The sequence below is a fragment of the Gemmatimonas sp. UBA7669 genome (assembly GCF_002483225.1).
Taxonomy (GTDB): Bacteria; Gemmatimonadota; Gemmatimonadetes; order Gemmatimonadales; family Gemmatimonadaceae; genus Gemmatimonas.
This window is the reverse complement of sequence record NZ_DLHL01000053.1, coordinates 1-115,343: the sequence shown is the minus strand read 5'-3', so window position 1 is coordinate 115,343 and position 115,343 is coordinate 1. Positions and strand designations below refer to the sequence as shown.

Annotated in this window: 103 protein-coding genes (1 of these 103 running past the window's edge); 45 read left to right on the top strand and 58 right to left on the bottom strand. The window is 64.8% G+C overall.

All coding sequences use genetic code 11. The features are described 5' to 3' along the window. The 24 genes from B2747_RS16090 to B2747_RS15980 form a co-directional block, all read right to left on the bottom strand. Positions 1–409, bottom strand: the start of a protein-coding gene (locus B2747_RS16090) for a hypothetical protein (RefSeq protein ID WP_291163208.1). It extends 533 nt beyond the left edge of the window; only the first 409 of its 942 coding nucleotides appear in the window; it begins with the start codon at positions 407–409; its stop codon lies off the left edge, out of view. Between the two features lie 171 nt (positions 410–580). Beyond that, on the bottom strand, positions 581–934 hold the full coding sequence (locus B2747_RS16085) for a S41 family peptidase (RefSeq protein WP_291163205.1): 354 nt from the start codon (positions 932–934) through the stop codon (positions 581–583). A gap of 51 nt (positions 935–985) precedes the next feature. Next, on the bottom strand, positions 986–1,648 hold the full coding sequence (locus tag B2747_RS16080; protein ID WP_291163202.1) for a hypothetical protein: 663 nt from the start codon (positions 1,646–1,648) through the stop codon (positions 986–988). Between the two features lie 49 nt (positions 1,649–1,697). Continuing rightward, positions 1,698–2,597: a TlpA family protein disulfide reductase gene (locus B2747_RS16075; protein ID WP_291163198.1), complete on the bottom strand. Its 900-nt coding sequence runs from the start codon at positions 2,595–2,597 to the stop codon at positions 1,698–1,700. A gap of 22 nt (positions 2,598–2,619) precedes the next feature. Then, complete coding sequence (locus tag B2747_RS16070) at positions 2,620–2,907, bottom strand: hypothetical protein (RefSeq protein ID WP_291163196.1); 288 nt, start codon at positions 2,905–2,907, stop codon at positions 2,620–2,622. Positions 2,908–3,174: 267 nt separating this feature from the next. Continuing rightward, complete coding sequence (locus B2747_RS20165; RefSeq protein ID WP_343125914.1) at positions 3,175–3,507, bottom strand: DUF5615 family PIN-like protein; 333 nt, start codon at positions 3,505–3,507, stop codon at positions 3,175–3,177. A 48-nt stretch (positions 3,508–3,555) separates the two neighbouring features. Then, on the bottom strand, positions 3,556–3,786 hold the full coding sequence (locus B2747_RS16065; protein ID WP_291163193.1) for a DUF433 domain-containing protein: 231 nt from the start codon (positions 3,784–3,786) through the stop codon (positions 3,556–3,558). Between the two features lie 89 nt (positions 3,787–3,875). Then, positions 3,876–4,814 carry an alpha/beta hydrolase family protein gene (locus tag B2747_RS16060; protein WP_291163191.1) on the bottom strand — a complete coding sequence of 313 codons (939 nt, stop codon included), beginning with the start codon at positions 4,812–4,814 and terminating at the stop codon, positions 3,876–3,878. A gap of 64 nt (positions 4,815–4,878) precedes the next feature. Then, positions 4,879–5,460: a hypothetical protein gene (locus tag B2747_RS16055; protein WP_291163188.1), complete on the bottom strand. Its 582-nt coding sequence runs from the start codon at positions 5,458–5,460 to the stop codon at positions 4,879–4,881. A 124-nt stretch (positions 5,461–5,584) separates the two neighbouring features. Next, complete coding sequence (locus B2747_RS16050) at positions 5,585–5,992, bottom strand: hypothetical protein (protein WP_291163185.1); 408 nt, start codon at positions 5,990–5,992, stop codon at positions 5,585–5,587. Between the two features lie 174 nt (positions 5,993–6,166). After that, positions 6,167–6,925: a hypothetical protein gene (locus B2747_RS16045; protein WP_291163182.1), complete on the bottom strand. Its 759-nt coding sequence runs from the start codon at positions 6,923–6,925 to the stop codon at positions 6,167–6,169. A gap of 56 nt (positions 6,926–6,981) precedes the next feature. After that, a complete protein-coding gene (locus tag B2747_RS16040) occupies positions 6,982–8,346 on the bottom strand; it encodes a toll/interleukin-1 receptor domain-containing protein (RefSeq protein WP_291163179.1) in 1,365 nt (454 codons plus the stop codon). 157 nt (positions 8,347–8,503) lie between these two features. Continuing rightward, the gene (locus tag B2747_RS16035) at positions 8,504–9,211 is read right to left on the bottom strand and encodes a hypothetical protein (protein WP_291163176.1); all 708 of its coding nucleotides are present in this window, start codon (positions 9,209–9,211) and stop codon (positions 8,504–8,506) included. Between the two features lie 157 nt (positions 9,212–9,368). Further along, positions 9,369–10,112: a hypothetical protein gene (locus B2747_RS16030; protein ID WP_291163173.1), complete on the bottom strand. Its 744-nt coding sequence runs from the start codon at positions 10,110–10,112 to the stop codon at positions 9,369–9,371. A 186-nt stretch (positions 10,113–10,298) separates the two neighbouring features. Continuing rightward, the gene (locus tag B2747_RS16025; protein ID WP_291163170.1) at positions 10,299–11,399 is read right to left on the bottom strand and encodes a hypothetical protein; all 1,101 of its coding nucleotides are present in this window, start codon (positions 11,397–11,399) and stop codon (positions 10,299–10,301) included. Between the two features lie 171 nt (positions 11,400–11,570). Continuing rightward, positions 11,571–12,548, bottom strand: a complete 978-nt coding sequence (locus B2747_RS16020; RefSeq protein ID WP_291163168.1) for a ParA family protein — start codon at positions 12,546–12,548, stop codon at positions 11,571–11,573. Between the two features lie 157 nt (positions 12,549–12,705). Continuing rightward, positions 12,706–13,353, bottom strand: a complete 648-nt coding sequence (locus B2747_RS16015) for a hypothetical protein (RefSeq protein WP_291163166.1) — start codon at positions 13,351–13,353, stop codon at positions 12,706–12,708. A 332-nt stretch (positions 13,354–13,685) separates the two neighbouring features. Beyond that, on the bottom strand, positions 13,686–15,089 hold the full coding sequence (locus tag B2747_RS16010) for an MATE family efflux transporter (protein WP_291163164.1): 1,404 nt from the start codon (positions 15,087–15,089) through the stop codon (positions 13,686–13,688). Between the two features lie 9 nt (positions 15,090–15,098). Beyond that, complete coding sequence (gene paaZ / locus B2747_RS16005; RefSeq protein WP_291163161.1) at positions 15,099–17,171, bottom strand: phenylacetic acid degradation bifunctional protein PaaZ; 2,073 nt, start codon at positions 17,169–17,171, stop codon at positions 15,099–15,101. Then, positions 17,171–17,773, bottom strand: coding sequence for a transferase hexapeptide repeat family protein (locus B2747_RS16000; RefSeq protein ID WP_291163158.1), 603 nt, complete (start codon positions 17,771–17,773; stop codon positions 17,171–17,173). The genes paaZ and B2747_RS16000 overlap by 1 nt, the downstream gene beginning before the upstream one ends. An 11-nt stretch (positions 17,774–17,784) precedes the next feature. Next, the gene (gene pcaF / locus B2747_RS15995; RefSeq protein WP_414652204.1) at positions 17,785–19,029 is read right to left on the bottom strand and encodes a 3-oxoadipyl-CoA thiolase; all 1,245 of its coding nucleotides are present in this window, start codon (positions 19,027–19,029) and stop codon (positions 17,785–17,787) included. A gap of 74 nt (positions 19,030–19,103) precedes the next feature. Then, positions 19,104–19,535, bottom strand: coding sequence for a hydroxyphenylacetyl-CoA thioesterase PaaI (gene paaI / locus B2747_RS15990; RefSeq protein WP_291163152.1), 432 nt, complete (start codon positions 19,533–19,535; stop codon positions 19,104–19,106). Continuing rightward, positions 19,532–20,725, bottom strand: coding sequence for a 3-hydroxyacyl-CoA dehydrogenase NAD-binding domain-containing protein (locus B2747_RS15985; RefSeq protein ID WP_291163149.1), 1,194 nt, complete (start codon positions 20,723–20,725; stop codon positions 19,532–19,534). Before B2747_RS15985 ends, paaI begins: the two co-directional genes overlap by 4 nt. A 7-nt stretch (positions 20,726–20,732) precedes the next feature. Beyond that, the gene (locus B2747_RS15980; RefSeq protein ID WP_291163146.1) at positions 20,733–21,527 is read right to left on the bottom strand and encodes an enoyl-CoA hydratase-related protein; all 795 of its coding nucleotides are present in this window, start codon (positions 21,525–21,527) and stop codon (positions 20,733–20,735) included. Between the two features lie 146 nt (positions 21,528–21,673). Between B2747_RS15980 and B2747_RS15975 the strand changes: the two genes are divergently transcribed. The 3 genes from B2747_RS15975 to B2747_RS15965 all read left to right on the top strand — a co-directional run bounded on the left by B2747_RS15975 (position 21,674) and on the right by B2747_RS15965 (position 25,998). Then, a complete protein-coding gene (locus tag B2747_RS15975) occupies positions 21,674–21,961 on the top strand; it encodes a hypothetical protein (RefSeq protein ID WP_291163143.1) in 288 nt (95 codons plus the stop codon). Between the two features lie 27 nt (positions 21,962–21,988). Further along, positions 21,989–24,136 carry a transketolase C-terminal domain-containing protein gene (locus tag B2747_RS15970; RefSeq protein WP_291163140.1) on the top strand — a complete coding sequence of 716 codons (2,148 nt, stop codon included), beginning with the start codon at positions 21,989–21,991 and terminating at the stop codon, positions 24,134–24,136. 269 nt (positions 24,137–24,405) lie between these two features. Continuing rightward, on the top strand, positions 24,406–25,998 hold the full coding sequence (locus tag B2747_RS15965; RefSeq protein ID WP_291163137.1) for an Ig-like domain-containing protein: 1,593 nt from the start codon (positions 24,406–24,408) through the stop codon (positions 25,996–25,998). A gap of 745 nt (positions 25,999–26,743) precedes the next feature. Here B2747_RS15965 and paaD read toward each other — a convergent pair. The 4 genes from paaD to paaA form a co-directional block, all read right to left on the bottom strand. Continuing rightward, on the bottom strand, positions 26,744–27,211 hold the full coding sequence (gene paaD, locus B2747_RS15960) for a 1,2-phenylacetyl-CoA epoxidase subunit PaaD (protein WP_414652206.1): 468 nt from the start codon (positions 27,209–27,211) through the stop codon (positions 26,744–26,746). Positions 27,212–27,276: 65 nt separating this feature from the next. Continuing rightward, complete coding sequence (gene paaC / locus B2747_RS15955; protein WP_291163131.1) at positions 27,277–28,089, bottom strand: 1,2-phenylacetyl-CoA epoxidase subunit PaaC; 813 nt, start codon at positions 28,087–28,089, stop codon at positions 27,277–27,279. Beyond that, entirely contained in the window at positions 28,089–28,403 is a 315-nt protein-coding gene (gene paaB / locus B2747_RS15950; protein ID WP_343125911.1) for a 1,2-phenylacetyl-CoA epoxidase subunit PaaB, read from the bottom strand. Before paaB ends, paaC begins: the two co-directional genes overlap by 1 nt. Further along, positions 28,403–29,374 (bottom strand): 1,2-phenylacetyl-CoA epoxidase subunit PaaA, encoded by a 972-nt coding sequence (gene paaA / locus B2747_RS15945; RefSeq protein WP_291163128.1) that lies wholly within the window; start codon positions 29,372–29,374, stop codon positions 28,403–28,405. Before paaA ends, paaB begins: the two co-directional genes overlap by 1 nt. A 63-nt stretch (positions 29,375–29,437) precedes the next feature. Here paaA and B2747_RS15940 point away from each other — a divergent pair, with 63 nt between their 5' ends. The 5 genes from B2747_RS15940 to B2747_RS15920 are packed head-to-tail and all read left to right on the top strand — an operon-like array spanning position 29,438 to position 35,161. Further along, positions 29,438–30,223, top strand: coding sequence for an enoyl-CoA hydratase/isomerase family protein (locus tag B2747_RS15940; RefSeq protein ID WP_291163125.1), 786 nt, complete (start codon positions 29,438–29,440; stop codon positions 30,221–30,223). Next, a complete protein-coding gene (locus tag B2747_RS15935; RefSeq protein WP_291163122.1) occupies positions 30,223–30,987 on the top strand; it encodes an alpha/beta fold hydrolase in 765 nt (254 codons plus the stop codon). The genes B2747_RS15940 and B2747_RS15935 overlap by 1 nt, the downstream gene beginning before the upstream one ends. A 3-nt stretch (positions 30,988–30,990) precedes the next feature. After that, a complete protein-coding gene (locus B2747_RS15930) occupies positions 30,991–32,079 on the top strand; it encodes a zinc ribbon domain-containing protein (RefSeq protein WP_291163119.1) in 1,089 nt (362 codons plus the stop codon). A 17-nt stretch (positions 32,080–32,096) separates the two neighbouring features. Then, positions 32,097–32,273, top strand: coding sequence for a hypothetical protein (locus B2747_RS15925; protein WP_291163116.1), 177 nt, complete (start codon positions 32,097–32,099; stop codon positions 32,271–32,273). Continuing rightward, complete coding sequence (locus tag B2747_RS15920; RefSeq protein ID WP_291163113.1) at positions 32,270–35,161, top strand: WD40/YVTN/BNR-like repeat-containing protein; 2,892 nt, start codon at positions 32,270–32,272, stop codon at positions 35,159–35,161. Before B2747_RS15925 ends, B2747_RS15920 begins: the two co-directional genes overlap by 4 nt. Before the next feature lie 84 nt (positions 35,162–35,245). On the opposite strand, the gene B2747_RS15915 is transcribed toward B2747_RS15920, so the two are convergent. Genes B2747_RS15915 through B2747_RS15905 form a run of 3 tightly spaced genes read right to left on the bottom strand, consistent with a single transcriptional unit; the run spans position 35,246 to position 39,527 of the window. Then, positions 35,246–35,659, bottom strand: a complete 414-nt coding sequence (locus B2747_RS15915; protein ID WP_291163111.1) for a hypothetical protein — start codon at positions 35,657–35,659, stop codon at positions 35,246–35,248. A gap of 27 nt (positions 35,660–35,686) precedes the next feature. Further along, positions 35,687–37,615, bottom strand: coding sequence for a glycoside hydrolase family 3 protein (locus tag B2747_RS15910; RefSeq protein ID WP_291163110.1), 1,929 nt, complete (start codon positions 37,613–37,615; stop codon positions 35,687–35,689). Positions 37,616–37,640: 25 nt separating this feature from the next. Beyond that, the gene (locus tag B2747_RS15905; RefSeq protein ID WP_291163108.1) at positions 37,641–39,527 is read right to left on the bottom strand and encodes a Xaa-Pro dipeptidyl-peptidase; all 1,887 of its coding nucleotides are present in this window, start codon (positions 39,525–39,527) and stop codon (positions 37,641–37,643) included. 121 nt (positions 39,528–39,648) lie between these two features. Between B2747_RS15905 and B2747_RS15900 the strand changes: the two genes are divergently transcribed. The 4 genes from B2747_RS15900 (at position 39,649) to B2747_RS15885 (ending at position 44,758) form a co-directional block, all read left to right on the top strand. Then, positions 39,649–40,005, top strand: a complete 357-nt coding sequence (locus B2747_RS15900) for a helix-turn-helix domain-containing protein (protein ID WP_291163106.1) — start codon at positions 39,649–39,651, stop codon at positions 40,003–40,005. A gap of 6 nt (positions 40,006–40,011) precedes the next feature. Next, the gene (locus tag B2747_RS15895) at positions 40,012–41,277 is read left to right on the top strand and encodes a type II toxin-antitoxin system HipA family toxin (RefSeq protein ID WP_291163105.1); all 1,266 of its coding nucleotides are present in this window, start codon (positions 40,012–40,014) and stop codon (positions 41,275–41,277) included. A 128-nt stretch (positions 41,278–41,405) separates the two neighbouring features. Continuing rightward, entirely contained in the window at positions 41,406–43,442 is a 2,037-nt protein-coding gene (locus B2747_RS15890; protein ID WP_291163103.1) for a sodium-translocating pyrophosphatase, read from the top strand. A gap of 2 nt (positions 43,443–43,444) precedes the next feature. Continuing rightward, complete coding sequence (locus B2747_RS15885) at positions 43,445–44,758, top strand: APC family permease (RefSeq protein ID WP_291163102.1); 1,314 nt, start codon at positions 43,445–43,447, stop codon at positions 44,756–44,758. Between the two features lie 54 nt (positions 44,759–44,812). On the opposite strand, the gene B2747_RS15880 is transcribed toward B2747_RS15885, so the two are convergent. Continuing rightward, positions 44,813–45,922 (bottom strand): hypothetical protein, encoded by a 1,110-nt coding sequence (locus B2747_RS15880; RefSeq protein WP_291163100.1) that lies wholly within the window; start codon positions 45,920–45,922, stop codon positions 44,813–44,815. Positions 45,923–46,241: 319 nt separating this feature from the next. Here B2747_RS15880 and B2747_RS15875 point away from each other — a divergent pair, with 319 nt between their 5' ends. From B2747_RS15875 to B2747_RS15855, 5 genes are all read left to right on the top strand, one after another. Next, entirely contained in the window at positions 46,242–47,057 is an 816-nt protein-coding gene (locus B2747_RS15875) for a TonB-dependent receptor (RefSeq protein ID WP_291163098.1), read from the top strand. An 86-nt stretch (positions 47,058–47,143) separates the two neighbouring features. Then, a complete protein-coding gene (locus B2747_RS15870; RefSeq protein ID WP_291163097.1) occupies positions 47,144–47,728 on the top strand; it encodes an RNA polymerase sigma-70 factor in 585 nt (194 codons plus the stop codon). 62 nt (positions 47,729–47,790) lie between these two features. Further along, positions 47,791–48,846 (top strand): FecR family protein, encoded by a 1,056-nt coding sequence (locus tag B2747_RS15865; RefSeq protein ID WP_291163096.1) that lies wholly within the window; start codon positions 47,791–47,793, stop codon positions 48,844–48,846. A gap of 3 nt (positions 48,847–48,849) precedes the next feature. Then, positions 48,850–51,621 (top strand): TonB-dependent receptor, encoded by a 2,772-nt coding sequence (locus tag B2747_RS15860; protein ID WP_291163095.1) that lies wholly within the window; start codon positions 48,850–48,852, stop codon positions 51,619–51,621. 11 nt (positions 51,622–51,632) lie between these two features. Next, complete coding sequence (locus B2747_RS15855; protein WP_291163094.1) at positions 51,633–52,532, top strand: DUF4249 domain-containing protein; 900 nt, start codon at positions 51,633–51,635, stop codon at positions 52,530–52,532. 61 nt (positions 52,533–52,593) lie between these two features. On the opposite strand, the gene B2747_RS15850 is transcribed toward B2747_RS15855, so the two are convergent. Beyond that, positions 52,594–53,511 (bottom strand): sulfurtransferase, encoded by a 918-nt coding sequence (locus B2747_RS15850; protein WP_291163093.1) that lies wholly within the window; start codon positions 53,509–53,511, stop codon positions 52,594–52,596. 95 nt (positions 53,512–53,606) lie between these two features. Here B2747_RS15850 and B2747_RS15845 point away from each other — a divergent pair, with 95 nt between their 5' ends. The 3 genes from B2747_RS15845 to B2747_RS15835 all read left to right on the top strand — a co-directional run bounded on the left by B2747_RS15845 (position 53,607) and on the right by B2747_RS15835 (position 58,039). After that, on the top strand, positions 53,607–54,611 hold the full coding sequence (locus B2747_RS15845; RefSeq protein WP_414652203.1) for a GlxA family transcriptional regulator: 1,005 nt from the start codon (positions 53,607–53,609) through the stop codon (positions 54,609–54,611). Further along, entirely contained in the window at positions 54,589–55,830 is a 1,242-nt protein-coding gene (locus tag B2747_RS15840; protein WP_291163091.1) for an amidase, read from the top strand. The genes B2747_RS15845 and B2747_RS15840 overlap by 23 nt, the downstream gene beginning before the upstream one ends. Positions 55,831–55,996: 166 nt before the next feature. After that, the gene (locus B2747_RS15835) at positions 55,997–58,039 is read left to right on the top strand and encodes an Ig-like domain-containing protein (RefSeq protein ID WP_291163090.1); all 2,043 of its coding nucleotides are present in this window, start codon (positions 55,997–55,999) and stop codon (positions 58,037–58,039) included. Positions 58,040–58,186: 147 nt separating this feature from the next. On the opposite strand, the gene B2747_RS15830 is transcribed toward B2747_RS15835, so the two are convergent. The 6 genes from B2747_RS15830 to B2747_RS15805 all read right to left on the bottom strand — a co-directional run bounded on the left by B2747_RS15830 (position 58,187) and on the right by B2747_RS15805 (position 67,632). After that, positions 58,187–61,663 carry an amidohydrolase family protein gene (locus B2747_RS15830; RefSeq protein ID WP_291163088.1) on the bottom strand — a complete coding sequence of 1,159 codons (3,477 nt, stop codon included), beginning with the start codon at positions 61,661–61,663 and terminating at the stop codon, positions 58,187–58,189. A 160-nt stretch (positions 61,664–61,823) separates the two neighbouring features. Next, positions 61,824–62,585: a hypothetical protein gene (locus B2747_RS15825; protein ID WP_291163085.1), complete on the bottom strand. Its 762-nt coding sequence runs from the start codon at positions 62,583–62,585 to the stop codon at positions 61,824–61,826. A gap of 48 nt (positions 62,586–62,633) precedes the next feature. Then, complete coding sequence (locus B2747_RS15820; RefSeq protein ID WP_291163082.1) at positions 62,634–63,167, bottom strand: glutathione peroxidase; 534 nt, start codon at positions 63,165–63,167, stop codon at positions 62,634–62,636. A gap of 21 nt (positions 63,168–63,188) precedes the next feature. Then, a complete protein-coding gene (locus tag B2747_RS15815) occupies positions 63,189–65,522 on the bottom strand; it encodes a TonB-dependent receptor (RefSeq protein ID WP_291163079.1) in 2,334 nt (777 codons plus the stop codon). 26 nt (positions 65,523–65,548) lie between these two features. Next, complete coding sequence (locus tag B2747_RS15810) at positions 65,549–66,475, bottom strand: cytochrome P450 (RefSeq protein ID WP_291163077.1); 927 nt, start codon at positions 66,473–66,475, stop codon at positions 65,549–65,551. An 8-nt stretch (positions 66,476–66,483) separates the two neighbouring features. Further along, the gene (locus B2747_RS15805; protein WP_291163074.1) at positions 66,484–67,632 is read right to left on the bottom strand and encodes a DNA alkylation repair protein; all 1,149 of its coding nucleotides are present in this window, start codon (positions 67,630–67,632) and stop codon (positions 66,484–66,486) included. A gap of 126 nt (positions 67,633–67,758) precedes the next feature. Between B2747_RS15805 and B2747_RS15800 the strand changes: the two genes are divergently transcribed. Further along, positions 67,759–68,292, top strand: coding sequence for a hypothetical protein (locus B2747_RS15800; protein ID WP_291163073.1), 534 nt, complete (start codon positions 67,759–67,761; stop codon positions 68,290–68,292). Here B2747_RS15800 and B2747_RS15795 read toward each other — a convergent pair. Next, positions 68,222–68,716, bottom strand: coding sequence for a paraquat-inducible protein A (locus B2747_RS15795; RefSeq protein ID WP_291163070.1), 495 nt, complete (start codon positions 68,714–68,716; stop codon positions 68,222–68,224). The genes B2747_RS15800 and B2747_RS15795 overlap by 71 nt on opposite strands. Before the next feature lie 84 nt (positions 68,717–68,800). On the opposite strand from B2747_RS15795, the gene B2747_RS15790 reads away from it, so the two are divergent. Then, on the top strand, positions 68,801–69,235 hold the full coding sequence (locus tag B2747_RS15790; protein WP_291163067.1) for a CBS domain-containing protein: 435 nt from the start codon (positions 68,801–68,803) through the stop codon (positions 69,233–69,235). 41 nt (positions 69,236–69,276) lie between these two features. Here the strand turns inward: B2747_RS15790 and B2747_RS15785 are convergent, their stop codons facing one another. Then, on the bottom strand, positions 69,277–71,565 hold the full coding sequence (locus B2747_RS15785; protein ID WP_291163064.1) for an ATP-binding protein: 2,289 nt from the start codon (positions 71,563–71,565) through the stop codon (positions 69,277–69,279). A 113-nt stretch (positions 71,566–71,678) separates the two neighbouring features. Then, positions 71,679–73,100, bottom strand: a complete 1,422-nt coding sequence (locus B2747_RS15780; protein WP_291163061.1) for an NAD(P)/FAD-dependent oxidoreductase — start codon at positions 73,098–73,100, stop codon at positions 71,679–71,681. 116 nt (positions 73,101–73,216) lie between these two features. Here B2747_RS15780 and B2747_RS15775 point away from each other — a divergent pair, with 116 nt between their 5' ends. After that, positions 73,217–74,188, top strand: a complete 972-nt coding sequence (locus tag B2747_RS15775; protein WP_291163058.1) for a PAS domain S-box protein — start codon at positions 73,217–73,219, stop codon at positions 74,186–74,188. A 104-nt stretch (positions 74,189–74,292) separates the two neighbouring features. Here the strand turns inward: B2747_RS15775 and B2747_RS15770 are convergent, their stop codons facing one another. After that, entirely contained in the window at positions 74,293–74,592 is a 300-nt protein-coding gene (locus B2747_RS15770; RefSeq protein WP_291163055.1) for a hypothetical protein, read from the bottom strand. Between the two features lie 92 nt (positions 74,593–74,684). On the opposite strand from B2747_RS15770, the gene B2747_RS15765 reads away from it, so the two are divergent. After that, positions 74,685–75,959: an ankyrin repeat domain-containing protein gene (locus tag B2747_RS15765; protein ID WP_291163053.1), complete on the top strand. Its 1,275-nt coding sequence runs from the start codon at positions 74,685–74,687 to the stop codon at positions 75,957–75,959. 10 nt (positions 75,960–75,969) lie between these two features. Here B2747_RS15765 and B2747_RS15760 read toward each other — a convergent pair whose 3' ends face one another. After that, positions 75,970–77,091 carry a proline iminopeptidase-family hydrolase gene (locus B2747_RS15760; protein ID WP_291163050.1) on the bottom strand — a complete coding sequence of 374 codons (1,122 nt, stop codon included), beginning with the start codon at positions 77,089–77,091 and terminating at the stop codon, positions 75,970–75,972. After that, positions 77,084–77,782 (bottom strand): alpha/beta hydrolase, encoded by a 699-nt coding sequence (locus tag B2747_RS15755; protein ID WP_291163047.1) that lies wholly within the window; start codon positions 77,780–77,782, stop codon positions 77,084–77,086. Before B2747_RS15755 ends, B2747_RS15760 begins: the two co-directional genes overlap by 8 nt. A gap of 60 nt (positions 77,783–77,842) precedes the next feature. Here B2747_RS15755 and B2747_RS15750 point away from each other — a divergent pair, with 60 nt between their 5' ends. Continuing rightward, entirely contained in the window at positions 77,843–78,271 is a 429-nt protein-coding gene (locus B2747_RS15750) for a hypothetical protein (RefSeq protein WP_291163044.1), read from the top strand. A gap of 34 nt (positions 78,272–78,305) precedes the next feature. Next, positions 78,306–78,830 carry a DinB family protein gene (locus tag B2747_RS15745; RefSeq protein WP_291163041.1) on the top strand — a complete coding sequence of 175 codons (525 nt, stop codon included), beginning with the start codon at positions 78,306–78,308 and terminating at the stop codon, positions 78,828–78,830. Between the two features lie 104 nt (positions 78,831–78,934). On the opposite strand, the gene B2747_RS15740 is transcribed toward B2747_RS15745, so the two are convergent. Together B2747_RS15740 and B2747_RS15735 are read right to left on the bottom strand one after the other, a co-directional pair. After that, on the bottom strand, positions 78,935–80,248 hold the full coding sequence (locus tag B2747_RS15740) for a serpin family protein (RefSeq protein ID WP_291163038.1): 1,314 nt from the start codon (positions 80,246–80,248) through the stop codon (positions 78,935–78,937). Between the two features lie 251 nt (positions 80,249–80,499). Then, positions 80,500–82,452 carry an LVIVD repeat-containing protein gene (locus B2747_RS15735; protein WP_291163035.1) on the bottom strand — a complete coding sequence of 651 codons (1,953 nt, stop codon included), beginning with the start codon at positions 82,450–82,452 and terminating at the stop codon, positions 80,500–80,502. A 481-nt stretch (positions 82,453–82,933) separates the two neighbouring features. Here B2747_RS15735 and B2747_RS15730 point away from each other — a divergent pair, with 481 nt between their 5' ends. Further along, positions 82,934–83,599 carry a hypothetical protein gene (locus B2747_RS15730; RefSeq protein WP_291163032.1) on the top strand — a complete coding sequence of 222 codons (666 nt, stop codon included), beginning with the start codon at positions 82,934–82,936 and terminating at the stop codon, positions 83,597–83,599. Positions 83,600–83,637: 38 nt separating this feature from the next. Here the strand turns inward: B2747_RS15730 and B2747_RS15725 are convergent, their stop codons facing one another. Beyond that, positions 83,638–84,093, bottom strand: coding sequence for a DMT family transporter (locus B2747_RS15725; protein ID WP_291163029.1), 456 nt, complete (start codon positions 84,091–84,093; stop codon positions 83,638–83,640). A gap of 64 nt (positions 84,094–84,157) precedes the next feature. On the opposite strand from B2747_RS15725, the gene B2747_RS15720 reads away from it, so the two are divergent. The 8 genes from B2747_RS15720 (at position 84,158) to B2747_RS15685 (ending at position 95,591) form a co-directional block, all read left to right on the top strand. Next, complete coding sequence (locus tag B2747_RS15720; RefSeq protein WP_291163026.1) at positions 84,158–85,270, top strand: MBL fold metallo-hydrolase; 1,113 nt, start codon at positions 84,158–84,160, stop codon at positions 85,268–85,270. An 8-nt stretch (positions 85,271–85,278) separates the two neighbouring features. Then, positions 85,279–86,286 (top strand): AAA family ATPase, encoded by a 1,008-nt coding sequence (locus B2747_RS15715; protein ID WP_291163023.1) that lies wholly within the window; start codon positions 85,279–85,281, stop codon positions 86,284–86,286. Positions 86,287–86,300: 14 nt separating this feature from the next. Next, positions 86,301–87,272 carry a DUF58 domain-containing protein gene (locus B2747_RS15710; protein WP_291163020.1) on the top strand — a complete coding sequence of 324 codons (972 nt, stop codon included), beginning with the start codon at positions 86,301–86,303 and terminating at the stop codon, positions 87,270–87,272. 3 nt (positions 87,273–87,275) lie between these two features. After that, entirely contained in the window at positions 87,276–88,397 is a 1,122-nt protein-coding gene (locus tag B2747_RS15705) for a BatA domain-containing protein (protein ID WP_291163017.1), read from the top strand. 30 nt (positions 88,398–88,427) lie between these two features. After that, a complete protein-coding gene (locus tag B2747_RS15700; RefSeq protein ID WP_291163015.1) occupies positions 88,428–90,575 on the top strand; it encodes a hypothetical protein in 2,148 nt (715 codons plus the stop codon). A 2-nt stretch (positions 90,576–90,577) separates the two neighbouring features. Then, a complete protein-coding gene (locus B2747_RS15695) occupies positions 90,578–92,425 on the top strand; it encodes a hypothetical protein (RefSeq protein ID WP_291163013.1) in 1,848 nt (615 codons plus the stop codon). A 68-nt stretch (positions 92,426–92,493) separates the two neighbouring features. Then, entirely contained in the window at positions 92,494–93,900 is a 1,407-nt protein-coding gene (locus B2747_RS15690) for a metallopeptidase TldD-related protein (protein ID WP_291163011.1), read from the top strand. A gap of 26 nt (positions 93,901–93,926) precedes the next feature. Then, complete coding sequence (locus tag B2747_RS15685; protein WP_291163009.1) at positions 93,927–95,591, top strand: TldD/PmbA family protein; 1,665 nt, start codon at positions 93,927–93,929, stop codon at positions 95,589–95,591. 192 nt (positions 95,592–95,783) lie between these two features. On the opposite strand, the gene B2747_RS15680 is transcribed toward B2747_RS15685, so the two are convergent. Further along, a complete protein-coding gene (locus B2747_RS15680) occupies positions 95,784–96,533 on the bottom strand; it encodes a DUF4159 domain-containing protein (RefSeq protein ID WP_414652202.1) in 750 nt (249 codons plus the stop codon). 9 nt (positions 96,534–96,542) lie between these two features. After that, positions 96,543–96,803, bottom strand: coding sequence for a CsbD family protein (locus B2747_RS15675; protein WP_291163005.1), 261 nt, complete (start codon positions 96,801–96,803; stop codon positions 96,543–96,545). Between the two features lie 189 nt (positions 96,804–96,992). Between B2747_RS15675 and B2747_RS15670 the strand changes: the two genes are divergently transcribed. Then, on the top strand, positions 96,993–97,421 hold the full coding sequence (locus B2747_RS15670) for a hypothetical protein (RefSeq protein ID WP_291163003.1): 429 nt from the start codon (positions 96,993–96,995) through the stop codon (positions 97,419–97,421). A gap of 15 nt (positions 97,422–97,436) precedes the next feature. Then, positions 97,437–100,436 carry a PAS domain S-box protein gene (locus B2747_RS15665; protein ID WP_291163001.1) on the top strand — a complete coding sequence of 1,000 codons (3,000 nt, stop codon included), beginning with the start codon at positions 97,437–97,439 and terminating at the stop codon, positions 100,434–100,436. On the opposite strand, the gene B2747_RS15660 is transcribed toward B2747_RS15665, so the two are convergent. Next, the gene (locus B2747_RS15660; RefSeq protein ID WP_291162999.1) at positions 100,414–101,088 is read right to left on the bottom strand and encodes a hypothetical protein; all 675 of its coding nucleotides are present in this window, start codon (positions 101,086–101,088) and stop codon (positions 100,414–100,416) included. The two genes, B2747_RS15665 and B2747_RS15660, sit on opposite strands and share 23 nt — an antisense overlap. Before the next feature lie 21 nt (positions 101,089–101,109). On the opposite strand from B2747_RS15660, the gene B2747_RS15655 reads away from it, so the two are divergent. The 3 genes from B2747_RS15655 to B2747_RS15645 all read left to right on the top strand — a co-directional run bounded on the left by B2747_RS15655 (position 101,110) and on the right by B2747_RS15645 (position 103,202). Next, on the top strand, positions 101,110–101,742 hold the full coding sequence (locus tag B2747_RS15655) for a response regulator transcription factor (RefSeq protein WP_291162997.1): 633 nt from the start codon (positions 101,110–101,112) through the stop codon (positions 101,740–101,742). Positions 101,743–101,940: 198 nt separating this feature from the next. Then, entirely contained in the window at positions 101,941–102,690 is a 750-nt protein-coding gene (locus tag B2747_RS15650) for a DUF4397 domain-containing protein (protein WP_291162995.1), read from the top strand. Positions 102,691–102,809: 119 nt separating this feature from the next. Then, the gene (locus tag B2747_RS15645; RefSeq protein WP_291162993.1) at positions 102,810–103,202 is read left to right on the top strand and encodes a response regulator; all 393 of its coding nucleotides are present in this window, start codon (positions 102,810–102,812) and stop codon (positions 103,200–103,202) included. On the opposite strand, the gene B2747_RS15640 is transcribed toward B2747_RS15645, so the two are convergent. Next, positions 103,195–103,347: a lmo0937 family membrane protein gene (locus B2747_RS15640; protein ID WP_291162991.1), complete on the bottom strand. Its 153-nt coding sequence runs from the start codon at positions 103,345–103,347 to the stop codon at positions 103,195–103,197. The two genes, B2747_RS15645 and B2747_RS15640, sit on opposite strands and share 8 nt — an antisense overlap. Positions 103,348–103,572: 225 nt before the next feature. On the opposite strand from B2747_RS15640, the gene B2747_RS15635 reads away from it, so the two are divergent. Beyond that, positions 103,573–104,304, top strand: coding sequence for a hypothetical protein (locus B2747_RS15635; RefSeq protein ID WP_291162989.1), 732 nt, complete (start codon positions 103,573–103,575; stop codon positions 104,302–104,304). A 218-nt stretch (positions 104,305–104,522) separates the two neighbouring features. Then, positions 104,523–105,497, top strand: a complete 975-nt coding sequence (locus B2747_RS15630; RefSeq protein ID WP_291162987.1) for a hypothetical protein — start codon at positions 104,523–104,525, stop codon at positions 105,495–105,497. 183 nt (positions 105,498–105,680) lie between these two features. Here the strand turns inward: B2747_RS15630 and B2747_RS15625 are convergent, their stop codons facing one another. Beyond that, positions 105,681–107,288 carry an SDR family oxidoreductase gene (locus tag B2747_RS15625; RefSeq protein WP_291162984.1) on the bottom strand — a complete coding sequence of 536 codons (1,608 nt, stop codon included), beginning with the start codon at positions 107,286–107,288 and terminating at the stop codon, positions 105,681–105,683. 24 nt (positions 107,289–107,312) lie between these two features. Next, positions 107,313–109,526: a hybrid sensor histidine kinase/response regulator gene (locus tag B2747_RS15620; protein ID WP_291162982.1), complete on the bottom strand. Its 2,214-nt coding sequence runs from the start codon at positions 109,524–109,526 to the stop codon at positions 107,313–107,315. Positions 109,527–109,859: 333 nt separating this feature from the next. Here B2747_RS15620 and B2747_RS15615 point away from each other — a divergent pair, with 333 nt between their 5' ends. Next, positions 109,860–110,747, top strand: a complete 888-nt coding sequence (locus tag B2747_RS15615) for a dienelactone hydrolase family protein (RefSeq protein ID WP_291162980.1) — start codon at positions 109,860–109,862, stop codon at positions 110,745–110,747. Between the two features lie 130 nt (positions 110,748–110,877). On the opposite strand, the gene B2747_RS15610 is transcribed toward B2747_RS15615, so the two are convergent. The 3 genes from B2747_RS15610 to B2747_RS15600 all read right to left on the bottom strand — a co-directional run bounded on the left by B2747_RS15610 (position 110,878) and on the right by B2747_RS15600 (position 112,855). After that, positions 110,878–111,381 carry a hypothetical protein gene (locus tag B2747_RS15610; RefSeq protein WP_291162978.1) on the bottom strand — a complete coding sequence of 168 codons (504 nt, stop codon included), beginning with the start codon at positions 111,379–111,381 and terminating at the stop codon, positions 110,878–110,880. 99 nt (positions 111,382–111,480) lie between these two features. Then, complete coding sequence (locus B2747_RS15605; protein ID WP_291162976.1) at positions 111,481–112,401, bottom strand: NAD(P)/FAD-dependent oxidoreductase; 921 nt, start codon at positions 112,399–112,401, stop codon at positions 111,481–111,483. Beyond that, positions 112,394–112,855: an Rrf2 family transcriptional regulator gene (locus B2747_RS15600; RefSeq protein ID WP_291162974.1), complete on the bottom strand. Its 462-nt coding sequence runs from the start codon at positions 112,853–112,855 to the stop codon at positions 112,394–112,396. Before B2747_RS15600 ends, B2747_RS15605 begins: the two co-directional genes overlap by 8 nt. Before the next feature lie 84 nt (positions 112,856–112,939). Here B2747_RS15600 and B2747_RS15595 point away from each other — a divergent pair, with 84 nt between their 5' ends. Beyond that, positions 112,940–114,169: an amidohydrolase family protein gene (locus tag B2747_RS15595; RefSeq protein WP_291162972.1), complete on the top strand. Its 1,230-nt coding sequence runs from the start codon at positions 112,940–112,942 to the stop codon at positions 114,167–114,169. Here the strand turns inward: B2747_RS15595 and B2747_RS15590 are convergent. Continuing rightward, positions 114,144–114,752 (bottom strand): hypothetical protein, encoded by a 609-nt coding sequence (locus B2747_RS15590; protein ID WP_291162970.1) that lies wholly within the window; start codon positions 114,750–114,752, stop codon positions 114,144–114,146. The two genes, B2747_RS15595 and B2747_RS15590, sit on opposite strands and share 26 nt — an antisense overlap. A 138-nt stretch (positions 114,753–114,890) precedes the next feature. Here B2747_RS15590 and B2747_RS15585 point away from each other — a divergent pair, with 138 nt between their 5' ends. Further along, a complete protein-coding gene (locus tag B2747_RS15585; RefSeq protein WP_291162968.1) occupies positions 114,891–115,106 on the top strand; it encodes a hypothetical protein in 216 nt (71 codons plus the stop codon). Positions 115,107–115,343 lie beyond the last annotated feature (237 nt).

Sequence of the window (115,343 nt, the reverse complement as noted above, 5' to 3'; positions counted from 1 at the left end):
GCTGCTGCACTGCCGTTCCCCAGCGGGGATGCACGGGCGTCGAATCCAGCGGCAGATCCCGATACTGCACGAGCCCGGAGTCCTGCGGCTCGCGCACAACGAGTACCATGCGCGTGCCTGTGTTGTATCCCGAAAGGGTGATGGCGGAGGCGTCAGCGAAGCCCAGCTTGTAGCGCATGACCACGGCACAGTTGTGCTTCGTGATCGAATCACCGGGAGAGTAGCGATCGAGCGAATCCTGGATCATCTGCACCGTCCAGCGGCGCAGGCCAATCACCTCGACGACGTTGCCGCTTGCGCTCGTGATCACCACCGACGGCTTTATCGGCTGCGAATAGGCGGCGCCGACAAAGGTCAACGATGCAAGACTGGCGACCCATACGGTACGGAACACTGCAGACGAAGGCATGTGGGATGGCTCAAGAACACAAGGAAATGGGAGGCTTTCGCACCAAAAGCATACGCTCATTTGCCGGAGCCTGCAACAAGGCCCTACCGGTCAGCAGCGCAGGCACGGAGCAATCCGTGAAAGCCTGTCGAAAGCAACGTAAGGCCATTGAGCCAGGACCTCACGCGCGGCCTAGCGGCGTTGTGCGAGGCGTGCCGCCGCCAGGCGACGTGCCGTGTCCAACGCGTCTCCCTCTGATACCCGCACATCCGGCTGCACGCCAACCCCCTCCCAGTCGGTACCGGAGACAGGATTGATCATTCGGGCATAGGGCACGTTGATGGCGAAGTGATCGTCGAGCCGACGGGGACGAGAAGGGCGCGCTCCTCCGCCAGTGACCTCACCGACAATGGTTGCCCGTTTCAGCATCTGCAGCTGATACGCGAACGCTTCGCCCGCCGAGAAGGTGCGGCGAGACGTCAGGACGAACACCGGCACCGAATCTGCGATGCGCCCCTGCACGCTTTCGTCAGACCAGATGTCCACGGCCCTACCTGACTCCCCGCGCAATCATTGTTGTCAGTCGCATCCTTGTCTTCACGGCGGCGCAGCAAAGTCCACTGGGAGCTTCGGGACGCTGGAGTCCACCCCCAGATGCCGGTCGCTGCTGATTTCGCGGAGCTCCGTGGTCAGCAGTTCGGCCAAGTAGCGACCGGCTGCGCTGCTCCGGTACGCTCCGCGCTCCGCGCGCGACTGAATCGTATCCGCGACCATGGAGCCGACTTCCGCCAAGACATGATGCTCGCGCAGCGCGCGCGATGCGCCATCGAGCACCCGCTGCTTTTGCTCGGGTGACACCAGCAACTCGTCGAGTGGCCGACCCGACGGGATGGTCACCAGCACAAAACTCGCGATGCGAGACGCATCACCCTTCGGGGTGGTGAGCACCACCAATCGCTGGCTCGCCGGCTCGCCACCACGGAGCACGGCTTCAACATGGCGTTCGTCACTCGCGAGGACGCGCTCAAGGACAAGTCCACTGCCTGCCGTGCCAGTTGCTGGCTTCGGCAGCAGCACACCTGGCGCCCTCAGCCTGAGCCGTTCAAAGGTCGCGCTATCCCCAGCGTTGACCGCGTCGACCCAGTCGGACAGGAACTGCCCAGTGGCCGAGCGCGGCAGCGTTGCTTGAGCGAGCGCCGGACGGGCTGGCACGCTGCAGCACAGCAGGACGGCAAGAGCAACGCGGGCGAGAGGGGACATTGGCGAGAAGAAACTGGAGTGACGATGCATGGCGATATGCCGCAGTGAGCTACCGGCGGGCCACGCGAAGTTCATTCAACTTTGCGACGATCGCCGGCAAGGCGTCAGCGCCCGATGTGACATACGCGATCGTTCCCTGCGAGTCCAGCAAGACAAAAAGCGGGGTTATCGGCTTTGGATTGAATCGTTTCCACGTCGCCGTGTCGGCCAACACCACTTGAGCCAGCCGAGGCTTGCTTCGCAGGAACTCTCCCACTGTCGCCCCACTCGTTTCTCGCGACATGGCGATCCACGCAAACTCTTCGCTCCGGCTTGAATAGAGCGCGTTGAGCGACTCCCGAATCGCCTCCGAATAGGGGCATTCGGTAGACCAGAACTCCAGCAGGATGGGCTTCTGCTGGCTATTCGAAAGTGTGACCGTACGGCCAGTCAGATCGAGCGCTACAAACTGCGGCGGCTTGAATCCTGCTGCGACGGCCGTGGTGCTTGTCGTTGGTCGAAGAACCAGCATGCTGCCCAGCGGGTCGATGGACTCGATGTCGTAGTACACGCCGGACAAAGCGAAAGGAGTCTCGGGTTCAGCTTCTTCCGAGGCAACGGGTCGTCCATTGACCAGCCGGGATGTAGCCGTCGAGAAAACCCCGTCGGAGTCGAGGTCGATCAGAAACCGTGTTCCAATGGTGTTGGCATAAAACGGATGACCTCGGCTTCGCGGCTGAACCCGAACCGCGTATTTGCGATTGCCAATCTCGGCGTAACCAGTCCGCATTTCCGTAATGCGTGCGTATGTGTACTTGCCAGCGTACATCACCTGGATGGGCACCGTGACTTCCTGTCCACTTGCAGCGCGAACGCGTACTGACGCCCTGGCGACCATCACCTCACCGATACGTTCGAACGTGAGAGGTAGGCCATTCGTGAAATCCAGTGTGCCTGCCGTGTCGAGCACGTATCGACGTGTGGTATCACCTTCAATGGTGTAGCGGAGAACACGGAACTTTCTGCACTCCAGCTTGATCAATGACGTCCGCGATCTCCGGTCGCATCCATTCCTTGGCCATGAGCACCGAATCGACAGCCGCTTCGGACACTGGCGAGAAGAAGATGTTGGTTTGTCCGCTGAGGGCCCCGGTCGGTTGATCATCGACAGCACGCTCGAGGGGAATGACGATGCGACGAGCGGTGTCCGCGCGGCCTTGGGCGCCGGCTTGGAACGGCACGCACGAGACAAGTCCGAGAATCAAGGCGAGGCACTTCATGAACACATCCTCTCGTTCTGGTTGACAGATACCAGCAGTCGAACGGAAAGCTCTTTCGCGAAATCTGAAGGCAATGCGACAGCGGTAGCCGGCCCGGCGGCAGCGATCACCCACTGAGCGGCCGGTGGCCGCGGCTCGTCCGACGATTGGAGGAGGCGGCCCTCGGGAGCGTGCCTGGCGATCGCGAGTGAGAGGGTGGACGTCGTGACTCCCCTGAGCACTCGACGGACTTGCATCGGACCTCCGAGGTTGGCCGCCTAGCGCGCGTTAGACACGACGACCTATCTCAACCAACGGCTCGCCGCTCGCTAGCAATTCCGCGACGCGTGGCCACGCACCGAGTACCAGGTCGCGAAGTTCTGCGTTTCGGATGTTCCCACAGGTGACCCAGACAATCTGAGGCGGAGGGCCGAATCGCTCCACCAAGAGCACAAAGTCCTCGTCCTTCGTCACAACCACGCTCGCTTCCACGGCGCGCGCCGCCGCGAAGATCTCTGAATCCTCTGCCGAGAGCTGCTCCACATCCTCGACGTGCCTCGCTGCGACACCATGCGTGTCGCTCAACCAGCGGGCCAGCGCAGGAGGCAACTGCGCATCCACCCAAACCTGGACCTTTGCGGAGCTCGCACCGGGTTCTACCGGCACGCCCTATGCCGCGACGTTGGGGTGATTCAGACGACGTGCAGCGTACAACAGACACGCTGCGATATCGTCCGCCTCCAGGTACGGGTAGTCCTCCAGGATCTGCGCCTGCGACTCGCCAGCCGCCAAAAGTTCCAGTACGTCGATCACGCGCATGCGCATCCCGCGAATGCAGGGGCGGCCCCCACACTGCTCGGGACGAATGGTGATGCGCGCCAGGAGTTCGTTGTGTGACATAGAGGGAGACCTGTTTCCCTGAAATCTACGCCAGACGCGCAACTCCCGATAGGATCCACCGCCCGTCGCCACTCGGATTGGCTAGCAACCTATGGCGCCCCGGCCTTGGCGAATGCGGCGATCGCGTCCACAAGTCTTGGCGCCAACCGTGGGTCTGGCGCTCTGTACGTCGGGAGCTGCCCTGACGGATCACCGGCCGTCGTCTCCTTGAGTACGTGATTCATGTCCGCTATCCGCAAAACCGCGCAGCGCGGGTTCGCTTCCAGCAACAGGTCTGCCTCGGTCGGCGCAACCTGGAGGTCGCGATCACCCTGAACAATCAGGCACGGCTTGGTGAGACGCGCGATCTCCTCTCGGCCCGAGTATTTGAACCACGAGATCATGTACGGCTGCACGCTCGGCCGGAATACGGACGCGAGCCCCGGCGGTACTGAATCGGTGCGCTGACCGCGTTTCAGGCGCTCCAGAATGCGGTCTGATTGGGTAAGCAGTGGCGCCGGCAAAGCCGCAGCCAACTGGTCATGCAGTCCCTCGTAGGCCGGACGCGCGAAACCGGCGAGCGAGACGTAGGCGGCGCCGGGCGACTGTCGCATGGCGAGAAGTCCAAGTAGGGCCCCCTCGCTGTGCCCCGCCACGATGACGCGCGTGAAGCGACGGTCGGCAGCAAGACTGTGGACCCACGCCGCCACGTCCTCGGCCAACAGCTCGAAGGTCAACTGCACCTCCGGCACGCTCGCTGACAGACTCCCACCAAGATACCGTTTGTCGAAGCGCAGCGTCGCGACGTTGCGCACGGCAAGTGATTCGGCAAGTTGGCGGAGTGTCCCGGGCGCGTAGCCCGGCCCGTTCCCGTCGCGGTCCGTCGCACCGGAGCCGGCGATGAGCAATACGACAGGCACCGGCGTACTCGTGCGAGGTACGAGCAGGGTGCCCTCGAGGTGCCCCGGTGCGCGCGGCACGGTGACCGCTTCGGCAACCGGCGCGAACGTGCTTTGCGCGAGTAGCGACTGCGCGGTCGAAGCCAGCACTACGACACCGAGGACATTTTTTATACTGCGAACGATATTCATGTTGACTGGTTGACGTATGAGTTTAGTCCAACGCCAAGCTCTGGCCCGGAGCCCGGCCATATTGCGACAGGCGAACGGAGTGAGCCAGCCGAAATCTTATGGTTGTCCGGTCGGCAGCAGCGATACGTTGTGCAGAGATTCGTTTTTCATGGAACGGTGCGGTCGGCCACTCCCCGACACGCGGCATTTCCGGACCTGCTGCCAACGCTTGGGCGTTGACGTTGTCCGGATACCGGCGCCGGAGATTGGCGATGCCCAACCCAAGGCCAAGCGGCGGCAACACAAGAATCAGCACCGGCACTCCGATGATCACCGCGGCACAGCCGCCAGCGACTGCGGCGGCGAGCGGCTCAACGAGCGTACGCCAGAGCGGTACCGGGCGGAGCTCCGACCACGTGAACACCGGGCTCACGACCGCCGCGATGGCACCAAAGACGGCGGCATTCCACAGATAGTTCGCAATAGTCGTTGGCGGGGCGCCCGTCGCGATCTTGCCGAGCCGGGTTAGGACAAGGCCGAAGACCGCGCCAGTGACTGCGCCGGCGACAACCAAGCCAATCTGCAGGAAGCGCCGGGTGCTCAAGGGGTGATCAAGGATTCGCATGATTCTCTCGAGTAGTGGGCCTCGGAACACAATACTCTGCCGCGGGGCCCCATAACAATGCGACAGCCGAACGAAATGAGCCAGTCGCCACCACGATCCCAGCCCCGTCGGCCACAACGACCCGTTAAGCGGCCGGTAGCCGTCCCTCGTCCGGCGAATGAAGGACGCGGCCCTCAGGAGCGCGCCTGGCGATCGCCAGTGAGAGCGTGGACGTAGTGACTCCCAAGAGCAAGATCAGCGGGCCCGTGATCACCCCGACGCCGGCGAGCTTGCCGACGACGGTGGTAGCGACGGCGGCCAGTCCCCCGATAATACCAACAGTGACGTACGAGAAGTCGTGTACCGAGCGCGGTCGACGGCCAAGCAGGAGTAGGGCGCCCGCGTAGCCAGCCCCGAGCAGTGCGCCCTGGCGGAACGCGATCGGGAAGTACTCCGTAGACCAACGCCAGACCTGTCCGAGGGCGCTCTCGTTTGCCGGTACGTGGGTGAACATCCAGAGCAGCGCCGGAGCGGCGAGCACGGTGAAAGCCACTCCCCACGTAAGGGCAGTCCCGACAACTCCCCTGAGCACTCGACTGACTTGCATCGGACCTCCAAGGTTTGCCGATTTACGCGAAGTTCTGACGCAGGGCCTGAAAATTATGCGGCAAGCGAGCGGAGTGAGCCAGCCGCGTACCGAACACGCCCTGTCGGCAGCAGTGATTCGTCAGACAGCGGTGTCAGAGTCTGGTTCTCGCCTTGGTTGTTCTAATGAATCTCGGAAGTCGGTGTCTTCTAAGTGACCCGCCCGTTCCAAGTAGCGCAGCATTGCCCCCGTGAGCGCAATCATGCCGCCATCGCCGATTTGACCGATTGCACGCACGGCTAGCCTTACTGCGGCGTGATAGCATGACACCGCATCAACGGTCAGCGAGCCATAATCCTGAGACCACAAGTGGAGATACTTCTTCCGAAGCAGTCGTATCTGGGTGAAGTCGTCCACAGCCTCATGTGGGATCAATCCGTAGGCCTTAAGGACCGAGACGCGCCGCTCTTGACCAAGCTTCTCAAACGCATATCCGAAAAGCGCAAGCTCTAAATCGGTTGTGATTGATTCTCCATTCACTGTGACTTCCGCCATTTCCCATATGAGTACGGCGACCATCTCGGCAACCGCTCCGCTGAGCGCTACTGTTGCCATCGGTGTTCCAAGCATGTACGCGGCCTTCGCCGCACGAAGCGGTGAAATCAACTTCTGATCTACGCGACGATCGAGTGGCGCGAAGCTAAGTTGCATCGGCTCCGGGCTAATTTCACGATACCGTGCGATCGTGCTATCGAGGTCGCTTACCACGTCGATTCCGGTTGCAAAGCGGAGTACTGCTTCCGCGCTCACCGGCTGGTTGACGATGCTCGCGAAAGGCTCGTCTACCTCAGGGAAGGCTAGAGGATTGACTCGTGCCTGAAAGGCTCTCGGTGCTGTCATATGTTAGGTCTCCTGATGGACGTCGGGCGCGAAGTCAGCCAGCGTAACGCAGCCAGCTATTCGACAAGGCGTGCTCTTCCAGAGGCCATTCGTTCAGCCGAAAAGCGAAGAGAAATGGCCGCTACTCCAGCATCTATGAAGCGATTGGTAAGTTCGTCTGGCGTCGAGTCCAAACCAAGGCGCTCGATCGCGCGCTGGCTTCGTCCGCGAACATCGGATCTCGTCTTCTCGGTCCACGAGAAATTGGTACGTGCGCTTTCCTCGGCCGCGTACAACTGCTCCGCGAAAGCACCTTGGTGCTCCCACGCTTCGCCGTCACCGGAACCCCACCCGTGCCACAGCCACACATGCTTAATCTGGCTCATGCCGAGAAGTAGAACTTGGTGGATATTTTCAGGGAGCCATTTGCTCGACTGTGAGAGAAGCCAGAAGAGGTAGTCTGCACCTTCGTGCAAACGTACCTCCGGCCCGAAGATGCCTCCGCTGAAATAAGCGTAAGCGACTCTGCTCGGAGAGAGCCCGAGAAACGTGGGCGACCGGAGGCACCACAACTCGGCAGAATCAGCATCGTGCGGTGACATGCGAGCCGCCTCATCGAAGAGCGATTCGAGCGGGCCTCCAAAGTTTCGAATCGTGGCCTGCGGCGCGTACTCGGCGACTAGCTCAGGGAACTTCTTGCACACTTCCAGAAGCCCGGCATTCCGATTCAAGAAGCTCCAAATTTCCTCGGGTCGGGTGCACAGTTCTATTGGCGTGTGATCCGCGTCTGTGGTCCAGGCAAGTTGCATTGCTGTCCACGCTAGTCGAAAACCACGCTGCTCAGGTGTGCCATCTACGCCCGGCAGGGGGAAACTCCATCGACCCCATGTCGACTCGTCTGGCACAGCGGCTCCGGTTGCGGGAACTCGATTTGCGGCCTCGACAACGTCGAGCCAGAACTCATTCGCTATGGTGGGGGGAGTTACACCTCTGCGAACCAACTCCTCTCGAGCGACGACCAGTGGACTTGCTCGCGGCCTCACAACCTTCAAGATCTCATCGACAACCGCAGAAACACCATTCGACGTATCTGCCCCAACCCGTCCGGCTAAGGAAGGAGAGTATGCTGCGACAATGTCAGCGGTGACGTTGTGCCAGACCGGAAGCAGGACGCTCGTTGGAGCAATCATTTCCCTGTTCACAATCCCGTCTAGCTCGTACTGAGTCCACCGCTTTGCGAAGAATGCCGGACTAAGGATGACCACACCGAATCGAGACTCTGATAGCCCACGATCGATTGCTTGACGAATCGAATCTCCGATGAGAAGCGAATACTCGTCATACCACACAGCAAGATCCTGAGCAACGAGCGACTCAGCGAGCGCTCGGGCGATGGTGGACTTGTCCTCTGATGCATGACAAATGAACAGGTCGTAGCGCAACGATTCGCCTCGCTGTTGGGGGAAAGTTCAGCTAGCTGACTTGCGTGAGGACAGGAGTCCGGGACGTTGGCGAACGCCAAAACTAAGCCGCGAAGGCGCAAGTTTGAAGTACACTAAAGGCATTATCGCTGGGCGCCTTTGTCAGCTTCATCGATCTTTAGACGTCCCGCTCGCTGAATGTCATTGGCTGCCCCCCACCTTCAGGAAGCTTACCGCGAAGACGGAGTGAAGCTACCAGCTGGTCACGGAAGGGCTCCATTCGTCGATAGGCCATCCGCGCAAGCTCAATCTCGTACTGAAGACCTTTGCGAAGTTCGGCGTGAATGTGGACGGCATTCCGCGCTTCGTAGATCTGGGCGATCTCCGCTGCAAGCCCTACGTCAAGAAGGCCAAGCCTTACAGCGCAATCGACCTTAGCATCGAAGCGAACCTTAGTCTCGTCATTCCGACCGATTCCTTGATACGTTGGAATTATCTCCTGTCCGTTGTGGCTCAGCGCAGTTCTTAGCATCTCCAACTTAGCGGTTGGAATCGAGATACGTTTGAGGACTTTGAACTCCACAAGCTCGCGTACACTTGATTCGTCACTGAAGCGATCGAAGAGAAGATGATGGATCACCGCCTCATATATGGATGCGTACTGCAGTACCTGCATTCGCACTTGGGCGCGCTGTAACCAATCAGTGGGGTCGAGGCCGCGCAGCAACTTATATACTGACCGCGCCGCCCTAAACTCCTCAGACAGGCGATCAGCCAACTCGGCGTCTGCCACAAAATCGAAGTACCGAGAGTACCAAGCGGCGGAAGGCAGATGCGCGTCGACGTACTGATTGACCGCGAGGCGTACTTCGGGGATAAAGGACATAGACGTTGAAGGCCAATTGTTTAACGCTCACGTTCTCTTGCAGGGCCCTTCAACAGAACGCGACCAGTGAGCGCAGCGAACAGGGAGCAATCCTCAATGGCCCTATCAGGGGCAACGCAAGGTCAGGCGTCACGGTTCACTGCGGACACCGAGTGCGCTACTCTGCTCTACGGTGTTTGGCTTCCATCTCCAATCGGATTTCGTCGTACATCGCATCCCACCAGCCTTCAATTTCCTGGCAAGCCGCTTCAACTGCCTGCATGCGACGTTTGAGGCTGGCCGGTGCAGCCTCGCACGCAGGAGCAAACAAGTCCACAACTTTGCAGTGTGCTTTGACGGGGTGATCCCCGTGCTCGCCGAGATACGTGTAGAGAATCGACGACGCGTTCAGTAACGCCTCGCCGCTAAGCTTGAACTCTTGTGAGGCGTGTAGCTTGATCGCACCGACGACTCTCTCGGTACCACGCTCAAGGAGCAGGAGGTCGGGAGCTACAACGATCTGGACATTGCCGCGCTGAATTCGCGCACCCTCACGCTGTCCCGCCGAAGCGATGACCTTGTCCGACCGAACTGAATCCGCGATCGGTGCGAAAGCTTCAATCGCGCGGGCGGAACCCAGCAGGGAGTCCTGCTTGGACTTCTTCGCTTCGGAAGCCGCCGAATCTCGGAGTCGATTCGCGCCTGCGGTTAGATCGCGGCGAGTACTCAGTGGCAGCCGCAAATACTTCCGGATCTCCGTCTTCGCCTCGACATACCACCAGCGGCGCTTTTCAGAGTCATCCAATACCTGCTTTATCTGTGCTCGAACCAATGACCGCCGCCGAGTGGAGCTCGCAGAAACCGAGTACTCCGCGACTTTGCACATCGGGAAGACAGGAGCTTTGCGCTGCACCATGTTCATCGGGATCTCCCAAAGAGGACTTCTAATTCTAGCCGAAAGAAAGCCGAAAATCTAGGGTCACGCATGGGCAGCCTTTGGGGAACGCTAGCGACGCCTAACGCCGGCTTCTGCAGCGGGCGCTCCAACTCGATGCGCGCGCGGCGAGCTTCCGAAAAGGCGTCCGACTGCAGCAGGCATCGTTAGGTGTCACTTCGCGGTCCGGAGCTTCTTCAGTACGCCGAGGTATGTCTCGTTCTTCTCTCGATTTTCCCAAGTGGCCTCCACGTGCGCCTTGAGCGCAGGTACGTCTGACTCGATCGTCGTACGCCAGAGGTTGGGGCTGTACGCCAGCACTCGCAGCACATTGTCCACATCGAACACTCGGTCCGTGCCCTCAGCGTGGATCAATGCGACAGGCAACTCATGCGCAAGACGCATCCCTAGTTCGAAAAGTACGTTAGGGTTGTGCTCCGTGAGATCGCAGATCGCCAAGTCCGCTCCAAGAACCTCGTTGACAATCGTGGCGTGAATAATTTCGGTTCCTTGGCGATTTGCCGTGCGCACCTCGAATCCCGCCTCCGTTGCGGCCGGAATGATGAGGCTGTTAAGCACCTCCAGAAAGAAGCCCGCTGGGTATCGTCCGCTTCGCTCACTAAATGGCATGATCACGAAGCACACTTTACCGGTGCGCTTCTTGGGTTGCCCGATGACCACGGTAGCTGTGTGCGAGGCTTGATCGCCGTTCCCTGACCCGCCGCTATCGGATTGTCCGTCGTATGTGGACAGTCCGAGGTGCTCTGCATTCTCGCGAAACACCCGTGAGAACTCATCGTGCAGAGGTTCTGGCAGGTCGAACTGCTTGGTGAGAGTATTTCCGAGGTACTTGAGTTCGGGTAGCTGGCTACCGCGATAGTGCTCTAGAACTCTTCGAAAAAGATCGACGTTCAGGAACGCCTGCTTCTTGAGAGCTTCTTCCTCTGTGGGCGAGCCTGCATAGGCGAGTTGCCGACCGAAATCAGTAAGCGCTATTGCCTGTGATCGAATCGTCCCCGTCGTCAAGCCGAACTGACTTGCGGCAGAGAGCAGGTAAACGAAGTCGTTGTTTGTCGCAGAGAGATTGCAGTACTCTGCCACCAAAGCTGGCTCGAGTGGATTGCCACCGTTCTTATCCTTGATCGCGGCGACCACCTCAAGGGCCTTCTTTAGCGGCACTCGCGGGTAGGGCCGCTTGATCTTCGTTGCGGCACCTTGGGCGCCCCGTGGAGAGGTTCTTGAGACCTTCTTCCGTCCAGATTTGCGCGCGGTCATCGCTGTAGCCTTTACGGTTGATTGCTTTCGGTATTGTGACACCTAACGCCGAGCTTCTCCTACGAGCGGATCAAATAGAAGCGCGGGCGCGCCCAGCGCAACCAAAGCCCGCTCGTAAGTAGCAAGCAACGTTGGCCAGCCGCGGCCGCGTAACGCGCCATCCGTGGCGATTCAGAGGCCGGCCAAGGTGGCGGCGAGTGGTTCGAATTGCGTGCGACTGTCGCGGGCCTTTTCGATGTGCGCCCCTTTCAGGCCGTCAGCCGAGGTACAGAGGAAAACTGGCTTGCGTGCCTCCAGCGAATACGGAATTAGGCTGTGCAGGTTGGGGATCTTGCAGAGTTCGAAACCGGGACTGGTGTGGGAGACGACTTGGTGGAGCGGCGTAAGCGGATCGACGATGTTTTCCTGAACTGCTCCCTCGATTCGTGATCCGAACAGCTGCCACCCCTGCGTCATACCCGAGGAGGTATTCCTAAGGTTGTGCTGCTGAGTGACGAAGCCGGCGAACTTGGCCTTGCCATCCGGTAGATCGAGGCCCGACCCCGTCCAAGCGGCGTTCGCTTGATCCCACTCCCTTCGCCACTTCACCAGCTTGCTCCCGAGATTCTCCGTGCCCCGGATAGAAAAGAGGTCAGGGGCGACCGGAACCACGAAGTAGTCGCTTCCGCTCAACATAGCTCGGTTGAGCGCACCGAGGTTGGGACCAAGGTCGATCAGGACTATCGTCGCCTTGGCCTTCTCGGCCGTTGCGATGACCGCGCGATGAAGTGCGGATTGGGCTCGGAGCGCCGCCTCGCTTCCGCCCTTCGCGCTGTTCCACGTTTCGCCGAGAAGATCCTCGAACTCCGAGAGCAGCAGGTCGCCTGGAAGGATGCTGAGGTTGGTGCGGACGGCCGTCGGCGCCCGGTTGCGAATATCTCCAATGGTGCGGGCGACCGGTTCGATCGCCCGCCAGATGCTATTGCCTGTGTCTTCCCAAGCCTTTTCGATCTGCTTCTCAGACAACGTGTAAGCCGTGAGGTTGCACTGGCTGTCTGCGTCGACCATTAGCACGGAGTGCCCGTCCTCGGCGAGGACGTGGGCGACATGGTAGAGGAGGGTCGTCTTGCCGACGCCTCCCTTATTGTTGAAGAACGCGATCGCTTTCATAGAGGATCAGAACGGGGTACGAGAGCGGGCTGCCCAACGCAAAGCTCTGCCGCAGGGCCCAGTAACAATGCGGCCGGCGAACGCAGTGAGCCAGCCACGCTCATTGTACGCCCTGTCGGCAGCAGCAACGTTATGCGGCACCCAGAGATCGCGCCGTTCACTTCAAATCGGCCGGCAACTTGAGCGACGTTGTGATTGCGCGAGGAATGGCTGGATCAAAGCCCTTCCGGCGCAGCGAAATGCTCAGCGTGAACAGGAGGCCTGGCGCAGGCACCAGCACTACTGTGCGCTGATTGTCGAGCCCAGCACGCGCAACAACAGTTGTCTGCTGGATGACAACCACTTTGCGATTCTCAAGCGTAACGAGTTCGTGTCGAACACACTCAGCTGTGCCACCCATGTCCCGCGCCTGCCGGCTAAGCGTTTGGCACAGTTCGCCAATTAATTGGCCGAGCTCCTTAGAGTTCATCTCTGCGAATGTCGACGAAGTCATCTGGGGGGAGACGGTGACGTTCATGTTCGCAGAATTGGCTGGCACCGTGGGATCCTTCGCACGAAACAGCGGTGTGTTCTCGTTGCTTGCTGCCATTTCCCTCAGATCTCGCGTTGAGCCGCGTCGCATTCGCGCCAGAGCGGCCTCACGGTTTGAAGTCAGATCTGCGTCGGATGCCAACTGCCAAGTGGCGGGGAGAGAGATTCGAGTTCCGAAGCCCGTAGCACGTTCTGAGAATTCGCCTTGAGCACCAACCAACAATGGAGTCCACAGGCTGAGAACGGACAGCGCGACGTAGGCGGTTCTTGTCATCAAAGGTCTCCTTTGCCGCGTAACGCTAAATGGACTGCGCCAAACTGCTGCGCCACGGCGCTTCGACCGCTCGATTCTGCAGCATAACAACCTCTAGTTTCACGAGCAGGCTAAGCGCAATCCCGTTGACTTCCGCCAACTTACGGCCCGAAACACCGCATCCGCCAGCCCGCGTTAGACTGCGGTTATCGCAGTCTAACGGGAGCTGTCCGAGAGAGAGCAGCGCCCACCCCACCCACAACAAGCACCGGCTCTCGCGTCCAGCGACTCCAAATCATCTTACCGAACTCAGCCATTCGCGCCACCAGGCCGGGGCGCGAACCGAACCGCCCCTACGCCCCCCGCAACCCCAACTGAATCCCCCGCCACTTCCCCTGCTCGAACCGCCACACGCTCAACGCACACCGCGTCGCGTGCCCCATCACAATCGCCAGCCAGATGTCCGTCGGCTGCAGCGGCCGCATGCTCTGCACAAATGTCAGATACCCGATGGGCAGCGCGAACTGCGACGCCAGGGTGATGAACAGCGGACTCCGCGTATCACCCGTGCCCTGCAAACCACCCGTAAACGTCAGGGCCACGGTGATGAACAAACCCGACACGCTCAAATACGCCAGCAGCGTGCGGCCAATGCGCACCACGTTCGGGTCGTCCATACCGAACAGTCCGAGCAACTGCGCCGGCACCGCCACGAACAGCACACCCACCGTGATGGCAATTCCCAACCCAATGCGCGCGGCATGCCGCACCGCCAAGCGGCTGCGCTCAGGATAGCCCGCGCCCAGGTTCTGCCCCGCCACCGTGGCCGCCGCACCCATGAGGCCCACACTGGTCCAGGTCACCAGCGAAAACAACTCGGTGTAACCCACGGCATACGCGGCCTGGGCCTCGGCGCTCTGCGCCGTACTGCCAATGAAACGCAGCAGCATCACACCCGCCACGTTCATGGCAATGCCCTGCAAACCCGTGGGCAATCCAAAGCGGAACAGCGCACGAATGATTTCCCAGTCGGGCTTCCACGACATGCCGCGGAAATCAATCACCCACTTGCCGCTGAACAGCATGCGAATGGCATACAGCGCCACCAGGCCGCTCGATATCATCATGCCCGCCGCCGCACCGGCCGTACCCATCTCGGGGAACGGGCCGTAACCACGAATGAGCAGCACGTTGAACGTGATGTTGCCAATGGTGAGGCCAATGCCCAGACGCATGGGGGTCTTGGCATCACCCGCCGAACGCAGCGCCCCGCCCAGCATGAAGAACATCATCATGCCAAAGCCGAACACGAACATGATGCGCAGAAACGGCAGCGCCTCGGCTTCCACGTTGGGCGCCGCGTTCACGAGGCTCAACAGCCAGGGCGCGGCAAAGTAGCCCACCGGCGCCAGCACCCCCACCGACAGCACCAGCGCCAGCAGAAAGGCCTGCGAGGCCGCGCGGTTCATGCCCGCCTCGTCGCCCGCACCGGCAAAGCGTGACACCAGCACGCCCATGCCGCTGAACAGCGAGGAGATGAACACCATGACCACCAGGAAGATCTGGAAGCCCACACCGATGGCGGCATTCGCGGCATAGCCCACGAAATGCCCCACCAGCGCGTGGTCGATCATGCCCTGCAAGCCCCCGATGACGTTCTGCAGCACTGTGGGCCAGGCCACCTTCCACACCGCAGGACCGATGGGCCCCTCAACGATGGAACGATCGATCTTGCGGGTGGCAGTGGTGGTGGTCATGGAGAAAGATCAGGCGGCCTGCGCGGCCGCACGTTGCCGAGCCACAAGGGTGAGGATGCTGTACACCGCCACCGGCTCGTTGTGCTGGTTGAACACTTCCACGTCCCACTCCACGACCCCCTGCGGAATGGTGCCCTCGGGCGTGTCCTTGGCCGTCTTCTGCTTCACGGTGAGACGCACATGGATGCTGTCCCCCGGATATACGGGCTTGGTGAACCGCAGTTTCTCGAGACCGTAGTTGGCCAGCACCGGGCCCAGCGCCGGGTCCACGAACAACCCCGCCGCCGCCGACACAATGAAATAGCCGTGCGCCACGCGTCCCTCGAACACGCCGTTCGACCGCGCCTCCTCGTCGTTCATGTGGGCGTAGAACTTGTCACCACTCAAGGCGGCAAAGGCCTCCACATCTTTCAGCGTGATCTCGCGCGACTTGGTGATGATGGTGTCACCCACCTGCAGCTCGTCGAAGGTCTTGCGGAAGGGATGCACCTCGTCCTTGTGCTCCTCGGCGCCCTTGGTCCACTCACGCGTAATGGCCGTGAGCATGCTGGGGCTGCCCTGCAGGGCCACACGCTGCAGATAGTGCGTGACACCACGCGCGCCGCCCATTTCCTCGCCACCACCGGCGCGACCCGGTCCACCATGCACCAGGTTGGGCAGCGGCGAGCCGTGGCCCGTGCTTTCCTTGGCGCTCGTGCGATCGAGCACCAGCATGCGGCCGTGCCAGCAGGCCGTACCGAGAATGACTTCCTGCGCCACCTTGGGGTCGTGCGTGACCAGTGAGCCCACCAGCGAGCCCTTGCCCATGCGCGCCAACTGCACGGCCTCACCCAGGTCGCGATACGGCATGATGGTGTTGACCGGACCAAAGGCTTCAATGTCGTGCGGCTCGAGACGCGACAACGGGTCGGCGCAGTACAAAAGCTCCGGCGCATAAAACGCGCCCTTCTCGCGGTCGGCACCCACCACGGCAAAGTCACCGCCACCATACACCCGCTCGGCGGCCGCACGAATGGCCGCCGCACTCTCACTCACCGACGTCACCTGTCCACGCGAAGCCAGGGGCCCCATGCGCACGCCTTCGGTGGTGGGGTTGCCAATGGTGGTGGTGCCAAGGCGCTTGGAGATGGCCTGAATGACCGCCTCCTCGAGACCGGCCGGCACGATGGTGCGGCGAATGGCCGTGCACTTCTGGCCGGCCTTGGTGGTCATCTCGCGCACGACTTCCTTGACGAACAAGTCGAACTCCTCGGTGCCCGGCACGGCGTCGGGGCCCAGCATGCAGCAGTTGAGCGAGTCGGCTTCCATGTTGAAGCGCACGGAGTGCCGCATGACCGACGCGTGGCTCTTGAGCTTCTGACCCGTGGCCGCCGAGCCGGTGAAGGCCACCACGTCCTGCTCGGTGACATGGTCCAGCAGGGTGCGCGCTTCACCGCAGATGAGCTGCAGCGCGCCGGCCGGCAGTTCGTTGGTGTCGAGAATGGCCTTGAACACCGCATGCGTGAGGTGACTGCCCGTGGTGCTGGGCTTCACCACGCAAGGCACACCGGCCAGCAGCGCGGGAGCCAGCTTTTCGAGCATGCCCCACACCGGGAAGTTGAAGGCATTGATGTGCACCGCCACTCCTTCCATGGGCACCAGAATGTGCCGGCCCACGAAGGTGCCGTTCTTGGACAGCGGCTCGGTGGGGCCCTCCACGTGGAAGCGCTCGTTGGTGAACTCGCGGCGGCCACGGCTGGCGTAGGCAAAGAAGGTGCCGATGCCGCCCTCGATGTCCACCCACGAATCGGTGCGCGTGGCGCCCGTGTGGTACGACAGCGGATAGAACTCTTCCTTGCGTGCCATGAGCGCGATGGCAATACGCTTGAGCATCAGCGCGCGCTCATGGAAGGTGTAGCGGCGCAGCGCCGGTCCACCCACGCGGCGCGCGTAGTCCAGCATGGCCTGGAAGTCGAGTCCACCCGAAGACGTTTCGCCAATGACTTCGCCGGTCACGGCATCGACGAGCGACGTCATGGCACCGGTGCCGGTCACCCACTCGCCGGCGGCGAAGTTCTGCAACTTGTACATCTGCGTCGACATCAGCCTTTCTCCTTGCGGGTCTCGTTCCAGGTCTTCAGGATGCTGCTTTGCATGGGCCGGTTGGCTGGCAGTTCACGCAATGGTTCCACGGGACGCCAGCCCGCGCGCATGGCGGCCGGCAATTGCTGATAGAGCGCGGTGCCGTCGGTCTTCCAGGCCAGCATCTCGTCGCTCACGTCCTTCACGATCTTGGCGGGGTTGCCCACCACCACCTTGCGGTCCGGGATGATCATGTCGGCCGGCACAAAACACAGCGCGCCGACAATGCAGCCCGAGCCCACCACCGCGTTGTCCATGATGACGGCATTCATGCCCACCAGCGTGTTGGCGCCAATGCGCGCGCCGTGCACAATGGCCCCGTGACCAATGTGCGCGCCGGCTTCGAGCGTCATGGTCACGCCGGGGAACATGTGCAACGTGCAGTTCTCCTGCACATTGCAGCCGTCCTCGATGACAATGCCGCCCCAGTCGCCACGAATGGCCGCACCCGGACCCACGTACACATCGCGGCCGATGATCACGTTGCCCGTGACCGCGGCCTGCGGATGCACGAAGGCCGACTCGTGCACCACCGGAATGAACCCGTCGAACTCGTAAATCATGCGCGTACCACTCAGACTCCGGCGCGCTCGAGAATCATCGCGTAGCCCTGCCCCACACCAATGCACATGGTGCAGAGCGCGTAGCGGCCGCCACGGGCCTCGAGTTCACGCGCAGCGGTCAGCGCCAGACGCGCGCCACTCATACCCAGCGGGTGGCCCAGCGCAATGGCGCCGCCGTTGGGGTTCACGCGGGCGTCGTCGTCGGCCAGCCCCAGTTCACGCAGGCAGGCCAGCGACTGTGCGGCAAAGGCCTCGTTGAGCTCGATCACGTCCATCTGCTCCAGCGTGAGGCCCGCGCGCTCCAGCACCAGGCGTGTGGACGGCACCGGGCCCATGCCCATGATGCGCGGCTCCACGCCGGCGGCCGCGCTGGCCACCACACGCGCCAGGGGCTTGAGACCGAAGCGCGACAGCGCCGCATCCGACGCCAGCAGCAAGGCCGCCGCGCCGTCGTTGAGGCCGCTCGAGTTGCCGGCGGTCACGCTGCCCTGCCCGTCGGTGCGAAACGCCGGCTTGAGCTTGGCCAGCGTGTCCACCGTGGTATCGGGCCGCAAAAATTCGTCCTGCGCCACCACCAGCGGATCGCCCTTGCGCTGCGGCACACTTACCGGCACGATCTCGCGCGCAAAGCGTCCGCTGCTGCGCGCGGCGGCGGCCTTCTGCTGCGAGCGCACGGCAAAGGCGTCCTGATCGGCGCGGCTCACCCCATACTGCGCCGCCACGTTCTCCGCCGTCTCGCCCATGCTGTCGGTGCCGTGCATGGCCTTCATGCGCGGGTTCACGAAGCGCCAACCCAGACTGGTATCAAAGAGCTGCACATCGCGCGCAAAGGGTGTGCTGCCCTTGGACATGACAAACGGCGCACGTGTCATGCTCTCCACGCCGCCAGCCACGTACAACTCACCCTCGCTCGCCTTGATGCCACGCGCTGCCGAAGCCACCGCGTTGAGGCCTGAAGCACAGAGTCGGTTGATGGTTTCGCCCGGCACCGACACCGGCAGTCCGGCCAACAGGCCCGCCATGCGCGCCACGTTGCGATTGTCTTCGCCGGCCTGATTGGCGCAGCCCATGACCACGTCGGCAATGGCCGACACATCAAAGCCCGGCGCGGCCTCCTGCACACGCGCCACCAGCGCGGCAATGACATGTGCCCCCAGGTCGTCGGCGCGCACACCGCTCAGCGCCCCACCAAGATTGCCGATCGGGGTACGCACCCCGTCCACGATCCATGCCTCCGTCCGTCCCATCGCCGTCATCTTGCCGTCATCCCGTGTGGGGGTGGTTTGCCAGTCGATTGCTGTGTGAAACAGGCCGGCGCATTAGCACGCGCTCAGGCCAGTTCGTGCTGCCTGGTGGTGCGATACACCGTGCCGCGGAAATGTCCCACGATCTGCTCGCGCTGGTTGCGCACGGTCACGTCGACAAAGGCCAGGCGGTTGCTCTGACTCTGCTCCACGGCCACGGCCACCAGCACATCGCCCGGATACGAGGCCACGGGAATGCCGAGGTGCATGTCGATGGCCACACTCAGCGTGCCGCCGCCGTTGGTGGCAAAGGCAAAGGCCGAATCGGCCAACGAAAACAACGCGCCGCCGTGCAGCGTGCCAAAGCCGTTCACCATGTCCTCGCGCACCGCCATGCGCAGCACGGCGCGGCCTTCGCTTGCCTCCAGCACTTCCATGCCCAGCAACTGCGAAAACGCATCGCGGCGCATGAGATGCGCCACGACTTCAGCCGGCGTGTGTGTCGGCGACCCGCTCACAGCCGACGCGTATCCGTCAGCGACACACCCGCCTGCACGGCCCGGCGCAACCGCACACTGGGCCGGTAGCGATCATCACCCGTCTCGAACTGCAGCGACTGCAAACGTGCGAGCACCGTGGCCGCGCCAATTTCGTCGCCCCAGGCCAAGAGACCCTTGGGATAGTTGACGCCCGTGGTCATGGCCAGCTCCACATCGGCCACGCTGCACACACCCACATGCACCGCGTCCACCGCCTCGTTGATGAGCATGGCCAGCACCCGATCCACGATGCCCTGCCCCAGCGCGGGATCTTCAACCGGCGATGGCTGCACCGCACCCTCGGCGTAGTCGTAGAAGCCGCGGCCCGTCTTGCGGCCCAACCAGCCCGCTTCCACGAGACGCTGCTGCTGCAGACTGGGGCGATAGCGCGGGTCGCCATACATGGCGTCGAACACCGAACGTGTCACGGCAAAGTTCACGTCGTGACCAATGAAGTCGGTGAGCTCGAACGGCCCCATGCGGAAGCCGCCGATGGTCTTGAGCGCCCAGTCAATCGTGGCGCAGTCGGCCACGCCTTCTTCACGCATGCGCATGGCCTCGCCGTAGTACGGCCGTGCCACACGGTTCACGATGAATCCCGGCGTGTCGGAGGCGATGACCGTGACCTTGCGCCAGCCGTCGGCCAGCGCGCGCACCGCGGTCGCCACCTCGGCGCTGGTGGTGATGGCGGGGATGACTTCCACCAGCGGCATGATGGGCGCCGGATTGAAGAAGTGCAGACCCACCACGCGGCTCTTGTGTCGACACGCACCCGCCAACGCCGCAATGGACAGCGACGAGGTATTGGAGGCCAGCACCGCATCGGGGCGCACCACCGACTCGAGCGTGCGCAGCAACTCCTGCTTGGGCCCGAGCTGCTCCACGATGGCCTCGATGACCAGATCACACTCGGCCAGCGGCGCCAGATCACCAAGCGAGGTGCCTTCCACGTAGCTGAAGCGGGCCAAAACGGCGTCGGCTTCTTCCTGCGTAAGGCGCTGCTTCTCCACCTCGCGCGCCATGGCCTTCTCGTGGGCGGCACGCGCGCGCACCAAGGCCATGGGATGCGCGTCGCAGAGCACCACCTCGTGGCGGAACTGCGCGGCCACCTGCGCGATGCCCGCGCCCATGGCTCCTGCGCCCACCACACCAATCTTGCGAATGTGCATACCCATCTCAGGCGCCGCGGTACACGGGCGCGCGCTTCTCGAGGAACGCGCGCACACCCTCGGCGTAGTCCGCCGTCTTCCCCGCCTCGGTCATGCAAGCGGCTTCCACATCGAGCTGCGCGTCGAGCCCGTTGGCCGCACTGGCCAGCAGCGCGCGCTTGGTGAGACCAAAACCACGCGTAGCCTGCGAGGCCAATTGACGCGCCACCTTCATGACCGTGTCCAGCAGCTCGGCCTTGGGCACGACATCCCAGATGAGTCCCCAATCGCGCGCCTTGGTGGCCGGCAGCTTTTCAGCCAGGAAGAACATGCCAGTAGCGCGCTGATGTCCCACGAGACGCGGTACAAAGAAGGTGCCACTCGTGTCGGGAATGAGCCCCAGCTTGGCAAAGCTTTCCACGAAACTCACATCGTCTGCAGCCCAGGTGAGGTCACAGGCAAAGGCCAGATTGGCGCCCGCGCCGGCGGCAATGCCGTTGACCGCGCAGAGCACCGGTTTCTCCAGAGAGCGAATGGCGCGGATGATGGGGTTGTAGCACTTGACCACGATCTCGCCGATGTCGGGCATGGGCCCGTCGCCCTTGGGCAGGGCCTCGGCCAGATCCTGACCGGCGCAGAAGCCGCGACCGGCGCCGGTGAGCACCACCGCCCGCACACTTTCGTCGCGCGCCGCATAGGCCAGCGCCGCTTGCAGCGCCTCGGCCATCTCCAGGGTGAAGCTGTTGAGAACGTCGGGCCGATTGAGCGTGATCAGCAGCACGCCGTCGGCCTGCTCGAGGAGGAGGGAGGAGGAAGCAGACATTCCTGAAAGATAGTCAAGTGGCGCAGGCCACGGGCCCTGCAGCCCGGCCTGAGCAAGGCTTCACGCACAGCCGGCACGTCTGGTCTCGCTTTTCCTCGATTCACGCCGTACTCTAGCCCTGTCGTCCCACCTCGCGGAGCGTGTCCATGGATACGGTGCTCATGCAGTGGCTGGCTGCAGTCGGCTGGTCGGCCTTCTCCTGGGCCCTGGCCGGCCTGTTTGTGGTCAACGGTGCGGCGGCCGTGCTGTTTGTCATGCGCGGCAGTCGTGACCTGGTGCAACGCTGGACCACCTGGTGGCTGGCCGCCAACCTGCTGCTGGTGGCCGTCGGTGTGGGGGTGCCCACAATCACCACCGTCACCCGTCTCGCCATCACCGCCGCCCGCGCGGTGGCGCCCAACGCACTCTGGGCCCAGCGACAAACTCCCGATTGAGGGGTCATCGGGGCAAATTACGGGTCTATGCCTTCCAAGACCGCAGTTCGCCCCGCCAAGACCGACGTCGCGTCGTCCAGGTCCGCCAGCGCCGATCGCGCGCCGCGCGCCGGCTTCGACTGGCGTCGCATCGCCTACCACACGCTGGTCTCGCGTGCGCTCGACGACGTGGAAGAAAGCACCAACCGCAATCGCGCCACGACGCCGCGCGAGCATCAGGTGCTCTACCAGTTCTCGGCCCGCGGCCATGACATGGCGCAGACCATTCTGGGCTCGCTGCTGAATGGCACGCACGACGGCGCCGGCGCCTACTATCGTTCGCGCCCCATGCTGCTCTCGGTGGGTCTCAGCATCGAAGACGCGCTGGGCAGCCCGCTCGGTCGGGCCGGCGGATTCAGCGATGGCCGTGACATTGGCGTGGTGTGCAACCTGCCCAACCGTGAAGGCTGCACGGTGTTGCCCATGGCCGGTGACGTGGGTGGACAGTACACGCCAGCGGCGGGGTGGGCGCAGAGCATTGTGTACCACCGCGACGTGCTGAAGGACGCGAGCTACGCCAACAGCATGGCCGTGGCACTGGGCGGCGACGCCTCCGTGGCCACCAACGGCTTCTGGGCCGCACTCACCATGGCCACCACGCTCAAACTGCCCCTGCTGTTTTACATCGAGGACAACGACCTCGGCATCAGTGTGCGTGGCGACATGCAAACGCCTGGTGGCGACATTGCCAAGAATCTCGCGTCGTTCACCAACCTGTTCATTCGCAACGGCAACGGCAGTGATCCGCACGATGCCTCAGGCAAGCTGGCCGAGGCGGTGGCGCATGTGCGTGCGGGCAACGGGCCGGCGCTGGTGCGTCTCACGGTGCCGCGTCTCTCCAGTCATTCGGGGCCGGACAATCAGAAGGGCTATCGCAGCGACGAGGAGATTGCGGCCGACCTGGCGCGTGACCCGCTTCCGGCGCTGCGCAACTACCTCGTGCCCTCGCTGCTGAGCGAAAGCGCGTGGCAGGAACTCGAAGCCGAAGTGGCGCGCGATGTCGAGATTGCGCTCACGGCCGCGCGCGCACGCGCCATGCCCGACGCCAGCACCGTCGCGCGTCATGTGTACTGTGAAGCCGACGCGCCCGATGCCATGGGTGGTTTGTCGCGCGCCGAGCGCGAGGCCCTGGGTGGCAGCGATGTGCCGCAGGACGGCGGCGACCTGCTGCGTTTTGCCGAGGCCGTGCGTCGCACGCTGCGTCATGAACTCAGCGTGAACCCCAAGGTGGTGGTGTTCGGTGAAGACGTGGGCCGAAAGGGCGGTGTGCATCTCGTCACCGAAGGCCTGCAGAAGCAGTTCGGCGCCGAGCGGGTGTTCGACACCAGTCTCAGCGAAGAGGGCATCATTGGACGCGCGGTGTCCATGGCCATCAGCGGACTCGTGCCCGTGGCCGAGATCCAGTTCCGCAAGTACGCCGACCCGGCGACGGAGCAGCTCAACAACTGTGGCACGATGCGCTGGCGTACGGCCAATCGTTTTGCGGCGCCCATCGTGGTGCGCATGCCCGGCGGCTTCGGCAAGGATGTGGGCGACCCCTGGCACTCGCTCAGCGACGAAGTGCGATTTGCGCATGCGTATGGCTGGCAGGTGGCCATGCCGTCCAACGCCGCCGATGCCGTGGGCTTGCTGCGTGCGGCCATGCGCAGCCCCAACCCCACCATCTTCTTCGAGCATCGCTCGCTGCTCATGACCGGCGATGGCTCGGCGCGCTATCCGGGTGACGACTACGTGCTGCCCTTTGGCCGTGCCGCGGTGCGGCGCGAAGGGACGGACGTCACGCTGGTGAGCTGGGGCGCCATGGTGCACCGCTGCACCGAAGCCGCCGAGGCCTTTGGTGACGCGGTGGAAGTGCTGGACCTCCGCACCATTGCCCCTTGGGACCGCGAGGCCGTGCTGGCCTCGGTGCGCAAGACGGGCCGCTGTCTCATTGTGCATGAGGACAACTGGACGGCCGGCTTTGGCGCCGAGATCGCGGGCACACTGGCCCAGGAGGCCTTCTGGCATCTTGATGCGCCGGTGGCCCGTTTGGCGCCGCGCGACATTCCCGTGCCCTACCACCCGGTGCTGCTGGATGCGGTGGTGCCCACGGTGGACGCCATTCAGGCTGAGCTGACGCGACTGCTCGCCGTGTAATTTGCATCACAATTGCAGTCCGAACTGCTGAGCCGTCACAATCTCGTGACGGCTCAGCGCATTTGGTGACCTTGGTCACGGTTGAGCGGTCCTTGGAGTTCAGGCCGCCCTGCGACGCAGCCACGTGGGACCGAGGGACTGTGTCGCGTGATGTATCGCACGGCGCCGGAATGCTTTACTATTGCTGTGCCGGCATTTGGATCGTTGAGCCCGATGCCGGCGCGGGCGTTGTCCGGCCCGCTTTCCTGGCTTCCTCCCGGAGGTATCACATGAAGAAAAACCTGGTCGGAATGTCGTTGCTCGCTGCCGTAATGGCGGCGCCAACGCTGCAGGCCCAGAATCTGGGCGAGCGCATCGAGGTGGGTGTGTTCGGTCAGTACACCAAGATGGACAAGGAAATTCGCATCGACGACGCGTTCGGCGTGGGTGGCCGGCTCGGCATGTCGGTGTACAAGTGGCTCGGCATCGAAGGCGACATCCAGTACGCCAAGACCAAGGCCGCGCGCAATCCGTTCGAAGACATCACCTACCGTCCGTTCCGTGGGCTCGGCACGCTGACCATCCCGGTCACGCCCGGCAAGAAGGCCTCGCTCATCCTCGGCGCCGGTTACGCGCAGCAGGTGTTTGCGGGCCGCGTCACGGCCAATGAGTACGAGGATGCGTTCACAAGCCTCGTGGGCCTCAAGATCTGCGGCAGCGGCAAGTGGGGTCTCCGCCTTGACGGTCTGATGGACTACGATCCGTCACCGCAGGAGCAGGCGCTCGACGGCACGTCGCAGCAGCTGGGCCTTCGTGCCGGTGTGAGCTACGCGCTGCGTGGCAGCTGCGCCTCCACCGAGCCGTTTGACTGGGCGCTCAAGATGGACCCGGCCAGCGCCACGGTGAACCGCGGCAGCGAGCGGCAGTTCGCGCTCAGCGCGGCCGACCTCAAGACGCGTCCCATCGAGCTGCGCAAGGTGCAGAACCTCACCTGCTCCTCGAGTGATCCGTCGGTGGCCACGGTGGACAACACCGGCAAGGTCACGGCCGTCAAGCACGGCACGGCCACGATCACCTGCAAGGGCATCGTGAAGAAGATCGAGCGCATGGCCTCGTCCACCGTGACGGTGCCGCCGCCGGCCTGGACGCTCACGCTCGACCCGCGCAGCGGTTCGACCGATGTGGGCAAGACGCTGTCCTTCACGTCGAAGGCCACCGATGCCGACAACGTGGACCTCGGCGCCATCACCTGGAGCTCTTCCAACGCTTCGGTTGCCTCGGTCAACAACGGCACGGTGACCTGCAACGCGGCCGGTACGGCCACGATCACCGCCAGCAAGACCGCCTACGGCAGCAGCAAGACGGAGACGGCGTCGGTGGAGTGCAAGGCCATTCCTGCGGCCCGCGTGGCCTTTGACACGACGCTCTTCCAGTTCGACAAGGCCGTGGTGCTCAAGGCCGGCAACGACACCCTCAAGGTGATCGTGGCGGCCATGAAGGCCAACCCGAACATGCGCATCTCCATCGAGGGTCACACCGACTGGTATGGCTCGGAGGCGTACAACAACACGCTGGCCAAGTCGCGTTCGGAGGCGGTGTACAAGCAGCTGCTCCGCGTGGCGGGTGCGGATGCGAACGCCATCAAGGACCGTGTGCTCTGGTCGAGCTTTGGCGAGCAGTGCATCCTGGTGCGCAACGGCGACACCGAGCAGGAGCCGCCGCCAGCGCGTCGTCCGCGAGTCTCGGCGGCCAACCGTGCGGCGCAGGCGGCCAACCGCCGCGTCGAGATCTGGCAGGTGCTCGAGGGTCAGGGCGCGCCCACGGGCTGCCGCTCGGAGAGCGAGCGGGCCGGTCGTCGCAGCTTCGGCGATCTGGTCAAGTAAGCCAGGCTGAGAGGTAGCAAACGGGCCCCGGTGCATTGCGCCGGGGCCCGTCTTGTTTCGTGTGTTGTGCCGCGGGCTGGTCTTGACTGATTACCACGGATTTCGCGGACAACCAGGGAAACAGCAGGATGGAACGGAATGAATCCGTGCACTTTCGGTGGAGAGCAGCTGGTTCCCCACGCAGATCCTTCGGATTTGAATTGAGTTCAGCGCAACCGCCTCGTTCGCGCTCAGGCAGTTGAGTTCGGGCTGCAGTTCTCTGCCAACTCTGCGTCCTCACTTCCTCTGCGTGAGCTGTTGATGGTCCGGCCGAAGCGCCGCCACTCGTTGTATCGGAGAGCTCGTTAACAGCTCACGCAGAGAAGCGGAGGAAAGGAGGGCGCAGAGAGGAGCCGTTCGGGTTGAACTACCTTGTCGCGGATGACGCGGATTGGGCGGAAACCACACGGATCAGAAATGAGGATCGTTCAAGAACAATTCGTCACTCTGCGTACTCTGCTGTTCTCCCGCAGTTCTCTGCGTGAGCCGTTGACGGTCCGGCCGGAGCACCGGTACTGGTTGCATCCGAGAGTTTGTTAACAGCTCACGCAGAGAATTGGAGGAATGGAGGGCGCATAGAGAGGCCACTACGAACCCCTAAAGGACCGGCTTTCGTGCATAGCCCACGAGTCCTGTGGTTTCCGTCCAATCCGTGTCTTCCGTGGTAATCAGTTGCTGCTATTCACCGGCCAGTCAGAGCGTCCAGTTACAGCGGCTTGAACTCGTCGAAGGGCGAGCCGCAGGCGCGGCACTGGTGAATGGCCTTGCAGGCCGTGCTGCCAAACTCCGACTGCAGCACCGTGTCGGTGCTGCCGCAGAACGGACAGGCCACCGCGCTGCGTGCACGCGTGAGGGTCACCAGCCCCTGGGACTCGGCCTTGCCCGGCGGCGCGATGCCGTAGCGCCGCAGCTTTTCGCGCGCCTCCGGCCCAATCCAGTCGGTGGTCCAGGCCGGCGAGAGCACCGTGCGCACTTCCACCGCCGGCGCACCACGCGCCAGCAGCACGGCCTTCACATCGGCCTCCATTTCGCGCATGGCCGGGCAGCCCGAGTAGGTGGGCGTCATGGTCACCAGCACCCGCTCGGGCGTGATGTCCACGTCGCGCACCACACCCAGCTCCACCACGCTGATCACCGGCACTTCGGGATCGGGCACGGTGTTGAGCAACGCCATCACGTCGTCGCGCGTGAGCGCAAACGTCGAACTGCCTGACCCGGTTGACCCGCTGCTCACAATGCCTACCAGCTCGCGCCGGGATGCGCGCGCGCCACGCTCTGCATGGTGGCCAGCAGATGGCCCAGATGCTCGGTGTGAAAGCCCGTGCGTCCCCCGCGGCGTACCGCCGTGCTCGTGGGCATGGTGAGCGTCGCGCGCTGCAGCACGTCTCGCACCATGGTGGTCCACAATGCACGCAGCGCCTCATGGTCCACCACGATGCCCTGCGCCTCCACGGCGGCGTCCACCTCGTCGCGGTCGAACAGCTCACCCGTGAAGCGCCACAGTTCGTCGAGCGCATGCTGCGCGCGCTGGTGGCTCTCCTCGGTGCCGTCGCCCAACCGCACCACCCACTCGCTGCTGTGGCGCAGGTGGTACTTGTCTTCCTTGAGCGACTTGGTGGCGATGGCCGCCAGACCCTCGTGCCCGCAACGCGACAGCTGATCCCACAGCAGCACACTGTAGGTATCAAAGAGGAACTGCCGCATCATGGTCATGGCAAAGTCGCCATTGGGCTGTTCCACCAGCAGCGCGTTGCGGAAGTGCACCGCATCGCGGAAGTAGGCCAGCGTGTCGTCGCTGCGGCCTTCGCCCTCCACCTCACCCGCCAGAGCCAGCAACGACGAGGCATGCCCGATGAGATCCAGCGCGATGTTGGCCATCGCGATGTCCTCCTCGAGAATGGGCCCGTGGCCGCACCACTCCGACACACGATGCCCGAGAATAAGCCGGTCGTCGCCGAGTCGCTGCAGATAGTCGGCCAGCGGGTTGGCCACCGGCACCTTGCGCGGCGCCGCGATGGGCACGTCGGGCGCCTTGTTGATGACTTCAGCCATCAGAAGATGCGCACGCCACGCGGCGCGATATAGAACTGCGGATGCCGGTAGGCCTTGTCGTTGCCGGGATCGAAGAACGGCCCGGCATCCGACGGCGCCGACGCCACGATGGCTGTCGTGGGCACCACCCACAGGTTCACGGCTTCGCCGCGGCGTGTGTACACGTCACGCGCGTTCTGCAGCGCGTGCTCGGCGTCGGCCGCGTGAATGCTGCCCGCGTGCTCAAAGGGCTCGCCGTGGGCGCCCTGGGTGAACACCTCCCAGAGCGGCCACTGGCTGTCCGCAATTGCGCCGTTGCCAATGGAAGCGCTCATCAGGCCGCCGCCGTGGCCTGGCGCGCCTTCTGCTTCTCGGCGTGGGCCGTGGCTGCTGCGCGCACCCACTCGCCTTCCTTGTGCGCCGCCTGACGGGCCGCCATGCGCTCGTGATTGCAGGGGCCTTCGCCCTTGAGCACGGCGTGGAACTCGCTCCAGTCGATCTCGCCGAACTCCCAGTCACCCGTGGCCTCGTTGAGCTTGAGATCGGGGTCCGGAATGGTGATGCCCAGCGCGATGGCCTGCGGCACGGTGAGGTTCACGAAGCGCTGACGCAGCTCGTCGTTGGTCTTGCGCTTCACGCGCCACTTGAGCAGCTCGGCGCTGTTGGGCGAGTTGGTGTCGCTGGGGCCGAACATCATGAGCGAGGGCCACCAGAAGCGGTTCACTGCGTCCTGCAGCATGGCCTTCTGCGCCGGCGTGCCCTTGGACAGCACCATGCAGACTTCGTAGCCCTGGCGCTTGTGGAAGTTTTCTTCCTTGCAGATGCGCACCATGGCGCGCGCGTAGGGCCCGTACGAGGCCTTGGCCAGCACCGTCTGGTTCACGATGGCGGCGCCGTCCACCAGCCAGCCAATCACCCCCACATCCGCCCAGGTGAGCGTGGGGTAGTTGAAGATGCTGGAGTACTTGGCGCGGCCGTCGAGCAGCTGCTCGGTGAGCTCCTGCCGATCCACACCCAGCGTTTCCGTGCCGCAGTAGATGTACAGGCCGTGACCGGCCTCGTCCTGCACCTTGGCCAGCAGCGACAGCTTGCGCCGCAGGCTGGGGGCGCGGGTAATCCAGTTGCCCTCGGGCAGCATGCCCACGATTTCGGAATGGGCGTGCTGGGACATCATGCGCGTGAGCTGCTTGCGGTAGCGCTCCGGCATCCAGTCCTTGGGCTCGATGCTCTCGCCGGCGGCGATGCGGGCTTCAAAAGCGGCCAGGAGGGCCGCCTCCTCGGTGGGAACGGGCATGGTCTGGTCCATCAGGGAAAGATAGGCAGGCGGATCGGGATTCGACAATCGGAACGGGAGGCTATCTTCTCCCGCATGACTCCCGATCACCCCACTCCGGAAACGGGTCCGAACGGATACGTCCGAACCCACGTGGCCGCTGGAATCGGCCGCATCGAGTTTTACCACCCGAAGAGCAATTCGCTCCCGGGCACCCTGCTGCGCGAACTGGCGTCCACCATCACCAACGTTTCCCGCCAGCCGGAAGTTCGCGTCATCGTGCTGCAGAGCGGCGGCACGGGCCCCTTCTGCGCCGGCGCCTCCTTCGACGAGCTGACCAGCATTACCGACATCGCGCAGGGTCAGCAGTTCTTCTCGGGCTTTGCCGGCGTCATTCTGGCCATGATGCGGGCCCCGCAATTCGTCGTCACCCGGGTGCATGGCAAGGCGGCCGGCGGCGCGGTGGGTCTCATTGCCGCGTCCGATTACGCCATTGCCGTGGACAAGGCCTCGGCCAAGCTCAGCGAACTGGCCGTGGGGATCGGTCCCTTTGTTGTGGGACCGGTCATCGAGCGCAAAATCGGCCTCGCCTCGTTCAGCCAGATGGCGGTGGACGCCGACTGGCGCGACGCGGCCTGGTGTGAGCGCCGTGGCCTGTATGCCAAGGTCGTGCATGAAGAGCTGGCGCTCGACGGGGCCGTGGATCAGCTGGCCAGCACGCTGGCGGCCAGCAATCCCGAAGCCATGGCGCAGATGAAGCAGGTGTTCTGGGCCGGCACCGAACACTGGGACGCCATGCTGGCCGAACGCGCCACCATGAGCGGCACGCTGGTGCTGTCGGATTTCACGCGCCAGGCCATCAGCGCCTTCAAGGCCAAGTAATGGCGACATCCGCTCGTCCGGCGCTGCTCATTGTCCATGGGGCACTGGGCAGCGCCGAGCAGATGGCACCGGTAGCGGACGCGGCGCGCGCGCACGAGGTGTTTGCTGCCGTGCACACGCTGGAGTTGCCGGGGCATGGACGTACACCAGCGTTGAGCGATGCGGAAAGCGATGCGGAAAGCGATGCGGAAAGCGACGCGGCGTTCAGCATGCCGGCATTTGCCGACGTGATTGCCGCGCGTGTACGTGAACTGGCGCCGCAACGCGTGCTGGTATTCGGCTACTCCATGGGTGGCTACGCCGCGCTGCTGGCCGAGCAAATGCAGCCGGGGCTCGTGGCGGGCATCGTGACCCTGGGCACCATGCTGGCATGGACACCCGAGGTGGCGGAGGCGGGTGCGCGACGTCTCAACCCCGAGGGCATGCGTGCCAAGGTACCGGCCTTTGCCGATGCCCTGGCCGCGCGTCACGCCGAAGCCGGCGGATGGGAACTCACGCTCACACGCACGGCCGCCGTGCTGCGCGCGCTGGGCGAGGCGCCGCCGCTTACCACGACGTCTGTGGCACAGATTGCTGCGCCCGTGCGATTGCTGGTGGGTTCGCGCGATGACTCCGTCACGCTCGAGGAGTCGCAGCGCTTTGCCGAAGCCATGCCGCGTGCCGAAGCCGTGTTGCTCGAGGGGGTGCCCCATCCCATCGAGAAAGTACCGCTCGACCTGTTGATTGCGCAGCTCTCACCGTTCGCCTCACGCCTGCCGGAGTAACACATGTTCCGCGCCTTTCGCGTGCCCGAACGCATCTTTGCGTTCGCGATGTGGGTGGTGTCTCTGGTCTTTGCCAGCTTCCTCATTGGGCTTGGTGGCAAGATCGTTGGTGAACTGCCGGGCGCTCCGGACCGCCTGCAGTTGCAGGAGTTCGTCGACCCGACGCTGGCCGCGCCGCTGCGCAGTGCACGCGATTCGCTGCAGGGTCTGCAGCGTCGCACGCAGGACGAACGCGATCGCGCCATGCAGGGGCACATTGCGGCGCGCAACGCCTACACGGCGCAGAAGGAAACCTTCGACGCCTGGATTGCCACCCGCACCGCCACCACCGATCCGCAGCAGGATCCCGAAGTCCTCTCGCGCACGCGACAGCTCGATTCACTCAAGGTCATCGAGCGCGACGCCGAATCCGAACTGGAGCGCATCGACACACGCCTGCTCGATATTTCGCAGGCCCAGGAGGCCAACCGCGAAGCGCAGATCGAGCTCGAACTTGCCGCGCGCGGGCCCTTCGAGAAGGCACGGTTTCAGCAGGAGCTGACCACCTTCGGCTTGCGGCTCGCGCTCACGCTGCCCCTGCTGGTGGTGGCCGGCTGGATGGTGATGCGCAAGCGCAAGAGTGAGTACTGGCCGTTGCTGCGTGGCTTTGTGCTCTTTGCCGTGTTCGCGTTCTTTGTGGAGCTGGTGCCCTACCTGCCCAGCTACGGCGGCTATGTGCGCTACGGCGTGGGCATTGTGGTGTCTCTGGTGGCCGGCGTGTACACCATCCGCGCCATGCGCAAGTATCTCGCGCAGCGCCAGCAGGTGGAGCAGCAGAGCGAGGAAGAACGTCGCCGCAGTCTCAAGTACGAGGAGGCACTCAAGCGGCTCGATGCCGGCGTCTGCCCGGGCTGCGAGCGTGCCGTGGCCAAGGGTCCCGAGGGCCCCAGCAACTTCTGTGTGCACTGCGGCCTCCGACTCTTCGACAAGTGCGGCGAATGCAGCACGCGCAAGAATGCGTTCTATCCCTATTGCCCCACCTGCGGCACACCGGCACAGGGCCGGCATGCCGATGCAACACCGGCCTCGGCTTCTGCGGCTGTTCCCACCTGACCTCTGCCCTTCCCTCGATGTCCCGTCGTCTGACCCGCTCAGCGGTGCTCGCACTGCTGGCGCCACTGCTCTTCCCCGCAACGGTCGCTGCGCAACGCAGTGATCGTCGCGCAGCCGCCGCGCCCGCAGCCACTCCGCTGCCTGCCGAGCTGCTCAAGAGCACAGCATCCGTCCGCTCGGCCCCGGCGTCGTGACGGGCCGCATTGCCGACATCAAGATCGATCCGGTCAATCCCAGCACCTGGTACATCGTCAGCGCGTTTGGTGGGGTGTGGAAGACCAACAACCGCGGCGCCTCGTTCACGCCCATCTTCGAGAACTATGGCGCGAACAATCTCTGTTGCATGGAGATCGACCCCAAGAACTCCGACGTGCTCTGGCTGGGCACGGGTGAGAATCACAGTCAGCGCAGCGCGCACTTTGGCGATGGGCTCTACAAGAGCACCGACGCCGGCAAGACCTGGAACCGCGTGGGGCTCGCAGCATCGGAGCACATCGGGCGCATCGTCATCGACCCGCGCAACAGCGAGGTGGTGTACGTGGCCGCGCAGGGTCCGCTGTTTTCGGCGGGTGGTGAGCGTGGTCTCTACAAGACCACTGACGGTGGCAAGACCTGGACGCGCAGCCTGTTCGTGAGCGACAACACCGGCATCACCGATGTGGTGATGGACCCGAAGAACCCCGACGTACTGTATGCGGCGGCCTATCCGCGTCGCCGGCATGTGGGTCAGGCCATCGGGGGCAGCCCCGAGGGCGGGCTGCACAAGACCACCGATGGTGGCAAGACCTGGACCAAATTGAGCAACGGCCTGCCCACGGGTGATGTGGGCCGTGCGGGACTGGCGATTGATGCGCGCAGCACGCCCACGCAGGTGTATGCGTTCATCGAGGCGTCCAACTTCCAGTCGGGCCTTTATCGCAGCGTGGATGACGGCGCCAGTTGGACGCGCTACGGCAAGAACGCCGTCGTGCCGCGTGGCCCGGGTGGCGGTGCTGGTGCTGGTGGTGGTGGAGGTGCGGGTGGTGCGGCGCGCGCCGGCGCGGCCCCGCAGGACAGCGCGCGCGCGGCCATGGCGCAGTGGTTCACGAACGGCCTGGGCCAGTACTACAGCGAGCTGTTCCTCGATCCGCACCGCCCCGGTCACATCTACTCGGTGGCCACCAATCTCTCGCGCAGCACCGACGGCGGCGCCACCTGGTCGAACACCAACTGGGAAGGACGCGGTGTGCATGTCGATCATCACGCGCTGGCCTTCGACCCGGTGGACAAGAATCACATTCTTTTGGGCAACGACGGCGGCCTGTACGAAACCTACGATGCCGGTGAGACCTGGAAGTTCCACGCCACGCTGCCCATCACGCAGTACTACCGTGTGGGTGTGAACAACGCCAAGCCGTTCTACTACGTGTGCGGCGGCACGCAGGACAACTTCTCGCAGTGCGGCCCTTCTCGCACCACCAACACCTGGGGCATCCGCAACAGCGACTGGTTCAACATCGTGGGCGGCGACGGCTTCCAGGCCCGCGGCCACATGGAAGATCAGCACATCTTCTTTGGCGAGTCGCAGAACGGCGGCCTCAGTCGCTTCGATATGCGTACGGGACGTGGACAGGGCATCCGCCCCACCACCGCCTCGGCCGGTGGCGATGAAAGTGGCGCGGCCGCCACGCCCGACTCCTCGGCACGCCGCGATTCGGCCGTAACGCGTGTGCGCGATCGCACCAACTGGGATGCGCCGTTCATTTTGAGCCCGCACAATCCCGATCGCATCTACTTCGCGAGCCAGTTCGTCTATCGCTCCGACGATCGTGGCGACTCGTGGACACGCGTGAGCCCCGACCTGTCGCGCAATCTCAATCGCGACAGCCTGCCCATCATGGGCAAGGTGTGGCCGCGTGGTTCGGTGGCACTCAATGTGTCCACCACCGACTTGTCCAATGTGGTGAGTCTCGACGAATCGCCGGTGCTCGAGGGCCTGCTCTGGGCCGGTACCGACGATGGCCTGCTGCAGGTGTCGGAAGATGGCGGCAGCACCTGGCGCCGCATCGAGAGCTTCCCGGGCGTGCCCAAGTACACCTACGTGAGCGACGTGCTGGCTTCGCCGCGTGATGCCAACACGGTGTTCGTGGCACTCAACAACTGGCAGCGCGGCGACTATGCGCCGTACCTCGTCAAGTCCACCGATCGTGGGCGCACCTGGACCAACATCACGGCCAATCTGCCGGCGCGGCACAATGTGTGGGCCGTGGCACAGGATCACATCAACGGCGATCTGCTGTTTGTGGGCACCGAGTTCGGCCTCTTTGTCTCGGTGGACGGCGGCGCGTCGTATGCGGCGCTGCGCGGTGGCATGCCCGTCACGCAGGTGCGCGATCTCACCATTCAGAAGCGCGAAAACGACTTGGTCATGGCCACCTTTGGCCGCGGCTTCTACGTGCTGGACGACTACTCGGCGCTGCGCGAGCTCAACTCCACGGCCCTGGCCGAGGACGCCCGTCTGCTGCCGCTGCGTCATGCGTACAACTTCACGCCAGGTGGGTTGGCGCCGGCCGGTGCGGCGGGCACCCTCGCCATCAGCGGCAACTACAGCACGCCAAACCCGCAGGTGGGCGCGTGGATTACGTACCACGTGAAGACTGCCGCGGCCACCGGCAGCAAGTACGTGCTCACCATTGCCGACAGTGACGGCAAGGTGTGGCGCCGCTGCGAGCTCGATCGCACGCCGGGCCTCAAGCGCTTTGTGTGGAACCTGAACGGCGATCCGGTGCCGCCGGACAGCGCGCAGCTGGCGCGCATGCGCCGTCAGTTTGGTGGCCAGATGCCGGCCGCCATGCAGGCGCAGATGGACAGCCTGGCGCGTGGCCGTCCCGCCCCACAGGCCATGCAGACCTGCACCGGCTTGGGTGGCGGCGGCGGTGGTGGTGGTGGTGGTGGCTTCGGCGCGGCCGCGCTGCTGCGTGGTCAGGCACCACGCGTCCCGAACGGCCGCTACACCGCCACGCTCAACCTGCAGACGGGTGACACGCTCACCAAGGTGGGGCCGTCGCAGACCTTCATGGTGCTGCCGCTGCTGCAGCCGTGATGGCCCGAGTGGCCTGCTGAACGCACAAACGCCCCCGACGGTTGATGCCGTCGGGGGCGTTTGTGTAGGGCCGTGTGTCGTGTGTTACTTGGCGGCCTGACGTTCACCGCTGAACGTGGCGCCACCGGCGCCGCCAAAGTCCACGTCACCCTTCACCACGTTGGCGCTCACCAGCACGCCCTTGAAGCTCAGCGCGGCGCCACCCTGCGTGTTGATGACGAAGGCAAAGCTGCTGTCCTTTACGCTGCCCTTGAAGGGCAGCACACCCATGCGGCCCGACTCGTAGGTGCCGCTCAGGGAGTCGCCCGTCTGCTTAATGATGACGGTGGGCGTCCCGGTGCCGTTCTCCGTCACCACGGCGTACTTCCAGGTGCCGGTGAGATCGATGGCCGGAACGGGCGATACCGCACGGCCGCCGAATGCCGAGGCAACGGCGATGGTGGCAACGGCAACGGACGACAGCAGCACGCGCTTGGTAGCTGGAGTAGTAAACGGCATGGTGGGTATCACGAAGGAGTGGCGCGCTTAGCGCGTGAGGCCGTGGCCGAAGTTGGCAACGCCGGGAATGGTGATGGGCAGCTTGCCGGTGATGGGCGCGCGACCCAGCAGCGCCCGCGCCGCCGCACGCTGCGACATGGTCCACGGACTCCAGGCCAGCATGTGCGCCTCGGTGAGCGGCAGGCCAAGCTGCAGATACGGATTGTTGAAGCTGGTGAGCAGCACCTTGGTGTTGGCTGCACGCAGACCGTTCAGCAACTCGGGCAAACCAGCGGTGGGCTTCATATTGGCCGTGTTGGTGGCCGCGCCGATGTAGCTCGACACGATCACCAGATCGGCGCCCTGCGCAATGCGCAGCGCGTTCTCCACCGACGCCGGCAGAATGGTGGGGTCGGGTGTGACCCGATAGCCACCCGCCTGCCCTGCCGCCGCACCGGCCGTGGCTTCGGCCACCACTTCCGGCGTGAGGGTGAGCGACTGGAGACGCGGATACTGCGAGCGCAGTTCAGCGTCAAATGCGCGACCCGCACTCAGGTCCGCACGCCCGGAAATGGTAATGCTCACCACGCGCGCCTCACGCGGCAGCTTCATGGGCACGAGCCCCAACGAATCGCGCACCAGCGTGATGGACTTCTCGGCGGCCAGACGTGCCGGGCCGGTGTTGGCCACCGTGCCCACATGCGCGCGCACCTCCTCCACGTTCACCAGCCGATTGACGTTGAGGCCGAACTCGTGCTTGGCCATGAGCAGCTTGCGCACCGATTCATCAATGCGCGCCTCGGTCAGGCGACCCGCGCGCACCGCCTCGGCCACGGCACGAATGGACACCTTCGCATCGGTGGGCATGAGCAGCACATCGTTGCCGGCTTCCACCGCCCGAATGGTGGCCTCGCCCATGGTGATGCCACCCAGCACGCCGTTCATGTCCAGCGCATCGGTAACCAGCAGGCCGTCGAACTTCATGGTGTTGCGCAGCAGGTCGGTCATCACCGCCTTGCTGAGCGTGGCGGCCGTCTTGGTGGTATCGAGCGCCGGCAGGTCACCGTGGAAGGTCATCATGCCACGCAGACCCGCGTCGATGGCCGCCTGGAAGGGCACCAGTTCCACGCTGTCGAGTCGCGCGCGCGACACGTTCACCCGCGAGAGTTCGAGGTGCGAGTTCTGCTCGGTGTCGCCATGCCCCGGGAAGTGCTTGCCCGTGGCCAGCATGCCGTTCTGCTGAATGCCGCGCACGAGACTGCGGCCCATCTGCGCCACCAGCGTGGGGTCTTCGCCGAACGAGCGCGCGCTGATGACGGGGTTCTTGGGGTTGTTGTTCACATCCAGCACGGGCGCGAAAGCCATGTGGATGCCCATCGCGCGACCTTCCACTGCCGTCACGCGGCCCATTTCGTAGGCCAGCATGGTGTCGCGTGTCGCGCCAATGCCCATCTGATACGGGAAGCTCGTGGCGCCACCCAGCTCGATGGCGTTGGGCAGGAACCAGCCTCCACGCGCACGGAACGCCGCCCCCGTCTCGAGGTCGGCGCCCACCAGCAACGGCAGCTTGGCCACACGCTGCAGCGCGTTGATCTTGGTGGCGATGTCGGCCGGGCCACCCACCGAGACAATCACGCCACCCAGTTCGAGCTCGCGGATCTGGTTCTCGATGGCGGTATACGACCCGGCGTCCACCGGCGCAAAATCGCCGAGGGTCCATACCCAGACCATCTGCGCAACCTTCTGCTCCAGCGACAGCGTAGCCAGCACGGAGTCGGCCCAGCGGCGCTGGGCAGCGGGCGAGCTGGCATTCGGAACGGTCGCGGTGCCCACGGCCGGGCGTCGCGTGGCGGCTGCCGAGGCACTGCTGCCGATGGCGCTGCCCGCTGATGCGTTGGCCGAGGCGCAGCCCGCGGCAACCGCCGCGATGGTGGCAACCAGCGGCGCGAAGCGATAGCGCTTGTACGGGGCGTTCACAGCGTAGGTCTGTTTCACTTCGGTTTTACTTGAGAGCGGAGGCACCGCCCACAACGGGCAGTGTGATGGACGTCTGATCGAGATCGATGGAGAGCACGGTCCCCGGCGCCGGGTGCAGCGTGAAATCCTTGTCGCTCGAGAAAATCATGAGGCCGATGCGCTTGCCCGCGGCGATGATCTGGTCATCGGGCTGCAGATCGAACTCCAGCGTGACCGGCTGCCCGGGCACGAGTGGCGTGCTGCGACGGACATCCCGCGCGTTCTGCGGATCGGCCCAGCCCCGCGTGATGATACCCGCGTTGTTGTTGCCGGTTGCCGGCCAGGGCAATTCCACCAGCCACACCGACAGATTGGCGGCGGGCTTGTTGCTGGACAGCGTGATGCGCACACGCCCGATGCCCGAGAGGTGCACGGGTTGCGTAAGCGGAGCGGTCGCGAACAGAAGACGCGTCGGCGAATTCTCGGCGCGCGCGAGATCCACACCGCCCAGCGACACATTGTCCGTCACGGTCTCGATACCCTGCGCGGGGGTGCGCGTGGTGCCGAGGGCGCCGACGGCGTTGCCACCCTTGGTGGGATAGAGCGTGACCGGTGAGGCCGCCGGATTGGGGTAGTCGGCGTATGGCGTGGGCTCGAGACGCGGCGCGCCTTCACGCACCACAAAGGCCTTGGGGTCCTTCTCCACCCCGTTCTGCACGCCAAGCAGGTACCGCGTGAACCAGCGGTTCATCATGGCAAGCGGCGGCTCACCACCGTGTCCGCCCTGATGATAGTACTGCTGCACGGGTACGCCGTTGGCCTTGAGCGCCTGCACCATGAGCACACTATGCTCGGGCATCACGTTCCAGTCATTGAAGGCGTGGGCCATGAGGGTTGCCGCCTTGATGCCACCCGCCTGCATGATGTAGTCGCGCGAGGCCCAGAAGTCGTTGAAGTCGCCCGTGCGACGATCGATGCCCTTGCCGATGACCGCGTCGCGCACGCGCTCGTTGCACAGCGCGCGTGTGGCCGGGTTGCCACTCTGCACGAAGTCGTAGAGCACGTCCACGTCTTCACCCAGATAACCACCGGGGCTGCGCACGAGGCCGTTGCTGCGATAGTAGCGGTAGTACGAGTTGTTGGGCGCCACGGGGATGATGGCCTCGAGGCCCTTCACACCGGTGGTAGCGGCGGCAATGGGCAGCGTGCCGTTGAACGAGGTGCCGGTCATGCCCACCTTGCCGGTGGCCCAGGTGGCCTTCACTTCCTCGCTGCCATCGATGGTGGTGAAGCCACGCGCGCGGCCGTTGAGCCAATCGATCACCGCCTTGGGCGCCAGCGATTCGTTGCTGCCACCAATGGTGATGCAGCCCTGACTGAGTCCGGTCCCGGGCGACTCCGAGTGCACCACGGCAAAGCCGCGCGGCACCCAATTGCGCACCTGCGAGTTGCTGATGCGCGCGCGATTGGGATTGAAGGTCACGCCTTTGCCCAGCGTGCGCGCCGGCGGCTCGGCGCCCAGCTCCTGCTTGACGGGCCAGAACACGTCGTCGTTGCCCAGCGTGCCGGCGTAGTAGGGGCTGGTCTCGTACACCACCGGCACCTTGAGACCGTTGGCCGTGGGACCCGGGCGGGTCACGTCCACGTGGACCCGGTCCTTCTTGCCGTCGAAGTCGGAGTCAAACTCCGTCTCCACCCAGAGTCGCTCGCGGATCCACTGGGTGGTGTCGGCGAAAGCGGGCACCACCTGCGACTCCCCGTTCTGAATGACGTAGGGCGCGGGAAGGGTGGCGTTGGTGGCCGGCGGGGTGGCCGAGCTCGTGGCGGCGGTGCTGCTGCCCGAGGAGGCCCGGCAGGCGGCGAGGGCACACAGGGCCAGCGACTGGACGGCAGTCCGTGCGGCGCGGTGGGCAAGGCGGGGGTGACGTGTCATGGGCTAAACTTTGGCCGGTGCCGTGGTGGGCGCCAGTGCGCGCAATGGATGAAAGGATTCTTGCTTTTTATATGGTTTGAAGCAATTATTCTTACTATTATCGCCTAATCAGGAGGCAGCAATGCCGAAACCCACCATCCGCAGCCCTGAGCGCGCCCCCGCCCGTGTGGTGGAGGTGGCTGCCACGCTTGGGCACAACATTGCGCTGGCGCGAAAGCGTCGGCGGCTCCGCCTTGCCGATGTGGCCGAGAAAGCTGGCCTCACCATCCCCACACTGCGCGCGGTGGAAGCCGGGAATGTGGGGACCAGCCTTGCGGCCTATCTGGGGGCACTGTGGGCTCTCGGCCTCGAGGACGGCATACTTCCCGTGGCGGCCTTGGAGTTCGACCCTGAGGGGCAGATACGCGAGCGCAGCGCGCTGCGTCGTGGACTGGCGCAGCCGCGCATCAGCCGCAGCAAACTCGACGACGACTTTTGATCGACGATGAACCGCGCCGAGTCCTGTTACGTGTACATCCAACTTCCGCAGTCACACGAAGTGTTGACCTGCGGAAGGTTCGTGCGTGAGCGCAATGCATTTGGTGATGTCATCGGTCGGTTCGTATATGGTCGTCGATACCGGGAACATCCTTCGGCGGTGCCAATCGATCCGTTGCATCTGCCGTTGTCAGACAACACATACGAAACCACCCGGCTTGACGGAGTGTTCGGTGCAATCCGCGACGCAAGTCCAGATGCCTGGGGACGACGTGTCATCGAACACGCGTTGGGCAAGGTCGATGTCGGCGAAGTCGAGTACCTGCTGAATTCGCCGGAGGATCGCGCGGGCGCACTGTCCTTTGGTCTCGGAAAGGTGCCTCCACCACCGCTCCGCCCGTTCAACAGCACGTTGCAGCTCGAGGCCCTGCTGGATGCCGCTCGACAGCTTGAGTCCCTGCACGTCGGTGAGCCCGTGCCCGAAAGCCTTCAGCGACTCCAGTTGCTGGTCGAGACGGGGACTTCCATGGGTGGAGCCCGCCCCAAGAATGTGGTCACGGACGAAAGCGGCTTGTGGCTCGCCAAGTTTCCGTCGCGAGGCGACCGGTGGAACAACGCGGCGGTGGAAGGAGCACTGTTGAAGTTGGCGCGGCAGTGCGATGTGCGTGTCCCACCATATCGTATCGAACGCGTCGGGACTGCACCCGTCTTACTTGTTCGTCGCTTTGATCGGGAGCGGCTGAGCGCTCGTTCCGAGTACAGCAAGGCACGCATGGTGAGTGCCCTTACGGTACTGGACGCTGACGAAATACGTGATCGTCAGCGCTGGTCCTACCTGCTCCTGAGCGACGAATTGCAACGATGGTCGGCGCGCCCGCAGCTTGACCGCGCAGAGCTCTTTCGTCGCATGGTGTTCAACGCATTGGTGACCAACAATGACGACCACCCGCGCAACCATGCGCTCATCGCGCATACCACGGAGTGGCGTCTGTCCCCCGCCTACGACCTCACCCCGTCACCGGTGCAGGCGTTTGAACGGGACCTGGCCATGGTATGCGGGACTGCAATGGGACGTCGAGCAACCCGAACGAATCTGATCTCCGGCTGTGCGCGCTTCGGACTGACGGCCGATGACGCGGCCGCGATCATTGATTACATGCGCACCGTCGTGGCGGCGAACTGGGAAGGCGCCATACTATTTCATGGAGGCAGCCGGGCGGACTGTGACGCTGTAAGGCCGGCCTTTGAGATTCCCGGTTTCGACGCGGCGTAGGGGATCTACAACCGCCCCCCAGCCGCTTTCTGCCCCCCGGGACTGGTCACCGGGCTGTTCCGGGGCGATTTTGCGGGGATGTAGCGGAACGCCCTCAGTGGTCCCTCCATTCCCAAACCCCAGATCCCGTGCTCGAGCAGTACGCACTCCCACTGGCTCTCGTATGCGCCGCCATTGCCATCGTCTATGGCATCGTGACGGCGCGCTGGATCATTGCCCAGCCCTCGGGCAATGCGCGCATGCAGGAAATCGCCGGCGCCATCCAGGAAGGCGCTGACGCCTACCTCAAGCGCCAGTACACCACGATCGCCCTCGTGGGCGTGATTCTCTTTCTTGCCGTCGGCTTTGGCCTCGGCAGCTGGATGACCGCCGTCGGCTTCGCCATCGGCGCCATTCTCTCCGGCGTGGCTGGCTTCATCGGCATGTTCGTCTCGGTGCGCGCCAACTCCCGCACCGCGCAGGCCGCCTCCACCGGCCTCAATGCCGCCCTCAACATCTCGTTCAAGGGCGGCGCCATCACCGGCATGCTGGTGGCGGGCCTCGGTCTGCTGGGCGTGGCCGGCTTCTACATGCTGGTCATCGGCAACAACACCGGCGAAGAAGCGGTGAAGCACGCGCTCGAACCCATGGTCGGCCTGGCCTTCGGTTCGTCGCTCATCTCCATCTTTGCGCGACTGGGCGGCGGTATCTTCACCAAGGGCGCGGACGTTGGCGCCGATCTGGTGGGCAAGGTCGAGGCGGGCATCCCCGAAGACGATCCGCGCAACCCGGCCGTGATTGCCGACAACGTCGGTGACAACGTCGGCGACTGCGCCGGCATGGCGGCCGACCTGTTCGAGACGTACGCCGTGACGGTCATCGCGGCCATGCTGGTGGCCGGCCTCGGCTACGCCACCTATGGCAACACCGGCGTGCTGTATCCGCTGGTGCTCGGCGCCGTGTCCATCCCCGCGTCCATCGTCGGCACGTTCTTCGTGAGCGTGAAGCCGGGTGGCAAGATCATGGCCGCGCTCTACCGCGGCCTCATCGTGTCGGGTGTGCTGGCGGCCATTGCGTTCTTCTTCGTGACGCAGGCCATGTTCCCCACCAACAGCACGGCGCTCTTCACCTGCGCCATGATTGGTCTCGCCCTTACGGCGGCCCTGGTGGTCATTACCGAGTACTACACGGCCACCGAATACGGCCCGGTGCGCGAAATCGCCAAGGCCTCCGAAACCGGTCACGGCACCAACGTGATCTCGGGCCTCGCGGTGTCCATGCGTTCCACGGCCGCGCCGGTGCTGGTGGTGGCCGCGGCCATCTACGCCTGCTTCGAAATGGCGGGGCTCTACGGCGTGGCCATTGCGGCCACGGCCATGTTGTCCATGGCCGGCATGATCGTGGCGCTCGACGCCTACGGCCCCATCACCGACAATGCCGGTGGCATTGCCGAGATGAGCCACCTCGGCCCTGAGATTCGCAAGACGACGGACGCGCTCGACGCGGTGGGCAACACCACCAAGGCCGTCACCAAGGGTTACGCCATCGGCTCGGCCGGTCTCGCGGCACTGGTGCTCTTTGCCGACTACTCGAGCAAGCTGGGTGAACACCTCGGCGCGCCGGTCAACTTCTCCATCGACGATCCGAAGGTCGTGATCGGCCTGCTCATCGGCGGCATGATTCCGTACCTGTTCGGCGCCGCGGCCATGCAGGCCGTGGGTCGCGCGGCGGGCGCGGTGGTGCAGGAAGTGCGCCGTCAGTTCAAGGAACTGCCGGGCATCATGAAGGGCACGCAGAAGCCGCAGTACGACAAGGCGGTGGACCTGCTCACCAAGGCGGCCATCCGCGAGATGATTTTGCCGTCCATGCTGCCACTGGTCATTCCGGTGCTCGTGGGTCTGTTCCTTGGCGGCGCCGCGCTGGGTGGTCTGCTCATGGGCACCATCGTGACGGGTCTCTTCGTGGCCATCTCCATGTGCACCGGTGGTGGCGCGTGGGACAATGCCAAGAAGTACATCGAAGAGGGCCACCATGGCGGCAAGGGCAGCGATGCCCACAAGGCGGCGGTCACGGGTGACACGGTGGGTGATCCGTACAAGGATACGGCGGGTCCGGCCATCAACCCGCTCATCAAGATCATCAACATCGTGGCCCTGCTGCTCATTCCGCTGCTCTCCAAGGCCTGATCGTGACATCTCCTGCTACAAGCGCGCCGCGCGGACCATCTCTGGTCCGCGCGGTTGGCGTATGGGCCCTGGCGGCCAGCATTTTCAACGTCACGGTGGGTGGCGGCATCTTCCGTCTGCCCGCGTCGGCGGCTGCGGCCGCGGGTGCCGCGGCGCCGCTGGTGTATCTCATCTGCGCCGCGGTCATGGGCTTCGTGGTGCTGTGTTTTGCCGAAGCCGGCAGCCGCATCACACTCACCGGCGGCCCCTACGCCTACGTGGAAGCGGTGTTCGGTCGCTACGTGGGCTTTCTGGCGGGTGTGCTGCTGTGGATGCTGGGCACGACGGCGGTGGCCGGCGTGTCGTCGGCCTTTGCGGAGGGCGTGGGCGCACTGGTAGGCATCGAGGGCATTCGGGTGCCTGTGATCGTCACCATGTTCGTGCTGCTGGCCATCATCAACCTGCGTGGTGTCGAGCAAGGCACGAAGCTCATTGTCGTGGCCAGCATTGCCAAGCTGCTGCCGCTGCTGGCCTTTGTGGCCATTGGCGTGTTCTTCATTCAGCCCGACAACATCGCCATTCGCGAAGTGCCGAGTCCCGCGTCACTGGCGCGCGCGGCCATCGTGCTGGTGTTCGCCTTCAGCGGTGTGGAGACGGCGCTGGTGCCCAGCGGCGAGATTCGCGACCCCGCGCGCACCGTACCGCGTGCCCTGGCCATCGCCATGATTGGCGTGACGCTGCTCTACCTGGCGGTGCATGTCGTGGCGGCGGGTTTGCTGGGTGACAAGCTGGCCACCAGCACGGCGGCGCCGCTGGCCTTTGCCGCCGAGTCCTTCCTTGGCACGCCGGGGCGGTTGCTGCTGCTGGTGGGCGCAAGCATCTCCATGTTCGGGTACGTGAGTGGCATGACGCTGGCTGTGCCGCGTGCGCTGTTCCGCTTTGCCGAGGACGGTTTGCTGCCGCGTGTGGTCGGATCGGTGCACGCGACGTATCGCACGCCGCACGTCGCCATCATCATCCAGACGACGCTGGTGTGCGCGCTGGCCGTGTTCAATTCGTTCGAGCAACTCGCGGTAATTTCCAATCTCGCGGCGCTGCTGCTGTATGCGGGTTGCGCGGCGGCCACGTTCATGCTGCGTCAGCGCGGCATTCGTCAGGAAGGCGCGGTGCCCTTTGCCGTGCCGGGTGGTCCGCTGGTGCCCATCATCACCATTGGTCTCATTGCCTGGCTGCTGACAAGCATCACGCAGGCCGAGTGGACGGTGCTGCTGATCACGTTGGGTGTGGCGACGGGGTTCTATGTGGTGGCGGCGCGGACTGGGAAGCCGACAACCTGACCATCTGGAACAGGAGGCAAGGACGGTTTTGCAGGCATGCCGTCCTTGTCCCTCTCATTGCTGTACACGCAGCGTGTATACGACAATCGATTCCACATCGTCTTGGTCTCGGCGGACGCCAACCGCGCGCATGCCGTCGACCGAAAGCAAATGGAAGCGGGCTGGGAACACGACATCCGCTTTCCACCGTCCATCCGGCGCGTAGACTGACCAGGTACTCTCGTCGCGGGGAAACGGTCGCTTCATCGGGATAGGGCCAACCGGAATGTATGGGCCCACCCAAAGATCCCCATTTGATGCAGCAATGAACTCACCAAAGTGCGACATGACCTCGGCGAATGGCACAGTACGGCGCAAGCGGGCGATGTACGCGGCACCGTTCGGGCCCGGGTTGGCCGCCGCTTCACTCGCGAAGAAGTCTTCCTTGTGCGCCGGGCGGACCGGTGCCGCACGCAAACCGCGACGTTCAGTACGTGAGATGTGCCGACCATCGGGTGCGTAGCAATCAATGCGATATCTTGCAGGATAGCCAACACAGACTCTGTTGCCGACGACCGCAGCGACGCTGGTTGCGCCGAACACCGGGGTCCGGGGTCGGCCTGTCGCACCACGAATGACTTCGCGCTCGTCAGAGCGCGCAATGACCCGCCTGGAGCGAGCTGTCACTACGAGCAACTGCATTTCGAGCATGCGCGAGTCGCCCGCATTCATCGCAGGGATGGTATCCTGAAGCTTTGCCACGAACAGCGTGTCATTGATCGGACCAACCCGCTCCACTCGTCTCCCGGCAACAGGTACCTCACGTGGCAGCACACGCACAAAGTCGCCGCGCGCATTGAACAGAGATGCCGTGCCTGCGGCATCCTCGGCCACGAAACCCGTTGGTGACCGCCATACGGTCCACAGATCACTGATCTCACCGGGGCCACGTCCCGCGCCACCAATCGTTCGCAGGTGCCGCATGTCTGGAAAGCTGAACTGTCGCAACTGGCTTGTTTTTCCGTCGGCCACCAGGAGCCGATCACCTGCGACCAGGAACGCTGCAACGATGTCGTTGAAATCTGTCGGCCCTCCCTCTCCGTCTCCCCCTACTGCGATACCTGGCCCTGCAAGAGCCCAGCGCTGAGGCGGCCGGTCCGATGCTTGATACGTGTTGGAGTGCAAAGGGCCAGGCTGGAGGAGTATCGACAGACAGGTAGCTGCGGAGATGGGGAAAAGTCGCATAGGACAAACCTGCAATGCCAGAGTGAACTGATTACGGATGCCGTGAACAGCGCTGAAGTACCGAAGTACTGCAGCCGACCTGAGTCGCGCGCCCCGTCAACAGAGCTCTGAGTGATGATGTCGAAAACTCCAAGCAACTGAGAGGAGGCGTGCACCAATTGCCGCGCCAATCTTCCAGAGGCTCGCCATTTCAGCGAAAGTGTGTAGACTCGACTTTAGCCGCAAGCCCCTGACAACAATGCAGCAGATGATCTAGACGATGATCGATCGACTTCGCAGTTGTCATCTCAGAATCCTGCTGCCAGCCATTCCGCTTCTGTCGTTCGTCTTCACTGTAATCGCAGAAGCACAGCCAGTCGTACCCAGAGCTCAAGGGCGTACGCTGTCAGTTCTGGTCTTGGATGAGTCCGACCGCCCCGTTGGAACAGCGGGTATCGAGCTCATCAGTAGAGCGCAGCGACTGAGTGCAGTGACGGACTCTGCCGGCATTGCTCGTGTTGTCAGCCTTGTGGGGGATTCAGTAACCATACTGGTTCGGAGCATTGGCTTCTTCTCAACGCGCATCGAGGCACGTGTGGAAGAACTTGGAGAGAATGTCACGATTTATCTGGACCGGCAGCCCTATGGACTTCGCGCGGTAGATGTTCGCGACAACTCGCCATCGTCAACGAGACTTGCGGACTTTGAAGCTCGACTGCGATCGCGGACGGCAAGCGCGTCGGTCACTCGCGATCAAATTGAACATCGCAATCCGGTGCGACTGTCACAGATGCTTCGAGGAATCTCTGGCCTTCGGATTGCGGACTCACTTGGCTCAATGGTGGCGATCTCGACGCGCGGCATGAAGTCTGTGCCGGCCGGCGGCGGAATTGCGTTGGTCCCCTGTGTGTTGCGTGTCATGCTCGATGGAATCGTCCTTCCGGCGCTTTCCGACATCGACAAAGTCGTCCCGCAAGACGTTCATGGGGTGGAGGTGTTTTTCGGGGCTGCCTCCATTCCTCCTTCGCTGGGTGGCATGCGATCCGACAACTGGTGTGGCCTCATTGCCATCTGGACGCGAAGCGGCGGGGGGTAGGAACTTCAGGTCAACCGGGTGTAACGGGACCCCACAGTTCGTCCCAGGCCTGAAACTCCTGGTCGTGCGCAGCCGTGCTAAAGGCCATGTCCTTGCACGACGCAGTCCAGCACGAAGCCGCCCAACTCGACGCCTGCGCTCCCCGCATTCGTGCGGGTGATGCGCAGGCGTTCGAGCAGCTGTTCCGGGCGCTGCATGCGGCGTTGGTGGGCTTCGCGCTCCGTTACACGGGCGATACGGCGCGGGCGGAGGAAGTGGTGCAGGATGTGTTTCTTGCCATCTGGCAGGCCCGCACGGAATGGGCGCCTCTTGGGTCGGTGCGGGGCTATCTGTTTGGTGCGGTGCGGAATCGGGCGCTCAATGTGCGCCGCCGCGATGTGCTGGAGCAGGACTGGACGACCCACGCCGCACAGGCCGACACGCCGCCCCTGCACAGCGTGGCGGCCGACGCCGACGCCGATGCCGAGGCGGAACAGGCGGAGCTGGTCTCGCTGGCGCAGGCCGCACTGGATGCCCTGCCCGAGCGCTGCCGACTCGTCATGCATCTGCGCTGGCGTGAGGGCCTGAGCTACGCGGAGATCGCCGAGGCCATGGGCATTGGCGTCAAAGGGGTGGAAAACCAGCTCTCGCGCGGCCTCAAGGCCGTGCGCGCCCGGGTGTTGGGGACCTGAACTGACCCGTTGTGGGGTTTTTCCGGCGCCGTGTGTCGTGCTGGTAACCTCAACACGCTGGCATGCACACTCCGCAGTCTGAACCTGAGTTTTTGCCGCACGATGCTGACACGGCGCTGCTGGACCGGATTCTTGCCGGATCCGCCACGCCGGACGATCAGGCGCGTCTCGATACGTGGCTGGCGGCGGACCGGCGTCACGCCGCGTTGCTCAAGGCGCTGCGTGAGGCGCATGCCACCGCTGGCGCCACGACACCTGGCGCCACGACGGCTTTCGCCACGACGGCCTCTGCGACGGACGCTGCGTGGCAGGCCCTTCAAGCGCGCATGGGCAGCGCAGCGGACAGCAACACGAGTGTCCGCCCACTTCACACCGCACCCAGTGTGCGCCGTGCCACTCACACACGTGGCCTGCCCACTTGGCTGCGCGTGGCGGCGGTGTTGCTGGTGGGCGTGACGGGCGGCGTACTGTGGCAGAATGCCACCGCCAGCCAGGAGTATGCGGCGCCACTCGGCCAGCGTCTCAGCATGACACTCCCCGACGGCAGTCGCATGACCTTGGCCGGTGGCAGCACCGCCCGCGTTCCGCGGTCGTTCGGGGCAGGCGCTCGCGAGATCACGCTGCAGGGTGAAGGACACTTCGATGTCGTGCACGACACGACGCAGCCGTTCCGCGTGCGCGCCGGCAACGCCATGGCCGAAGATGTGGGAACACGCTTTGTCGTGCGTGCCTGGCCGGAAGTGGGCGGTGTGGAAGTGGCGGTGGAAGAGGGCATCGTCGCCCTCGGACAGGGGCAGACGGCGCCCACCCTGCTGCACGCCGGCGACCGCGGGCGCGTGACGTCTTCGGGTCGTGTTGAGGTAAGCCAGGACGGCGCGGAGCGCGCCGCCTGGATTCGCGGCGAGTTTGTGTTCGACGGTACGGCGCTGTCTGAAGCCCTCCCGGCGCTCGCCAGATGGTATGGCGTCACCTTGACCGCCACACCCGACATGCTGGAGCGCCGTGTCACCGGGCAGTTTGCTGCCCTTCCCTTGGATCCGATGCTCGAGTCGCTCGCTCTGGCACTCGATGCGCAGCTCGTGCGCAACGGATCCACCATCACGTTCTCATCACGCTGATTCATGCGAATGCTGTCTTTGGCCATGGCGCTACTGGCGTCAGGGCCGCTCGTTCACGCCCAGCCGGCTCCGACCAACGCATCGGCACCGGCGCCGATGCGAATGCCGGTACCAACACAATCTTCGGGCTTCACGCCGCTTGAGCACAGCAGCACCGCGCGCGGTCCACTGGCGGCGCTGGTCAGCATCGAGGCCAAAGGCCAGAGTCGTCGCAGCGTCCTGGCGGACATCGCCAGACAGGCGGCCCTGCCCTATGTGGCCGACCGGGCGCTGCCGGCGCTGACGTCACCGGTCACGCTCTCGCTGCATCGCGTGCCCGCGCGATCGGCCGTGCTGCGCCTGCTCGAGGGCAGCAGCCTGCGCGCCGTCGTCAGCGCGAACGGTCAGGTCGTCATCATCAACGACAATGTCAACGACAGCACAAAGCGCCCGCAGGAAGACACGCTGACGGCTGTGCGGAGCGAGCGCGTGTCCGGTTTCGTACGCAGCCTCGCCACCGGCGAAGTGCTGCGGCGCGTGACAATTCTGGTGGACAACGACGCCCAGGTGCGGCAGACCAACGAAGAAGGCTACTACGCCCTGGTGCTTTCCGTCGGCCCGCATCGGCTGCGCGTGCGTGCCATTGGGTATGCGCCCTTCGACACCACGATTCAGGTCACGACGCGCATGCAACTGGACCTTGCCCTGCGCACGCAGGAGTCGGTGCTGTCCGCGGTGCAGATCACCGGCGACCGCGACGAGCGACCCGACCTTGATCCGCGCAGCCCGCAGATGAGCGTCATCAAGTTGGACATGCGCATCGCGCGCTCGGTGCCGCCGGTACTCGGCGAGGTGGACCCCATTCGCACCCTGACGCTGCTGCCGGGTGTGACCACCACCAGCGACGCATCCACGGCCTTCTCGGTGCGTGGTGGTGGCGTGGACGAGAATCTCATCCTGCTCGATGAGTCCACCATCTACAACCCGTCGCACATTCTGGGCTTCCTCTCCACGTTCAACGCCGACGCCATCGACAACATCATGTTGTACAAGGGCGCCATTCCCTCGCGCTTCGGCGGTCGGCTGTCGTCGGTGGTGGATGTTCGGCAGCGCGATGGCAACCGCGAGGAGTTCAACGGCGCCGCATCCATTGGCTTGCTGTCAAGCCGCGGCATCATCGAGGGACCGTTGCCCGGTTCGCGTGGATCCTGGATGCTGGCCGCGCGACGCTCGTACGCTGATGCCTTTCTGGCGGCCGCTTCGGACAGCTCCGTGCGCAACGCCGTGGCCTACTTCTACGATCTCAACGCCAAGGCCCACGTGCGCCTTGGCGAAACCGGTTCGTTCATTGCCTCCGGGTATCTGGGCCGCGACAACTTCGGTCAGCCCAGCCAGGGGTTCGGCGTGGGCTGGGGCAACCGCGCCGCCACCCTGCGCTGGAATCAGGCCTGGCGCGGCCGCTTGTTCTCCAAGCTGACCGGCTCGTGGAGCGACTACGACTACCGCCTGCGTTTTCGCATCTTCGATTTCGAAACGGTGCGCTGGATTGCCAACATCCAGAGTGCGGACTTCAAGCTCGACGAAACCTGGCAGATGACGGCGTCGCAGAAGCTGGAGTTTGGTGCCGAATGGACACGCAACATCTTTCGTCCGGGTGAGGTGTTCAACACCGGTGACTCGTCGAGCTTTCTGCCGCTCAAGGTGGAGACGCGCTACGGCGTCACCCGTGCTGCCTATGTGGCCCATGATATCGAGCTCGGCTCGCGGTTCGGCATGCAGTACGGATTCCGCGTGGCGGATTTCGCCCGTCTGGGCAGCGCCACGCGTTACGAATACGGCCCCAGCGGCCCGGTGGTGTACAACCCCAGGCTCGGGCGCTACGAACCCGCTCCGTTGCTCGACAGCAGCCGCGTGGCCTCAGGGGATCGTATGTCCTACTACAGCGGCGTGGAGCCCCGTGCGTCGTCGCGCCTGTCGGTTGCGGACAATCACAGCATCAAGTTGAGCTACGCGCGCACGCAGCAGTTTCTCCAACTCATCTCCAACACCAATTCGGTGTCGCCTCTCGATGTCTGGGAGCCGGTCGGACCGTTCATCAAGCCGCGTGTCGCTGACCAGTACGCACTGGGATGGTCGGCGCAGTGGCGCGGCCTCGAGCTGAGTGCCGAGTCGTACTATCGCAGCGCCAAGAATGTCGTGGACTATGTCGACGGCGCCGATGTGTTGCTCAACCCCCGTCTCGAAACCATCCTGCTGCAGGGCATTGGTCGCTCGTACGGTCTCGAGCTGTTCGCGCGCCGCAATGTCGGTCGCCTGTCAGGCTGGGCCAGCTACACCCTGAGTCGCGCGGAGCAGCGCATTCGCGCGCCTGGTGAAACCGGCGGGGGCATCAACAACGGCGACTGGTACCCTACGCCGTTCGACAAGACACACAACCTCGCGCTCGTTGGCCTGTGGCAGTGGACGCCCAAGTGGAACGTCGGTGCGACCTTCACCATGGCCTCCGGCTTGCCGGTCACCTTGCCGGGTGCGCGCTACTTCATCGATGGTCTGCTGGTGCCGGAGTACGGCGCACGCAATGCCGCGCGTCTGCCCCTGTATCACCGCCTCGACCTGAGTGCCACGCGAAAGCTGGGCAAGGGTGAGCTGCAGTTCGGCGTGCTCAACGCCTACAACCGCTTCAACGCACAGGCCCTGCGGGTGCGTCAGCGTTTCGACAATCCGCTGCAGTCCGAGGCGGTGCAGACCTCGATCTTCGGCCTGGTGCCGAGCATCAACTACGTCTTCAGGTTTTGAGAGTGCCACACATGAAGCAGCTCATGCATCGATCCATCCACGCCGCCACGGTGGCGGCCACTGCGGCTGTTTGTGCCATGCTGCTGACGGCGTGCGAGCGCGTGGTTGACATCACAGTACCCGACGGCCCGACCCGACTGGTGGTGGAGGGACGCGTAGAGGCCGTGGTTGGCCGTCCAAGTGGCCGGCAGCAGGTGATTCTCACCACCACCGCACCCTACTTCCAGCAGACCGCGGCGCCGCCGGCCCGCGGCGCGCAGGTGTCCATTGCCGATGAAACCGGGCGCGTGGTGCCACTGGCTGAATCGGCCACTGCGCCCGGTCACTACGTCACCGAGAACCTTGTTGCGCGGGTCGGCGGCCGCTACACCCTGCGCATCAGGTGGCAAGGTGACGAGTACGAGGCCGAGGACACCCTGCTGCCCGTCGCGCCCATTGATTCGTTGTACTTCACCAAGCGCAGCTTCCTGGGCTTCGGACGGCCCGAAGACGAGGATACGCTGCCGCGTGTCACCATCGACATGCGCGATCCTGTCGGGGCCAGCAACTACTACCTCTGGGATCTCTACGTTGATGGCCAGCGTGTTCTCGTGTCCGACAGTGTGCTGCGGCACCGGGCCGTCGATACCGATCAGTACTTCGATGGCTTGCGCATCCGCTCGTATCAGACACATCCGGACACACCCATCAGACCGGGGCAGATGGTGCTGCTGCGCCAGCAGTCGCTGTCGGAACAACAGTATCGTTTCTACCGCACGCTGAACGACCAGATGATCGGCAACGGGTCGCCGTTCTCGATTCCGCCCACGTCGGTCCGTGGCAACATCTCCAACCGCACGAGACCAGCAGTGCGTGCTCTGGGGATCTTCATGGCCACCAACGTGGTGGAAGGGTTGATACGCGCGCCGTAGGCGGGTGTACCGCTTCGGGCGTACCGTGTCGGGCGTACCGTGTCGGGCGTACCGTGTCGGGCTAGCGCCCGTCGCTGCCTTTGAGCACGGGCAGCCCGCGACGCTGCCAGTCCTGATAACTGCCGTCGTAGAGGCGCACCGGGAGTCCCAACGTGCGTGCCGCGACATAGGTCATCGACGCGCGGTAGCCCACCCAGCAGTAGGTCACGAGCGTATCACCACCGCGCATGCGCTCCGTGTACAACCGGCGGAGCGTGGCGCTGTCCTGCAGCTGATGCAGGTCCACGTTGGCAAAGACCTGTTCCCACTGCAGCTGCCGCGCCCCCGCGGGGTGACCGTCACTTGGCATGCCACTGCGATTTCCGGTGCCGTCAAACTCCCCGTCCGTTCGCGTATCGATCAGGGCAATCCCCCTGCCCTGTCGTTGCGCAATCCACTCGGCGTTCACCACCACCTCGGCGGCCGGCCGCACCGGGTAGCTGCTGCGTGTGAAGCGGGCGGGCGCGGTGGCCAACGGACGGCCATCGCGCTTCCATTGCGCCACGCCCCCTGCGAGAAACGCGAGACGTGGATGGCCCATGACATCAAGCGTCATCAGGGCACGGGCAGCCATGGGTGGCTCGTGCGTGGTGGTGGCCACCACCAGCGCACCGGGGGCAATGCCCAACCCTGAGAACAGGGAGGCCAGACTGTCGGGGGATGGCAGCTCGCTGCTGAGTCCATCGCGTGTCATGACCAGCGCCCGGTAGGGCAGCATGCGCGCACCGGGGATGCGTGCCGTCTTGGCGCTGGTGTCCATCTCCACCTGCAGCACCACCAGATCGGCGTCGTCAAGATGGGCCGCGAGCCATGCGCCGTCGACCACCTGAATGGGCGCCGGTGCCCGCTGGGCAGTGGCAGTGGTCGCGAGTGCGGCGGTGACGGCCAGCAGCATCGACAGCGAACGTGTGTGGGACGGCAACCGGTAAAGCCATGACATGCGGGCCTCGAGGCGATGAGTGGTAGTTGAAACGTGCCACCGCCAGGCGCCATGCCGTGAGTGGCTGAAACGCCACTATGCGATAGGTTTCGGCCATGCCACCTCGCGCTGACCCTCCGCATTCAACGTCTCGCGCCGCGCCACCCATCCCGGTGGCCATTTTCGTACAGCCCTCCGTCGTGCTGTTCGACTTGGCCGTGCCGCTGCAGGTCTTTGGCTATCCGCGTCCCGACGAGGGCGCACAGCGCTATCGGGTCACGCTCTGCGCTGAGCATCCCGGGCTGCTGCCGTCCGCATCAGGCATGGGCGTCGAAGTGCAAAAGGGCCTGGCCGCGTTGCGCCACGCGCACACCATTGTGGTGCCTGGCATTGACGACTTGACCGTGCGTCCTGGACCGGCAGCACTGCGCGCGCTCCGCGCCGCGGCGGCGCGAGGGGCACGCTTCGTGTCCATTTGCACCGGGGCCTTTGCGTTGGCCGAGGCCGGTATGCTGAATGGCAAGCGGGCCACGACGCACTGGCTCGACGCCGAGGAGTTGCGTACCTGCTATCCGACAATCGACGTGGACCCCGACGTGCTGTACGTGGACAACGGGCAAGTCCTCACGTCGGCGGGCATTGCGTGTGGCATTGACCTGTGCCTGCATGTGGTACGACAGGACTACGGGGCCGGAGTGGCTGCTGCAGTGGCCAGGCGGCTGGTGGTGGCGCCGCATCGCGAGGGCTCGCAGGCGCAGTATGTGGCGCGACCGGTTGAGCCGGATGACGGGCATTCGCTCGAAGACACCTGCCGCTGGGCTCGCAGCCGGCTCTCGCAGGCGCTGACGGTTGCGCAACTGGCTCAACACGCCGGCCTTCCCGAGCGTACGTTTTCCCGACGCTTTCGCACCGAGATTGGCACCTCGCCGCTGCAGTGGCTGCTGGCCGAGCGCCTGCTGGCGGCCCGCGAGTTGCTCGAGCGCACGCGCTGGCCTCTGGCACGCATTGCGTCACGCTGTGGCCTGGGCAGCGAGGTGTCGTTGCGTCAGCACTTCCGTCGTCGCTTCCAGATCAGTCCGTCCACCTATCGTCGCACGCATGGACTCCATCCTCGATCGTGATACGCTGCAGGCATTCTGCCGCCACACCCATGTGGAGCGTGCACCCACGCGCGGCGGTGCGCTGAGTGGTCTGAGCTTCGGGCTCAAGGACCTGTTTGATGTGGCCGGTGAGCGCACGGGGTTCGGCAGTCCGGATTGGCTGCGCACACACGACGTGGCCAGCGAAGACAGCTGGGTGCTGCGTGTATTGCTGGACGCGGGCGCGCACATGCTGGGCCGCACGCACACCGAGGAGATGGCCTTCAGTCTGACCGGCGAGAACGCGCACTATGGCACGCCGCGCAATCCGCGTGCGCCCGAGCGGGTGCCGGGAGGATCGTCGAGTGGCTCAGCGGCGGCCGTGGCCGGCGGGCTGGTGGACTTTGCCATTGGCAGCGACACCGGCGGCAGCGTGCGCGCGCCGTCCTCGTTCTGCGGGATCTTTGGCATGCGGCCAACACATGGCGTGCTGCCGCTCACGGGTGCCTGCCCGCTGGCGCCCATGTTCGACACGGTGGGCTGGTTTGCGCGTGATGCACAGATGCTTGCGCGCGTGGGGACGGTGCTGTTCGATGCGGCCGGTGTTGCGCCGCAGCACAGTCCCGTGCCTCCCACGCGTGTGCTGGTGGCGCAGGATGCCTTGGAGCTGACGGTACAGGAATCGCGGCCGATGCTGGAGGAAGCCGTGCAGCGTGTGGCGTCGCAGCTGGCGTCGCAGCTGGCGTCGCAGCTGGCGTCGCAGCTGGCATCGCAGGCAAGCGTGGAAATGCTCACCCTCGCCCCCGAAGGTCTGCGCGCGTGGTACGACGTGTTCCGTGTGCTGCAGTGGGCGGACATCTGGCGCACCCATGGCGCGTGGGTGGAGCGCGTGCGGCCGACATTCGGCCCGCAGATCGCCCCCCGTTTCGAAGCCGCGTCCCGCGTGACGGCCGACGAAGTGCGCGACGCCGATCAGGCGCGGCTGCACATCGTTGCGCGGCTCGAGTCACTGCTTGCTGGCGACACCGTACTGGTGCTGCCTACCGTGCCTGATGTCGCGCCCAAGTTGGCCCTGCCGCCGGCTGAGACGGTGGCGGTTCGCGAGCAAGCATTGCAGCTGCTGTGTTCGGCCGGTCTGGGTGGCTTGCCGCAGATCTCGATGCCGATGGCCGAGCGTGACGGCCTGCCAATGGGAGTGTCGCTGCTGGCAGGCCGTGGCCGTGACAGGTGGTTGCTTGAGTTGGCGGCGTCACTGCGTTGAACGGAGTGCGTCGAGGGCAGACGCACAAGTCGCCCTGCGTGAATTGGCTTGACGGCGGCGCTGGTGCGTCCGAGTGTAGGGGACGTTTGGGACGGCGCGCTTTGCCCATGTGAAGTGCGCTTCATGTAGCGAGTGCAACACGACACGGCGGAGGCCGGGAGTACTCATGCGATTGCGCGCAGCGATGAGGCTAGCGACAGGGTTGGTGATGGGCGTAGTGCTCGGTGCCTGTGAAGACGAGTACGGGCCGAACGTGAGCGGCGTGCCCGGCTTCGACATCCGGTGGGTGGAAGTCACGCCTGGTGTGGACACTGTATTTGTGTCCGACACCATCCGCGCCAGCGATCGCCTGGTCCTGCAGGCCGCGGCCTACGGTGTCGGTTCGCAGCGCTTGCCCGTCGGACGCTTTGTGTGGGGCACATCAGACAGCAATGTGGCCGTGGTGGACAGCTTTGGTGTCGTCACGCCGCGCCGCTTCGGTACAGTGGAAATCTCTGCGAGTGCCACGCGCATTGGCAAAGCCACGGTGGTCGTGGCGCCGGCCACGCGGCGGGTGGAGGTCGCTTCGGTCACCGATACGATTCTGATTGACGAGCCGGTGGTCGCGGCGAACGCACGCTTGCAATTGAGCGCGCGCGCCGTCAACGAGACAGGCCAGACCGTTACAGGCTCTCGCGTCGCATGGAGTGTTTCGCCAAGCAGTGTCGCCAGCATCGACTCAACGGGTTTGCTGCGTGCGCTCACACCGGGCGCCGCCGTCGTGACGGCAGTCGTGACGTCGGCTGGCGTGCAGGGGCAGCGTACCATACAGGTCCTGCCCTCCATTCGTGACCTGCGCATTGGGCCAGCGCCAGCACAGGTGCTGGCTGGCGACACCGTGGTGCTCACAACCGTTGCGACTAACTATGCTGGGCAGCCAATCACGCGAGCCGTGCGGTGGCAAACCTCGAATCCTTCGATCGCGAGCGTAGACAGTACCGGGCGTGTCATCTTCGTTTCCGTTGGATCGGCGACGATCACGGCGAGCAGCACGTACCGAACCGCTACAGTGAGTATCACCGCACTTGGCCGGGAGCTGACTGCGGTTGCCTCTGGTTTCGATTTTACCTGCGGAACAGCGCGACTTGGTCGAATCTATTGCTGGGGGCGGGGAACGCAGGGGCAACTGGCCAGCCAGGCTGACTCGCTTTGCTTCACTGATTTGATTCCACGCCAAGAACTCGATCCTCGAGCTTGCGCAATCGCGCCGAAGCAATCCTCTGCTCCAACTCTGAAAGCGGCTACGATCGCTGCTACTGACTCCTCAGCCTGCGTCATCTCCTCTGCTTCGCAGCTCTACTGCTGGGGTCACGATCGCTTTGGTGAAGTTGGGAATGGAGGAGCTGCCGGAGGTGCGTTGCCGAGTCTGGCGACCGTTTCGAATGAGAGGTTCTCCGTCCTTACTGGCGGCGGAAACCACGCCTGTGCAATAAGCCTGTCTGGCCTAGCCTTTTGCTGGGGGAAGGACGAGACTGGCCAGCTCGGCGACCGGCGTCGCGTCAACAGTACCACACCCATCCCCGTTGTTGGGCCTGACGGGCTTCTCGCCACCGCTCTGCGCTTCTCGGAAATCGAGGCGGGAGACTACCACACTTGCGGTATCGAGCGCACGAGTGGCAGGGCGTATTGCTGGGGCGATGGCGGATTCGGCGCGGTGGGGCATGGCCGGGCGGATACGGTGGATGTGCCCACGCCGGTTTCGGGTGAGCTGGCCTTCCAGCATATCTCAGCAGGTCGTCATCACACCTGTGGCGTGACGCGCATTGGCGACATGTACTGCTGGGGCGCCAACTCAAGCGGCCAGCTTGGCGTGTCGGGCCTTGGCCAAAGTCTCACACCCGTCTTTGTTGGCAGCGGATACACCAACGTTAGTGTTGCCATTGGTTACTCCTGTGGCCTGCGTTCGGGCGGTAGTGTGCACTGCTGGGGGAGCAACGCCTATGGCCAGTTGGGTCGAGGAGGGGGGAACCCCACCGGCAACTCCTCGTCGCCGGCTGCGGTGGCACTCAACCGCAGCATCCTCAGTATCAGCGCCGGGTCACGCCACATCTGTGCTGTCGACAGCGAGTTCCAGACTTGGTGTTGGGGCGGGAACTTAATGGGCGCTCTCGGCAACGGCCTCCAGGCCGCTATGCGCGCCGTCCCCGAACGCATCGCACCGCTCCGGTAACGCACACAGCGGCGGGACCGCTCACCGCAGTCCCGCCGCCGCTGTTCCAACCCGACTTCCGGATAGCGTGGTGCCGCCTACACACCACCCACACCCAGAACCCACAGCCCAGAACTCGCAGCTGTGGATCGCCAGCCGCAGTTCACACTATCTCCCTACCCCCGCTTTCGTCTCAGGACGAACCGCCCGATTCCCCACCTCCGGCCCCTCCCGCCGCGTCGGATGCAACTCCGCCAGCGTGTTGCCATCATACAACCGCCCGTTCTTCATCACGTAGCGAATGCTGTTCGTGTTCCGCAAATCCGCCAGCGGATCACGATCCAGAATGACCAGATCCGCCAGCTTGCCCGGCTCGATTGATCCCAAGTCCCCCGACAACCCGATATCATCGGCGCCCATGATCGTGGCCACACGCAGCGCCTCGTGTGCCGTCATGCCACCGCTCGCCATGGCCCACAGCTCCCAGTGGTAGCCGAGGCCCTGTAGCTGGCCGTGACTGCCGATGCCCAGCCGTCCGCCGCTGCGCAGAATCTTGGTGGCATCGGACGCGAGCTGCGGAAACACATACTCCTCGTCGCGGAACCAGCCACCGGCCGTACTGCCACCCGGCATCGTGGCCATGCGCCGCCGCGTCTTGAGCGCGAGCTCCTCGTAGGCGGTGAAGCGCTGCAGCTTGGGGTCGCCGTACGGATTCTCCTTCGTGTAGAACCAGTTCTCGCCCCACGGCCCGCCATAGTTGACCAGCAGCGTGGGCGTGTAGGCGCGCTTGCTCCAGGCCATGAAGCCCGTCACGTCGGCGCCGAGCGGCGTGATGCCCATGCTGTGCTCGAGGCCCGGGTAACCGTCCAGCGTTTCCGTGAGATTGAGCTTGACGTCGAGTGAGCCTTCGGTGGTGGGCATGAGCTGCTGCTCGCGCGCTGCCGTAATGATCCACTGCCGCACCTGCCGCACACCCGCCACGTACATCTTGATGGTCTTGGTGTCGTAGTAGCTGCTGTAGCGCTTGAGCATGTTGCGCGCCTGCTCCTGATCGCGGATCACGTCCGTGTTGAACACGCCCGGTCCGGTGGAGTAGATGCGCGGCCCGATGATCTGTCCGGCCTCCACCATGTCCTGATAGGTCAGCACGTCAGTGGTGGCCGTCTGCGGATCACGCGTGGTGGTCACGCCGTACGCGAGGTTGGCCAAATAGGCCCAGGGCTGCGTCTCGTGAATGGTGCCACGTTCAGCGCGCAGGTGCGCATGCGTATCCACAAAACCAGGCACCACCGTGGCGCCAGCCAGGTCCATCTCGCGGGCGCCAGTCGGCACCGTCACCGTGCCCGATGCCCCAACCGCTGCAATCCGATTGTTGCGCACCACCACATCGCCGCGAGCGATGATCTCGTCGCCCTTCATGGTGACGAGCTTGGCGTTGCGCAGCACGACGGTGCCGTTTGGCAGGTCGCGCACCACCGGAACCAGCACACGCGTTTCGGCGGGCTGATACGCCGGCGCCCTCGACGCGGTCTGCCCCGACGTTGCCGGAGCAGCCGCAGGCGCCCCCGCCGAGTCACGCCGAGCCGTCGCGGTCGCCTCGCGCACGGCCGCGCTGTCGAGGTTGTACATCACGTGCGCGTTGCCAATCGACCAGTGCACCGTACGTCCATCACGCGACCAGGCGGGGAACTGACCGCCAATGTCGGTGAGCCTCCGCACGGGGAAGGCGGCCGTGTTGGGATCACTCACGTTCACGGTAGCCTGCGTGCCACGAGGCGGTACCACGACGGTGTAGAAGTCGCTGTTGATCTGCGCGAGTGCCATGTCACCGCTTGGCGACATGAGGGTGAGTTGCGCGGGGGCGCCCGGCGAGTCGGGCTCTTCCGGCGTACGCGCCAGCTCCAGCTCCGACAGCGTCAGGTCGCCATGGTCGCCGTGCCCGTGATCGTCATCAATGGCGCCGGCACCGCCGCCACCCACCACGCGCAAGTGACGCTGTTCGTCGGTGCCATCCCAGCGGATGGACACGAGTCCGGCATTGGACGACAGGTAGATGCGGGTCGTGTCGCGCGCAAAGTGCGGCTTGCTGCGACCGGCGCTGCGCGCAATGACCGTGGCGTCAACCGGCGACGAGGCTGCAGCGTCGAACCACACCAACTGGGTCGTACCCGTCACACCGGTCTGATCACGCCGCCCCTGCGCCGGGGTACGCAGCGCCACGATGCGCGCACCGTTCAGCGAGAACGCCGGCTGACGCAAGGTGGCATTGCCGCGACTGATGGTGACCACACGTGCAGCGCGTCCGTTCGTCATGCTGGCCTTCTGCAGCGCACCGCCCGAAGGCGTCCACGTGACCCACGCGAGGGTACGACCGTCCGGTGACCACGCCGGTTCGGCTTCAATGGCGTCGAGCGTGGACACCCGCCGCGGCGTGCCACCCGGCCAGTCCATCACGTACAGGCGGTCCATGGCGACAAACGCCAGGAGCTTGCCATCGGGGCTGGGTACACCATCGCGGATCTGGCGCGCGTTGAATTGCGCGCTGTCCGTGATGGGATAGCGGAAAGCTACTTCGGGGCCCACTTCCACCTGGGCCTGCACACGGAACGGAATCTCCACCTGCCCACTGCCGTCAATCGCCACACGCCAGAGCTTGTTGCCGTAGTTGGCCACGAGCTGTTTGCTGTCGGGTGTGAAGCTCATGCCCGGCAGCGCATCCATGGGCGCGCGCGATTCCATCTCGTCGCGCTGCGTGGGATAGGCCAGCCAGCGCTCCTCGCCGGTGGCGAGCTCGCGCACACGCAATCCCGTCTTGTCTTCGTAGCGTGAGCCGTACACCAGCCACTTGCCATCGGGGCTTACGGTGGGCCGCACCGCGGAGCCGTAGCGCGAGGAGAGTGGCTCCCGTTCGCCGGTTTCGCGGTCATATGACCAAATCTGGTATTGCGGAAACTGCGCGTTGTAGTGCCAGGCACTGGCGCGCTGCGTGTAGTACAGAAAGCGTCCGTCGGCGCTGAATGCCGCTCCGGCCTGCTGCACGGCGGTACCCGGTGCCGGATTGGGCGGCGGTGTGTACAGCGACACGCCGTTGCCGCCCTTCACGTGATACATCCACAGCGTGGGCAGACTGCCGCGGAATCCACCGCGACTGGCCACGATGTACTGACCGTCGGGCGAATACTCCGGCGAGAGATACACATTCGTGCGGCCGCGCGTGACCTCCTTGACCTCCTTCGTGGCCACGTCGAGCACGTGCACGTTGTCCGCGCCCTGCCGGTCGGAGATGAACACGATGGACTTGCCATCGGGACTGAAGCGCGGCTGTGTGTCAAAGGCCAATCCGCTCGTGAGCTGTGTCGCATCGCCGCCGGCGAAGGGCATCAGATACAGATCGCCCAGCATGTCGAAGACAATGGACTGCCCGTCGGGGCTCACATCCACCGACAGCCAGGTGCCTTCACGCGTGTCGAGTGGAAAGCGGCGTGTTGCCTCGAGCGGCAGCGGCCTGGCGGCGGGTGTGGCGGCGCGCGGAGCGGCTTGCGGAGCGGCCTGCGCCTCAAGTGGCGTGCCGACGGCCACGAGGTGGGCCGGCACCAGCGCGATGGTCATCGCGAGAGACAGCGCGGCCGTAGGCCCGGACAGCAAGGCACGGACCCGGGGGTGGTTCGGGAGTGACACACGAACTCCGGTGAGGGGGAGGCGCCGCCGGACACGGCGGGCATCCCTGATTCTCACTCCAGCAGGCCTTGCTGGCAACCAATGGGCGCCTTCACGTCCGCCAACCGGTTGGTCCTTGTCCGCGCAGCTAAGGCCTGAGTGTGACCCACCACTGGGTCAGTACCGGAACCGGCCGCTTGCCCTTGAGGGCCGGCGAAAACATCGCGGCCGCCAGAGACGTCACCAGCGCCGGCCGCAACGGTGCGTGGCGACTGCGATTGCCGAGATCCATGACGGTGGCGGTATCGACGCGTCCGTCTTCGTTGATCACGAACTGCGCGCGCAGGGCTCCAGGCGCGCGTGGTGTGGAATCGTTGTCGCGCAATGGCTCCATGGCCATCACTGCCCGCGATGCGGAAAGCAATCGCGGTGGCGTCGTGACATCATGCAGAAAGTGCACCGGCATCATGGAGCGTCGCGACGACAGCGGAGGTGATGTAGGCCACTCCGCGCGGCACGGCACGCGGACAAAACGTACGGCGAGCGGCTCCATGACCACCGTAGACACCGCGTCGGTGAGATAGCGCGCCGAGCCAACACGCAGAGCTCCCGAGCCACGCAGGGTGACATCCCAACCCTGAAGACCGGTGAAGATCCGCACGTGCAGCGTGTCACCGGCGATTCGCCACGCAGAGTTTGCGTTCCACAGTGACGCCGTGGCCGTCAGGGGCAACGACACCTGCCCACTGTCCTGCAGACGAAATACGCGAAACGAACTGTCGCGCGGGTCGCGGCGCGGGTCGATGCCGAGGTAGCTGGGGCCGAGCACGCGCGAACTTTCCCAGCAGCCGACCGCGTCCTGGCTACGGCTGCCCTGCGCCCCGCTCAACCCGGGCGTGAAGAGCAGCACGGCGATTGCCGCACGGGCAGCACTGCCAATCGCTCGCCGCCTGACCACTCAGGGCGTGTCCGCCAACGCCCGCTCGATGTCAGCCGCCAGCGACTCCGGCGTCGCGGTGGACGCGTAGCGATTGAGCACCTGCCCGCGGCGATCCACCAGGAACTTGGTGAAGTTCCACTTGATGGCCTCGGTCTTGAGTACGCCCGGCGCCGACACACGCAGCCAGCGCCACAACGGATGCGCCTGATCGCCGTTCACATCCAGTTTGGCACTCAGCGGGAAGGTCACGTCGTAGTTCAGTTGGCAGAACGCGGCAATGTCGGCTTCACTGCCCGGCTCCTGATTGCCGAACTGATCGCAGGGTGAACCGATGATCACAAGGCCACGATCCCTGTAGCGTCGCCACAGGGCCTCCAGTCCCGCATACTGCGGCGTGAAGCCGCACTGACTGGCGACATTGACCAGCAGGACCACCTTGCCGGCATAGTCGCGCATGGCCAACTGCCCACCGTCTATGGACGGCAGCGTGAATTCGTCGAAGCGGGCGTTCACAGCCGCCTGGGAGCGAGGAGTAAAAAGACGATCGAGCATGATGGCAGCGTCGCGGCAGGCTCAGAATTCGAAGTTCAAACCGATGGAGGGCAGCAATCCGGCGCCCTCGTTGAACTCCGCCACCCGAAGGCGCGGATTCCACTGCGGGGCTCCGACGTTGTTCCGGTTGCTCACGTTCTGCAGATCGAGAAACGCAATCAACTGACGATTGCCGATGATGAAGCGGCGATCGATGCGCAAATCGGCGGCGAAGAACGTCGGCAATCGGTCGGACAGGTACTGCGTGAAGTCCAACGTTCCCGCCAACGTACCACTTTCGCGGAACGGTGTGTAGCGCAGCCCGGACGCTGCACGCACACGCGTCGCCACCTCCCACTTTGCATTCGGTCGCCAACCCAGCACCACGTTGGCCAGCACGGGCGTGTCAAACGCACCGGGCCGGTCCACACCGTCGAGACCGGCGAACCTCGCACGATTCCAGCTCAGGCTGGCCTGCCCATACCACGGCGTCGCACCAAACTTCTTCTGGGCAAACGCCTCGGCACCGATCACCTGCCCTGTACCCTGAGAGGTCAACGGCTCAAGACCAAACGGAATGTCCGTGGTGGCGTCATCAAATCCGCTCGGCGCGAGCACGGCCTGCGGGCGGAACTGCCGCGACGGGAAGTCGGCATAGCGCTTGCCGTACACTTCGAACTGCAGTTTGAGATCGCTGCCCACCACACGTGTGACACCAGCCACCAACTGATCGGCACGGAAGGGCTTCAATCGCTCGGCGTTTCCCGCATCGCCCACCAGCCAGATGTAACTCGGCGCCTGCCAGTACCGTCCACCGGCCAGCGACAGCGTGGTGGCTTCGTTCACACGGAATGCGACATTCCCGCGCGGCGAGAGCCGCCAGGCATCGTTCAGGAAACCGTACCAGTCGCTCCGCAGGCCACCCGACACCCGCAGCCTGGGCAGGGCCTGCCAACTGGCCTGTGCATAGCTGGCCTGTCGCCACGCCGTGAAGCTCGTGTCCACCCGCAGCGGCTGTGCGACACCCGTCTCGTCGCGGCGCGTGAAGCCGGCCAGAGTGGCGTCGTAGCGCAGCGTGCTCGCGTAGCGCCACTGGACACCGGCCTCAATCTCGAGTCCACGGCGTGCCACCCAGGTGAGGTCGCTGCGCAGACTGTTCTCCCCTTCGGTGCTGCGATTCTCGAAGATGGGCTGCAGCAGACTGTCGCGCTGTGCCGTCACGAAACGTGTCCACGTTCGACCGAGTGTCGTGGTCACCACGCCGCGCGGCAGGAGCCGCTTCCAGGTGAGGCCGCTGAAGTACTGATCCTGCACCGGCGCCAGCACCTGCGAGTTGTTCACGCGCGCGGAGTCAGTGCTGTTGTCGAAGCTGATCGTGCCACGTGCGGCAATCGTGAGCACACTGAAGGCGTCACGCGTGGTAGGGCGCCACACGGCCTTGGCAGTGGCGTCGGTGTAGGCCGGAATGAACGACAGCCCGATGGCCTTGAACAGCAGGTCGAGATAGCTCTGCCGCACGTTGGCAAAGAACGAGCCCTTGCTGCCAATGGGCCCCTCCAGCACGGCACCGAACTGTGTTGCGGCCACGTTCACCTCGCCCGCGATGCGCTCGGTGTTGCCCTCGCGCAGCGTAATGGTGGTGGCCGACGAAGTACGATCACCGTAGCGCGCACCAAAGCCACCAGCGGAGAGCGCCGCCGACTCCACGAAGCGAATGTTGATGAGCGAGATGGGACCGCCCGTCGAGCCCTGCGAGCCGAAGTGATTGATGTTCGGCACTTCGATATTGTCCACCACGAACAGATTCTCGAACGGCGCACCGCCGCGCACCACGAGATCATTGCGCGCGGCGCTGGTCACCCCCACACCGGGCGCGATGCTCACGGCGCGCAGCACGTCCTCCTGCGCTCCCGGCTGTCGGCGCACTTCCTCGGCGTCGTAGCTCTGCGTGGACACCGGCGTAGACGAGGGACGCAGCGCCGGGAACGCCTCCGGGCGCACCGTCACCTGCTCGAGCTGTTGATCGATGGGCTGCAGTGTGATCGTCACTTCCGCCGGTTTGGCCGGTGACACCGCGATGTCACCGCGGCGAACCGGCGCGTAGCCCAGTCGGCGGATGTCGAGCGTGACAATGCCCTGCCGCACGCCACGCAGCGTGAAGCGGCCGGCCGCGTCACTTTGCACCACCACGTCCTGATCGAGCACGCGCACCGTGGCGCCGACAATGGGCGCCTCGGTCAGCGCTTCCACGATGCGTCCCACGATGACGCCCGTGGTGACCTGCGCCTCCACGGTCTGCGCACGCAGTTCAGCGGGAAACGTCGCAGGCATGAGCAGCACCGCGCATTGCAAGACCACCAGGGGCAACCGACGCATGCGCCGAGCAACCCGCCACGCACACATCACGCGACCTCCACGCGCATTACGGCGCGCTTCCATGTGCGCATGGCCACGAAATCAGTTTCTGCGTGTGTGCTCATGAGTGCAAGACGATGTGTCTGCCCGAATGCGGACCAGGCCTCGAGAAAGGCGGCGAGGGCCACGTGCACGGTCGTGGCTCCACGGCAAGCGTGCGGCGCCACCCCGAACGCCACATGCGCGGCGCGGCGCGACCCTGGCCGCACCAAACCGGGCTCCGGAAAGACCGAAGGGTCGAAGTTGGCAGATTCCAGGTCCACCGTGACGGACGTTCCAGGCTCTATCGCATCGCCATTCATGACGAGCCGCTGGGCTGCCTGCCGGTACACGTAGCGCACCGGCGCGCAGCAGCGGAGCCACTCATCGAGCACAGCGCGGCCGGAGCCGGGCCGCAACGACTCATCGTCGGCCGCTGGCCACTCCGCGTTGGCCAGAAGGGAATGCACCATCACGTTGGACACGAGAGCGGGAAGACTGTGGGTGAGGGCCACGAACGCCTGCACGTGCGTGGGCGCTTGGCTCTTGAACGCGGCGGCCAGTGCGGCGGTTGCCTCGCGCGCCGCCGACGAGGATGCCGAAGACGTCGCCATGGCGGACTCGCGCCAGACCACCTCGGCCAGAGGCAGCAGGGATCTCACCTCCGCGTCGGACATGCCAAGCACCATGCCCGCCGCCGTGACCCCAAAGGAACGGCCCACGGTGGACACCAGTTCCACGTCGCCGGGGGCGACGGACTGCCATGCCGCCAGGGTAACGCGCTGCAAGTCCGCAGCGGCATCGAGTGACGGATAGCGCAGCCGATCCGGAGTGCCTTCGGGACCCGAAACCAGACGCGCGTCACGCAACGATGCCATCACATCATGATAGCCGCGCACCATCCACGACCCATCGTTCTTCCTGAGCCACGGCATGCGAGGCGTCAACGCGGCAGTGTGAGCGTGAACGCGTCTCGCGCCACGTCCTTGCCGTTGATCTGCAGCGCGATCTCATGACGGCCAGCGTAGTAGCGCCGCGTGGTGATGGGTTTGACGTTGTGCTTGCGTGTCAGCACGCGCGTCTCACCCGGCGCGAGGGTGAGGCGCCAGCCCTTGAACACCTTGGGCGATGTCTCGCCGTTGGCTTTGACATGATGCACCACGTAGTCCACCACCAGCTCCTGCGGCGTGCGCGCTGTGGCCGTCAACTGCGCTTCCAACATGACCGCCTGACCGAGCGCAATGCGCCGCGGCGAGAGCGAGAGCTCCGCCTGGCCACGAAACGGCGTGCCGTGGCCCCACGCATCCAGTGCTGCCGCATACCCCTGCTTGATGAGTGTGCGACTGGCGTGACGCAGCAGGGCGCGCCGCTCTTCCGGCGCATTGGGCAAGTGTCGCGTGACAAAGGCCACCACACGATCGGGATGATCCTTGGCGATGTCGTTGAGGTGATTGGCCACGCTGCGACGCACATAGTCGCTGGAGTCGTTGACGAGGTGCTCGAGCAACGGCACGCAAGGCGAGGGATCGGCGATGAATCGCTTGAGCTGCAGCCCCCACGGTAGACGCGGTCGCGTACCCTCACTCACGAGCCGCCGCACATGCGCACTGGGGTCGTGCATCCAACGTTTCAGGTGCTCCAGCACCAGCGCCTCGTGCGCCACGATCAACGGCCGGATGGCAAACTCCGCCGTGAAGCGCTGCGTCATGGCGTGCAGGAAGGTCAGGGCACGCTCCGGCTCCTCAACGCCGCGGCGCGCCACGTACTCGCCCACCGGCCACAGAATCCACCCCGACAGCCCCTCGCGCGAAGCGGCCTGTGCGGCGTCACCCATGACCGCGTCGGCATTGGCCGGAGCGGAGGCCAGCGCACGCGTCAGCAGATCGGTGGCATCGCCAAAGTCCGCTGGCAGATGCTCGGCCAGCGCGTCGGCAATGCAGAGCGCTCGCGCCTTGAGTTCAAGCGCGGAGAGCTGTGGTACCACGGCGCGCTCGAATCGCGACGCACTGAAGCGCGCGTCGAGCGACTGCAAATGACGCGCCGCGTGACGCACGAGTGGTGCGTTGAGGAACTCCTTGAAGGGCTCGGCCATATCAACGACTGACAGTTTTCCGAGACGGAGCGACGTTGCGGAGTGTCGCAAACCGCAACCCGATGACAGTTTTCACGGAGCGCCGAGTCGAACACTCGGCACCCCACTTGCCTGTGGAGTATAGCCATGTCCGCTCTGGAAACCCGCCGATCCGTTGTCATGACCAGCCGCGTGTTGCTGGCCGTCGCCTTGCTGGCCGCGCCAGGCCTGGCTGGGGCCCAGAGCACGAGAGCCGGTGGCGCGAAGCCGGGGGCCGGGAAAGCCACCAGCGCCAAACCCGGTGCCGCTGGCACGGCGGCGCTTCAGGGTTCCTGGAACGGCACCGCCACCGTGCAGTTGGGTGACAGCGCCATCACGGTGCCGGTGCTGTATGCCTTCACCACCACCAATGGCGCCACTACCGGCACCGCCACCGTGCCGGGTCAGGGCTCGGGGCCCATCTCCAACGTGGTCCGCGAGGGCACGCGCATTCGGTTCCGCGTGACGGCACCCGAGGGGCGTTTGCTCGAGCACGATGGCCAGATGGGCGCCGAGCAGGTGATTGAGGGCATGGTGTTCATGGACCAGAAGCCGCTGGCCAAGTTCCGCATCACGCCCGCGAAGACGCCGCCGGCTGGAGCAGCTGGAACGCCGCGTTCGACACGAGGCAGTACGCGGTAAAGAAGTAGAAGCCGGGGCCGGCAATGGCCGAGAGGTTGGCCGTGCCCCGCGCCACCAGCAGTGCGATGAGCATCCCCACGGCAAACACATCAGCCATGGACCACTTGCTGATGGCCTGGACAAAGCGCGTCAGACGCTCACGGCCCGCTGCTCTGCCAAAAAGAATCGGCAGCGCCAGCAGGGCCTTGGTGAGCGGCACGAGTACGCTGAAGAGCAGGATGAGCCCGGCCACAAAATCGTTGCCCGAGTCGTGCAGGCTGCGAATGGCGCCCACCACGCTGCGTGTTTCGTTGGTGAGCTCTCGCTCCACGCCAAACATCTCGATGGTGGCGCGAATGGTCAGCACCGGCTCAGTGAGCCCGGGCCAGAGCAGCGCGAGCGACAGCAGGGAGAGGCCGAGGGCCAGTTGATTGCGTCGGGTCATGCAGGAAAACTGGCGTCATGACGTCACGGGCGGTAAGGTCTCTCATGCCTCAGGTGGTACGACCCGCTTCGTTCGGAGGACCGGATGTCCACGATTCGTGATCTGCTGGCCCGCAAAGGCCCTGGTGTAGTGTCCCTGTCGCCGGCCACCAGCGTACGCGACGCCGCACGGGTGATGAACGATCATGGCATCGGTGGTGTGCTCGTGCTCGACCAGGGGCAACTGGTGGGCATTTTCACCGAACGCGACGTCATGCGGCGCGTGGTCGCAACGGGCCTCGACCCGGCCCTGACACCGGTGTCGGAAGTCATGACGGGTAGCGTGGTCACCGTGTCTGCCGATCAGGCCATCGCCGAGTGCCGCGCGCTCATGTCGTCACGCCGCATTCGCCATGTGCCGGTGCAGGACGGGCCCACTCTCGTGGGAGTGATCACGAGCGGTGACATCTTGGCGTACGAGGTGGCATTGCAGGAAACGCAAATCAACGAGTTGCAGCGATACGTGTTCGACTTGCGCTGAGCGGCGTTTGGCGCGGCGTACGTCGCGCCCGCCTGCATGGCTTACTCCATGGCCTCCGCAACCGCCGCCAGCAAGTCGGCTGGCGTAAAGGGCTTGGCGAGAATGCGCGCATGCTGCGGGAGAGTGGTCTGCTCACCAAAGGAGTCGGCCTGGTAGCCCGATATGTAGAGCACATGGGCCACGCGCTCCTCCACAATCGCGTGCGAGCCGAGTCCGACACCGCCGACGGCTGGCATCACCAGGTCGGTGATGAGCAGCTGATAGGGGGCACTGGCGCGTTCAATGGCGCTCAAGGCTTCACGACCGTTCCGTGCCGTGTGCACCGTGTATCCCGCGTCGCTGAGCACATGCTCCATGAGATAGCGCACATCACGGTCATCCTCAGCCACGAGTACCATACCCGACCGCTTGTTGACGGGTGTCCGTGAAACGCGGATACGCAGCGGCTCCGGATCGCCCGCGGTTCGAGGCAGGTACACGGAGAGGCTCGTGCCTTCACCGACTTTGCTGTGTATGGTCACGAAGCCGCCAAGGGAGTCGACAATCTGTCGGACCGTGGCAAGTCCAAGACCAGTTCCCTTCTCTTCCGCCTTGGTCGTGAAGAATGGTTCGAACATGCGCGACAGCACGGCCGGTGGTATGCCACCGCCCGTATCGCGTACCGTCAAACAGACGCCTTCTCCCACGTCAGAGCATCCATCGTCGGACCGTGCCAGGTCAGACTGCCAGGCACGCCGCGCAGCCGCGGTCATCATCTCATGGCGATCGGCTGTGTGAACCGTGACGGTCAGGTCGCCGCCTCGCTCCATGGCGTCGCGTGCATTGATGGCGAGATTCAGCAGCACCTGCTCGATCTGACCGGGATCAGCGCGCACGGCCCAGCCCTGCGAATCGGCGCGCACCTCGAACTGTACATGCGAACCCAAAATGCGGCGCAACATGGGCTCGATATCCCGGACCACATCACTCAGATCGAGCGGGCGTTGCTGCGCGATGCGCCGCCGGCTGAACGCCAGCAGTTGTTTGGCCATGACTGCAGCCCGGTCGGCGGCCCGACGGACCTGCTGGAGATCGTTGTCGACCTGAGAAAGCGCGTCGGGCGAACGCACGCCGGCAATGGCCATGTCGGCAAAGCCCATGATGGCCGTGACGACATTGTTGATATCGTGCGCCACGCCACTGGCCAGGCGCCCAAGCGACTCCATGCGTTGCGCATGCCGCAATTGCGTTTCGAGCCAGCGCTGTTCACTGACATCCAGCAGCACCAGCCCAATTGCGGCGTCTGAATCCGCGTCGATGCGGTGAGCGCTGGCGAGCAGAATCCGGTCGGCCATCTTCGGCGCAAGAGTGGGCGACTCCTCACGGTCCAGCATGTTCACGGCACGCGTGTCGGACACCACGACCTCGGCAACGGCAGGCTCACCGGTTCGCCTTACGCGCTCCACTACGGCAGCAAGTTCATCGGCGAGTGGCAATCCCGCCGCCGTCGCATGGGCTCGTCCCATCGGCTCCAGTGCCCGCCACGCATCGTTTGCCACGCGCAGACTGTCGTCAGGCTCCAGCACCGCCACGGCAAGCGGCGAGCGTTCGAGTGCAAAATTCAGCAGAGCCTGGGCGCGATCACGTTCGCCCTCGACCCGTCTCCGGTTGCCGGCTTCACGCAGGACGTTGCTGGTCATGCGGTGCAGCGCAAAGGCCACCAGAGTCAGCGCCGCCAGCACAACGAGCACCAGAGTGACGCGCCAGCGCTGTTGCCGCGCCACGCGCAAACTGTACAGGTTCGACTCTTCCTGCTGGAATTCCTGCAGCACCTGTTGCAGGGCCGCCGTCGGAGTATCGATGGCCACCGCCGTCGCCCCGCTGAGCAGCGCAGCCCGCTGCGCGGCCCATTGGTTCACGGCCTCTGCCAACATGCGCGCGCGTTCCTGCTGAGACGGATTGTCCGCCGTCAATGTCAGCAAACGGGCCAGCTGCGCCTCAATGTGGGCGCTCGACCAAGGGGCCTGCGTTTGCGAGCGATAGCCCGCGGTATCCCGTATGGTCGTGCCGGTTGCGAGCCGCTCAGTTTCCGACGCGCGCGGCGCGACCTGACGGTCCGCCGGCTGGCGTGCAACGGCTGATTGCAGCGCACGAGACTCCAACTGCAACAGGCTGGTCTGCAGTTCTCGCACGGCCCGCAGCACCTCACGCGTGTGCTGAACCCAGCGCGCGGAGTACTCGAGCGCCGCCACACCCACTGCCACGATGGCTGCAATCAGCAGCAACGCCAGCAGGCCAGCACGATACAGGCGCTTGAGCTGACGGACTTCCAACACTGTATCAGGCTGCAAGAACTGCGTCGATGACATTGATTGTCCCCTTCGGAACTGAACGCCTGACAGGACTCAAGGTCCCTGCTTGCCACCAACTATGTGGCGGGGCGAAGCAACGCGACAGGGGTGGCCTAGGCCACCCGTCGCTTTTCGTACGCCTGGCGACTGGCCTTGAGCAGTCGGTGCACGGTGTCGCCCGTGATGAGCCGCACGCCGCGCTGGAAGGTGACGTACTGGAAGGCCCATTGCACGAGCACCGTGAGCCGGTTGCGCAGGCCCACCAGATAGAGAATGTGCACGAACAGCCAGGTCAACCACGCGAAGGTACCGCTGAGCTGACGGCCCGCCAGCACGGCCACCGCACGGTGACGCCCGATGGTCGCGAGGTCACCCTTGTTGGTATAGCGGAAGCCAGAGCGTGCCGCGCCCGCCACATCGGCGGCAATCATGCGTCCGGCGTGTGCGCCCATCTGATTGGCGGCAGGTGCCACACCAGGCACGAACTGTCCGTCGCTGATCTCTGCTGCCGCCGCGTCGCCCACCACGAACACATTGGGCTGGCCCGGCACACTCAGGTCGGCGTTCACCCGCACGCGTCCGGCGCGGTCGAGTGTGGCACCCAGTTGCCGCGTGAGCGGCGAGGCCTGATTGCCCGCACCCCAGAACACCGTATGCGCCGCAATGCGCTCGCCGTTGGCCACCACGCCGTCGGCATCAACGTCGGTCACGATGCAGTTGGTGCGCACGGTGACCCCAAGCGATTCGAGGTCCTGCTGCGCGCGCTGCGACAGCGCCTCGGGGAAGGTGGGCAGAATGCGCGGCCCCCCTTCCAGCAGCAGCACACGCGCGCGCGATGGATCGATGCGACGGAACTCGCCCTTGAGCGCATGACGCGTGACTTCCGGAATCATGCCGGCCAATTCCACGCCCGTCGGACCACCACCGACGATGACAAACGTCAGCAGCGCATCACGCTCATCAGCCGCACTGGCCCGCTCCGCCGCTTCGAACGACAACAGGAAGCGACGACGCATCTCCAGCGCGTCTTCGAGACTCTTGAGCCCCGGCGCATGCGTTTCCCACTGCGGGTTGCCGAAATACGCGTGGCGTGCCCCACTGGCCAGGACGAGATAGTCGTAGGTGAGCTGCACCGTGCCATTGTCGAGTGACACCGTGCGCGCGTCGGGCTGCAGCGCATCCACCTCGGCCATGATGACGGTGACATTGTCCTGCTTGCGCAGGAGCCAGCGAATGGGCACGCTGATGTCGGCGGGATTGAGCACCGCCGTCGCCACCTGATACAGCAGCGGCTGAAAGAGGTGATGATTGGTGCGATCAATGAGCGTGATGCGCACCGGCGCCTTGGCGAGGGCCCGCGCTGCGGAGAGTCCACCAAATCCGCCACCCACGATGACCACATGGGGCCGCGGGTCGGCGGAGTAGCTGCCGGTCACGGTCAGCTTGGGCACGGACAGCCCGTCGAGATCCGTCGGGAAGCGCTGATCGACCGAGGGCGTCTGATTGGAAGAATCGGGCGAACGGAACACGGCCATGACCTCTCCGGGCAATTGGGGCGATACCTGTCTTACGCCATGAGCTTGTGAAAAGTTTCACAAAGTACCGAATCTGACAAGTGCGTCATATTGTTGCGGTCGCTATTTCTTCACCCATGCCACACGCCGCCAGTCTGCTGTTGGTTCATCCGCCGGGCCACCGGGCCGACACCCTCGTTCGTCTGCTGGAGGGGGCCGGGCACCATGTGCTGGGCGCAAGTGGCGCCGCGGAGGACGCCCTGGCGCGCTGCGCGCAGGTGCAGCCCGACCTGGTCCTGATCTCTCCGGCCGTCGCTGGCCCGCCGTCGGCGCTGGAGCTGGCTGCCCAATTACTCCGCCGCGGTCCGGTGCCCAGCCTGATGCTCCTGACCGGCTCGGCCGACAGCCGCAGCCTGCTGCGTGAGGTGAAGTTGCCGGGTGCGCCGCTGGCACTGGTTTCCGCGCAGGCCAGCGACGATGAGCTCTTGGCGGCCGTCGACTTGGCGTTGCTGCAACTCCCGCACTGGCGGCGGGCCAATGAGCCCGATGAGCGCTTTTTTGCGGTCACGCTCGACCTGCTCTGTTTTCTCGATTTCTCGGGCTACTTCCGACGGCTCAGCCCTTCGTGGGAGCGCGCCCTGGGTTGGACGATCGATGAACTCAAGGCCAGGCCGTTTTTCGAGTTTGTGCATCCCGACGACCGCGATCGCACGCTGGCGCAGAACAAGGCAGTGCGCGGCGGCGGACAGGCTCGCGGTTTCGAGAATCGCTATCTCTGCAAGGACGGCAGCTATCGCTGGCTGCGCTGGAGCGCGGCGCCCGATACGGATCAGGGCGTGATTTACGCGGTGGCGCGGGACATCACCGACGCCAAGCAGGTGGAGGCGGAGCGCGAGCAGTTGATCGTGGATCTGCAGTCGGCGTTGGCCGAGGTGCGCTCACTGCGCGAGATCATTCCGATTTGTTCGTATTGTCGGAAGGTGCGCGATGATGACGACTTCTGGCAGCACGTGGAGTCGTACGTGGCCGCGCACACCGGCGCGCAGTTCAGCCATGGTGTGTGTCCGTCGTGTTATGAGCGCGTGACCGCCGCCGACAGCCCCGACTGATTTCGACCCCGACCCCGACCCAAACCCCGACCCCGACCCCGACCCCGACCGCGGGAACCTCGCACGCAGTACCTTCCCGTAGTGCGACCTTACGCCGTCCCACCTTACGCAGTTCTCAACCTGCGGTAGAAGTACCACTCCCTCCGAGGGTCTCCACCCTCCACCGGCTGCTCCACCGCCTCTGTCGCCTCACGAAACCATTCGTCGAGCTCGGCCAGCAGCTCCCGCGTTTCCGCCGTCACTGGTCGACTGCGCACCCGCTGCGCGATTTCGTGCCGAATCTGGAGATCGGCTGCATATTCGTCCGCTGGCAGATCGCCGCGCGACACCAGGTCCACCACCCGCGCCCACGACGACAGCAGCACGGGCAGTGTGAGACGTTCGAGCGGAATGGACGACGACATGACGCTGACGTGGAAAGAAGTGAACAGCCCGCAGTGACCGACGGGCAATGACCGGTGCCGGAATATGGTCGCCACTCCCTCACCCGTCACGCATGCTGCCCGATCCCGCCCCGTTGCGCTTGCCCGTTCGACCCAATCTCGATCAGCTTCTGCAGGAAGCGCGCGAGCTGCACGTGGCAATCCGCGCACAGGACCCCAGCGCACTCAAGCTGCTCGCGCGTCAACCCGAGCGCCCCAAGCATCCTGACGACGTCGAACTCGCCGACGCGCAGCGTATTGTGGCGCGGCGCTATCAGGCCAGTTCATGGCCACGCCTGGTGCAGGCCTGCAAACTGTCCGCTGCCATCTGGGACGACGATCTGCACACCGTGCAGCAGCTCATCGAGGCATCACGCAGTCTGCTCTTCGAGCCCGTGCTCATCCGGCGAGACAGCCACTGGGGTGCACCCATGGCCTACGCTGCCAATCTCGGACGCAGCACCATCATTCAGTGGCTGCACGAAGCCGGCGCCGATGATCATCTGCATGCCATCGATCGCGCCGCACTGCAGGGCCAGGTGGACACCCTGCATCTCTTGCATCGCCTCACGGGCGCGCCGCCCATCACGTCGGACATGCTCGGCGGTCCGGCCTATACGCTCAATCAGGCCGGCAATGCCGCGCTGCTGGCACTCGGCGCAGCCGTCGTTGCGGCAGACGGCACACGACTGGCCCCGGTAGACGTCGTGCTGCAGACCGACTCCCGTCGCCCTGCGGCCAAGCACGCCATTCTCGAATCCTGGGTGGCGACCGGACTCGAGCTGCCGGATACGCCCACCATGGCCCTGCACCGCGGTCGCATCGATCTGCTGGAAGCGCATCGCGCGCGCGACCCGCTGCTGCTCAGCCGCACCTTTCGCCACCGCGAGATCTACCCATCAACCATGGGCTGCGTCGACCCGCTCGATGCCACCGAGGGCACTCCACTCGATGGCACCACCCTGCTGCACATGGCCATCGAGTTTGACGAGCACGACATCGTGCAGTGGTGCCTGGCGAACGGGGCTGATGTCAACGCGCGGGCTCATCAGGGCGCGAGTGGCTTTGGTGGATGGACACCACTCTTTCACACGGTGGTGTCCATGCCGGCGTTCTGGATGAACTACAACCGCCGCCCCGACCGGCCAGCCGGTTCCGACGCGGCGATGACCGAGCTGCTGCTGCAACACGGCGCCGACCCCTCCGTGCGCGCGTCCATCTGGAAGCGCCTCCATCCGGGTCACGGCGATTCCACGCGGCACGAGTATCGTGATGTCACGGCCCGCGAGTACGGTGAGCAGTTTCACGCCCCCATCTTCGTGAATCGGGCGGCGCTGGCGCTGCTGTAAATCGCCGCGGTCAGCGTGAAGGCGTCGCGCGCCCTTCCACCTCAGCAAGGAACGCGCGCAGCGCTGCAACATACTCGGTTGGCTTCTCGCGCATGGCCGCGTGGGCTGCGCCCGGAATCACCACCAGTCGCGCGTCGGGCATGGTGGCGCGGAACGTGTCCAGCGTCTGCGGCCGTGCTTCGTCGAACTCGCCGGCGATGAACAGCGTGGGCGCCGCAATCGACGGCAGGTCGGCCGCCCGCGTCCAGGTCTTGAGCGAACCGGTGCTCAAGAACTCCGTGGGTCCCCACATCTGACGGTAGATCGTATCGTTGCCAGCCACGCCCTCGCACCGCGGCTCGTTGCCCACGGGCAGGCGCCGCACGTGACGACCGTAGAATGTATCGGTGGCTACCTGATAGGCTGGCGCATCGAGTGTGCCCCTGGCCTCATGCTCATCCAGCACCCGACGAATGCTGTCGGGCAGTTGCGCACGCAGCAGGTTGGCATCGGCAATCCAGCGCGGCGTGTCGAGCAACGGACTGCTGAGCACGACCGACACGATGCCAGCAGGCTTGGCAGCCGCGAGATACTCGGCCGCCAGCGCACCACCCCATGAGTGACCAAGCAGATGGACCTGGGTGAGCCCCAGCGCTTCACGCACCGCCGTGACCTCATCCACAAAGCGGGGCACCCGCCACAGTGTCGTGTCTGTTGGACGATCGGAGCGACCGGAACCCAGTTGATCGTAGAAGATGACCGGACGGTCCGCTGCCAATGGCGCCAGCACCTCGAAGCGACACGACACACCACCTGGCCCACCGTGCAGCGCCAGCAGTGGTGTCCCACTGCCGTTGCCGATCTGCCGGACAAACACGCGGCCACCCGGCACGGCCACGAGCCCCTCTCGCGTGGGGACGCGCAGTGAGTCGATCATCACCTGCCCGTACTGCACGCTGTCCATGTTGGCGGCACTGAAGTCAGCGGCCGACACCGCAGCGCCGGCCTCCCCCGCGACAGCATCCTGCCCCGGACTGTGTCCCGCGCGATCACAGGCGGCTGCAGATAGCACGACCAGCACGGCGCCCGCGACCACCACGCGCTGTTTGACCCGACCCAACAGGTCGCGTCCCTGACTCCTTCTGTCACGCATCTCGCAACTCCTCCAGCAGGGCGCCGAGCAGCGGCGCGTCCAGGTGATGCTCGCCATCAAACGTTTGCCACTCGACCCGCAGTTGCCACTCGTGCAAGGTCTGCTGCATTTCACGCACGCGCGCATCGGTCACGAAGGCATCGTGTGTACCCGTCACCACGACAACACGCGTGTTCTGCAGCACGGCGTGCAACAGCTCGGCATCCACATCATGCGGCAACCCGCCAGCCCATAGCACGAGCATCCGCGGTGCCAGGCGTGCATGGGCCAGCCAACGCAGAGCCGTGGCCACACCCTGCGAGAACGCCAGCAGGCCAAACGGCGTGGCGGCGCCCCGCGGCAAGTCGGCTTGCACATGCGCGTGCAGACGACTCAGCCAGGCTACGGTGTCGGCAATGTCATCCTCGCGATTCTCGCGAGTCATCCACGTCGCGCCCACCCGTTGAAGATGCGAACCATCGGGGCGTGGCATCTCGCGATAGAAGCGATTGAGCCCTTCGGCCGCCACAAGGAGCGTGTCGGCCGGCACGATCGGGACCGCCGGTTTGATGAAGCTGGCCGCCGTCTGTCCGTAGCCATGCAGCCCCATCCACCAGCGCTGCGCAGTGCCAGCCGCAGTGCCGGCCATGGCGTAGCGCGCCGTGCGCGTAGTGGCCAGCGTGGCAACGCGGAGTGGCGAGGATTCCGTCATGGCACCAATCAGTTGGCCGGACAGCGGTGACGCAACCGTCCACGCCGGGGTAGCGCCAGTATGCGCACTCTCCTCTGCTCACTCGGCGTCCTGTCCCTGATTGGCTGCGGCTCGGACAATCCGGCACCCGTTGAAGCGACCGGCCGCTTGGCCGGTGCCGGCACGGTGCTGGCGCCCGGGGAGTCCGCGGTCTCACCGGCTGACAGACGGCACGTCGTGACCCTAATTGGCGTGGCCAACGACTCGCGCTGCCCGATCAACGCAACCTGCGTCTGGGAAGGCGATGCGGACGTCCGGCTCAGCCATCGTGTTGGTCAGGGCCCCGACGTATTGTTCACCTTGCGGGTCAATCGGGCGCCACGCGACACTGTCATCGGTGTCACACGCATCGCACTCGACTCGCTCACGCCGTACCCGGTCAGTTCAGGACCGGTCATTGAGACATCGCGCTATCGTGCCTGGCTGACGCTGTCCGCCGTTCCACGTTGACGGTGGCGTTGGTTGGGCCCAACCCAGCCACGGCATGAATTTCTCGCTCGACGAAGGACGCAGCATTCTCGCGCGCACGCCCGTCATCCTCGACGTGTGGCTGCGTGACCTGCCCGATGTGTGGGTGCACGGGACCGAGGGCCCCGGCACCTGGTCGCCCTATCAGGTCGTGGGGCACCTGCTGCACGGTGAGCGCACGGACTGGATGCCACGCATCCAGCTTACGCTGTCGTCGGATGCCGAGCGACGCTTCACGCCGTTTGACCGTGAGGCCATGCTGCGCGAGCACGCCGAGACGCCGCTGCACGAATTGCTGCGGGCCTTTCGCAGCGCCCGCGAGGACAATCTCGCCCTGCTGAGCGCGCTGGACATTCGTGACGTGCATTTTTCTCGCACAGCCACGCATCCGGTGTTCGGCGAGGTGACACTCGGTCAACTGCTGGCCACCTGGGTGGCACACGATCTGTCGCACCTCGCGCAGATCAGCCGCACGATGGCCAAGCAGTATCGGGAGGCCGTGGGTCCCTGGCGGCAGTTTCTGTCGGTCATGGACCGCTGATGGATCGCTGACGGTTCGTTGAGCGCAGGCCACGGCAACCTGCGCAGAACGGGACAGCGACCTGTGCACGGTCGCTGTCCCGTTTTGCTTGTGGGTGTGCTTTGTCAGGCCCGCGGATCGTTGATCACGCCGGCAAAGAGAACCGTGCCGCTCAGGCGCTCTCGGATGAAGAACACGAACGGCGCGTCGAAGCGATACGAGGGCGGCGCGGAAACCAGACGGATACCCACCACGGTCACTGCGGCCGCGCGGGTCCCCTGCTCGAAGACATCGAGCGCCACCGCGTGCTGTACAAACCCAATGCTGGTGCGCGCGGAGGGCACGAGATACGGGAATTCGGCGAACCCGCCGAACGCTCTGGGCATGCCCATGTCCGCCAGCGTTTCGGACAACTCCAGATTGCCCTTCACGGAGAAGCGCGGCAGCGCAAGCCAGCTTTCGCTATCGGCTGGCCGCAAGCTGCTCACGATCGCATTGTAACGGTCCTCGTTGAGCTGTGACGCCAGTTCCCTCGCGCTGCCGGTGGTGGGTCGCATGAGCACCATGCTGTAGGCGCCGTTCCCGTACAGCATCTCCACGGCCGAGACCGATGCATCCTGGAAGGCGTTGAATCCGCCTTTTCGCTGCATCATGGGAACCGACACGCTCGCGCCCGACGCCAGGCGGAACGGCTCCGGCTTGGTCTTGTCCGTTTCGAAGGCGTTACGCCACGAGCCGGCAAAGTAGACGGCATTGGCCAACAGCATTGCCAGATCCTCCGGCGCGTTGCCGTCGAGCACCTTCGGGATCATGTTCTGCGTCTCGCGCTTTCCCCAGGCATTCACTGAGTCGTACATGAGCTGAGGCGTGGCGAGCGTCTGCACCGGCGCGTTGAAGAACTCACGGGCCTTCTGCGTGAACTCGGGGCCGGCCGGATACCCCGCACGCGTCCAGATGCCGTTGGCAAGACGAATGGTCACGCTGTTGTCGAGCGTCGGCAGCATGCCACGGAGATCGCGGTACGCGGTGTTGATCTCACCCTGCGATCGGGCGCCCCAGCCAAGCGTCTGCTGCATCTCGGTAAGCGTGTTGCCGGCCGCGCCGTTCATGGTCATGCCCAAGGCAAAGGACACGCTCAACGGTGACAGCAGCACATTGCCCTGTCCCGCCGACGCCGTGGCGCGCAGCAGGTTCAGCGCAAACTGGGTATTGGCGCGCACGCCCTCCTGCTCCGCTGCAGTCAGGGTACGCGGCAGTGTCTTGAGCGAATCCGGCGCGGCGCCGTTATTGCCCGTGGGACCGCCCGACTCAGAGCAGGCACTGACCAGCAACGGCAGCAGCAGCGCGGCTGCAGCAAGGCGACGGGACAGCATACTACGCGACGTGCGCGGCGTGTTGGACGCCAACGCGTGACCGGGGCTGGACTCGAATGGAATCATGGTCGGATCACGAAAGAGGTGGGAAGGCGCGGCGCACGGCATCCGCACTCGATTGCACTACCCACGGACTCCCTGTGCTGTCACTGCGCTTTTCGTCCCACAACAAGCGCAGCAACTCATCTGTTCGCGGTGCACATCCCGCCATTCATCGCATGAACAGCACTCGCCCCCCGCTGCCGAAGCAACGGGGGGCGAGATGCACGCGAAATGCGACACACGCACGGCACGTACTACACCGGCGCGCGGCCTGATTACATCATCGCGCCCTGCAGATCCTGCAGCGCCTTCTTGAGCAGATCCACCTTCTTGCTGTCGCAGCCGCGCGCGCCTTCCGCCGCGCTCACCGCCGCCTGCAGCGCCGTGTTGCGCGCCGCGCCGTTGGCCTTCTCGGCCGCCGCAATCTGCGAACGCAGCGTGCCCACCGCAGCCGCCGCGCAACCCTTGCGCTCGAGCTGATCGGTGTAGGCCTTGGCCAGCGGGAAGCTGGGCGGCCACACGATCTTGGGCTGCCCCTGCGCGTTGAGCTGGTCCCACTTCACCGTGTTGGCGGCGTCGATTTCGTTCTGCGTCACGTACTGGCTGGGCACGAGTTCCGCCACGTCGAGACCGCGCGCGATCTCCGAACTCACGATCTTGCCGTTGTACCAGTACACCGACCAGGAACCACCCATCTGCATGCGCGTGCTGTCTACCGGACCACGGTCAAAGCTCGCGATCTCGAACGGCTTGGCCGGATCCGTCCAGTCGAACACCGAAATACCACCCTGGTACCACGACTGCACCATCACGTCGCGACCCGGAATCGGAATCAGCGAGCCGTTGTGCGCCACGCAGTTCTCGTTGGCCGTCTGGTACGTGGGGATCTTGTAGTAGCTCTTGAACACCAGCTTCTTGTTGACGATGTCGAAGATGGCGTTCGAGCCCCACTCCGGCTTGTCACCGGCGCGGCACTTCGGTGCGCCACCACCGCCCCACTCGTCGCTGAACAGCATCTGCGTGCCATCGTTGTTGAACGTGGCCGAGTGCCAGTAGGCGAAGTTGGAGTCGGCCACGGCATCGAGGCGCACCGGGTTCACCGGGTTGCTGATGTCGAGCAGAATGCCATGCCCTTCGCACGCGCCACCAGCCAGGCCCAGCGCCGGATACACCGTGATGTCGTGGCACTGCGAGCCCTCGCTGATGCGGCCGTCGCCCTTGGCACCGCCCACACCCTGCGCTGCCAGCATGGCCTTGACGCGCGCATCCACCACCGGGCGCGCCGCTGCCGTGTCCGCCGCGTTGGCCGCCGTACCGCCGCGCGCCTTGGTGATGCTGTCGATGACCGGCTTCACGAACTGGGCCGGCAACACGATCTCCTCACCCATCTCCTGCACGAACACCGTGAACGCGCCGGTGGCCTTCACCTTGGCCATCTCCGCCTTGTCGGCATCGGACGGACCGTGCGCCTTGGGCGCAGTGAGGCCGGCAAAAATGTTGGCGCGGCTCACCACCGCCGCCTTGCTCGGATCGGCGAGGGGCACCTTGATGATTTCGATGCGCAGACGCGACGAGCTGGGATCATCACTCGCGGCCGTGGAGCACTCTTCAAGCTCGCCCTTGGGGCGAATGGCCGACGAGCCGGACACGTAGATGTAGATGTTCGCGCGATCCTTCGGATCTTCGAGCACCGTGTGCGTGTGCGACCCGCGGCAGGTCTGCACGTTCGCCACCAGCTTCGGTTCCTTGATGTTGCTGATGTCGAAGATGCGCACACCACGCATGCGCTCCTTGCTCACCGCACCAGGTGCGCCACCCGGCTTGCAGTCCACGCGGCCGTTGAGCGCTTCAGCCGACATGAACATGAGGTTCTTGTACACCGACACGTCATTCTGCGACGCGGGACACTCGTAGGCCACCACCAGCTCCGGCTTGGCCGGATTGCTGATGTCCCACACCACCGGGCCGTTGTAGTTGCCCTGAATGACGTAGTTGCCCGTGAAGGCCAGATCGGAGTTGGTGATGCCAAGGAAGCCCTTGGGCGAAACGGCCTTGGCCAGCACCTTGAGGTTCGACGAGTACTCCGCCGCATCGAACAACCCGGCCTTCAGGTTGTTGCGGGGATCGGAAGCGGGCGACGCGGCCGGAGTCGGCTTGGCACCACCGGCGCAGGCCGAAAGGCCAATGGCAGCGGAGAGCACGACGGCAGCGCGGGACGTGAGGCGCATGTGCGTTGGGATGGGTAGGAGCAGAACAGTCCGCAATGCGGACAACAGCGATTCCCATAATGTACGGAACACGCGAGTTGCGTGTTTCCGACTGGTCCCGCCCCCAATGCTGTTGGTCACGAAATCCTGAGCTGCTCACGGCTGCGGCCCACTTCGCAGTGTGCCTCGCCACCCGGAGGGCACGACACATCACTTTTGTGATTCGCCTTATCCCACTCCAGCGCGGGTCATCGTCGTGGCTGGCCTGTGCTCCCGAATCCCGGATCCATTTCGCCCTCTGGCGTATTCATACCAGAGAATGTGCGTGACTGCGCATTTTCGGGGATTCCCTGAGACGTTTCCGAAGGAATACCCTACGCCGCGATTTCAGCGGCTGCGTCAACACTACAAGCAGCAGCGTCAGGCCGTCCGGCGCATGATGCGCTGCGTTCACCGTTCGGTTCACCGCTCGTCGGTTTCACCGCTTTCCGAGGTAACTCCCATGCGTCGATACGTGTACGTCCTTGCCGCGGCCCTGGTGGGCGCGACGGCGACCGCCAGCGCGCAGACTCAGCCGCCGACCCGTCTTCCTGCCACCAAGGTGGTGGGTGATTCCCTCAAGGCCCTGACGGTGCAGAACGACCGGCACACGGCCGTCACGGTGTACGTGGAAGCCGGCCGCAGCGAGCGCGCGCTCGGCACGGTGAGCGCCAACAGCGTGGGCACGCTCGAGTTGCCGTCGTGGGCCCTCACGGGTCAGTCCACACTCAAGCTGTTCGCCAAGGCCGAGGGTGAAGGCAACCTCGTGGCGCGTTACGCCATGCCGGTGAACGATGCGCGTTTCGGTCTGCTCGTGCCGCCCGCCAAGGGCCTGCCGCGCACCGACAGCGTCGTCATCACGCGTCCGTCCGCAGCCGGCGCGGCGGCCACCGTGACCATCGACAACGAGCGCGATCGTCCGGTGACGGTCTACGCTGAGCAGGGTCTGGTGTTCGTGCGTCTGGGCGAAGTGGCCGCCAACACCCAGTCCACGCTGGTGGTACCCACGTCCATCACGCGCAGCAAGGGTGAAGTGCGCGTGTTCGCCCGTCCGCAGGGTGCGCAGCAGCTGAGCACGAAGGCGCTCAAGCTCAAGGAAGGCGACAACATCGCGGTGATCGTGATGTAAGTCGTCGCGGTCTGGTACGACGCGGCAGACATGGCCTGTCAGCCGCGTCGTACCAGCACCGCTCCACCAATGACCAGAAGAATGCCCGCCACGCGGGTGATGCTGATGGATTGCACGGGGACACCAAATGCTCCGTAGTGATCGAGCAGAATGGCGGTCAGCAACTGACTGCCCACACTGATCGTGAGCATGTTGGCCACGCCGATTCGTGGCGCCGCGTACGCCGCCCCTGCCACGAACACCGCACCGCAAAGCCCGCCGATCCATGCCCACCAGGGCAGACCGCGCATCAACGTGGCGTCGGGCGTGGCGCGCTGACCGAAGGCCACCGCCATGAGCGCGAGCGTGCCGACGAGGAAGGACACCAGGGCCGCGTTGACCGGTGACCCGATGCCACGCGCCAGCGTGGCGTTGATGGGCCCCTGAATGGCGATGAGTGTCCCGGCACCGAAGATCAGCAGGATGGCCGTTGTAGCCGCAGAGAAGGAAGTCATGAGAACAATGTAGGTTGGGCTTTCAGGCTGGCTGTCCTCCGGCGCAGCATCGTAGCTTGCACCGATGCGCCTCCCCGTCGCCACTCCCTCCCTCGGACGTCGTGCGCGCCACGGCCTGCTGCTGCTCCTGTCGCCGCTGGGCGCCTGTCAGTTACTGCGCCCAACCCCGGTTGCTCCGTTTCGACCGGTGCGGCCGTCAGAGACGCAGCGTGTGGACCTGTGTACCACGGCGTGTCGCGATTCGGTGGACATCATCGCGCTTGGCGTCAGCGGTTTCCTCATCCTGCCGTGGCGTGACACGACGCGGCTGGTGCTCACTCCGCCCGCCTACTCCAATCCGGGAGCCGTCAGGGTGGCCGTGTGGGACCTGGTGCGCGGCGTGCGCAGCAACGCGCCGCGGGTATGGGACGCCGTGCGCGGGCTACCGGCGGCCGACAGCGCGCGCTGGGCGCGTGTGCGCGCCGTGCTGGTGGGGCATGGACACTACGATCATCTCATGGACCTGCCGACGCTGGCGCCGTGGTTGCCCAACGCCACCGTGTACGGGAGTGCCAGCGTGGTCAACCAGTTGCATCCGGTGCGGCATGTGCTGCGCGCGGACTCCGTAACGCAGTCCACGGCGTGGCCCTCGAGCATTCGGATTGGCCCGTACGTCACCGCGCACGCCATGCCCTGGGATCATGCACCCAATGTGTGGGACTTCGGCCTGCGCTACACCATCGCGCCGGGCCAGGAGCGCCGTCCACGCGCCAGCCTTCCGGGCCGTGCACGGGCGTGGCGCATGGGGACCGTGCTGGCCTGGACGGTAGATATCCACGATGCAGGCGGTGCGGTGGCGCTGCGCGTATTGCTGCACGACGCCGCCGCCACCGGCGACGTGGTGCGCGACGCCGTGCGAACCCTTGCCGCCCTTCCCCCGGCACGGCGAACGCTCGCGCTCGTGGTGCCGGCCAACTACGACAACGCCGCCGGCTACCCGGACGTATTATTGGCCACACTGCAACCCGACCACGTGCTGCTCGCGCACTGGGAGGATTTCTTTCGCCCTCCCTCCCACCCGCTTCGCATCGTGCGCGCCATCAGCGGTCCACGGTTTCTCGAACACCTCGAGCCGTACATGGGCACACGCTGGACGGCACTCGCACCGGGCGCGGTGCTGCGCCTGCGCATCGACTGATCACCGGCATGACTCACCCCCCTTCCTCAACGGTCGTGTCCGACGATCCGTTTGCCAGCGCCACGGCGCTCGCCCAACGCCTCGATGAACAAATCGGCCAGGTCATCATCGGTCAGCAGCAGGTGCGACGTGAGGTGCTGACCTGTCTGCTCGCCGGCGGACATTGTTTGCTGCGCGGTGTGCCGGGTCTCGCCAAGACCCTGCTCATCAAGACGCTGGCCGATGCCGTACACCTGACCTTCAGTCGCATTCAGTTCACACCCGACCTCATGCCCTCGGACATCGTGGGCACCGAGGTCATCGAAGAAGATCCAGCGACGGGCACGCGCAAGGTGCGGTTCATTCCGGGTCCGGTGTTTGCCAACGTCATTCTCGCCGACGAGATCAATCGCACGCCGCCGCGCACGCAATCCGCATTGCTCGAGGCCATGCAGGAGTATCAGGTCACCGTGGGCGGTGTGCGTCATGCGCTCGAACGTCCGCTCTTTGTGCTGGCGACCGAGAATCCCATCGAACAGGAAGGCACACATCCACTGCCGGAAGCGCAGCTCGATCGCTTCATGTTCAACGTGGTCATTGACTATCCGGACCTCGAAGAGGAGCGACGCATCCTCAGCAGCACCACGAACACCGCGGATGCCACCGTGGCTCCGGTGGCCACAGGCGCCGAGCTCGAAGCAGCACGTCAACTGGTGCGTGCCATGCCTGCGGCCAGCAATGTGGTGGACTACGCGCTGCGCCTCGTGCGCGCCACGCGCCCCGACGATGCCACCTGTCCATCCGAGCTCCGCGCCTGGCTGCGCTGGGGCGCGGGCCCCCGTGCCGGGCAGGCCCTGCTGCTTGGCGCCAAAGCCACGGCCCTGCTCGATGGACGCTCGGTCCCTGCGTTGGACGACGTGACCCAAGTGGCCCTGCCCGTGCTGCGACATCGCCTGCTCGTCAACTTTCGCGCCGAAGCCGAGGGCGTGTCGGCCGACCGGGTCATCGGCATGCTGCTCGCCGGCGTTCGCCCCTGACACGACGTCCCCAGATGGAGCGACGCCACTCGCACGATGCCGCACGGTCGACCCTCATCACCGCCGTCGACGATCTCGAGCTCGCGGCCCGTGTGGTGGTGGAGGGATTGCGTGTGGGCGACCACCGCAGCCCGTTTCAGGGAGCGGGGGCGGAGTTTCATCAGCACCGACCGTATCGCATCGGCGACGACCTCAAGCACCTCGACTGGAAGCTCTTTGCGCGCAGCGACCGCCTCTATACGCGCCGCTATCGCGAGTCCACGAACGTGGGCGTCATGCTCGTCCTGGACACGAGTGCGTCCATGGACTTTCCGCAGGGCGCACCGGACTCCAAGCTGCGCTACGCGGTTCTGCTGGCCGCCGCCCTCGCCCATCTCGCCATCGAGCAGGGTAATGCCGTGGGGCTCATGAGTCTCGCAGCGAACGACACCGCATCGCCGTCACCAACGGATCATGGAACGCATGGCCGCGTGCGCTACCTCCCAGCGCGCTCCGGCCGCGTGCATCGTCGCGCGGTGCTGTCGCAATTGGACGCACTGGAGGCAGGTGGCATCTGGGATCCGCCACTGGCTATCGGACGCGCTGCCGAACTGTTGCAGCGTCGCGGGCTCATGATCGTGCTGTCCGACTTCTACGATCAACCGGAGTCCACGCAGCGCGAACTGCGCCATGTGGCACGCCACGGACACGACGTGGCGCTGCTGCAACTGGTTGCGGCCGGTGAACGCGAGCTGCCGTTTGCGGCGCAGGTTGAGGTGGAAGACGCCGAAACGGGACAGCGCCGACTCATCGACCCGCAGGCGCAAGGAAGTGGCTATCGTGCGGCACACGCGACCTTCATTGAAACGTGGCGGCGCTTCGCACAGCAGGAAGGCCTGGACTACGCCCGCTTCGACACGGATGTCCCGCCTGAGAAGAGCCTGCGCGACTACCTGTTGCGCCGTATGAACGGCGAGCGCCCCACCCTCGCCGCTCCGGTGGGCTGACGGGTGAACGCGTGGCTTGTGCCATGGGCCGCCGCCGGTTTCCTGGCGCTCGTCGTGCCGCTGGTCGTACACCGACTGAGCCGTCGCCCGCCCGACGTCGTGCGCTTTCCCTCGCTACGTCTACTGGATGCAGCGCCGCTCCGTCCCACGCAGCGTGCCCGCCTCGACGACCGCTGGCTGTTGCTGCTGCGATGCGCCATGCTGGCCACGGTCGTGGCAGGGCTCATGCAGCCGGTGTGGAGCACAGGATCGTCGATGAGCAGCGCGGCGGAACGTGCACCCTCGGTTGTTGTCCTCGTGGATACCTCGTCGAGGACCAGCGCAACGGATGCCGGCGATTCCTCGGACACTCCATCGCTGCGACGACTGGTGAGCGCGGATCACTTGCGCGACGAACTGCGCTTCGCCGTGGCCTGGCTGCGCACGCGGCCCATGCCGCGGGTCATCGAGCTGCGTTCCGATGTACCGGCATGGGCACTCGATTCGGCCGATCTGGCGGCGTTGCCATCCGACGTGACACTTCGTCTCGTGCTGCATCCGCCCGGAATGTCGGTGCGCCGCACATCGAGTGCTGCGGGCGCTGCAGACACGCTGCCCTGGTCCACCGCGGATGCACGCGAGGCATGGTGGAATGTGCTGGCGGCGCGGCAGCATCTGTGGCAGCGCATGCGGCATGCCTGGCCCCCAAGCCGGCTGGCACACGCTGCGCCCATTGCCAGTAGCGTCGAGGCGTTGCCGCTGCTGTTCAACATGCGGGGTGAGGCCGTGGTGGCTGCGCAGTACACGGCGCCAACGCTGCAGCTGGTTACCGCCCGCACGAGCGAAGGCGCACCCGCGCAGGCACGCGCTGACACGGCGGCTGCCACACCCCTTCGGCGTGAAGTGCGCGAGGCCCTCTCGCCACGCTCGCGTGTGGCGTACCCGCAGCACGACCTGCCCCTTCGCGACGTGTATCATGCGCCTGAGGCCCTGACCCGCTGGGCCGCAGTCGCGTCGGGCCCTGCACTGGGGTCTGGCACAACGCGCGATGTGCACCAACAGGACACACTGGCCCGCTGGTTCTGGGGCGCGGCGCTCATGCTCCTGGCCCTGGAACAGTGGCTGCGCAGCCGGACGCGGACGTGAGTCTCACGATGAGTGGTCCATGAGGCGGACATGATCACCGGTCATGCCGAGTTGCCGGCCGTGCGCGTGTTGCTGGCCCAGCTCACGCGCAGGCAGCGGATGCGTGGCGCCCTCCTTGGCGTGGCGCTGGGCTTGGTGGCGCATGTCGGCTTCTTGCTGCTCACCCGTGCGTTGGCATGGTCTGGCGCTGATGCGTCAGCCGCATTCGCGTCCTCATGGGAGCGTGTGCTGCTGACGGCACTGCTTGCTGTGGTTCTAGGTGCCATGGCTGCGGTTTCCCGTGTGCTGTGGATACAACGCAGCCCGCATGGACGGGATCGTGTGTTACGCGATATCGAAACGCTGCTGCCGGAGTCGCGCAACCTGCTCCGCACGGCGTGGGAACTCACCTCGCATGATTCGTCCGCAATGGCCGCGCAATCCGCGTCCGCGTCTGCGTCCGCGTCTGGTGCCATCGTAGCGCACGCAATAGCGCAGCGCGCTGAATCCATGGCCGCATCACTCACAGCGCAGCAGGCACTGCGGACCCGACTCTCTTTGCGACCGGCCGCCACCTCGGCCGCGGGTGCCGCGGGCCTCTGGATGCTGTGCATGCTCCTCGTATCGGACACACCAGCGGCTCTGGCCACACAGCAAGCCGCGCGCCGTATCGTGCAGCGCGTCACACGCCCCGGACAACTGGTCATTGGGCAGGTACGGGTGACGCCGCCACGCTATGTCTCCGCAAAGACCGATACACTGGAGGCGCCAGAGCAGGTGCAGGCCATGGTGGGCAGTCTGCTCGAAGTGGTCGTTGCCTCTGAGAACGACACACTGCTGTTCCAGACTGACAGTGGTACGGTGCGTGTGCCGCGCTCTCCGCAGGGCGACATGGTGTGGCGCGGTCGTGTGGAACGGGACGGATTTCTGGCGGTGTCGGTTCCGCAGCGCCATGACAGCCTGAGCGTGGATACGCTGCGCAGTGCTGGCCGTCAAAGTCGGGTGGCCCTGCTCACCATCGTCGCACGCCCCGATGCGCCACCCACTGTGCGCATCCGCCAACCGGGTCGTGACCTGATCGTGGATAGTACGCGCCAGCAGCTGCAGATCGATGTGGAGGCCAGTGACGATCTCGGCCTGCGTGCACTGACCCTGCCCTACACCAAGGTGGCGGGTGCGGGGGAGCGATTCACCTTCACCGAGGGCGAGCTAGCCCTCACCATCAACCGGCTCTCTGGCACGAGCTGGCGCGCCTCGGCCACACTGGCCCTGACTGCGCTGCTGCAGGACCCGGGCGACCTGGTGGTGTATCGCGCGCGGGTTCGTGACGCGCAGCCTGGGGCGTCGGCTACCGAATCAGACGCGTTCATCGTCGAGCGCTTGCCCAATGGGGGCGTGGCCGCCGCGGGGTTTGCTCTCGACCCGGACGAAGACCGCTATGCGGTCAGCCAGCAGATGGTCATCCTCAAGACCGAACGCCTCATGGCCGCACGGGCCGGTCTTGCCGCTGATCGTGTGGCGGCCGAGGCGCGCGCACTTGCGGGCGAGCAGCGGCGAGTCCGGGCAGAGTTTGTGTTCATGACCGGTGGAGAGTTCGAGCAGGCGCTCGTCGCCACCGAAGACGGCATGGACGATCTCGACGAAACGCATGAGGCGGAAAGCGAAGGCGATCTCTCGGCCGGGCGCATGGCCAATCGCGGACGCGCCGCCTTGCTCACGGCCATTCGTGCCATGAGCCGTGCCGCGCTGGCCCTGGGCGAGTCGGACTTGCCCACGGCGCTGCGTCTCGAACGCGTGGCGCTCACCAATCTGCAGGAGGCTTTCGCGCGGCAGCGCTTCCTCATGCGGGCCTTGTCACAGCGCGAACAACTGGATCTTGGACGCCGACTGACCGGTCCGCTGGACAGTGTGTCGCGGCGCCCGCGTGAGCCGCTGCGCGCCAGCGCGGTTCCGCTGCAGCAGGCACTCCGGGACGTGCTCACCCACTTGGCTGAAGACAGGCAGTCACCAGACCGGCTTGCGGTGCGGGTGCTGCAGTTGGCGCCAGGCAGCAATCGGTCGCGCGAGCTCAGCACATGGCTACAGCGAGCCGCGACGCTCAGCGCCGTGAGTGATCGGCGCGCCGCTCGCGACAGCGCGAGTCTCAGGTTGTCGGCATGGTTGAACAGCCTCTCCGCGCCTGGCAGCGGACGCGAGTGAGCATGACACGACGCGTCGAGTGGCTGCTTCGGGCGATTGCCGTGGGCATCATGCTGGCCGGACTTGTCGACCCGGTTTTCATGGTGGAGCGCACCACACCGCCCATCATCTCGCTGCGCCATACTGGTGACATCGCGATGCCAACACCGTTGGACGATGTGCGTCGCAGGCTTGAGCCATTGGGAACGGTGGTCACCGGCCCCGTGCCGGACGCGCAAGCCACGGTCGTGCTTGGAGCTGATGTTCCGCAGGATCTGCTGGCTGGCCCTGTCATGCCAGTGACCGGACCGGTGGTGGTGGTGCCGCTCGCCACACCGGGCGGCCTTGCCGTGGAGACCACGCAGATACCCGCCGCCGTGCACCTGCACGAACGCAGCGCCGTGGCACTGCGCGTACATCGGCAACGTGATGGTCGGGCAGGATCAATGCAGCTGGAGCTGCGAAGCGGCGGCGTGTTGCGCGCAGTGCGCAGCGACAGCGTGATGCCTGGACAGCGCCGAGCGCTCTCCCTGCCCTTCACACCCACCGACACAGGCGCGCTGCATCTTGCGCTGCGTGTCGTGGATGGTCGGGACACGCTCTACCGGCATCTCGCACTGCGTGTGACGAACAGGCCGTGGCGTGTGTTGTTCCTCGACGCCAGACCATCCTGGCTCAGCACCTTTGTACGCCGCACCCTTGAACGTGATGCACGTTTTGCGGTGAACTCCCGCGTCGTCACCTCTACCAACGTGAGTGTAGCCACTCCGCAGGTGGTGCGCGACCTGGACGCCCTGCGCAACCTGGCCCTCAGCGACCCGTCGGCCCTGCCCGAGCTGGTGGTGCTGGGCGCTCCCGAGCGACTGTCGCTACAGGACGTGAGCACGCTGCGTGTGCTGGCGGAGCGGTGGGGGCGAGCGGTACTGGTGCTGCCGGATCATGTGCCGGAAACGCGCACCGCAGCCGAGCGCGCGGCGCAGCTGGCACTCGACAGCGTGCTGGGTAGCGGCGGCTGGCGTGTGCTGCCTTCGGTGGAGTCGCCACGTTTGCTGCAACGCCACGCTCTCGCCGGTCTCGATTCGCTCCTGCTTCGCAGCGAGACGATAGCCATCCCACGCGCCTTGCGCGATGACGCCGTGCCGCTTGTGCAATGGCAGGACACCGTGGTGGCCTGGTACGCTCCAATGGGCGCAGGTGTCGTAGCCACCAGTGGCGCGCTGGACAGTTGGCGCTTTCGCGATGCAGAACGTTCCACGTTTGATCAGAGCTGGCGCGAGATGGCTGCGCGCCTCGCGGCAAGTGCACAGCCGGCGTTGCGACTCAGCGAAGGAGCAAGTGCCGCGCATGGCACGGCAGGCGCCCTGAGCACGTGGCATATCATGCGTCTGCGAGACGACAGCAGCGCCGCGCCAGAGGTCCGCGCCATCCACGAAGGTGGTGACTCGCTGCGGCTTGCCGTGTTTCCCACCACTGTCACTGGGCAGTGGCGCACGCAGGGCCGACTGCCGCGGCCCGGACGCTGGACCGTGGTGGCCGCCTTGCAAGGTGACACGGCCTACCTGACCACCCTTGTTGTCGCGAGCCAGGTATCGGCAGCGAGCGCCGGCGGCATGGCAGGCTGGAAGTACGGACGCGATCTTCCTCCCGTCGAGCTGCTGGATGCGTGGACGCGCGCGACGGGTGGTCGCCTGCTCAGCGCAGACGCTCTCGACGAGCTACCTGCCACCGTCAGGAGTCTGCTGGCGAAGCAAAGCAAACCTCCCGGTCAACGTGCCCCCTGGCACCCGATGCGTTCCGGGTGGTGGATTCTGCCCCTGACCCTCGCGCTCGGCGGGGAATGGTGGCTACGTAGGCGAAGAGGCGCCCGCTGAGTCGGCCTTGGTCGGCGGCAGTCGGCATCTCTGTCCAGCAATTCCCCTCCTCCCCGCGTTTTTCCCACATGTACACACGCGAACAGGTCAAAGCCATCACCGACAAGGTGATCGACATGGCAAAGACCGACACGGCCGAAGTGCAGTTTTCCGGCGGTGAACGGTCCGGCACCCGGTGGGCGAATTCGTCCATCACCACCAACCTCGTGCAGTTCGATCTCAACGTGAATGTCACGGTGCGCATCGGACAAAAGGTCGGTACCGCCAGCACGCGGGACATCTCGGATGCCGGGCTGCGGGCCATGGTAAACGAAGCGGTGGAAGATGCCAAGGCCGCCAACGATTCCAACAACCTGCCCGAACTGCTCGGCCCGCAGAACTACATCCCGGTCGATTCCGCGCTGCCCAACATGGTGGCCGTTGGTCCCGCCGAGCGTGGGCGCATGGTGAAGGAAAGCATCGACATCGCCGCAGCGCGCGGTGTGGTGGGCGCCGGCTACATGCCCAAGAACGACATGGCCAACTGCACGGCCAACTCGAAGGGGCTCTTTGCCTACTACCGCTCGGCTGATCTGGGCTTCGTGCTCACCTGTCGCATGGCCGACGGAAGCGGCTCAGGCTTCGCGGCCATCAGCGGCGTGAAGGACTTCAGCATGATCGACGTGAAGTCGCTCACGGAAACGGCGGCGGGCAAGGCGCTGCGCAGTCGCAATGCCAAGGCGCTCGAGCCGGGTCGCTATACGGTCATTCTCGAGCCGCGTGCCAACGCGCGCTTTCTGTCACTGGCTACGGGCCTGTTCAATCGTGGCGGCGGATTTGGTGGCGGTCCCGGCGGACCGGGCGGACCACCGGGTGGTGGCGCTCCAGGCGGCGGCGGCGGCGGTGGTGGTGGTGGTGGGCAGTTTGGTGGTCCGGGTGGCCCCGACACCTTCATGCGTGGCAAGAAGGTTGGTGACCGCATCTTCAGCGAACTCTTCACGCTCAAGAGCGACGTGGGCAACAGCATCCTGCGTCAGTCCACCATTGGCCCGGACAATCGTCCCGCGCGTCCGGTCACCTGGGTGGAGAACGGTGTGTTGCGCACCCTGGGGCCCAACGCCGGCGCCACACCCAATCAGAGTCTCGTGCAGGGCGGCAGCGAGCTGTCGGTGGAGGACATGATCCGTCAGACGCGGCGTGGTCTGCTGGTGACGTCGTTCTGGTACATCCGCGGTGTGCCATCGCAGGAGCAGCCGCTGCTCAACACCGGTATGACACGCGACGGACTCTTCCTCATCGAGAATGGGGAGATCGTGGGCCCCGTGCAGAACTTCCGCTGGAACATGTCTCCCATCGTCGGCTACAACAACCTCACGCTGGTCGGCAAGCCGGTGCCCATGCTGCTCGGGGAATCCTTCGACAGCGGCAACGCGGCGCTCGTACCGCCGGTGCGCATCGAGGAGTTCTACATGACGTCCGTCTCTCCCGCGGTCTGACCTCGCCCTTCGACAGGAATTCCTCCATGAGCTCCTCCCGTCGTTCGTTCCTCAAGCAGTTCGGCGCAGGCGCCGCACTCACGCTCTACTCGCGCGACCTCTTCGGTCAGGTGCTGGCGGATTCGCCGCGCGGACGCCCGCTGGAAACGCGATTCAAGGGCATGGCTGACATCGTGCTCGCAGAGGGCAAGCGGGCCGGCTGCAGTTACACCGACGTACGCTTCACCATGAGCACCGCGCTTCCCGGCGCAAGCGTCATTCTGCGCGCCGACGGCTCGTCGGGCGGTGGGTTTGCCGGCGGCTTTGGTGGCCGCGGTGGTGGTGGCGGACGCGGTGGTGGGCGTCGCACGCTGCAGAACGTGCCCACCGATGCCGAGCGCGAGCCCGGTGGGTTCGGCGTGCGTGTCATTCACAGTGGTGTGTGGGGCTTTGCTTCGAGTCCCATTCTCACCGAAGACGAACTGCGTCGCGTGACGCGGGTCGCGGTGGAAGTGGCCAAGGCCAGCGCGATTGCCAAGAAGGCCGACATGAAACTCGCGCCCGTGCAGCCGTTTCAGGAGCACTACATCACGCCCATGCTCAAGCACCCGACGTCGGTTTCGCAGACCGACAAGCAGGCCTGGGCGCAAGCCATCGCCGAGAAGGCGCGGGCGGTGAAGGGTGTGCAGTCGGTGAACGTGGGCTGCAACCACAACTATGAGTGGCGCTACTACGCCAGCAGCGAAGGCTCGTACATCGAGCAGGAGCTCTTCACCACTTCGCCCACATTCTCCGTGACGGCGCGTGTTGGTGACGTGACGCGCACCCGTAACTATCCTGGCGTGGCCGGCACCGGCGGCTGGGAGTTTGCCGAGAACGCCAACTTCCTCGCCAACGCGGAGAAGGTGGCTACCGACGCAGTGGAGATGTGTACGGCCAAGCCCCTCGGCTCGAGCGGCATGAAGGACATCATCATGTCGCCGTCACACGCGATGCTCACCATTCACGAGATTGTGGCGCATGCCACCGAGCTCGATCGCATTGTGGGCTATGAGGCCAACTATGCCGGCACGAGTTTCGTCAAACTCTCCGACGTGGGCAAGCTCAAGTATGGCTCCAAGCTGTTCAACGTGACCTGCGACAAGACCAGCACCGGTCTGGGTACCGTGGGCTTCGACGACGATGGCGTGAAGACGCAGAAGTGGCCGCTCATTCGTGATGGCGTGCTGGTGGGTCTGCAGACTAATCGCGAAACGGCGCACTTCATTGGCGAGAAGGAGAGCCGCGGCTGCACTTTCGGCAGCACCTGGCGCGATTATCCGTTCCTCCGCATGCCCAACGTGCACGTGGAGCCGGGTCCGGCCAACTCGCCCTCACTCGATCAGCTCATTGGCGATGTGAAGGACGGCGTGATGATCGACGGCCGTGGCAGCTACTCCATCGACCAGCAGCGCTACAACGGACAGTTTGGCGGCCACATCTTCTGGGAGATCAAGAACGGCAAGATCACCCGCCAGGTCACCGATGTCACCTACAACGCCATCACGACGGACTTCTGGGCCAATCTCGACGGCATCACCGGCCCGAACGAGTGGGAGATGCATGGGACGGGCGGCGACGCGAAGGGGCAGCCGACGCAAACCAACAGCATCTCGCACGGTTCGCCGTGGATGCTCATTCGCAACATCAATGTGGGGGCGGCGTTCGACTAGAACAGCGGTCGTGGCCTGAGCTATCCACAGCCGTGGGCTGTGGGCAATGGGTGGTGAGTGTGAGTGGTATCGGGGCGAGATCGCGCTATCCCAAGGTTCGGGATCGAGTGATCTGGCGAGTGACGCCACTCACACCCAAAGCACACAGCCCACGGCCCACAGCAGTGGAAGGCGAACGCGCCGTTTCGACGCTCAGGTCATCGCATACACCACCACATTCACCCCAAACCTCGTATTATCCCGCCGCCGGAACCGCTTGTTCTTCCAGTCATAATCCCACTCGCAGCCGTAGTCCTTGTTGGAGTACAGCACACCCAGTCGCCCGTCGTGCTCCACGCCGCGCAGGTAGTCATGCACGACATTGTCACCCCAGCCGTTCAGCTCGTGAGACGTGCGCGGAGGACCGTCGGGGAACTCGAAGAAGCTCGAATAGAGTCGGTGTGTGCGCGGCAGCTTCGGCATGCGCCCCGGCCCGAACGCCCGGTCCATCTCGGCCTCGAATGACTTTGCGTACAAGCCGTTCACATCGTGATTGCAGTCGTCACTGAACAGCAGCCCACCGTTCTCCACGTAACGCACCAGGCCGCGACGCTCAGCTTCGCTGAATCGCACCAGCTTGTGCCCCGTCATGAAGAGAAACGGGAAGGCCAGCAGCTCCGCCGAATCGGCCGTGATCACCACTTCCTGCTGATTGACCGGAATGTCCGTGTATTGCACGACCGCATCGAGCAGGTTCGCACAGACCTTGGGGTTGTAGTCCCAATCACCCGAGCTGTAGCGCAATCGGGCGAAGGTGAATGCATGCCGCGTGACGAGCGCTGGCGCCACACGGGGAAGCAACACGCCGGCCGCCACGCCACACAGTGACGCCAGAAACCTCCGGCGATCGCTCGCCGGAGGTTCGGGCACTCTGGTATCTGCATGGATGAACGTATTCGCCATCCCTGGAATTTACAGCGGTCGAGCCGGTGGTGCTGCCGGCGGCAGGTCACGGGAAGCACGGTCGCCGCGGCTTTCAAGTGAGTGACGAAGGCGGCTCAACTCCTCCTCCACCTTCTCCTTGGCCTCGCCGTAGCGCTGCTGGATGAGGCCGGACACCTGCTCCCACTTCCCCTCGAGCTGGTCCAGTTCGTCCTCGCGAAGCTGCCCCCACTTCTCGCGCAGCTTGCCCTTCATCTCGGTCCAGGTTCCCTTCGCGGTATCGGTGTTCATGGCGTGGCTCCTGTTGCAGTGAGTTCGCAGTGTCGGCAGACCCGCCGAACCACTGCATTGCAGTTTCGCCGCCAAAGCCGCGCGGCGCAGTTGGCCAGCCGACCCCTCTTTTTCACCCTCTTATGGGCAGGCGTCATCTATCACTTTTGGACGATGCCGCGGACTGTGCCGTGAACGGAGATTGCACGGGTGACCACCGCTCACCGCTTCTCCCGCACGTTTCACGTCGCATGTCCTGCGTCAGTCGCCTACGCGTACTTCCGCGCGCACGACGTGTTCGCCGGTACACTGGGATCTGGTGTGACGGCCCGCACCATGGGTGGCCTGACCCGATGGAGCATCACCACGGCGGCGGGTACAAGCACCTGGGACACACGCATCACGGCCGATGTGCCCGGTCGCCTGCTGGCGTGGACGACCACAGCCGACGGCATGCGTGACAGTTGGGATTTCTGGTTCGCCGAACGCGCCAGCGAACCCGGTACCGATGTGCGCATCGTACTGGAGCGCGAAGCCCCGTCGGACGTAGTTTTGCCCGGACCAGCAGCAGCCGAGGATGGCCTCGGTGACTGGTTGGACCAGTGCATTGTGTGCTGGCAGCAGGCGCACTCCCCCTGAACACGAATCGCCCTCATGGCCCGCAAGCCCCGCAGTGCGGCGTATGGTTTCGTCAATCCGTTTGATCGCCTGACCACACGCTCCCTCACCTGGGGCGCCATCATCGCGGCCATCGTGCTGGCCATCAATGTGCCGCTCACGGTGCGGAACACGCGCAGCATGGAGCAGACGGCCGAGCTGCTGGCGCACAGCCATGAGGTGGTCAACACGCTCGCCGGTCTCATGCTGCACCTCGAGTCGGCGGAGTCCGACGTGCGAGGCTTCGTTGCCACCGCCGACTCGGCCGATGCGATTCAGCCGGCCGACATTCGCGGCGGACTGGTGCAGCAACTCAATCGCCTGGACAGTCTGGTGGCCGACAACGCCAGTCAGCGTGAGCGTCTTGCCATGCTGCGCCGTGTGGCCACTGCGCGTGTGGCGGCGCTGGACACGCTGCAGCGTGTGGCACGCACCCGAGGTCCGGCGGCGGCGCGCGCCATTCTGCAGCGCGAACGACGCCTGCAGCGCCCCGATTCCGTTCGACTGGTGATCGATGGCATGACCGGCGCAGAACAGGTCCTGCTGACCGGTCGCGCTCAGGCCGCAGAGGAAACCTACGAGCAAGCCGCCCGCAGTGGCGTATTTGCCGGCACCGCCGCGCTGGTCGCCTTTCTCGGATTTGTCATCGTGCTGCGACGTGAGCTTGCGGCGCGACACGAAGCCGCGACGCTGCTGGCCGCCGAGCGTGAACGACTGGACACCACCCTGCGCAGCATCGGTGACGCTGTCATCACCACGGACACCAAGGGTCTCGTCACCACCATGAATGTGGTGGCCGAACAGTTGACGGGGCGAAGCGCCATGTCGGCGGTGGGTCAGCCGCTCGACGCCGTTTATCGCATTCCCATCGATCCGTCGGCCAGTCTTGGCGAGCACCCGGTACACACGGTGCTTTCAGGGCGACGGGCGCGATCGGCGCTGCATCAGGTGACACTGCGGTCGCATGATGGCACCGAGCGGCCAATTGACCAGACGGCCGCCGCCATTGTTACTCCCTCCGGTGAGCGGCTGGGTGGTGTGCTGGTCTTCCGCGATGTGTCCGAACAGCAGGCCGCGCAGCAGCGCATTCGCGCCAGTCAACAACGACTGCAGCTCGCCTTGCGCTCTGCGCGCATGGTGTCGTTTGACGTCCCGCTTGATGGCGGCGCAGTCACGCTGTCTGACAATGGCAGCGAGGTGCTCGGCATGCCACCGGGTCGCCAACTGCAGTCACTGGCGGACGCACTTACGCTCGTGCATCCCGACGATCTGGCCGACGTACAGGCGGCCATTGCCGCAGCGACCACGGACACCCGCAACGAAGGCTTCCGCGTGAGCTGCCGCATCCGGCGCGAAGTCAGCCAGGACATTGGCTGGGTGGAGGTTCGCGGAGAAATCCAGACGGCGCGCGACGGCCGTCCCATACTTGCCGGTCTCCTTCTGGACATTACCGATCGACGGGCCGCCGAGCAGTCACTGCGCGAGAGTGAAGCGCGGTTCCGCAGCATGGCGGACAGTGCGCCGGTCATGATCTGGGTTGTGGGTGGAGACGGCTTGGTTCGTTATCTCAACCAGCGCTGGTTCGACTTCAGCGGTATGCAGCCCACCGATCCCACACCGTCGCTTGCGGACTGGGTGCACCCCGACGACCAGAGCGAGTACCGACGGGTGACGGAACAGGCCCGCGCGGCCCGCCGCCCCTATCGCCACGAGTTCCGCCTGCGCCGCCACGATGGCAGCTACCGCTGGGTCATCAACACCGCCACCCCTCGGGTACACGATGACGGGGAATGGCTCGGCTACATCGGGTCCATTCTCGATATTGAGGATCGCAAGCGCCTGGAAGATGAGCTGCGGTCCCTGGCCCGCGATCTGTCAGACGCCGATCGCAGAAAGGACGAGTTCCTCGCCACCCTGGCGCACGAGCTGCGCAATCCATTGGCGCCCATTCGCAACGGCATCGAAATCCTGCGCCTGGCCGCGCCTTCCCCCGACATCATTGAGCGCACGCGTGGCATGATGGAGCGGCAGGTCGTGCAGTTGGTGCGGTTGGTGGATGACCTGCTCGACGTCTCCCGCATCAGCAGCGGAAAGCTCGAGCTGCGTCCAGCCGTGGTACCGCTGTCCGACATCATCTCCACCGCCCGGGAGTCCACGGCGCCGCATCTGCAGTCCCGCGGTCAGCGCCTGCACGTGACGATGCCCCAGGCCACCGTCGTCGTGCACGGCGACGCGGCGCGCCTGTCCCAGGTACTCGCCAATCTGCTCGACAACGCGTCCAAGTACAGCCCGCACAACACGGACATCCGCATCGACGTCTCGGCAAGTGCCAATCACGTACAACTGCGCGTGCGCGATCAGGGTCAGGGCATTCCGCCGCAGCAGCTGCATCAGATCTTCGACCTTTTCACGCAGGTCGACCGAACACTCGAGCGCACAACTGGCGGCCTTGGCATTGGGCTCACGCTCGTCAAACGGCTGGTTGAAATGCACGGTGGCAGCATTGTGGCTGAAAGCGCTGGTGATGGCACCGGGAGCACCTTCACGGTCACCTTGCCCGTACTGCAGCAGCCTGACAGCGCTGGCGAGGGTCCACAGACGTTGTCACTGTCTGCGGCTCAGGGTCTGCGTATTGTAGTCTGCGATGACAATGCGGACGCGGCCACGACGCTGAGCACCGTACTGCAGGCAGACGGACACGACGTCGCGACGGTTCACCGCGGCGAGGACGCCGTGCAACTGGCGCTCGTGCAGCAGCCCGATGTCATCATCCTCGATCTTGGTATGCCGGGCCTCAACGGCTTTGACACGGCTGAGCAAATCAGGGTGCAAACGGCTGGTCCGGCACCCTGCCTCATTGCACTCACTGGATGGGGCGCCGACGACTATCGCGACCGCACGCGCCGTGCCGGCTTTGACCACCATCTGGTGAAGCCCGCAGATCTCTCCGCCTTGCGGCAGATCCTCGCCACGGTCAAGGTGCGAACTGCAGAGTAAGACGTGACTGCGAGCCGTGCTCGTCGGCGATGTCCTCCCACCAGCGTAGCGACCAGCTCATCGTTCCAGCGAGGCGCTCGCCATGCCGCTGCCAGCGACTTTCGCGGCCCTGCCCAACGCGACGTATACGTGATCGTGTGTCCAACTGGCATGATAGCTGCCCATCGGAAGTCAGCGTCACCCGCAGGTTCACCGGTCCCGCACTTCGCACATCGTGCAGCGCGGCCAGAAGCACGTGCATGCCAACCGCTGCCGCATGCGCAGACAAGATCAGCTCCTGCGTTTTCGGGTCGGGAGCGGCATCAACCGCAAGCCGACTTCCACGCGGCAATACACGGCGCCCAAGCGTGGGCCATGGCTCCAGCCACGTCGGGAATGCCACCCCCGGAGCAAGCGCGGGCGCCAAGGACGCCGCCGCGTCACGCTCGAGATCAGGCAGCAGCTGGGCCATCTCCAGCAGCTGCATGACAGACCGAACCTGCGCTGCCAGCGAGACCAGTGCCGACTGCTGGTTCTCCACGTGCGCTACCGCCACAGCCGGTGGCAAGGCCGCCCGCATCGCCAGCGCGGCCGCCACACTCCCCAGATCGTGAACGGCCACCCCTACGATCTCGCGCTGCAATTGCGCAGTTTCCAGCTGGTTCTTCGGCATCCCCCTCCCCGGAGTTGCATCGTGACGTCTGCCTTGCCCATCCGCCTGCTGCTCGTCGACGATCACGCCATTCTGCGCGAGGGGCTGGCCGCCTTGTTGACCAGCATGAATGGCCTGGAAGTGGTCGGACAGGCTGGAGACGGCGCTACCGCTCTGGACATGTACCGTGAGTTGCAGCCGGACGTGGTGATCTGTGACCTGCGCATGGTCCCCATGGATGGGACGGAGTTTACCGCTGCCGTTCGCGCAGAGTACCCCTCCGCACGGGTCATCCTGCTCACCACATACGATACCGACGAAGAGGTGTTCCGTGGCCTGCGCGCAGGAGCCGCAAGCTACGTATTGAAAGATGTCGCTCCGGCTCAGCTCGTGGAAACCGTGCAGGCCGTGCACGCCGGGCACAAGGCCATCGACCCCGCCATCGCAGCCAAGCTGGCCGAGCATGTGGCCAGCGACGGGCTTACGGCCCGCCAGCTGGAAGTGCTGCAGTGCCTGGCTGAAGGACGCTCCAATCTCGAGATCGCGAGCACGCTGTATATCAGCGAAGGCACCGTCAAGGCACACATCAAGGCCATCTTTCAGAAGCTCGGTGCACGCGATCGCACGCAGGCGGTGACCATTGGCATCAAGCGAGGTTTCATACGCGGATTGTAGCGTGTGACCAGCGTTACCAATTCGCCTCCCTCCTATGGGGGAGGGAAAGATGGGCCGAGGGGTCAATGGTTTCGACGTCACGTTCCGTGAAACTTGTATCAGCATGAACGATGTGTCGGTGCCCATGCGCACTGCCGTTCATGAACGCGCGGTACAACGCGCCGTACGCTGTTCACGCGAACACCAGGAGGATTTGCCATGACGCGCGCATCCCGCACGCTCGCTCTGCTCACCGCCGCGTTCTTCTCCACGCAGGCCTGCAGCAGGTCGGCCGACGATCAACAGGCAGTGGAAACCCGTACGGACGACGGTACACTCGTGAGCGCCATGACACCGGAGAACGCCGACGCCGAAGGCTCGGCCATGGTTCGTGTCGTCAACGCCGTGCCGCTCTCGTCCGAGATCATCGTACGCGCCGACGAGATGCACTCGCTCCCATCGGTTTCGTATGGTCAGGTCAGCGACTACCAGTCCATCGACAAGACCTGGGCCAGCTTCCAGGTTGGCGACACGGTGGCCGGCACTTTCGCACCGCTCAACACCAACCGGGCGCTGCTCTCGAATGGTGCGCGCTACACCATCGTCGTTCTGAAGAACGAGCAGGGCGATTCCTTTGAGACACGCATTGCCCGCGATGAATACGTGGCCGAGCCGAACAAGGCGGCCGTGCGCGTGATTCACGCCGCACCGGGCATCAAGGAGGTCAAGGTGCAGCCGCGCGGTGGTGAGGTGCTGGTGGAAGGACTCGACTATGGCGACGAAGAAGCCTACCTGCAGATCAACCCGTGGTCCGGCGTGCTCGAGGTTCGTGCCGACGAGCGCAACGAGCCGATGCTGGTGACACCCAAGGTGAACTTCGAAGCCGGCAAGGCTTACACGCTGGTGCTGTCGCGGGACAAGAAGGGCAAAGTCGAGCTGTTCTGGTTTGCTGACGCACCGAAGTACTGAAGCACGCGCAGACTGTACGAACATGGCCACGTCGGCGAAATTCAAGCCGACGTGGCCGTGGTCGTTGTGGCCCCATGTATCATGGTTATGGCCTTTCTCGTGGAAGGGAGTGCAGGACGATGGCGGATGCCCGAGGCATGGTGATGGTGGTGGACGATAACCAGGACGTGCGTGACAGCATGCTTCTGCTTCTCGAAGTGATGGGCTGGAGCGGCCGCGGCTTTGCAACGGCCGAATCGGCACTGGCCGAGGTCACGACCAACAATGGACTGACCCGCTATGCCATTGCCCTTGTCGACGTGTCGCTGCCCGGCATGTCGGGCCTTGAGCTGGCGACCCGCATACGCGCAGAATCGGCCGAGAATACACGTCGCCCCATCCTGGTCGCAATGACCGGATGGGGCTCGGTGGACGATCGCGCTCAGACTCTTGCCGCCGGATTCGATGAGCACGTCATCAAACCGCTGGACGTGCCGGGCCTCCAACAGCTGCTGGCAAAGGCGGTCAACTGATGGGCTTGCGGCCCTGAATGATGCGCACCAGCACCATCACGATGGCGACCACCAGCAGAATGTGGACAAAGCCACCGATCGTGTACGACGACACCATTCCGAGCATCCACAGCACCAGCAGTACGATGGCGAGTGTGGTCAGCATGAAAGCCTCCTGAAAGTCGGTTGAATGTGCGGCTGCGTGACATCAGCACAGTACGAACAATCCGGTGTGCGCAACCAGTCGCCGCTGGCGCAGTCTTTCTCTACCTCTTTCGGATGGTAGCAGACTCCCTCTGGGAGAGTGCGAAAAGATCGTCCCGGTGGGGACAGGCGCGTGATGTTTGATGACCCTATCCTGTTGGCAGTCACCCTGTCACTGGAGATCATCATGCGTACATCGTTCTCGCGTTCCTTCGTCAGTGCCTGTGCCGTCCTCGTGCTCGGTGCCACCACGCCCCTCGCGATGTGGGCGCAGGACGGCGGCCCCGTGGCGCGCCGCTCGGCACTCTTTGGCAACAGCGGCTTCTATCTCTCGCTGGGTGGCGGCAGCTCCCTGCCCTCACTCGAGCTGAACGATCGCGGGTACGAGCCGGGGTTCAACGTGCACATGCCCATTGGCTATCAGAAGCCCAATCAGTTGCTCGGCGTGCGACTCGATCTCGGGTACAACCGTCTCGGCACCAACCAGGCAGTCGTGGCGTACGACGGTCAGGGGCAAGCGGTGGCCCTCCCCGCCAATCGCCCGCAGATCTACTCGGCCACGCTGAACCTCACGGCGCGTGGTCAGGTGGGTGCCTTCGGTGTGTACGGCGTGGGTGGCGCGGGCATCTATCGCTTCCACTCGTTCGGCCTGCGCACGCCGATTGGAGAAGAGCTCATCGAGGATGGTGAGCAGCAACCGGTACAGAACAGCAACGGCAACAGTCTGCGCCGCAACGCCTTCGGTGCGCAGATCGGCGGTGGGATGGAGTTCGGCATCGGTGCGGCGGCGGTATTCGTGGAGTCGCGCATCGTGAACGTCTTTGGGCGCACGGAGGACTTCCTCTCCAACCCCGAGCAGCTCGGCAACCGCAATGCCATTCGCTGGGTGCCGGTATCGGTGGGTATCACCCTGCGCTGACCCGATGAGGATCCGGGAACAGACGGTGTGAGGATTGGAGGATCTGGGGATTGGAGGGGCGGGCCCCGGGGGCATGGGAGAACTCATGTCTCCGGGGCCCGCCTCTCGTATCCTCGGATCCTCCAATCCTCACCCCTTCTGTTCAACGGACCTGCGGAGTACTCAACCAGGTGGTACATTCGCAGCGCCACTCTGTCCTGGAGAGTCGAATGCAACACATGAACTCGACACTAATGTCACTCCACACACTGGCCCCGCTCCTCGCTCTGACCCTGATCCTCACCAGCTGCGACCGCCTCACACCGGCCCGCGTCACCGCCGGACGCGGCGACACGATCGTGGTCAACAACGTGCGTCAAACCCGTCTGGCAGCCTACCGCCTCAATCAACGCGGCGACACACTGGGCGAGCGGCCGATGCGCTGGCGACAGGTGGCGGGCGATGCGCGCAGCTTGGCGCCGGAAGGGATCGTGGACTGCTCGCAGCGAGGGAACATGGAGGCCGAGGTGGCGACGGGAGACGTCGCGGCTCGCATTGCCATTCTGTGCCGTCCCATCGCGATGCTCTACTTCACGCCGGGCGAAAACATTCGGCTGAAGGGTGGGCCGGTGCCGTATGGATTGACGGGCGTGGGCCGGGATGGGCAGCCGGTGTTGCAGATCGCCGGCAGGGTGGAGCTGCAGGACACATCGGTGATCGGCCTGGTAGACGGTCAGATCATTCCTCGTCGTGTCGGTGACGCGTGGATCCGCGTAACCGCAGGGGATTGTGACGAGTACGTGCCAGTCACGGTCGAGGACCCCGTTACGGACATTGATTCGCTGGTGGTGAACCGTCCGTACGAGGAATCCCTCGCCATGGTGCCCGGTGAGTGGAAGACGTGGCAGGCGCCGCCAGGTCTCTCGTTCATCACCTTGACGGGTGACAGTGCCAGTCTGGCCAGCCTGCAAATCGCGGCCTCCCGCGCCAACTGTGCACGACTCAGGATTGTCGCGAAAGGCATCTCCTGCATACTGGGCGACACCTCGCGAATCGTCGTGCGGAACACAGACCAGACGCGACAGGCCATGGCCAGCCTGCGTGTTGAGCGCCGTATTTCCACGTCCGGGTCATCAGTGCGGCGCGTGCGTCGATCGAGCGGGAGCAGCGAGACGAGTTACTGCACGCTGATGCTCGGTCCGTCGGCTGGCTGAGTCGCGGACGCCTGGAAGTCTCGAGGTTCGGAGAACAGAAGGTGTGAGGATAGGAGGATCCGAGGATGGGAGGGGCGGGCCACGGGGGCATGAGGGTATGCATGCCCCCGTGGCCCGCCTCTCTGATCCCCAGATCCTCCTATCCTCACACCTTCAGTTCAACGATGCCAGCCACCACACCCCTCACCAATCCGTCGGCGCATAATCCTTCAGGAACTGCCCCCACACATGCTGCCCCGTCGCCACCCCTGTGATGATCGGATCCACAATGCGGGCCGCACCATCCACAATATCAAGCGGCGGGTGGAATCGGTGGTTGGCCACCTTGCGCGCCGCCAACTCAGCCACGTCCTCGTCCGTCACCCAGCCGGTGTCCACACTGTTCATGTGAATGCCCGCCTGCTGGTAGTCGGCCGCTGAGGTGCGCGTCATCATGTTGAGCGCCGCCTTGGCCATGTTGGTGTGCGGATGCCGCGTGGTCTTGTTGTTGCGATAGAACTGGCCTTCCATGGCCGACACGTTCACGATGTGCTTGTCGCGCTCAGGTGTGCGGGTCATGAGCGCCTTGAGGCGCGCGTTGATGATGAACGGCGCGGTGGCGTTCACCAACTGCACCTCCAGCAGCTCCACGCTCGACACTTCATCCAACAGCAGTCGCCACGAGTTGCGCGAGCGCAGGTCCACCTGCTGCAGATCCTGATCCAGCTTGCCCTCCGGGAACAGGTGCTGTCCGCCGTCGAGATCCTCGGGCAGGAGCGCCACCTGGGAGAGCGACGCGGCATGGGTAAGTCCCACCTGCTCGAGCGCCGCGGCGGTGAGTTCGGGCGCATCGGCAGCAAGCGGCGCCGTGGCTCCTGGCAGCGCCAGCATGCCACCCGAGGCGCGAAGGTCCTCGTAACGTTCAACCAGACGCCGCGCCTCTGGAGCCAACGCCGCACCCGCCACACGTTCCCCGTCCATCATGTGCGCATAGAAGGCCGGCGGACGCCGCACGGTCTGACACGCGTTGTTGATGATGAAGTCGAGCCGTGGCTCGGTTTCCAGCAGATGACGGCAGAACGCCTCCACGCTCGGCGTATGCCGCAGGTCGAGACCAAAGATCTCCAGCCGATCCTTCCACTCCGCAAAGTCCGGCTCCGCCGCATAGCGCTGCGCCGAGTCGCGCGGAAAGCGCGTGGAAACCAGCAAGCGCGCCCCACAACGCAGCAACTTGAGCCCTGCCTGATGGCCGATCTTGACGCGCCCGCCGGTGAGCAGTGCCGTGCGCCCGCGCAGGTCGGTCAGCTCGGTGCGCTTGCGGAAGTTGAACTCCGCGCAGGCCAGGCACATCTGGTCGTAGAAGTGATGCACCGTGGTGAACTTCTGCTTGCAGATGTAGCAGTGCTGCGGCACGACGGCCTCACCGCGCACGTCCACCTCTCCCGATCCATCGGCCTGCTCGTCGCTGCCTGTCACCGTGCTGGACATGCCGGCTGCCGGGTCGCCAAGCAGGTACACATTCGGCGTGGTGAACACCGGCTTGCGCCGCAGCTCGCGGATGCCGGTCTGCTGCAGCACGGCATCATCGCGCTGCGCGGCCTCGAGCTTGCGCTGCCGGGAGGTGGCCTTGACCATGGCACGACGCGCGCGCACATCCGGCTGGAACACGGTGGCGACCGCGTCGACGAAGCGTTGGCGCTCCTGGCCATCCACCTGCATGAGCAGGGTGCGATCGGCAATCACGCGCTCCAGCAGCGCCGTGGCGCGACGGAACGCGTCGAGAAACTCGGGAGAGGGAGAATCCGGGGACATCCCCGCAATCTAACGGCGCCTGGCTCAGGGGCGGAGCGGCGCAACCCCCGCCTGCGCATCGGACAAGGCCTTGAGCAACGTGGCCGACGTGAAGGGCTTCTCGAGAAAGTGCACGTGCCGCGCATCGGCCTCGTCCAACACGTCCGTGTCGGAGTAGCCGGACATGAGGACTACGGGCAGGTCAGGCCAGCGCGCCCAAACATGTCGTGCAAAGGCCATACCGTTCATTCCCGGCATCATGACGTCGGTCAGCACCGCGCACACCTGCTGCCGGTCTGACGCGAGGCGGTCCAGTGCCTCATTGGCCGTGTGAAGCTCGATCACCGAATAGCCGCTTCGCTCGAGCAAGCGTCGGGTGACTTCCCGCGTCCCGGGTTCATCCTCCACAAGCAGCACCGTGCCTGAGCCACGAGGGACCGTCTGCGAAACCGCGACCGTGTCGGCAGCACTCACGGCCTCGTCAGCCTGCGGCAGGAACACCTTGAAGGTCGTGCCCTTGCCCGGCTCACTGTACACCCACACACGACCGCCGAGTTGCGCCACCGTGCCGTGGACCGACGCCAGACCAAGACCGGTGCCCTTGCCTATGGGCTTGGTGGTGAAGAAGGGCTCGAACACACGCTGCAGCGTCTCGCGATCCATGCCGACACCCGAGTCTTTCACGACCAGACACACATGACGACGCGACGTGATCTCCGTACCACTCGCTGGCGTCGTCACCCCCTGCGCGGGCAGATCGTCAAGATCGGCCATGAGCGTGCGGATCGTCAGCCGACCACCACTCGGCATGGCGTCGGATGCGTTCACCGCAAGATTGAGCAGAACCTGCTCGATCTGCACCGGATCAGCCATGACGGCCGACAATCCGTCGCCAAGCTCCAATGCAATGTTCACGTGCGCCGGCAGCAGGCGTTCCAGCAGGCCAGCCACCGACTGCACCCGCTCATTCACATCGAGCGGCTGCGGCTGCAGAATCTGTCGACGACTGAAGGCCAACAGTTGACGGGTAAGACGTGACGCACGGTTCGTGGCCTGACGGATCTGGTCAAGATCGCGCGAGGTGGCGCTGTCCGGTGCGACATCCTGCTGAATGATCTCGGCGAAGTTGCTGACCACCGTGAGCACGTTGTTGAAATCGTGCGCGATTCCACCGGCCAGTCGACCCACCGCTTCGAGCTTCTGTGCCTGTTGCAGTTCCGCTTCCAACTGCTGCTGATGTTGCGTACGCTCCGCCATCATGGCGAATGCCGATTCGAGGCGATCGACCTCGTCGCGGCCGTCATGCGCCAACAAACGACTGGAGGTCGCCGCCGCAGCGTCACCCTGAACATCGGCAGCCATCTCATCCACGCGCGCCGTAAGGGCCGTAATCCGCCCCGTGATGCGTCGACTGATCGACCAGGCCAGTGCGGCTCCCACGACAACGACGACCAGCAGAATGGGCGTCATGCGACGCTGAAATCCGTTGAGCGGCGCGAGCACCGAAGAATCCGGCACCTGCAGCCAGATAACCCATGGCGTACCGCGAATGCTGGTGGCAATACCGACACCCGGCCCTCTCGGAGATTCCGCAAAGGTCAGAATTGAGTCGGCCCGTGCAATGGGTGGCGGACCGTCCACCACCGAATCGAGATCGGTCCAGATGCCGGCATCAATCTGGCCAAACAGCAGCGTGCCGTTGCCAATCAGTTGTCGAATCTGAGGGGCACCCTGTCCCCGTATGGCACGCGTGATGATGACGTAGCCGAGCAGACTCTCCCCACCGGGCTTGCCGTGCACTGGCGCGACATATTCGGCCTGTGCGCGCCCATTGGCGTTGAGCAGCGGACTGAATGTGGGATTGACCGGTGACAACTCACCGCGTCGCAGCGCTTCGAGCGCCCAGCCCGGGGAGAGTTCGTGGTCTCCAAGCCGCAGTTCATGACGCACACGAGCGGCGGTGTCGACCACCAGGACACGAACGAAGGTGCTGTCAGCACGCACCGCGAGCCCAGTGCGAATTGCCTGCGCAACGCGCGCCGAATCGCCAGTACCGGTGAGGGCATCTCGAACATCCGGGAGGGCGGCCAGCTGCTGCACCTCGCTTCGGGCTGCCACCACACCAGACTGCACCGCGTTCGCCAACATGCTGCCGCTGGATGCCAGTCGCGTCCCACTGGCCTCACGCAGAATGCCGGCAAACTCACCGCGTGCTGACCACATGAAGATCACGCCAACCAACAGCGCAATCCCGGTCATCAAACCAGGAAATTTGAAGTTCAATGACAGCCAGCGACGTCCCATGATGCCTCCAGCTGCGTCCTGGCCGCACTCCGCCGAGCGGCAGCTCCGCCCCATCGCGCCTTTGAATTGGACTGGGAGACCTAATCCCATCCGGAAATGGGGAATCTGTCTTCCTGGCGAGCGTCCGCAAGGGGGCCACTGGCAAGGTTTCTTTCACGTACGGCATTGGGGTGCGCTCGGTCACCAACGACCGGCCGCCATCGGGCGTTGATGCTACGTTCTCCGGATCACCGCTCCCACCTGCGCGCCACGCATTCATCCCACCTTTTGCCCCCTCGGTCCATCGCCATGAAACAGAAAACCGCCCACGATTTCGACCAGGACCTGCTCATCCTGTTCGATGCCTACGTTCACGGTGGCATTGATCGGCGCACGTTTCTCGACAAGGCCGCCAAGTATGCCGTCGGTGGGGTGACCGCCGCCATGCTGCTGGAGCAGCTCAGCCCCAAGTTTCTCGAAGCGCAAACCATTGCGCACGAAGACACGCGCATCGAGCAAACCCACGTGGAGTACGCCTCACCCAATGGCTATGGCACCATGCGCGGCTATCTCGCCAAGCCATCGGGCGGTGGCAAGGCGCCGGGCATTCTCGTCATTCACGAGAATCGTGGGCTCAATCCGCACATTGAGGACATCACCCGTCGACTGGCAGTAGACGGCTTTGTGGCCTTCGCCCCAGATGCACTCTTCCCGCTGGGTGGATATCCCGGTGACGAGGACAAGGCGCGTGAAGCCTTCGGCAAACTCGACCAGACCAAGACGCGCGAAGACTTTGTTGCCGCAGCGGCCTTTCTCGCAGCGCGCCCCGAATGCACCGGCAAGATCGGCGCGGTGGGATTCTGCTACGGCGGCGGTATGGTGAACTTCCTGGCCACGCGACTTGGCCGTGAGCTCTCCGCCGGTGTGGCGTACTATGGTTCGTCGCCCAATCTACCGGACGTGCCCAGGATTACCGCACCGCTCATGATTCAATCGGCAGAGAACGACCCGCGCATCAACGCCAGCTGGCCCGACTTCGAGGCTGCGCTCAAGGCGGCCGGCGTGCGCTACGAACGGCACCTGTATCCGGGCACGCAGCACGGATTCAACAACAATACCACGCCGCGCTACGATGCGGCGGCGGCCAAGCTGTCATGGGATCGCACGCTGGCTTTCTTTCGTCAGCATGTGAAGTAATGAGACGTTGAGATGGAACAGCTCACGCCGAGGCGCAGAGGTTTGGAGAACGCAGAGCACAACAAGCTATTTGCTCTGCGCCCTCTTCTTCTCCGCACCTCGGCGTGATCTGTTTACCCAACATGCAAAATCAGGCCTTGGGCGGCGCGTCCATGCCACGCCACAGATTGGACGTGGTGAGCTCCGTGCGCCCGCAGAGCTTGAGGTAGCAGAAGAGCTGCGTGCGGTAGGCCGCGTAGTTGGCCAGCACCAGACTCACGAAGTGCAAGCCACGGGTGCCCGGCGGGCCAAAGAGCTGAATCACGCCACGCAGCTCGTCGTCCGTCATCGCGCCCACGTGCTCGGCAAACCACGCCGGCTGCGCCGCGAGCTTGGCATCAAGCCCAGCCAGGTCCATCGCATCCACCTCGGCCTGCGCCGCACCCCATGCCGGGCCATCAAAAGCGCCGGCCTTGATGGCCTGCGTGAGGACAGGTCCCTGCAACACCAGATAGCGCACCAGCTCGATCGAGCTGCGCTGCTTCTCGGTGGGACGGAAGTTCACCGCGTCCCCATCGATCTTGGTGATGAGGTGACGCAGCACGTTGACTTCGTGCGTGAGGAGGCCGACGAGTTCGTCCTTGCTGAGGACCATGTGAGCTGTTGGTGAGATGTGACCGGAATCCGTGACCGCAGCCACGGCGATGGCCTCAAGTCTCTCCCTTCTGGCTCAGCAGCGATAGCCCCCGGGCCGTCACATCCCGATCAGGGCGCGATGCACCGCCGTCGCCGCCGTCACGCCGTCGGCCACCGCCCAGCTCACACTGTGTGGCGCCCGGGCAATGTCACCGGCCGCATACACGCCCGGCACGCTCGTCTGCTTGTGGGCGTCGGTGCGGATGATGGGACCAAGCGGCGTGTGGTCGAGCGCCACACCCAGTTGCGCGGCAATGGGGCTGGCCAGACAGGACTCGGGCGCCACATACAGGGCCTCGAGCCTGCGCTGCGTTCCGTTGGCGAGCTCCACATGTGTCAGCGTCTGCCCGGGACCCTCCAGCGACACCAAGTGCTCGGCCACCACGGACACACCGTGCGCCGTGAGCTCATTGCGCAGCTGGGCGTCCAGCGTGGCGCCGTTCAGATACAACGTCACCGGTCCCCATTCAGCCACGAGACGGGCGTGATGGGCCGACGAGGGCATGCGATACAGCACGCCGAGTTCACGATCGGCAAACTCGAAGCCGTGACAGTAGGGACAGTGCAGCACCGAATGCCCCCAACGCTCCGGGAGTCCCGGTATGTCCGGCAGCTCGTCGCGCAGGCCAAACGCCAGCACCACCTTGCGTGCCATGTGCACCTCGCCGTCGTCGAGCGTCACGGCAAACCGGTCACCCTGCGGTTCCACACGCACGGCCTCACGTTCCCGCCAACGCACCGTGGGATAGGCCGCCACCTGCGTGCGTGCGCGAGCCAGAATGTCCACCGGTGCCGTGCCATCGAAGCCCAGCACGCCGTGCGCCGCGTCGGCAAAACGATTGCGCGGACGGCGCGTGTCCATCACACAGACGGTGCGCCGCGCTCGCGCCAGATACGTAGCGGCCGAAAGGCCGGCAAAGGCGCCACCCACCACCACCACGTCGTGTTCGGTGGTGCCGGCTGCGTTCAGTTCAGTCATGGGCGTGCTCCGCAATGCAGGGTGGTGCGCGACGCTTCATGCGCGTATGAAAGTCGGCGTGCAGCGTGGCCAGCGTCACGCCGGCCAGGTGCGCCAGCAGCAACGCTTCGGCCTCACCGAAGGCGTGACCCAGCGAGTGGTTCACGGCCTGCTCCACGAGACAACTGGGCGACTCGTTGCGACTGCCCACCGCGAGCAGCGATGGCGCGCCAATGGCCTCGTACACATCGAGCAGACTGATATCGGCCAGCGCACGGTTGAGCGTCCAGCCGCCGCCGTGCCCCTTCACCGAACGGACAAAGCCACGTTCGCGCAAACCCGCCATCACACGGCGCACGACCACCGGATTGGTGTCCATGGCGCGAGCCAGGGTTTCCGACGTCACCGGCCCTTCGAACTCGGCCATGTGCAGCAGCACGTGCAGCACGCCTGACAACCGGCTGTCCTTTCTCATGTACTTTATATAGTTACATGATGTGCGGTCCGTCAATCCCGCATTGGTGTTAGACTCGACGGCATGGAACCCATGTCCCGATTCATGCCCCGCCTGCTGACACGGGCCGCCGGCGTGCTGTGCCTCGCGGCCAGCACCGCCACCGCGCAGTCGGTAACCCGTGCGTTCACCGGCGCCACGCTCATCGATGGCACCACCCGTGCACCCATTGCCAACGCCACCTTGCTCGTGCATGACGGGCGTGTGCTGGCCGCGGGGCCCGCCGCTTCGGTGCGCATACCGGCCGAGGCACAGCGCGTGTCGCTGCAGGGCAAGGTCATTGTGCCGGGGCTCATCAATGCCCATGGGCACGCCTCCAGCGTGGCCAACCTGGCCACCTATGCCGCGTATGGCGTGACCACGGTGTATTCACTGGGCGACGAAACCGCCGAGGTGTTTGCTGCGCGCGACGCACAGCGTCGCAGTGCACCACAGCATGCGCGGGTGTTCGTGGCAGGCCCCGTGCTCAATCCGTCGTCGCCTGACGACGCCCGAACACAGGTGGCCGCCGTGGCCGACCGGCGTGTGGACATCGTGAAGATCCGCGTGGACGACAACCTCGGCACCAGCCCCAAGATGAAACCCGAGGTGTACAAGGCCGTGATTGAGGCGGCGCACGCGCGTGGGCTGCGTGTGGCGGTGCATCTCTACTACCTCGACGACGCGAAGGCGCTGCTGGCCGCCGGCGCCGACTTCATTGCGCACAGCGTGCGGGACCTGCCGGTAGACGGCGCGTTCGTGACGGCGCTCAAGGGGTCGGGTGTGTGCTACTCGCCCACCCTTATGCGTGAAGTCTCCACCTATGTGTACGAAAGCACGCCGTCGTTTTTTGCCGACTCGCTGTTTCTGGCGCACGCGAATCGCGAGTGGATGGCCACGGTACAGCAGCCGGCCCGTCAGGAGGTCACGCGCACCAGCCGCAGTGCGCAGCGCTACAAGGCGCAGTTGCCGGTGGCCATGCAGAACCTCGCGGCGCTGCACCGCGCCGGCGTGCCCATTGCCATGGGCACCGACACGGGTCCGCTGGGCCGCTTCCAGGGCTACTTCGAGCTCATGGAGCTCGAGATGATGGTGGACGCGGGCATGACACCCGCCGAGGCGCTGCGTTCTGCCACTTCGGTGGCGGCGCGCTGTCTTCGGGTTGATCGTGAACTTGGCTCACTGGAGCCCGGCAAGTGGGCGGACTTCGTGGTGCTCGATGCCTCGCCACTCGAGCGCATCCAGAACATCCGTCGGCAGCACGCCGTGTTTATTGGGGGCGAGCAGCTGAAGTAGTCGGAGACCGGCCTGGAGTGAGCGGCAGCCGCAGGCCGAACTGCAGCGTGAGCAGCGGCGCCCAGTCGGTGCGTGTGGTGCTGGGCCCGCCGGCGAGTGGCGTGGTCTCGAAACTGAGACGTGTCCACTGCATGGTGGTACTCAACACCAGCGCGTGAAACAGCACGGCACTGGCCTGCCCTCCAACGAGAGGTTTGAAGTCCGCCTTGCCGTTGGCCCCTCGGGGTTGGAAACCGGGGCGCGCATGCAGCACACCGGCACGCAGGACGCCTTCGAGCTGGGCCTTGCCGTCGCCCAATCGGGCACCCACGCCCAGCGTGACACGCGTGGAATTCTCGAGGCGTGCCCCGCCCACGTATCGGAACTGCGAATTGTCGGCACCAAGGCAGGCCACGTCTCCCCCACCAGAGCCGATGTGCCGATCAAAGCCCACTTGCGGAAAGATGCGACCGCCGCCCTGCGCGTCCACGGCAAACGCCAGACTGCTGTGGCCGCAGTTGGACTGATAGGCATCGTCGGGCACCGCAATGCCGTGACGCAGGGTCAGATTTGGCCTCACCTGGGCTTCGGCTGGAGCACCCATAGCAAGCAGTAGTGCGGCGGCGCAGGCAGGCCATATGGCACGGACGCGCCCGGCATTCAGTATGAGTCGATTGGTCATGATTGGAGAGATGTTGCTGCGCCGCGATTTTCGCAACAGCTTGGGTGTCACATTAGTCGCATGCTCTCCAACCTGCTTTTTTTAATCGACACTTTCACGACAACACTTGGCGCGCAGCAGCCTTTCAATTGTGAGACTGCGCAGCCGTCGGGCACCGCACCGTCACGAGTGGCCGCAACCAAGGCCGTTCAGCAATACTACACGCTCGCGCACCTAAATCTGCCGACTCGCTGCGCGCAATTCGTCCTGCAACAGACAACGCCGCCGATCTCCTGAAATGGAGACCGGCGGCGCTTTACACATAAGCATGGATCGCGATTGTGGCTACTCCCTAGCGCGTCGCCATAAATGTCGCCGCTGGTCTCACCATACTTGTCGTTCTGGCGCGTCCGCGGCGTCATCGTCCAAACATACTTGTCGCACCCGCTTCGGTCGCCCCGCGCCGCTTGGATCGGGCAACATGGGGCGAAAGGGGTTAACGCTCCGCACCCTAGGGAAGCTCTGATCAGGTAG

What these genes read in the sequence shown, in the direction of transcription:
- B2747_RS16080 (WP_291163202.1), bottom strand. Translation starts at nt 1,648, where the DNA reads ATGTCCCCTCTCGCCCGCGTTGCTCTTGCCGTCCTGCTGTGCTGCAGC.
- B2747_RS16070 (WP_291163196.1), bottom strand. Translation starts at nt 2,907, where the DNA reads ATGAAGTGCCTCGCCTTGATTCTCGGACTTGTCTCGTGCGTGCCGTTC.
- B2747_RS16065 (WP_291163193.1), bottom strand. Translation starts at nt 3,786, where the DNA reads ATGTCACACAACGAACTCCTGGCGCGCATCACCATTCGTCCCGAGCAG.
- B2747_RS16055 (WP_291163188.1), bottom strand. Translation starts at nt 5,460, where the DNA reads ATGCGAATCCTTGATCACCCCTTGAGCACCCGGCGCTTCCTGCAGATT.
- B2747_RS16045 (WP_291163182.1), bottom strand. Translation starts at nt 6,925, where the DNA reads ATGACAGCACCGAGAGCCTTTCAGGCACGAGTCAATCCTCTAGCCTTC.
- B2747_RS16035 (WP_291163176.1), bottom strand. Translation starts at nt 9,211, where the DNA reads ATGTCCTTTATCCCCGAAGTACGCCTCGCGGTCAATCAGTACGTCGAC.
- B2747_RS16030 (WP_291163173.1), bottom strand. Translation starts at nt 10,112, where the DNA reads ATGAACATGGTGCAGCGCAAAGCTCCTGTCTTCCCGATGTGCAAAGTC.
- B2747_RS16025 (WP_291163170.1), bottom strand. Translation starts at nt 11,399, where the DNA reads ATGACCGCGCGCAAATCTGGACGGAAGAAGGTCTCAAGAACCTCTCCA.
- B2747_RS16020 (WP_291163168.1), bottom strand. Translation starts at nt 12,548, where the DNA reads ATGAAAGCGATCGCGTTCTTCAACAATAAGGGAGGCGTCGGCAAGACG.
- B2747_RS16015 (WP_291163166.1), bottom strand. Translation starts at nt 13,353, where the DNA reads ATGACAAGAACCGCCTACGTCGCGCTGTCCGTTCTCAGCCTGTGGACT.
- B2747_RS16010 (WP_291163164.1), bottom strand. Translation starts at nt 15,089, where the DNA reads ATGACCACCACCACTGCCACCCGCAAGATCGATCGTTCCATCGTTGAG.
- paaZ (WP_291163161.1), bottom strand. Translation starts at nt 17,171, where the DNA reads ATGTCGACGCAGATGTACAAGTTGCAGAACTTCGCCGCCGGCGAGTGG.
- B2747_RS16000 (WP_291163158.1), bottom strand. Translation starts at nt 17,773, where the DNA reads ATGATTTACGAGTTCGACGGGTTCATTCCGGTGGTGCACGAGTCGGCC.
- pcaF (WP_414652204.1), bottom strand. Translation starts at nt 19,029, where the DNA reads ATGACGGCGATGGGACGGACGGAGGCATGGATCGTGGACGGGGTGCGT.
- B2747_RS15985 (WP_291163149.1), bottom strand. Translation starts at nt 20,725, where the DNA reads ATGCACATTCGCAAGATTGGTGTGGTGGGCGCAGGAGCCATGGGCGCG.
- B2747_RS15980 (WP_291163146.1), bottom strand. Translation starts at nt 21,527, where the DNA reads ATGTCTGCTTCCTCCTCCCTCCTCCTCGAGCAGGCCGACGGCGTGCTG.
- B2747_RS15975 (WP_291163143.1), top strand. Translation starts at nt 21,674, where the DNA reads ATGGATACGGTGCTCATGCAGTGGCTGGCTGCAGTCGGCTGGTCGGCC.
- B2747_RS15970 (WP_291163140.1), top strand. Translation starts at nt 21,989, where the DNA reads ATGCCTTCCAAGACCGCAGTTCGCCCCGCCAAGACCGACGTCGCGTCG.
- B2747_RS15965 (WP_291163137.1), top strand. Translation starts at nt 24,406, where the DNA reads ATGAAGAAAAACCTGGTCGGAATGTCGTTGCTCGCTGCCGTAATGGCG.
- paaD (WP_414652206.1), bottom strand. Translation starts at nt 27,211, where the DNA reads ATGGCGTTGCTCAACACCGTGCCCGATCCCGAAGTGCCGGTGATCAGC.
- paaC (WP_291163131.1), bottom strand. Translation starts at nt 28,089, where the DNA reads ATGGCTGAAGTCATCAACAAGGCGCCCGACGTGCCCATCGCGGCGCCG.
- paaB (WP_343125911.1), bottom strand. Translation starts at nt 28,403, where the DNA reads ATGAGCGCTTCCATTGGCAACGGCGCAATTGCGGACAGCCAGTGGCCG.
- paaA (WP_291163128.1), bottom strand. Translation starts at nt 29,374, where the DNA reads ATGGACCAGACCATGCCCGTTCCCACCGAGGAGGCGGCCCTCCTGGCC.
- B2747_RS15940 (WP_291163125.1), top strand. Translation starts at nt 29,438, where the DNA reads ATGACTCCCGATCACCCCACTCCGGAAACGGGTCCGAACGGATACGTC.
- B2747_RS15935 (WP_291163122.1), top strand. Translation starts at nt 30,223, where the DNA reads ATGGCGACATCCGCTCGTCCGGCGCTGCTCATTGTCCATGGGGCACTG.
- B2747_RS15930 (WP_291163119.1), top strand. Translation starts at nt 30,991, where the DNA reads ATGTTCCGCGCCTTTCGCGTGCCCGAACGCATCTTTGCGTTCGCGATG.
- B2747_RS15925 (WP_291163116.1), top strand. Translation starts at nt 32,097, where the DNA reads ATGTCCCGTCGTCTGACCCGCTCAGCGGTGCTCGCACTGCTGGCGCCA.
- B2747_RS15915 (WP_291163111.1), bottom strand. Translation starts at nt 35,659, where the DNA reads ATGCCGTTTACTACTCCAGCTACCAAGCGCGTGCTGCTGTCGTCCGTT.
- B2747_RS15905 (WP_291163108.1), bottom strand. Translation starts at nt 39,527, where the DNA reads ATGACACGTCACCCCCGCCTTGCCCACCGCGCCGCACGGACTGCCGTC.
- B2747_RS15900 (WP_291163106.1), top strand. Translation starts at nt 39,649, where the DNA reads ATGCCGAAACCCACCATCCGCAGCCCTGAGCGCGCCCCCGCCCGTGTG.
- B2747_RS15895 (WP_291163105.1), top strand. Translation starts at nt 40,012, where the DNA reads ATGAACCGCGCCGAGTCCTGTTACGTGTACATCCAACTTCCGCAGTCA.
- B2747_RS15875 (WP_291163098.1), top strand. Translation starts at nt 46,242, where the DNA reads ATGATCGATCGACTTCGCAGTTGTCATCTCAGAATCCTGCTGCCAGCC.
- B2747_RS15870 (WP_291163097.1), top strand. Translation starts at nt 47,144, where the DNA reads ATGTCCTTGCACGACGCAGTCCAGCACGAAGCCGCCCAACTCGACGCC.
- B2747_RS15865 (WP_291163096.1), top strand. Translation starts at nt 47,791, where the DNA reads ATGCACACTCCGCAGTCTGAACCTGAGTTTTTGCCGCACGATGCTGAC.
- B2747_RS15860 (WP_291163095.1), top strand. Translation starts at nt 48,850, where the DNA reads ATGCGAATGCTGTCTTTGGCCATGGCGCTACTGGCGTCAGGGCCGCTC.
- B2747_RS15855 (WP_291163094.1), top strand. Translation starts at nt 51,633, where the DNA reads ATGAAGCAGCTCATGCATCGATCCATCCACGCCGCCACGGTGGCGGCC.
- B2747_RS15850 (WP_291163093.1), bottom strand. Translation starts at nt 53,511, where the DNA reads ATGTCATGGCTTTACCGGTTGCCGTCCCACACACGTTCGCTGTCGATG.
- B2747_RS15845 (WP_414652203.1), top strand. Translation starts at nt 53,607, where the DNA reads ATGCCACCTCGCGCTGACCCTCCGCATTCAACGTCTCGCGCCGCGCCA.
- B2747_RS15840 (WP_291163091.1), top strand. Translation starts at nt 54,589, where the DNA reads ATGGACTCCATCCTCGATCGTGATACGCTGCAGGCATTCTGCCGCCAC.
- B2747_RS15835 (WP_291163090.1), top strand. Translation starts at nt 55,997, where the DNA reads ATGCGATTGCGCGCAGCGATGAGGCTAGCGACAGGGTTGGTGATGGGC.
- B2747_RS15820 (WP_291163082.1), bottom strand. Translation starts at nt 63,167, where the DNA reads ATGCTCGATCGTCTTTTTACTCCTCGCTCCCAGGCGGCTGTGAACGCC.
- B2747_RS15815 (WP_291163079.1), bottom strand. Translation starts at nt 65,522, where the DNA reads ATGCGTCGGTTGCCCCTGGTGGTCTTGCAATGCGCGGTGCTGCTCATG.
- B2747_RS15810 (WP_291163077.1), bottom strand. Translation starts at nt 66,475, where the DNA reads ATGCCGTGGCTCAGGAAGAACGATGGGTCGTGGATGGTGCGCGGCTAT.
- B2747_RS15805 (WP_291163074.1), bottom strand. Translation starts at nt 67,632, where the DNA reads ATGGCCGAGCCCTTCAAGGAGTTCCTCAACGCACCACTCGTGCGTCAC.
- B2747_RS15800 (WP_291163073.1), top strand. Translation starts at nt 67,759, where the DNA reads ATGTCCGCTCTGGAAACCCGCCGATCCGTTGTCATGACCAGCCGCGTG.
- B2747_RS15795 (WP_291163070.1), bottom strand. Translation starts at nt 68,716, where the DNA reads ATGACCCGACGCAATCAACTGGCCCTCGGCCTCTCCCTGCTGTCGCTC.
- B2747_RS15790 (WP_291163067.1), top strand. Translation starts at nt 68,801, where the DNA reads ATGTCCACGATTCGTGATCTGCTGGCCCGCAAAGGCCCTGGTGTAGTG.
- B2747_RS15780 (WP_291163061.1), bottom strand. Translation starts at nt 73,100, where the DNA reads ATGGCCGTGTTCCGTTCGCCCGATTCTTCCAATCAGACGCCCTCGGTC.
- B2747_RS15775 (WP_291163058.1), top strand. Translation starts at nt 73,217, where the DNA reads ATGCCACACGCCGCCAGTCTGCTGTTGGTTCATCCGCCGGGCCACCGG.
- B2747_RS15770 (WP_291163055.1), bottom strand. Translation starts at nt 74,592, where the DNA reads ATGTCGTCGTCCATTCCGCTCGAACGTCTCACACTGCCCGTGCTGCTG.
- B2747_RS15765 (WP_291163053.1), top strand. Translation starts at nt 74,685, where the DNA reads ATGCTGCCCGATCCCGCCCCGTTGCGCTTGCCCGTTCGACCCAATCTC.
- B2747_RS15760 (WP_291163050.1), bottom strand. Translation starts at nt 77,091, where the DNA reads ATGCGTGACAGAAGGAGTCAGGGACGCGACCTGTTGGGTCGGGTCAAA.
- B2747_RS15755 (WP_291163047.1), bottom strand. Translation starts at nt 77,782, where the DNA reads ATGACGGAATCCTCGCCACTCCGCGTTGCCACGCTGGCCACTACGCGC.
- B2747_RS15750 (WP_291163044.1), top strand. Translation starts at nt 77,843, where the DNA reads ATGCGCACTCTCCTCTGCTCACTCGGCGTCCTGTCCCTGATTGGCTGC.
- B2747_RS15745 (WP_291163041.1), top strand. Translation starts at nt 78,306, where the DNA reads ATGAATTTCTCGCTCGACGAAGGACGCAGCATTCTCGCGCGCACGCCC.
- B2747_RS15740 (WP_291163038.1), bottom strand. Translation starts at nt 80,248, where the DNA reads ATGATTCCATTCGAGTCCAGCCCCGGTCACGCGTTGGCGTCCAACACG.
- B2747_RS15735 (WP_291163035.1), bottom strand. Translation starts at nt 82,452, where the DNA reads ATGCGCCTCACGTCCCGCGCTGCCGTCGTGCTCTCCGCTGCCATTGGC.
- B2747_RS15730 (WP_291163032.1), top strand. Translation starts at nt 82,934, where the DNA reads ATGCGTCGATACGTGTACGTCCTTGCCGCGGCCCTGGTGGGCGCGACG.
- B2747_RS15725 (WP_291163029.1), bottom strand. Translation starts at nt 84,093, where the DNA reads ATGACTTCCTTCTCTGCGGCTACAACGGCCATCCTGCTGATCTTCGGT.
- B2747_RS15720 (WP_291163026.1), top strand. Translation starts at nt 84,158, where the DNA reads ATGCGCCTCCCCGTCGCCACTCCCTCCCTCGGACGTCGTGCGCGCCAC.
- B2747_RS15715 (WP_291163023.1), top strand. Translation starts at nt 85,279, where the DNA reads ATGACTCACCCCCCTTCCTCAACGGTCGTGTCCGACGATCCGTTTGCC.
- B2747_RS15710 (WP_291163020.1), top strand. Translation starts at nt 86,301, where the DNA reads ATGGAGCGACGCCACTCGCACGATGCCGCACGGTCGACCCTCATCACC.
- B2747_RS15700 (WP_291163015.1), top strand. Translation starts at nt 88,428, where the DNA reads ATGATCACCGGTCATGCCGAGTTGCCGGCCGTGCGCGTGTTGCTGGCC.
- B2747_RS15695 (WP_291163013.1), top strand. Translation starts at nt 90,578, where the DNA reads ATGACACGACGCGTCGAGTGGCTGCTTCGGGCGATTGCCGTGGGCATC.
- B2747_RS15690 (WP_291163011.1), top strand. Translation starts at nt 92,494, where the DNA reads ATGTACACACGCGAACAGGTCAAAGCCATCACCGACAAGGTGATCGAC.
- B2747_RS15685 (WP_291163009.1), top strand. Translation starts at nt 93,927, where the DNA reads ATGAGCTCCTCCCGTCGTTCGTTCCTCAAGCAGTTCGGCGCAGGCGCC.
- B2747_RS15680 (WP_414652202.1), bottom strand. Translation starts at nt 96,533, where the DNA reads ATGGCGAATACGTTCATCCATGCAGATACCAGAGTGCCCGAACCTCCG.
- B2747_RS15675 (WP_291163005.1), bottom strand. Translation starts at nt 96,803, where the DNA reads ATGAACACCGATACCGCGAAGGGAACCTGGACCGAGATGAAGGGCAAG.
- B2747_RS15665 (WP_291163001.1), top strand. Translation starts at nt 97,437, where the DNA reads ATGGCCCGCAAGCCCCGCAGTGCGGCGTATGGTTTCGTCAATCCGTTT.
- B2747_RS15660 (WP_291162999.1), bottom strand. Translation starts at nt 101,088, where the DNA reads ATGCCGAAGAACCAGCTGGAAACTGCGCAATTGCAGCGCGAGATCGTA.
- B2747_RS15650 (WP_291162995.1), top strand. Translation starts at nt 101,941, where the DNA reads ATGACGCGCGCATCCCGCACGCTCGCTCTGCTCACCGCCGCGTTCTTC.
- B2747_RS15645 (WP_291162993.1), top strand. Translation starts at nt 102,810, where the DNA reads ATGGCGGATGCCCGAGGCATGGTGATGGTGGTGGACGATAACCAGGAC.
- B2747_RS15640 (WP_291162991.1), bottom strand. Translation starts at nt 103,347, where the DNA reads ATGCTGACCACACTCGCCATCGTACTGCTGGTGCTGTGGATGCTCGGA.
- B2747_RS15635 (WP_291162989.1), top strand. Translation starts at nt 103,573, where the DNA reads ATGCGTACATCGTTCTCGCGTTCCTTCGTCAGTGCCTGTGCCGTCCTC.
- B2747_RS15630 (WP_291162987.1), top strand. Translation starts at nt 104,523, where the DNA reads ATGAACTCGACACTAATGTCACTCCACACACTGGCCCCGCTCCTCGCT.
- B2747_RS15625 (WP_291162984.1), bottom strand. Translation starts at nt 107,288, where the DNA reads ATGTCCCCGGATTCTCCCTCTCCCGAGTTTCTCGACGCGTTCCGTCGC.
- B2747_RS15620 (WP_291162982.1), bottom strand. Translation starts at nt 109,526, where the DNA reads ATGACCGGGATTGCGCTGTTGGTTGGCGTGATCTTCATGTGGTCAGCA.
- B2747_RS15615 (WP_291162980.1), top strand. Translation starts at nt 109,860, where the DNA reads ATGAAACAGAAAACCGCCCACGATTTCGACCAGGACCTGCTCATCCTG.
- B2747_RS15610 (WP_291162978.1), bottom strand. Translation starts at nt 111,381, where the DNA reads ATGGTCCTCAGCAAGGACGAACTCGTCGGCCTCCTCACGCACGAAGTC.
- B2747_RS15605 (WP_291162976.1), bottom strand. Translation starts at nt 112,401, where the DNA reads ATGACTGAACTGAACGCAGCCGGCACCACCGAACACGACGTGGTGGTG.
- B2747_RS15600 (WP_291162974.1), bottom strand. Translation starts at nt 112,855, where the DNA reads ATGAGAAAGGACAGCCGGTTGTCAGGCGTGCTGCACGTGCTGCTGCAC.
- B2747_RS15595 (WP_291162972.1), top strand. Translation starts at nt 112,940, where the DNA reads ATGCCCCGCCTGCTGACACGGGCCGCCGGCGTGCTGTGCCTCGCGGCC.
- B2747_RS15590 (WP_291162970.1), bottom strand. Translation starts at nt 114,752, where the DNA reads ATGGGTGCTCCAGCCGAAGCCCAGGTGAGGCCAAATCTGACCCTGCGT.
- B2747_RS15585 (WP_291162968.1), top strand. Translation starts at nt 114,891, where the DNA reads ATGCTCTCCAACCTGCTTTTTTTAATCGACACTTTCACGACAACACTT.